This is a genomic window from Carnobacterium gallinarum DSM 4847 (assembly GCF_000744375.1).
Lineage (GTDB): Bacteria > Bacillota > Bacilli > Lactobacillales > Carnobacteriaceae > Carnobacterium > Carnobacterium gallinarum.
Genome location: NZ_JQLU01000003.1, coordinates 57,672 through 173,014 on the forward strand (window position 1 = coordinate 57,672; position 115,343 = coordinate 173,014).

Annotated in this window: 122 protein-coding genes and 2 other annotated features (2 of these 124 cut by a window edge); of the genes, 16 read left to right on the forward strand and 106 right to left on the reverse strand. The window is 34.3% G+C overall.

Features of this window, described 5'->3' with window-relative positions; genetic code table 11:
* From mreC to BR43_RS01250, 14 genes are all read right to left on the reverse strand, one after another.
* Positions 1-303, reverse strand: partial view of a rod shape-determining protein MreC gene (gene mreC / locus BR43_RS01185; protein ID WP_034558600.1) — the 5' end (the start) only. It extends 549 nt beyond the left edge of the window; 303 of the gene's 852 nt are visible here — the first part of the coding sequence; it begins with the start codon at positions 301-303; its stop codon lies off the left edge, out of view.
* Between the two features lie 270 nt (positions 304-573).
* The gene (locus BR43_RS01190) at positions 574-1,587 is read right to left on the reverse strand and encodes a rod shape-determining protein (RefSeq protein WP_034558602.1); all 1,014 of its coding nucleotides are present in this window, start codon (positions 1,585-1,587) and stop codon (positions 574-576) included.
* 455 nt (positions 1,588-2,042) lie between these two features.
* Entirely contained in the window at positions 2,043-2,243 is a 201-nt protein-coding gene (locus BR43_RS01195) for a cold-shock protein (protein WP_010050435.1), read from the reverse strand.
* 173 nt (positions 2,244-2,416) lie between these two features.
* Positions 2,417-3,103, reverse strand: a complete 687-nt coding sequence (radC, locus tag BR43_RS01200; protein WP_034558605.1) for a RadC family protein — start codon at positions 3,101-3,103, stop codon at positions 2,417-2,419.
* 56 nt (positions 3,104-3,159) lie between these two features.
* On the reverse strand, positions 3,160-3,822 hold the full coding sequence (locus tag BR43_RS01205) for an HAD family hydrolase (protein WP_034558607.1): 663 nt from the start codon (positions 3,820-3,822) through the stop codon (positions 3,160-3,162).
* 22 nt (positions 3,823-3,844) lie between these two features.
* Positions 3,845-5,146, reverse strand: coding sequence for a bifunctional folylpolyglutamate synthase/dihydrofolate synthase (locus tag BR43_RS01210; RefSeq protein WP_034558609.1), 1,302 nt, complete (start codon positions 5,144-5,146; stop codon positions 3,845-3,847).
* A gap of 147 nt (positions 5,147-5,293) precedes the next feature.
* Positions 5,294-7,939 (reverse strand): valine--tRNA ligase, encoded by a 2,646-nt coding sequence (locus tag BR43_RS01215; RefSeq protein ID WP_034558615.1) that lies wholly within the window; start codon positions 7,937-7,939, stop codon positions 5,294-5,296.
* A 99-nt stretch (positions 7,940-8,038) separates the two neighbouring features.
* Positions 8,039-8,268 (reverse strand) — a binding site (T-box leader).
* A 79-nt stretch (positions 8,269-8,347) separates the two neighbouring features.
* Positions 8,348-8,839 (reverse strand): thiol peroxidase, encoded by a 492-nt coding sequence (gene tpx, locus BR43_RS01220; protein WP_034558617.1) that lies wholly within the window; start codon positions 8,837-8,839, stop codon positions 8,348-8,350.
* A gap of 88 nt (positions 8,840-8,927) precedes the next feature.
* A complete protein-coding gene (locus BR43_RS01225; protein WP_245617790.1) occupies positions 8,928-9,629 on the reverse strand; it encodes a GNAT family N-acetyltransferase in 702 nt (233 codons plus the stop codon).
* Positions 9,630-9,720: 91 nt separating this feature from the next.
* Positions 9,721-10,380: a redox-sensing transcriptional repressor Rex gene (locus tag BR43_RS01230; protein ID WP_034558621.1), complete on the reverse strand. Its 660-nt coding sequence runs from the start codon at positions 10,378-10,380 to the stop codon at positions 9,721-9,723.
* 172 nt (positions 10,381-10,552) lie between these two features.
* A complete protein-coding gene (locus tag BR43_RS01235) occupies positions 10,553-12,148 on the reverse strand; it encodes an amidohydrolase (RefSeq protein ID WP_034558623.1) in 1,596 nt (531 codons plus the stop codon).
* A gap of 101 nt (positions 12,149-12,249) precedes the next feature.
* Entirely contained in the window at positions 12,250-13,467 is a 1,218-nt protein-coding gene (gene thiI, locus BR43_RS01240; RefSeq protein ID WP_034558625.1) for a tRNA uracil 4-sulfurtransferase ThiI, read from the reverse strand.
* A 28-nt stretch (positions 13,468-13,495) separates the two neighbouring features.
* Complete coding sequence (locus tag BR43_RS01245; RefSeq protein ID WP_034558633.1) at positions 13,496-14,635, reverse strand: cysteine desulfurase family protein; 1,140 nt, start codon at positions 14,633-14,635, stop codon at positions 13,496-13,498.
* 212 nt (positions 14,636-14,847) lie between these two features.
* Positions 14,848-16,563 (reverse strand): septation ring formation regulator EzrA, encoded by a 1,716-nt coding sequence (locus BR43_RS01250; RefSeq protein ID WP_034558635.1) that lies wholly within the window; start codon positions 16,561-16,563, stop codon positions 14,848-14,850.
* A 368-nt stretch (positions 16,564-16,931) separates the two neighbouring features.
* On the opposite strand from BR43_RS01250, the gene BR43_RS01255 reads away from it, so the two are divergent.
* The 4 genes from BR43_RS01255 (at position 16,932) to BR43_RS01270 (ending at position 19,426) form a co-directional block, all read left to right on the forward strand.
* The gene (locus BR43_RS01255) at positions 16,932-17,297 is read left to right on the forward strand and encodes a hypothetical protein (protein ID WP_245617791.1); all 366 of its coding nucleotides are present in this window, start codon (positions 16,932-16,934) and stop codon (positions 17,295-17,297) included.
* A gap of 24 nt (positions 17,298-17,321) precedes the next feature.
* Complete coding sequence (locus tag BR43_RS01260; RefSeq protein WP_034558639.1) at positions 17,322-17,789, forward strand: GAF domain-containing protein; 468 nt, start codon at positions 17,322-17,324, stop codon at positions 17,787-17,789.
* 231 nt (positions 17,790-18,020) lie between these two features.
* A complete protein-coding gene (gene rpsD, locus BR43_RS01265; RefSeq protein WP_034558642.1) occupies positions 18,021-18,626 on the forward strand; it encodes a 30S ribosomal protein S4 in 606 nt (201 codons plus the stop codon).
* 86 nt (positions 18,627-18,712) lie between these two features.
* Positions 18,713-19,426 (forward strand): potassium channel family protein, encoded by a 714-nt coding sequence (locus tag BR43_RS01270; RefSeq protein ID WP_034558644.1) that lies wholly within the window; start codon positions 18,713-18,715, stop codon positions 19,424-19,426.
* A 211-nt stretch (positions 19,427-19,637) separates the two neighbouring features.
* Here BR43_RS01270 and BR43_RS01275 read toward each other — a convergent pair whose 3' ends face one another.
* The 6 genes from BR43_RS01275 to BR43_RS01300 all read right to left on the reverse strand — a co-directional run bounded on the left by BR43_RS01275 (position 19,638) and on the right by BR43_RS01300 (position 24,927).
* Entirely contained in the window at positions 19,638-20,315 is a 678-nt protein-coding gene (locus BR43_RS01275; RefSeq protein WP_342668043.1) for a VIT1/CCC1 transporter family protein, read from the reverse strand.
* A 187-nt stretch (positions 20,316-20,502) separates the two neighbouring features.
* Positions 20,503-21,138, reverse strand: a complete 636-nt coding sequence (locus BR43_RS01280; RefSeq protein WP_034558649.1) for a YktB family protein — start codon at positions 21,136-21,138, stop codon at positions 20,503-20,505.
* 121 nt (positions 21,139-21,259) lie between these two features.
* A complete protein-coding gene (locus tag BR43_RS01285; RefSeq protein ID WP_425393623.1) occupies positions 21,260-22,234 on the reverse strand; it encodes a siderophore ABC transporter substrate-binding protein in 975 nt (324 codons plus the stop codon).
* 22 nt (positions 22,235-22,256) lie between these two features.
* Positions 22,257-23,015: an iron ABC transporter ATP-binding protein gene (locus BR43_RS01290; protein WP_034558652.1), complete on the reverse strand. Its 759-nt coding sequence runs from the start codon at positions 23,013-23,015 to the stop codon at positions 22,257-22,259.
* Positions 23,016-23,017: 2 nt separating this feature from the next.
* Complete coding sequence (locus tag BR43_RS01295; protein ID WP_034558654.1) at positions 23,018-23,983, reverse strand: iron chelate uptake ABC transporter family permease subunit; 966 nt, start codon at positions 23,981-23,983, stop codon at positions 23,018-23,020.
* The gene (locus BR43_RS01300) at positions 23,980-24,927 is read right to left on the reverse strand and encodes an ABC transporter permease (RefSeq protein ID WP_034559183.1); all 948 of its coding nucleotides are present in this window, start codon (positions 24,925-24,927) and stop codon (positions 23,980-23,982) included. Before BR43_RS01300 ends, BR43_RS01295 begins: the two co-directional genes overlap by 4 nt.
* Positions 24,928-25,158: 231 nt before the next feature.
* Between BR43_RS01300 and BR43_RS01305 the strand changes: the two genes are divergently transcribed.
* The gene (locus BR43_RS01305) at positions 25,159-25,608 is read left to right on the forward strand and encodes a YueI family protein (RefSeq protein ID WP_034558656.1); all 450 of its coding nucleotides are present in this window, start codon (positions 25,159-25,161) and stop codon (positions 25,606-25,608) included.
* A gap of 53 nt (positions 25,609-25,661) precedes the next feature.
* On the opposite strand, the gene BR43_RS01310 is transcribed toward BR43_RS01305, so the two are convergent.
* The 6 genes from BR43_RS01310 to BR43_RS01335 all read right to left on the reverse strand — a co-directional run bounded on the left by BR43_RS01310 (position 25,662) and on the right by BR43_RS01335 (position 31,771).
* A complete protein-coding gene (locus tag BR43_RS01310; protein ID WP_034558658.1) occupies positions 25,662-27,317 on the reverse strand; it encodes a peptide ABC transporter substrate-binding protein in 1,656 nt (551 codons plus the stop codon).
* 45 nt (positions 27,318-27,362) lie between these two features.
* Positions 27,363-28,079, reverse strand: a complete 717-nt coding sequence (locus tag BR43_RS01315) for a gamma-glutamyl-gamma-aminobutyrate hydrolase family protein (RefSeq protein WP_034558660.1) — start codon at positions 28,077-28,079, stop codon at positions 27,363-27,365.
* 214 nt (positions 28,080-28,293) lie between these two features.
* Complete coding sequence (locus BR43_RS01320; RefSeq protein ID WP_034558662.1) at positions 28,294-29,772, reverse strand: ABC transporter ATP-binding protein; 1,479 nt, start codon at positions 29,770-29,772, stop codon at positions 28,294-28,296.
* A gap of 22 nt (positions 29,773-29,794) precedes the next feature.
* On the reverse strand, positions 29,795-30,481 hold the full coding sequence (locus BR43_RS01325) for an energy-coupling factor transporter transmembrane component T (protein ID WP_034558664.1): 687 nt from the start codon (positions 30,479-30,481) through the stop codon (positions 29,795-29,797).
* 37 nt (positions 30,482-30,518) lie between these two features.
* Complete coding sequence (locus tag BR43_RS01330) at positions 30,519-31,133, reverse strand: MptD family putative ECF transporter S component (protein ID WP_034558666.1); 615 nt, start codon at positions 31,131-31,133, stop codon at positions 30,519-30,521.
* A 119-nt stretch (positions 31,134-31,252) separates the two neighbouring features.
* Entirely contained in the window at positions 31,253-31,771 is a 519-nt protein-coding gene (locus tag BR43_RS01335) for a GNAT family N-acetyltransferase (RefSeq protein ID WP_034558668.1), read from the reverse strand.
* A gap of 129 nt (positions 31,772-31,900) precedes the next feature.
* On the opposite strand from BR43_RS01335, the gene BR43_RS01340 reads away from it, so the two are divergent.
* Positions 31,901-32,371: a GNAT family N-acetyltransferase gene (locus tag BR43_RS01340; RefSeq protein WP_034558671.1), complete on the forward strand. Its 471-nt coding sequence runs from the start codon at positions 31,901-31,903 to the stop codon at positions 32,369-32,371.
* Between the two features lie 74 nt (positions 32,372-32,445).
* On the opposite strand, the gene BR43_RS01345 is transcribed toward BR43_RS01340, so the two are convergent.
* From BR43_RS01345 to BR43_RS01360, 4 genes are read right to left on the reverse strand one after another with little or no spacing between them, the layout of a single operon-like run.
* Positions 32,446-32,991 carry a cysteine hydrolase family protein gene (locus tag BR43_RS01345; RefSeq protein WP_034558673.1) on the reverse strand — a complete coding sequence of 182 codons (546 nt, stop codon included), beginning with the start codon at positions 32,989-32,991 and terminating at the stop codon, positions 32,446-32,448.
* Positions 32,992-33,006: 15 nt separating this feature from the next.
* On the reverse strand, positions 33,007-33,699 hold the full coding sequence (locus tag BR43_RS01350) for a 5'-methylthioadenosine/adenosylhomocysteine nucleosidase (RefSeq protein ID WP_034558676.1): 693 nt from the start codon (positions 33,697-33,699) through the stop codon (positions 33,007-33,009).
* A 53-nt stretch (positions 33,700-33,752) separates the two neighbouring features.
* Positions 33,753-33,995, reverse strand: a complete 243-nt coding sequence (macP, locus tag BR43_RS01355; protein WP_425393625.1) for a cell wall synthase accessory phosphoprotein MacP — start codon at positions 33,993-33,995, stop codon at positions 33,753-33,755.
* Positions 33,996-34,012: 17 nt separating this feature from the next.
* On the reverse strand, positions 34,013-34,576 hold the full coding sequence (locus BR43_RS01360) for an NUDIX hydrolase (protein ID WP_034558681.1): 564 nt from the start codon (positions 34,574-34,576) through the stop codon (positions 34,013-34,015).
* A 255-nt stretch (positions 34,577-34,831) separates the two neighbouring features.
* On the opposite strand from BR43_RS01360, the gene BR43_RS01365 reads away from it, so the two are divergent.
* The 4 genes from BR43_RS01365 to BR43_RS01380 all read left to right on the forward strand — a co-directional run bounded on the left by BR43_RS01365 (position 34,832) and on the right by BR43_RS01380 (position 38,225).
* On the forward strand, positions 34,832-35,539 hold the full coding sequence (locus BR43_RS01365; protein ID WP_034558683.1) for a 5-bromo-4-chloroindolyl phosphate hydrolysis family protein: 708 nt from the start codon (positions 34,832-34,834) through the stop codon (positions 35,537-35,539).
* 21 nt (positions 35,540-35,560) lie between these two features.
* Positions 35,561-36,787 carry a toxic anion resistance protein gene (locus BR43_RS01370; RefSeq protein WP_034558685.1) on the forward strand — a complete coding sequence of 409 codons (1,227 nt, stop codon included), beginning with the start codon at positions 35,561-35,563 and terminating at the stop codon, positions 36,785-36,787.
* A 200-nt stretch (positions 36,788-36,987) separates the two neighbouring features.
* Entirely contained in the window at positions 36,988-37,422 is a 435-nt protein-coding gene (locus BR43_RS01375; RefSeq protein ID WP_034558687.1) for an SRPBCC family protein, read from the forward strand.
* Between the two features lie 98 nt (positions 37,423-37,520).
* The gene (locus BR43_RS01380; protein ID WP_034558688.1) at positions 37,521-38,225 is read left to right on the forward strand and encodes a glucosamine-6-phosphate deaminase; all 705 of its coding nucleotides are present in this window, start codon (positions 37,521-37,523) and stop codon (positions 38,223-38,225) included.
* A gap of 92 nt (positions 38,226-38,317) precedes the next feature.
* Here BR43_RS01380 and BR43_RS01385 read toward each other — a convergent pair whose 3' ends face one another.
* From BR43_RS01385 to BR43_RS01565, 38 genes are all read right to left on the reverse strand, one after another.
* On the reverse strand, positions 38,318-39,262 hold the full coding sequence (locus BR43_RS01385; protein ID WP_034558690.1) for an alpha/beta hydrolase: 945 nt from the start codon (positions 39,260-39,262) through the stop codon (positions 38,318-38,320).
* Between the two features lie 163 nt (positions 39,263-39,425).
* Positions 39,426-40,142 (reverse strand): acetolactate decarboxylase, encoded by a 717-nt coding sequence (budA, locus tag BR43_RS01390; protein ID WP_034558692.1) that lies wholly within the window; start codon positions 40,140-40,142, stop codon positions 39,426-39,428.
* A 69-nt stretch (positions 40,143-40,211) separates the two neighbouring features.
* A complete protein-coding gene (alsS, locus tag BR43_RS01395) occupies positions 40,212-41,876 on the reverse strand; it encodes an acetolactate synthase AlsS (protein WP_034558694.1) in 1,665 nt (554 codons plus the stop codon).
* 309 nt (positions 41,877-42,185) lie between these two features.
* Entirely contained in the window at positions 42,186-42,386 is a 201-nt protein-coding gene (locus tag BR43_RS01400) for a cold-shock protein (RefSeq protein ID WP_034558696.1), read from the reverse strand.
* A 277-nt stretch (positions 42,387-42,663) separates the two neighbouring features.
* Entirely contained in the window at positions 42,664-43,659 is a 996-nt protein-coding gene (gene dapF, locus BR43_RS01405) for a diaminopimelate epimerase (protein WP_034558698.1), read from the reverse strand.
* Between the two features lie 146 nt (positions 43,660-43,805).
* Positions 43,806-46,592, reverse strand: a complete 2,787-nt coding sequence (ileS, locus tag BR43_RS01410; protein WP_034558700.1) for an isoleucine--tRNA ligase — start codon at positions 46,590-46,592, stop codon at positions 43,806-43,808.
* 75 nt (positions 46,593-46,667) lie between these two features.
* Positions 46,668-46,890 (reverse strand) — a binding site (T-box leader).
* 4 nt (positions 46,891-46,894) lie between these two features.
* Positions 46,895-47,569 (reverse strand): DivIVA domain-containing protein, encoded by a 675-nt coding sequence (locus tag BR43_RS01415; protein ID WP_034558702.1) that lies wholly within the window; start codon positions 47,567-47,569, stop codon positions 46,895-46,897.
* Positions 47,570-47,647: 78 nt separating this feature from the next.
* Complete coding sequence (locus BR43_RS01420) at positions 47,648-48,427, reverse strand: YlmH family RNA-binding protein (RefSeq protein WP_034559185.1); 780 nt, start codon at positions 48,425-48,427, stop codon at positions 47,648-47,650.
* A 90-nt stretch (positions 48,428-48,517) separates the two neighbouring features.
* Positions 48,518-48,781, reverse strand: a complete 264-nt coding sequence (locus tag BR43_RS01425; protein WP_034558704.1) for a YggT family protein — start codon at positions 48,779-48,781, stop codon at positions 48,518-48,520.
* A gap of 19 nt (positions 48,782-48,800) precedes the next feature.
* Positions 48,801-49,295, reverse strand: coding sequence for a cell division protein SepF (locus BR43_RS01430; RefSeq protein ID WP_034558706.1), 495 nt, complete (start codon positions 49,293-49,295; stop codon positions 48,801-48,803).
* Positions 49,296-49,314: 19 nt separating this feature from the next.
* Positions 49,315-49,989 (reverse strand): YggS family pyridoxal phosphate-dependent enzyme, encoded by a 675-nt coding sequence (locus BR43_RS01435; protein WP_034558709.1) that lies wholly within the window; start codon positions 49,987-49,989, stop codon positions 49,315-49,317.
* Position 49,990: 1 nt separating this feature from the next.
* Positions 49,991-51,250: a cell division protein FtsZ gene (gene ftsZ / locus BR43_RS01440; protein WP_034558712.1), complete on the reverse strand. Its 1,260-nt coding sequence runs from the start codon at positions 51,248-51,250 to the stop codon at positions 49,991-49,993.
* A gap of 45 nt (positions 51,251-51,295) precedes the next feature.
* Positions 51,296-52,612 carry a cell division protein FtsA gene (ftsA, locus tag BR43_RS01445; protein ID WP_034558715.1) on the reverse strand — a complete coding sequence of 439 codons (1,317 nt, stop codon included), beginning with the start codon at positions 52,610-52,612 and terminating at the stop codon, positions 51,296-51,298.
* Positions 52,613-52,744: 132 nt separating this feature from the next.
* The gene (locus tag BR43_RS01450) at positions 52,745-53,668 is read right to left on the reverse strand and encodes a cell division protein FtsQ/DivIB (RefSeq protein WP_051933768.1); all 924 of its coding nucleotides are present in this window, start codon (positions 53,666-53,668) and stop codon (positions 52,745-52,747) included.
* Between the two features lie 79 nt (positions 53,669-53,747).
* Positions 53,748-54,845, reverse strand: coding sequence for an undecaprenyldiphospho-muramoylpentapeptide beta-N-acetylglucosaminyltransferase (gene murG, locus BR43_RS01455; protein ID WP_034558718.1), 1,098 nt, complete (start codon positions 54,843-54,845; stop codon positions 53,748-53,750).
* 25 nt (positions 54,846-54,870) lie between these two features.
* Complete coding sequence (gene murD, locus BR43_RS01460) at positions 54,871-56,253, reverse strand: UDP-N-acetylmuramoyl-L-alanine--D-glutamate ligase (RefSeq protein ID WP_034558721.1); 1,383 nt, start codon at positions 56,251-56,253, stop codon at positions 54,871-54,873.
* 16 nt (positions 56,254-56,269) lie between these two features.
* Positions 56,270-57,235 carry a phospho-N-acetylmuramoyl-pentapeptide-transferase gene (mraY, locus tag BR43_RS01465; protein ID WP_034558723.1) on the reverse strand — a complete coding sequence of 322 codons (966 nt, stop codon included), beginning with the start codon at positions 57,233-57,235 and terminating at the stop codon, positions 56,270-56,272.
* Between the two features lie 84 nt (positions 57,236-57,319).
* Positions 57,320-58,813, reverse strand: coding sequence for a UDP-N-acetylmuramoyl-L-alanyl-D-glutamate--2,6-diaminopimelate ligase (locus BR43_RS01470; protein WP_034559190.1), 1,494 nt, complete (start codon positions 58,811-58,813; stop codon positions 57,320-57,322).
* A gap of 17 nt (positions 58,814-58,830) precedes the next feature.
* Entirely contained in the window at positions 58,831-61,020 is a 2,190-nt protein-coding gene (locus BR43_RS01475; RefSeq protein ID WP_034558725.1) for a penicillin-binding transpeptidase domain-containing protein, read from the reverse strand.
* Positions 61,017-61,388, reverse strand: coding sequence for a cell division protein FtsL (ftsL, locus tag BR43_RS01480; RefSeq protein ID WP_245617792.1), 372 nt, complete (start codon positions 61,386-61,388; stop codon positions 61,017-61,019). The genes BR43_RS01475 and ftsL overlap by 4 nt, the downstream gene beginning before the upstream one ends.
* Positions 61,389-61,436: 48 nt before the next feature.
* A complete protein-coding gene (gene rsmH / locus BR43_RS01485; RefSeq protein WP_034558729.1) occupies positions 61,437-62,396 on the reverse strand; it encodes a 16S rRNA (cytosine(1402)-N(4))-methyltransferase RsmH in 960 nt (319 codons plus the stop codon).
* Between the two features lie 15 nt (positions 62,397-62,411).
* Positions 62,412-62,843: a division/cell wall cluster transcriptional repressor MraZ gene (gene mraZ / locus BR43_RS01490; protein WP_034558730.1), complete on the reverse strand. Its 432-nt coding sequence runs from the start codon at positions 62,841-62,843 to the stop codon at positions 62,412-62,414.
* A 243-nt stretch (positions 62,844-63,086) separates the two neighbouring features.
* Positions 63,087-63,449 (reverse strand): DUF3397 domain-containing protein, encoded by a 363-nt coding sequence (locus BR43_RS01495; protein WP_245617793.1) that lies wholly within the window; start codon positions 63,447-63,449, stop codon positions 63,087-63,089.
* A 172-nt stretch (positions 63,450-63,621) separates the two neighbouring features.
* A complete protein-coding gene (rpmF, locus tag BR43_RS01500; RefSeq protein ID WP_034558734.1) occupies positions 63,622-63,801 on the reverse strand; it encodes a 50S ribosomal protein L32 in 180 nt (59 codons plus the stop codon).
* Positions 63,802-63,877: 76 nt separating this feature from the next.
* Positions 63,878-64,438, reverse strand: coding sequence for a YceD family protein (locus BR43_RS01505; RefSeq protein ID WP_034558736.1), 561 nt, complete (start codon positions 64,436-64,438; stop codon positions 63,878-63,880).
* 142 nt (positions 64,439-64,580) lie between these two features.
* Positions 64,581-65,765 carry a nucleotidyltransferase gene (locus tag BR43_RS01510; RefSeq protein ID WP_034558738.1) on the reverse strand — a complete coding sequence of 395 codons (1,185 nt, stop codon included), beginning with the start codon at positions 65,763-65,765 and terminating at the stop codon, positions 64,581-64,583.
* Between the two features lie 43 nt (positions 65,766-65,808).
* The gene (gene recQ / locus BR43_RS01515) at positions 65,809-67,581 is read right to left on the reverse strand and encodes a DNA helicase RecQ (protein WP_034558740.1); all 1,773 of its coding nucleotides are present in this window, start codon (positions 67,579-67,581) and stop codon (positions 65,809-65,811) included.
* Between the two features lie 65 nt (positions 67,582-67,646).
* On the reverse strand, positions 67,647-68,384 hold the full coding sequence (locus BR43_RS01520) for a class I SAM-dependent DNA methyltransferase (RefSeq protein ID WP_034558742.1): 738 nt from the start codon (positions 68,382-68,384) through the stop codon (positions 67,647-67,649).
* Between the two features lie 2 nt (positions 68,385-68,386).
* Positions 68,387-68,746 carry a ribosome silencing factor gene (gene rsfS / locus BR43_RS01525; RefSeq protein WP_034558744.1) on the reverse strand — a complete coding sequence of 120 codons (360 nt, stop codon included), beginning with the start codon at positions 68,744-68,746 and terminating at the stop codon, positions 68,387-68,389.
* Between the two features lie 11 nt (positions 68,747-68,757).
* Entirely contained in the window at positions 68,758-69,285 is a 528-nt protein-coding gene (gene yqeK, locus BR43_RS01530; protein WP_425393626.1) for a bis(5'-nucleosyl)-tetraphosphatase (symmetrical) YqeK, read from the reverse strand.
* Positions 69,286-69,349: 64 nt separating this feature from the next.
* Complete coding sequence (locus BR43_RS01535; protein WP_034558749.1) at positions 69,350-69,988, reverse strand: nicotinate-nucleotide adenylyltransferase; 639 nt, start codon at positions 69,986-69,988, stop codon at positions 69,350-69,352.
* 19 nt (positions 69,989-70,007) lie between these two features.
* Positions 70,008-70,325: a ribosome assembly RNA-binding protein YhbY gene (gene yhbY / locus BR43_RS01540; RefSeq protein WP_034558751.1), complete on the reverse strand. Its 318-nt coding sequence runs from the start codon at positions 70,323-70,325 to the stop codon at positions 70,008-70,010.
* Positions 70,326-70,380: 55 nt separating this feature from the next.
* Positions 70,381-71,517, reverse strand: coding sequence for a ribosome biogenesis GTPase YqeH (gene yqeH, locus BR43_RS01545; RefSeq protein WP_034558754.1), 1,137 nt, complete (start codon positions 71,515-71,517; stop codon positions 70,381-70,383).
* Positions 71,507-72,040, reverse strand: coding sequence for a YqeG family HAD IIIA-type phosphatase (locus BR43_RS01550; protein ID WP_034558757.1), 534 nt, complete (start codon positions 72,038-72,040; stop codon positions 71,507-71,509). Before BR43_RS01550 ends, yqeH begins: the two co-directional genes overlap by 11 nt.
* Before the next feature lie 135 nt (positions 72,041-72,175).
* Positions 72,176-72,337 carry a hypothetical protein gene (locus BR43_RS20100; protein ID WP_169741006.1) on the reverse strand — a complete coding sequence of 54 codons (162 nt, stop codon included), beginning with the start codon at positions 72,335-72,337 and terminating at the stop codon, positions 72,176-72,178.
* Positions 72,338-72,497: 160 nt separating this feature from the next.
* Positions 72,498-73,067, reverse strand: coding sequence for a signal peptidase I (gene lepB, locus BR43_RS01555; protein WP_157463902.1), 570 nt, complete (start codon positions 73,065-73,067; stop codon positions 72,498-72,500).
* 276 nt (positions 73,068-73,343) lie between these two features.
* On the reverse strand, positions 73,344-73,904 hold the full coding sequence (locus BR43_RS01560) for a hypothetical protein (protein ID WP_034558761.1): 561 nt from the start codon (positions 73,902-73,904) through the stop codon (positions 73,344-73,346).
* 87 nt (positions 73,905-73,991) lie between these two features.
* A complete protein-coding gene (locus tag BR43_RS01565; RefSeq protein WP_034558763.1) occupies positions 73,992-74,513 on the reverse strand; it encodes a transcription repressor NadR in 522 nt (173 codons plus the stop codon).
* Between the two features lie 230 nt (positions 74,514-74,743).
* Between BR43_RS01565 and BR43_RS01570 the strand changes: the two genes are divergently transcribed.
* Positions 74,744-75,301, forward strand: a complete 558-nt coding sequence (locus BR43_RS01570; protein WP_034558765.1) for a hypothetical protein — start codon at positions 74,744-74,746, stop codon at positions 75,299-75,301.
* Positions 75,302-75,357: 56 nt separating this feature from the next.
* Here the strand turns inward: BR43_RS01570 and BR43_RS01575 are convergent, their stop codons facing one another.
* The 4 genes from BR43_RS01575 to BR43_RS01590 form a co-directional block, all read right to left on the reverse strand.
* Positions 75,358-75,546, reverse strand: coding sequence for a hypothetical protein (locus BR43_RS01575; RefSeq protein ID WP_034558767.1), 189 nt, complete (start codon positions 75,544-75,546; stop codon positions 75,358-75,360).
* Positions 75,547-75,796: 250 nt separating this feature from the next.
* Positions 75,797-76,987, reverse strand: coding sequence for an aspartate kinase (gene dapG / locus BR43_RS01580; RefSeq protein WP_034558769.1), 1,191 nt, complete (start codon positions 76,985-76,987; stop codon positions 75,797-75,799).
* A gap of 77 nt (positions 76,988-77,064) precedes the next feature.
* Positions 77,065-78,960 carry an asparagine synthase (glutamine-hydrolyzing) gene (asnB, locus tag BR43_RS01585; RefSeq protein ID WP_034558771.1) on the reverse strand — a complete coding sequence of 632 codons (1,896 nt, stop codon included), beginning with the start codon at positions 78,958-78,960 and terminating at the stop codon, positions 77,065-77,067.
* A gap of 159 nt (positions 78,961-79,119) precedes the next feature.
* Entirely contained in the window at positions 79,120-79,743 is a 624-nt protein-coding gene (locus BR43_RS01590; protein WP_051933769.1) for a DUF3267 domain-containing protein, read from the reverse strand.
* A gap of 247 nt (positions 79,744-79,990) precedes the next feature.
* On the opposite strand from BR43_RS01590, the gene BR43_RS01595 reads away from it, so the two are divergent.
* Positions 79,991-80,632, forward strand: a complete 642-nt coding sequence (locus BR43_RS01595; RefSeq protein ID WP_034558773.1) for a copper homeostasis protein CutC — start codon at positions 79,991-79,993, stop codon at positions 80,630-80,632.
* Between the two features lie 75 nt (positions 80,633-80,707).
* Here the strand turns inward: BR43_RS01595 and BR43_RS01600 are convergent, their stop codons facing one another.
* From BR43_RS01600 to BR43_RS01700, 22 genes are all read right to left on the reverse strand, one after another.
* Complete coding sequence (locus tag BR43_RS01600) at positions 80,708-81,769, reverse strand: polysaccharide deacetylase family protein (RefSeq protein WP_034558775.1); 1,062 nt, start codon at positions 81,767-81,769, stop codon at positions 80,708-80,710.
* Between the two features lie 205 nt (positions 81,770-81,974).
* Positions 81,975-82,199 (reverse strand): hypothetical protein, encoded by a 225-nt coding sequence (locus BR43_RS01605; protein ID WP_034558778.1) that lies wholly within the window; start codon positions 82,197-82,199, stop codon positions 81,975-81,977.
* Positions 82,200-82,536: 337 nt separating this feature from the next.
* Positions 82,537-82,668: a hypothetical protein gene (locus BR43_RS20545; protein WP_281173939.1), complete on the reverse strand. Its 132-nt coding sequence runs from the start codon at positions 82,666-82,668 to the stop codon at positions 82,537-82,539.
* Between the two features lie 165 nt (positions 82,669-82,833).
* Positions 82,834-83,430 carry a pentapeptide repeat-containing protein gene (locus tag BR43_RS01610; RefSeq protein WP_034558780.1) on the reverse strand — a complete coding sequence of 199 codons (597 nt, stop codon included), beginning with the start codon at positions 83,428-83,430 and terminating at the stop codon, positions 82,834-82,836.
* 17 nt (positions 83,431-83,447) lie between these two features.
* On the reverse strand, positions 83,448-83,690 hold the full coding sequence (locus BR43_RS01615; protein ID WP_034558782.1) for a hypothetical protein: 243 nt from the start codon (positions 83,688-83,690) through the stop codon (positions 83,448-83,450).
* Positions 83,656-84,150, reverse strand: coding sequence for a hypothetical protein (locus BR43_RS01620; protein WP_169741008.1), 495 nt, complete (start codon positions 84,148-84,150; stop codon positions 83,656-83,658). Before BR43_RS01620 ends, BR43_RS01615 begins: the two co-directional genes overlap by 35 nt.
* 662 nt (positions 84,151-84,812) lie before the next feature.
* Positions 84,813-85,196, reverse strand: coding sequence for a hypothetical protein (locus BR43_RS01625; protein ID WP_051933770.1), 384 nt, complete (start codon positions 85,194-85,196; stop codon positions 84,813-84,815).
* A gap of 10 nt (positions 85,197-85,206) precedes the next feature.
* Positions 85,207-85,920: a CdiA family toxin C-terminal domain-containing protein gene (locus BR43_RS01630; RefSeq protein ID WP_211252890.1), complete on the reverse strand. Its 714-nt coding sequence runs from the start codon at positions 85,918-85,920 to the stop codon at positions 85,207-85,209.
* 206 nt (positions 85,921-86,126) lie between these two features.
* Positions 86,127-86,513 (reverse strand): hypothetical protein, encoded by a 387-nt coding sequence (locus BR43_RS01635; protein WP_034558787.1) that lies wholly within the window; start codon positions 86,511-86,513, stop codon positions 86,127-86,129.
* 14 nt (positions 86,514-86,527) lie between these two features.
* Complete coding sequence (locus BR43_RS20395; RefSeq protein WP_245617794.1) at positions 86,528-87,238, reverse strand: deaminase domain-containing protein; 711 nt, start codon at positions 87,236-87,238, stop codon at positions 86,528-86,530.
* A 300-nt stretch (positions 87,239-87,538) separates the two neighbouring features.
* Positions 87,539-88,138: a hypothetical protein gene (locus BR43_RS01645; protein WP_034558790.1), complete on the reverse strand. Its 600-nt coding sequence runs from the start codon at positions 88,136-88,138 to the stop codon at positions 87,539-87,541.
* A gap of 1 nt (position 88,139) precedes the next feature.
* Positions 88,140-88,574 (reverse strand): hypothetical protein, encoded by a 435-nt coding sequence (locus BR43_RS01650; protein ID WP_034558792.1) that lies wholly within the window; start codon positions 88,572-88,574, stop codon positions 88,140-88,142.
* 328 nt (positions 88,575-88,902) lie between these two features.
* Positions 88,903-89,391, reverse strand: a complete 489-nt coding sequence (locus BR43_RS01655) for a hypothetical protein (RefSeq protein WP_034558794.1) — start codon at positions 89,389-89,391, stop codon at positions 88,903-88,905.
* Between the two features lie 9 nt (positions 89,392-89,400).
* Positions 89,401-90,651, reverse strand: coding sequence for a hypothetical protein (locus BR43_RS18915; RefSeq protein ID WP_051933771.1), 1,251 nt, complete (start codon positions 90,649-90,651; stop codon positions 89,401-89,403).
* The gene (locus tag BR43_RS01665; protein WP_034558801.1) at positions 90,652-90,969 is read right to left on the reverse strand and encodes a hypothetical protein; all 318 of its coding nucleotides are present in this window, start codon (positions 90,967-90,969) and stop codon (positions 90,652-90,654) included.
* Entirely contained in the window at positions 90,969-91,646 is a 678-nt protein-coding gene (locus BR43_RS01670; RefSeq protein ID WP_034558804.1) for a DUF5081 family protein, read from the reverse strand. The genes BR43_RS01665 and BR43_RS01670 overlap by 1 nt, the downstream gene beginning before the upstream one ends.
* A 40-nt stretch (positions 91,647-91,686) precedes the next feature.
* On the reverse strand, positions 91,687-91,992 hold the full coding sequence (locus BR43_RS01675; protein ID WP_034558806.1) for a hypothetical protein: 306 nt from the start codon (positions 91,990-91,992) through the stop codon (positions 91,687-91,689).
* Between the two features lie 23 nt (positions 91,993-92,015).
* On the reverse strand, positions 92,016-92,417 hold the full coding sequence (locus BR43_RS01680; protein WP_034558808.1) for a hypothetical protein: 402 nt from the start codon (positions 92,415-92,417) through the stop codon (positions 92,016-92,018).
* 578 nt (positions 92,418-92,995) lie between these two features.
* Positions 92,996-93,274: a hypothetical protein gene (locus BR43_RS01685; RefSeq protein ID WP_051933772.1), complete on the reverse strand. Its 279-nt coding sequence runs from the start codon at positions 93,272-93,274 to the stop codon at positions 92,996-92,998.
* A 230-nt stretch (positions 93,275-93,504) separates the two neighbouring features.
* Positions 93,505-94,371 (reverse strand): homoserine kinase, encoded by an 867-nt coding sequence (gene thrB, locus BR43_RS01690; protein ID WP_034558810.1) that lies wholly within the window; start codon positions 94,369-94,371, stop codon positions 93,505-93,507.
* Positions 94,372-94,387: 16 nt separating this feature from the next.
* Entirely contained in the window at positions 94,388-95,674 is a 1,287-nt protein-coding gene (locus BR43_RS01695) for a homoserine dehydrogenase (protein WP_034558813.1), read from the reverse strand.
* A 220-nt stretch (positions 95,675-95,894) separates the two neighbouring features.
* Positions 95,895-96,128: a YkuJ family protein gene (locus BR43_RS01700; protein ID WP_034558816.1), complete on the reverse strand. Its 234-nt coding sequence runs from the start codon at positions 96,126-96,128 to the stop codon at positions 95,895-95,897.
* A gap of 322 nt (positions 96,129-96,450) precedes the next feature.
* Between BR43_RS01700 and BR43_RS01705 the strand changes: the two genes are divergently transcribed.
* Positions 96,451-97,653, forward strand: coding sequence for a pyridoxal phosphate-dependent aminotransferase (locus BR43_RS01705; protein WP_034558818.1), 1,203 nt, complete (start codon positions 96,451-96,453; stop codon positions 97,651-97,653).
* Positions 97,654-97,718: 65 nt separating this feature from the next.
* On the opposite strand, the gene BR43_RS01710 is transcribed toward BR43_RS01705, so the two are convergent.
* The 7 genes from BR43_RS01710 to BR43_RS01740 form a co-directional block, all read right to left on the reverse strand.
* A complete protein-coding gene (locus BR43_RS01710; RefSeq protein ID WP_034558820.1) occupies positions 97,719-98,615 on the reverse strand; it encodes an NAD(P)-dependent oxidoreductase in 897 nt (298 codons plus the stop codon).
* Positions 98,616-98,710: 95 nt separating this feature from the next.
* Entirely contained in the window at positions 98,711-99,730 is a 1,020-nt protein-coding gene (locus BR43_RS01715; RefSeq protein ID WP_034558822.1) for a lysylphosphatidylglycerol synthase transmembrane domain-containing protein, read from the reverse strand.
* Positions 99,703-100,761, reverse strand: coding sequence for a glycosyltransferase family 4 protein (locus BR43_RS01720; protein ID WP_034558824.1), 1,059 nt, complete (start codon positions 100,759-100,761; stop codon positions 99,703-99,705). Before BR43_RS01720 ends, BR43_RS01715 begins: the two co-directional genes overlap by 28 nt.
* 26 nt (positions 100,762-100,787) lie before the next feature.
* Positions 100,788-101,966: a glycosyltransferase family 4 protein gene (locus BR43_RS01725; RefSeq protein ID WP_034558826.1), complete on the reverse strand. Its 1,179-nt coding sequence runs from the start codon at positions 101,964-101,966 to the stop codon at positions 100,788-100,790.
* Positions 101,967-102,336: 370 nt separating this feature from the next.
* A complete protein-coding gene (ptsP, locus tag BR43_RS01730) occupies positions 102,337-104,058 on the reverse strand; it encodes a phosphoenolpyruvate--protein phosphotransferase (RefSeq protein ID WP_034558828.1) in 1,722 nt (573 codons plus the stop codon).
* On the reverse strand, positions 104,058-104,324 hold the full coding sequence (locus BR43_RS01735; protein WP_034558838.1) for a phosphocarrier protein HPr: 267 nt from the start codon (positions 104,322-104,324) through the stop codon (positions 104,058-104,060). Before BR43_RS01735 ends, ptsP begins: the two co-directional genes overlap by 1 nt.
* Positions 104,325-104,502: 178 nt before the next feature.
* Complete coding sequence (locus BR43_RS01740) at positions 104,503-104,694, reverse strand: hypothetical protein (protein ID WP_034558840.1); 192 nt, start codon at positions 104,692-104,694, stop codon at positions 104,503-104,505.
* 717 nt (positions 104,695-105,411) lie between these two features.
* On the opposite strand from BR43_RS01740, the gene BR43_RS01745 reads away from it, so the two are divergent.
* Positions 105,412-107,664 carry an ATP-dependent Clp protease ATP-binding subunit gene (locus tag BR43_RS01745; RefSeq protein WP_034558842.1) on the forward strand — a complete coding sequence of 751 codons (2,253 nt, stop codon included), beginning with the start codon at positions 105,412-105,414 and terminating at the stop codon, positions 107,662-107,664.
* 56 nt (positions 107,665-107,720) lie between these two features.
* On the opposite strand, the gene BR43_RS01750 is transcribed toward BR43_RS01745, so the two are convergent.
* Positions 107,721-109,073 (reverse strand): TrkH family potassium uptake protein, encoded by a 1,353-nt coding sequence (locus BR43_RS01750; RefSeq protein WP_211252894.1) that lies wholly within the window; start codon positions 109,071-109,073, stop codon positions 107,721-107,723.
* A gap of 217 nt (positions 109,074-109,290) precedes the next feature.
* On the opposite strand from BR43_RS01750, the gene BR43_RS01755 reads away from it, so the two are divergent.
* On the forward strand, positions 109,291-109,566 hold the full coding sequence (locus BR43_RS01755; protein WP_034558846.1) for a DUF1827 family protein: 276 nt from the start codon (positions 109,291-109,293) through the stop codon (positions 109,564-109,566).
* A gap of 105 nt (positions 109,567-109,671) precedes the next feature.
* On the opposite strand, the gene BR43_RS01760 is transcribed toward BR43_RS01755, so the two are convergent.
* Positions 109,672-111,249 (reverse strand): peptide chain release factor 3, encoded by a 1,578-nt coding sequence (locus tag BR43_RS01760; RefSeq protein ID WP_034558848.1) that lies wholly within the window; start codon positions 111,247-111,249, stop codon positions 109,672-109,674.
* A 291-nt stretch (positions 111,250-111,540) separates the two neighbouring features.
* On the opposite strand from BR43_RS01760, the gene BR43_RS01765 reads away from it, so the two are divergent.
* Positions 111,541-112,011: a hypothetical protein gene (locus BR43_RS01765; protein ID WP_034558850.1), complete on the forward strand. Its 471-nt coding sequence runs from the start codon at positions 111,541-111,543 to the stop codon at positions 112,009-112,011.
* 82 nt (positions 112,012-112,093) lie between these two features.
* On the opposite strand, the gene BR43_RS01770 is transcribed toward BR43_RS01765, so the two are convergent.
* The 3 genes from BR43_RS01770 to BR43_RS01780 form a co-directional block, all read right to left on the reverse strand.
* The gene (locus BR43_RS01770; protein WP_034558852.1) at positions 112,094-113,404 is read right to left on the reverse strand and encodes a hemolysin family protein; all 1,311 of its coding nucleotides are present in this window, start codon (positions 113,402-113,404) and stop codon (positions 112,094-112,096) included.
* A gap of 185 nt (positions 113,405-113,589) precedes the next feature.
* A complete protein-coding gene (locus BR43_RS01775) occupies positions 113,590-114,162 on the reverse strand; it encodes a thermonuclease family protein (protein ID WP_034558854.1) in 573 nt (190 codons plus the stop codon).
* Between the two features lie 138 nt (positions 114,163-114,300).
* Positions 114,301-115,343: the 3' portion of an FAD-dependent oxidoreductase gene (locus BR43_RS01780; RefSeq protein ID WP_034558856.1), read on the reverse strand. Its footprint extends 316 nt past the window's final position; only the last 1,043 of its 1,359 coding nucleotides appear in the window; its start codon lies beyond the right edge, outside the window; its stop codon occupies positions 114,301-114,303.

Sequence of the window (115,343 nt, forward strand, 5' to 3'; positions counted from 1 at the left end):
TTTATTATCTTCTTTTAAATCGGATAACTCAACTTGTTGCTCATACAACTTATCAATTTTTGATTTCAATAATTGATTTTCTTCATACGTATTTTTCAAATCTTCAATAGAGTCGATGAAGCTCACCACTGCATTCGCAGGTTTTGCAAAGACGCGACCAGTAATGGCAGTAATATCATTGGTAAATTGTTGTACAATCGGCAATCTTGCACGTTCTTTAATCGAGTATGCAATGAGTCCCATACAAGCTATTACACTGACTAATAAAATAATTAATTTTTTGTTTGAAAAAAATTGATGCAACTCGTCACCCCACTTTGCCTCTATGGCCTTCTCTATTTTAACATATCTCTGCAATAATAAACTAATTTTATTAAGATTTTTTTAACTCTCTCCTATTATTTTAGAAAAAGAATCATTTTTCCAAAAAAATCTTTATTTAGGTATAGAATAAAAAGCGGAGAGTTTAAAACTCCCCGCTTACATCAAACTATTTAGAAACAGACTTTTACTGATCAAAAGTTTATTCCTTTACTAATTCTCAGTGATTACTTACAGAGATTTTTTATCTTTTTAGCGGTTGGCTTTTTTCTTAAATAAATCAATATGTTTCAATGATTCACCAGTTCCAATTGCTACACAGTCTAACGGTTCACTAGCAACAAAAACAGGTACTTGTGTTTCATCAGCAATCACTTCAGCAAGATTTTTCAACAATGCTCCACCACCCGTTAATACAATCCCGTGGTCAATTACATCTGAAGAAATTTCAGGTGACGTTTCTTCTAACGTTTCTTTAACAGCTACAATAATCGCTTCAACAACTTCTTGCAATGATCTTGATACATCTTCTGCTGAAATTTCAATTGTTTTTGGTAAGCCTGTTAATAAATCACGTCCACGAACACTCATTTCACCGTATTCTTTTGATTTTTCAACTGATGCACAACCAACTTCAATCTTAACAGCCTCAGCCGTTCTTTCACCAATTAATAAATTATATTTTTTACGAATATAATGAATAATAGCATCGTCTAAACGATCACCCGCCATCCGAATTGAACGGCTACTTACAATTCCTCCTAAAGAAATTGTTGCTACATCTGTTGTTCCACCACCAATATCAACAACCATACTACCTGTTGGATCCATCACTGGGAGTCCAGCTCCGATTGCTGCTGCAAATGGTTCTTCAATAATAAAAGCATCCTTCGCTCCAGCTGTACGAGTAGCATCAATAACTGCACGTTTCTCAACTTCCGTAACACCACTTGGAACACAAACCATTACATAAGGTTTAGAACTAGATTTTCCAATTGTTTTTTGAATATAATATTTCATCATCGCTGCTGTTGTTTCATAATCAGCAATAACGCCATCTTTCATTGGGCGAATTGCTACAATACTTCCTGGTGTTCTACCAATCATATTTCTTGCTTCTTCACCTACAGCAACAATATCACCATTACTTGTATTTTTAGCAACAACAGATGGTTCTCTCAAGACAATTCCTTTTCCATCAACATAGACCATTGTATTAGCCGTTCCTAAATCAATACCAATATCTTTACTTCCAAATCCTAACACTCGACTTCATCCTCTCAGCTATATCTTAAATGATCGTTCATTACAAAATTTCAAATTATTTCTTAAATAATCAATAACAGTCTACCTAAAATAGTAATTTCGCTGTAACAGGAATAATCATACTTCATATTACTGCAGAAAACATTAATTTCAAATGTATTTTAATAGAATTTTAAACATTTATCATCTTTGTAAACTGTTTGACATCGAATTCAATTACTACGTTATGATTCCTATATTTTATAACAGGTATTTTCTCTAAGTCAACTATCTTGTTTAACCCATTTAGTGAAATCTAAATGACATCTTTTATTTTATAAGAAATTGTTATTAAATTCAACCCAAAACTCTAATAACAGTTAAACTTAATTTATTTCCACTCTATCAAATATTATTTTAATCATAAAAAAAGCCAAGTAACTGAATACTTGGCTTCTAAAGGTTGTTAGTTAAGCTTACGCTTTTTCTACGTTAGCTGCTTGAGGTCCACGGTTACCATCTTCAACGTCGAAAGTAACTGCTTGTCCTTCTTCTAAAGTTTTGAATCCGTCGCCTTGAATAGCTGAGAAATGTACGAATACATCGTCTCCGTTTTCGCGTTCGATAAATCCAAATCCTTTTTCTGAGTTAAACCATTTAACTGTACCTTGTTCCATAATTAAAATTCCTCCTCGTGCCTTTGGCACATAATATTTGATATTCTTGCTTTACGGTACGAATTGGAATGTTATGAAACAATCTTTTCTTTACCTAACAAAAACACTACAGTAAGTATACCATGGAACATTTTTTTCTTCAAGTATTTTACTTACAAAAATTAATAAACTTATTAGAATATGCCCAGTTCTTTTAAACTGATATACTCCCCTTCTCCTACGATGATATGATCTAATAATTCGATTCCCATCAGATCACCACATTTTGCAATTCTTTTAGTAAAGCTAATATCTGCTGCTGAAGGTTCTGGATTTCCTGACGGATGATTGTGGCCAATAATAACACGCGCCGCTGACATTTTAACCGCCCCACGAAAAATCTCTCTCGGATGAGCCACACTTGAATTTAATCCACCAACAAAGATTGTTTCTTTTTTTATTATTTGATTTTTTGTATTCAAATATAACGCAATGACGTGCTCTTGTTGCAAATCCTTCATCTCTAAATGTAATAAAGTCCCTGCCATCTGACTAGAAGTAACTTGCCCTATTTTTAATTGTGTTGCACTAGCAACTCTTAATCCAAATTCAATCGCTGCTCGAATTTCAATTGCTTTAGCATAACCAATCCCTTTTATACCTTGTAATTCTTCTAACGAGGAAAATTTCAATTGATGCAAATCATCAAATTGATTTAAGACTTCCATTGCTAAAGTGACAACATTCTTTTCTTTTGATCCTGTCCTCAAAATAATTGCCAACAGCTCATGGTTTCCCAATGCTTTTTCACCATATTCTTCTAAGCGTTCTCGTGGCCTACTAAAAGTGGGAACTCCTACCATTAAACTCTGCTCTCCCATAGAAAAAAACCTCCCTTTACTCATACTATCCGTAAAAAGAGGTTAAGTTTACTTTTTTAATTATTTTTTGTATCAATATATTTTTTAACATGTGACAAATCTTCATAAATGGCAACTGTTTTTAATTCTGCCTCTGATGTTGGTGGAATTAAATCAGGAATCATGATAACCTCAATCCCAGCATCATGTGCAGCACGAATTCCATTAATTGAATCTTCTAAAATTAATGTTTCATTTTTAGCTACGCCTAAATCCGACCAAGCTTTCTCAAAAATCTCTGGATCAGGTTTTGCTCGTTTTACATCATCACCTGATACAAAATAATCAAATCGATGATGCAAATTCTCTCTTTCTAGAAAATAGCGAACCAATTCTTCGACATTACTTGATGCTACAACTTTTTTTATTTGATTTTCTTCTAAGAAGTCTAATAATTCAAGAAAACCTTCTTTGATAATCAAACCATCTTCAGCAACCATCTCGTCTAAACGAGTTCGACTTTCAGAAATCAACCGAGCAACTTTGTCGTCATCTTTAAAATCCCGGTAAAGATTTTCATGCAACTCTTCATCAGAGACTCCAATAAAACGTGTATAATATTCATAATCAAAAGCTAAACCTAAACGATCCGCTACTTCTTGACTAGAACGGTAATATAAGGTCTCCGTATCAAAAATCAATCCATCCATATCAAATATAACTGCTTTTACTTCACTCAAAAAAAGAACCCCTCTCTATTTTTCACTCTTCATCTAAAAAATAATGACGTACTTCAGAAATAAAGTACAATGACCCTGTAATGACCAAAACACCGCTATTATCCATTTCATTTAATGTCTCCACCAATGCATGTTGCCATTTTTCTTGGATTTGATAATCACCTGATAAATGACTTGCTATACTTTGAGCTGATGCGGCTCTTGGATAATCAAAACTCGTTACAATTAAATGACAATTTGGCAATTCTTCCAATAATTTCAACATTTCTACCACAGCTTTGTCTTCTAAGGATGCAAAAATCAAATAAATTTCTTGTTGGTTAAAATCCTGTTTTAACGTATCTACTAATCGCCTCATAGCGGGTTCATTATGTGCCCCATCCATAATAATTAAAGGCTCATCATTAATTTTCTCCATTCTACCTGGCCAAAAAGCTTTCTTCAAACCTCGTAACATAGCTTCATGACTAATAGCTAATCCTGTTTCATGGCTATACACTCTTAAAGCTTCCAATGCCAATGCAGCATTTTCAACTTGATGTTCACCTAACATACTAATAGTCGCTTGCCTTAAACAAATAAAATCATCTTCAAAAGTGAATTGCTCCCCCCAAGTAGGCAGAGTTTTCCATTTTGAAATAAAATAATCTTGATTTAATTGAATCAAAGAACTATCATTTTCTTCCGCAATTTCTTGAATCACGGTCAATGCTTCTTTTCCAATTTTTCCAGTGACCACAGGTACTCCTGGTTTAATAATTCCAGCTTTTTGAGCGGCAATTTCAGGAAGAGTATGCCCTAAAATATGCATATGATCCAATCCGATTGTTGTAATTACTGAAACTACTGGTGTAACCACATTAGTAGAATCAACTAAGCCACCTAAACCAACTTCAACAATTACGATATCTGCATGACCTTCTCCAAAATAGAGAAACATCATTGTATTTACAATTTCAAATTCACTTGGACCACCTAATGGAGTCGATTCCAACTCTATCACAAGTGGATATACTAGATTTGCAAGCCTTAGAATCTCCTCATTGGAAATCGGTTCACCATTAACACTAATTCGTTCATTAAAAACGGTGATATATGGGGATGTAAATGTTCCAACCACTTGTCCCGCTTCTTCTAATACACTACGCAAATAAGTGACTGTTGAACCTTTTCCATTTGTTCCTGCTACATGAATCGATTTAAAACGTCTTTCAGGATGACCTAATTTTGCCATCATCCATTCCATTCTTTTTAAACCCGGTTTCATCCCTAGAACTAATCGACCATGAATCCATTCTAAAGCTTCTTCATATGTGTTAAACAAGTTTCATCCCACCAATTCTGCTTTGTAGCAACTAATCATTTTTCTAAGCTCTTTCATTATACCTGTCTGAAAAAGTTCTGACTAGTCTAAAAAGATGAAAAAACTAGAAAATGCCCCTTTGTTCAGGTCATCTTCTAGTTAAATTTTCTATTGTTGCGTTTTTAATGTTGCAATACGTTCTGCAACAGCATCACGTTTTTCAAGGTAATCTTTTTCTTTATCTCGTTCCGCTTGAACAACAGCTTCAGGTGCACTGCCAACAAAGCGCTCATTAGATAACTTACCTTGTACACGTTTGACTTCACTTTCCCACTTCGCTTGCTCTTTTTCAAGACGAACAATCTCTTCTCCAATATTGATTAGACCAGCTAATGGCAAGTAAATCTCAGCTCCAGTAATCACAGCACTCATTGCTGTTTCGGGCGCAACAATACTACTACTAATCACTAAACTTTCCGGATTACAAAAGCGTTCAATATAATTTTCATTTTCTTTTAAGAAGCTTTCGATTTTAGGATCATTGGTTTTAATCAATAATTCAATCTTTTTGGAAAGAGGCGTATTCACTTCCAAACGAATATTACGAACCGAACGAATTAATTCCATTAAGACTTCCATTCCTTTAGCTGCTGTCTCGTCACTTAATTCTGGACGAACAACTGGATAATCTGCTACAACTAAAGAATCGCCATGATGCGGTACACTTTCCCAGATTTTCTCTGTTACAAACGGCATGATTGGATGCAATAAACGTAAAGTTTGATCTAAAACATGTGCTAAAATACTTCGTGTTGTTTGCTTAGCTGCTTCATCTTCACCATTCAATACACCTTTACTCATTTCAATATACCAGTCACAGAAATCATCCCAGATAAAGTTATATAAATAACGACCCGCTTCACCAAATTCAAATTTTTCAAATAACTCTGTTACTTTTTCAATAGTCTCATTTAAACGAGTTAAAATCCATCGATCGGCAATCGTTTTTTCACCACTAAAATCGATTTCATCAACAGTTAAACCATTCATATTCATAATAGCAAAACGACTTGCATTCCAGATCTTGTTAATGAAATTCCAAGCAGCATCCATTTTATCATAACTGAAACGCATATCTTGACCAGGCGAAGAACCTGTTGATAGGAACCAACGTAAAGCATCTGAACCATATTTATCAATAACATCCATTGGATCAATTCCATTACCAAGAGATTTACTCATTTTACGTCCATCTTCTGCACGAATTAAGCCATGAATTAATACATTTTGGAAAGGACGTTTCCCAGTAAACTCTAGACTATCAAAAATCATACGACTTACCCAGAAGAAAATAATATCATAACCTGTCACCAGCGTATTTGTTGGGAAGTAGCGTTTAAAGTCTGGAGCTTCAGTATCAGGCCAACCCATTGTTGAAAATGGCCACAAAGCTGAACTAAACCAAGTATCTAAAACATCTGGGTCTTGAATCCAATTTTCAGCATCTGCTGGAGCTTCCATGCCAACATACAATTCACCAGTTTCTTTATGATACCAAGCTGGAATACGATGTCCCCACCACAATTGACGCGAAATTACCCAATCGTGAACATTTTCCATCCAACGCATATAGGTATTTTCAAAACGCTCTGGAACAAAATTAACAGCTTGTTCTGTCGCTTGACTATCCATTGCCTCTTTTGAAAGAGGAGCCATTTTAACAAACCATTGAGTTGACAAACGCGGCTCAACAACAACGCCCGTTCTTTCAGAGTGACCAACACTATGAACCATTTTTTCAATTTTGATTAAGTGACCTAACTCTTCTAACTCTTTTACAATTGCTTTACGAGCTTTAAAGCGATCCATACCATCGTATTTTCCAGCTAATTCATTCATCGTACCGTCTTCATTCATTACATTGATCCTTGGTAAATCATGACGATTCCCAACTTCAAAATCATTAGGATCATGGGCTGGAGTGATTTTAACAACACCCGTACCAAATTCCATTTCAACATACTCATCGGCAATAATCGGAATTTCTTTGTTCACAATTGGCAAGATAACCATTTTCCCAATTAACTCTTTGTAACGTTCATCTTCTGGATGAACAGCAATTGCTGTATCTCCAAGCATTGTTTCCGGACGAGTTGTGGCAATCTCGACTACACCACTACCATCAGCTAGTGAATAGCTCATATGATAAAAAGCACCTTCAACATCTTTATGGATAACTTCAATATCAGATAAAGCTGTCTTCGCCTTTGGATCCCAATTAATAATATATTCTCCACGATAGATTAACTCTTTTTCAAAGAGGGTGACAAAAACTTTACGAACCGCTTCTGATAGGCCGTCATCTAACGTAAAACGTTCCCGACTATAATCCAGTGAAATACCAATTTTTGACCATTGTTCACGAATAAATGAAGCATATTCTTCTTTCCAATCCCAAACGGTTTCAATAAATTTCTCACGTCCTAAATCATAACGGGAAATCCCTTCTTGCGCTAGTTTCTCTTCTACTTTTGCTTGTGTTGCAATTCCTGCATGATCCATTCCTGGCAACCATAATGTATCGTATCCTTGCATTCTTTTTTGACGAATAATAATATCTTGTAAGGTCGTATCCCAAGCATGACCTAAATGCAGCTTACCTGTAACATTAGGTGGAGGTAATACCATTGAATAAGGTTCTTTCGTATGATCTCCACTTGGTTTAAATAAATCTTTGGCTAGCCATTCTTCATAACGGCCCGCTTCAACCTCTTGAGGTTGATACTTTGTTGGCATTTTCAATTCATCTGTCATTTTTTACCGCCCTCTTTCTTATTTCATTTGTTTAATTACAGTCAAAGCAGAGTTTTTTAGGATTACTATGGAAACAAAAAAAGCATCCATCCTAAAATTAATTAGGACGAATGCTTTGAATTCGCGGTACCACCTATTTTGCATATCACCTTATGAATGATATACCACTCTAAACGCTATTAACGGAACGCAACCTCCGGATAGAACTACTCTGCTTCACTCTATCAGCTCCCAAGCTACCTTCATTCCAGCCTAATTAAGAACTCCCACCAACTGTTCTTTTCTCTTTGAATTAGTTTAAAACTACTCCTCTTGTTCATTGCTTTTGATAGTCCTATTCTAGCATTATCCCTAAAAAAACTCAATAACATTTCAAAAGGAAAATCAACTACACTAAAAAATAAGAGATTAAATAACTTCTTTAGCGGCTGTTAAGGCAGCTTCGTAGTTTGGTTCATGAGTCATTTCAGAAACAATCTCTTCATAGATTAATTCTCCATTTTGATCGATAACAAAGACAGAACGTGCTAACAGCTCTAATTCTGGCATGTATAAACCATAGGCTTTAGCAAAAGTTAACTCTGTATCATGTAACATTTCCATATCTACACCATTTCCAGCACACCAATCCGCTTGTTCAGCTTTAGTATTGTTAGAAATCGTCATTAATTGCGCACCAACTAACTCACCTGCAACTTGATTAAAATGTTTTGTTTGCAATGCACAAACCGACGTATCAATATTTGGAATTACACTAATTAAAATAACCTTCCCTAAATAATCCGATAAATGAACCGTTTCATCTTTTAAATTTTTTAGTGTAAAATCAGGTGCAGCTTGTCCAACTTTTGGTTGCTCTCCTTCAAGTTTAATTGCTGCCCCTCTTTTTGTAATTTCCATTTAATTCGCTCCCCTTTTGTCTCTAATTTTAATTTAATTATACTTGTTGTACTATCTGAGAAGCAATTATTCTGCCTAACCAACTTTTTTATTTCCTAAAATCTGTTAACTTTTTCAATTGATTTCCAGTTTCATCAAAGTTTTCAGTTGCTAGCCACTGGACCAAAGCCGCTTTGACTATTGGCCATTCTTGATCAATGATTGAAAACCATTTTGTATCACGATTCCGATTTTTATACACAACAGCTTGTCTAAATAATCCTTCGTATTTAAAACCTAAACGTAATGCAGCGTTTTCTGACGGCTGATTCAATCCATCACATTTCCATTCATATCTTCGATAACCTAACTTTTCAAAAGCATAATCCGCCAATAAATATTGAGCTTCAGTAGCAATTCTAGTCCTCTTTAATACATCTGAATAAATCACAAAGCCCACTTCAACACTTCCGTTTGTAGTATCAATCCGCATTAAGGCCATTGTTCCAACTGCTTTTCCAGTTATTTTATCAACAATTGCAAAATGATATGGGTCCTCGGATGCTATCAATGTAGCGTAATATTCTGCAAAGTCTACTCTATTTTCAAAAGGCAATAATGGCAAATAAGTCCAGTTTTCACTTCTTGAAGCAGGACCGTATACTTCATATAAATCTTCCAAATATTTTTCTGATTGAATTTTTTCCAAATAACAGTATTCCCCAACTAACCGTTGAATCGTTGGCAACTCACGAGAATGCCAATCTAAAATAGGAAATCCAATAGGTTGTTCTATCCCCTTATTTTCCAACATTATCCCTCCTATTCTCGAATTCTCTTTAATTTAAAGTAAAAAACGAATTTTATCAACTTTTATTTAGTCATAAAATCCGCTTTTGTATTTAATTTGGTTGAATTTGTTTGCGCAATGTTTCATTAAAATAAATTAAAGTTAATAATTCCGTTGTTAAATCAATATAACGAATATCAATCGTATTAGGAACTTTTACACGACCTGGTGCAAAGTTTAAAACAGCTGTAACACCCGCCGCTACTAATTCGTCTACAGCTTCTTGAGAATGCTGACTAGGAACCGTTGAAATTGCTGTTGTAATTTCTTCTGCTGCAATAATTTCTTGCATCTCCTCAATTGGATAAACAGGAATTCCAGCAATCTCTTGATGACACAATTCAGGATTGCTTTCAAAACCACACGTAATTCTTAAATTATCATCTCGGCGAAAATTATTAGACATTAAGGCTCTACCAAGATTTCCAACACCCACCAAGGCAACCTTCGTTACTTTATTCACATTTAATATTTGATCAAATACATCCAAGACATGACAAACTTCATATCCATAACCACTACGACCTAACTCTCCAAAATGAGAAAAATCGCGACGAATTGTTGTTGAAGGAACTTGTGTTAATATACTAAATTCCTTTGATTTAATCCGATTCACACCAGATTCCTCTAAAGATTTTAAATAACGATAGTAAAGTGGCAATCGTTTTGCTGTCGCCTTCGGTACTTGTTTATTTTTTTCTGTCTTCTCCATACAACATCACCTTCCTACTAACACTTATAAAACCATATTACCATTGAAAATATCGGATTTCAATAAATTTGTGACGTTTTTCACATTATTTTTATAAAATTATCAAATTCTTAAAAAAACAAAACGAAAAAAGCTTCCTAGCCAAGTGATCTACTAGAAAGCCACTATTAAACTAACCCTTATAAACGACCTTTTCTGAAACCACTGTTTGAATCACTTTGACTTCATTTAATTTTTGAATTGGAATCATAAATGGATTTTCTTTCACTACTGTAAAATCAGCTACATAACCAGCTTGAATCTTTCCACGAGTATCTGAATGATAATCAGCAATCGCACTTCCAATTGTATATAAACTGATTGCCTCATAGACAGACAAAGCTTCTGCTGGAAAATAACGGTGACCATTTAAATCAGAACTGACGGTCCTTGTCACTGCTGCATGAATCCCTAAAAATGGATTAGGAATCTCAACAGGTGCATCACTTCCTCCCGCTAAAGGAAATCCTGCTTGCTGAATACTTTTCCAAGCAAATGCTAATGGTGGGTGATTTGGTCCCAATACATCTAACGCCCACGGCAAATCACTACTCATAAATTGCGGCTGAACATCAAATAATAATGGCAACCCTTTAGCTAAGTCTAATAAATTCGGTCGCAACCAAGGAGTATGAATCATACGATCCATCTGCCCATCAGCTGGTGGATACTGCCTTAAGGTCGTAATCACCTTCTCAAAGGCTAAATCACCTAAAATATGAATGGCAACAGGTAATCCAGCCTGACGAGCTTCTCGAACCATCCTTGTAAATTGTTCATCTGTTTGAATTTGCAATCCATGATTCGTCGAATCCGAGTCATAGCCAGCCTCCATCAAAGCCGTTCTTGAACCTACCGTACCATCATAAAAAATCTTCATTGCACCTAATTCTACAAAGGGATCGCTATCTAAAAATTGCTCCCCTGATTGTACAAAGCTTTTTAGTTCCGCATTATGAATTAATAGATGAGCTCTAAAGGGTAATAAATGTTCGCCTAAGCTTTCTTTAAATGTAGCAAAAGTACCAAAAAATCCATTAAAATAATGTAGATCCTCTGAATGACCACCTGTGATACCTTTGCTCCATAAATCTTGAATTGCTAAAGTTAAATACTCTTCCATTTCTTCTGAAGTGGATTCTGGAAAAGCATTAATTGCTAAATTCGTCGCCTCATCCTTTAAAACACCAGTAAAATTACCAGAAGCATCTAAGACGATTTCACCGCCTCCATCAAATAGTTGATTTTTTTGAATTCCAATTTTTTCAGTAAACGCTTGATTAATTACAACATTATGATAATCAATTCGACGAACTAAAATTGGATTCGTTTTAGATAATCTGGTTAAATCTGCTTGAGTAAATGCTGTGGCATCATCTATCCATTTATTCTCATTATACCCTTCCACAAAAAGCCATTCGTCTGTTCCCAACTCCATTACCCGTTCTGTTATCATCTGTAAAGCTAATTGTTTCGTTTCACATTCTTTTAAGTTCAACCGAGCCAAACTTTGACCATACCATAATAAATGTAAATGGCTATCAACAAACCCTGGAAAAACAGTTCCACCATCTAAATCTATTGTTTCTGTTAGTTGATCTCCGTAATAAGCTTTCAATTCCTTCACGGTTCCCGTTCGACTGATTTCACCCGCATTCGTTACTACTGCTTCAACTGTTTCATCTTCCCCTATCATTGTATAAAAAAGACCATTTTGCCATAATTTCATCCTTCATTCTCCTTTCAATTCATTCCTCAACCATCGGAAAAAACATCTCAAAATCTTGGATAAGACTTGAGATGTTCTTTATTTTAGATTCAACTAAATTTTTATAAAAGATCTGCAAATGTACTTTCTTGTTGTTGATCTGAAGTATCACCAGTCTTAATTTCAGAGATCACTAAGTTCTCCATTGCTCGAGCAATCAATCCTTCTACATCTAGACGTGCTTCAAATGATTGAGCTTTTTCAAGTTTGGGCTTAGTTTTTGGTGCAGGTGGCGCAAAAATTGTACAGCAATCCTCAAAAGGTTGAATAGATAGCTCTAATGTATCAATTTTTTTAGCAATTTCAATGATTTCATTCTTGTCCATTGAAACAACTGGACGAATAATCGGCGTAGCCGTCACTTCGTTAATTGCCACCATACTTTGCAAAGTTTGTGATGCCACTTGACCTAATGATTCTCCGTTTACAATAGCTAAGCCATTGTTTTGGCGTCGAATTTCATCTGTTAAACGCATCATCATTCGGCGGGTTACCGTCATTAAATACCCTTCTGGTACTACACGTTTAATTTCTTCTTGAATCTCTGTAAAAGGAACTTCAATAAATTGAATACTTCCAACATATGCAGTTAATTTAGCTGTTAAATCTTTTGCCTTTTGTAAGGCTCTTGGGCTTGTATAGGGTGGACTATGGAAATGTACAGCCTGCACTTCAACTCCACGCTTCATCGCTAAATATCCTGCTACTGGTGAGTCGATTCCACCTGACAACATTAACATCGCTCGACCACCCGATCCAACTGGCAAGCCACCAGCTCCAGGAATCCGTTGACAAGAAAGAAAAATCCCTTCTAAACGTACTTCAACCTTCACTTCAATATCTGGCTTTTTAACTTGAACTTTAATTCCCGGAACATTCCGTAGAACTTCTGCTCCTAACAACTGATTGATGTCATTCGTATCTAGCTCAAAACGATGGTCCGCACGTTTTGTTGTAATTTTAAAGGTTTGCCCTTCTTTGAAAACAGATTGAACCATTTCAATTGCTGTTTTCTTTACAGCTTCCATATCACGAGGCAAACGTACAACTGGTGAATAGTTTTGAATACCAAAAATAGGTTCTAAACGTTGTGCTACTAGTTCACTATCTGCTCCATTTAATTCTAAATACATATGATCTCGTTCCCCATGAATTTTTACATCTGGAAAATCATGAAGTGCACGTTTGACATTTTGCGTTAAACGGCTAATAAATGTGCGTTTGTTTTTCCCTTTTGTTGAAAGCTCGCCATAACGAACCATTATTTCTGTATAATGCATCTATTTTCGCCTCTTCTCTTAAAATCCTTTAATGAATATCTCTAAATTGGGTATATAATTTAGCAAATGCTCCTAAGAATACTTCTGCTTCTGCCAATGTGTTTGTATCGGTTAAGCTGATACGAACAGCGCTTGTTGCAATTGAATCAGGAACATGCATTGCTGCCAAAGTACTAGAACTAACGCCACTACGACTAGAGCAAGCACTTGTTGTTGATAAATAAATCCCCTCTTTTTCCATCCCATGAACCAAAACCTCGCCACGAATTCCTCGTAAAGCAAAACAAAGAATATGCGGAGCACCAGTCATCGTTGAAAAAATTGTGACTTTAGAATAATGACTTAAAGCTTCCATTAAATAGTCACGAATCTGTCTTTGCTGTTGTTGTTTTATTTCTACATCCGTCAGTAATAATCTTACTGCTCGTGACATCGCTGCAATTCCTGCTACATTTTCCGTACCACTCCGGCGACCTTTCTCTTGTCCACCACCATTTAATAATGGAGCAATCTTTTTACCATGCTTAATATACATAAATCCTGTTCCTCTTGGTCCATGGAATTTATGTCCTGAAAAAGTTGCTAAATCAATTCGCGAAGTTACTGACAAGTCAAGTGGAATTTTACCAATAGCTTGAACTGCGTCTACATGAAAATGAATACTAGGATATTTTTCCAATAGCATTCCAATCTCTTTTAATGGTTGAATACTCCCAACCTCATTGTTAACAGCCATGATTGAAACCAAAATAGTATCAGGTCTTAACGCTTCTTTTAAAGCTGTCAAAGAAACAATCCCATCCTTATCTACTGGCAAATAAGTTACTTCAAAACCATTTCCAGCTAATTGCGCCATTGTTTCTTTAATTGCTGGATGCTCAATTGTCGTCGTAATCAAGTGCTTTCCATATTTACTTTTTTCTAGTGCAGTTCCTTTTAAGGCCCAATTATCGCCTTCCGTTCCACCACTAGTAAAAAAAATTTCATTATCTTGAACACCTAAAAATTTAGCAATTTGTTTTCTAGATTGTTGCAAAAGACCTTCTGCTGTATCACCTAAACCATGTAAACTAGAGGGATTTCCATAAACTTCTTCAGCTACTTTTAGATACGTAGCCAGTACTGTGCTTTCCATCTGCGTGGTTGCACTATTATCAAAATAGATCAATTTATTTCACAACTTCCTTTAGTGTTTCTGAAATCATACATTAAAAATCTTAAAAACCACTATTCATTATAGCAGACTTCCTAATAATCACAAGGATTCATTCGGATAGAAAAGCATTTATTTACACAAATTCGTATAAAAAAATAGTGTTGTACATCAGTAGTCATTACTGAATACAACACTACTTTATTTAATTCGCTGGAAATTTAATGTTAGTGACTATTTTTTTTATCTGCGTAATAGTTCGTTTCAACTTTTTTATATGCACCCGCCTCAACTTGCTCAAGAGCTGTTGAGATAATTTCTAACGCTTCTTGATACTGATAATCCTTATTGAATAAACGCAAAGTTTCATCAATCGCACCAGCAATTGATTCATTTGAATGACGATAACGATTGGCGTATTGCATCATTTGTTCAGTTAAAAGAGCACTATCAATAATTTCACTGGTTTTCTCTTTTACTAATGCAACATCATCTTGACACATAAAACACAATCGCGTGATTTCTTTCATATTGATTTTTAATTTATTTAATTCTTTAGCCAACTCTTCAATTCGTTTGGTTGCTGCAAAAAATAAATCAAGATAGCTTGCTGGTAAACCAGGTAAATGCTGTTTTTCAACATGGCGTTTCATTGTTCGCATATCAAATTCAAATTCATCTAATCTAGCACGAGCTTCCATTTCATCTTTACGTAAATGTAATAAATCTGAGTTTATTTTTTGTTGAGTTTCTTCTAGTTCAGTTAATTTGTCACCAGTTTCTTCAAAGAAATCAGCTACTACTGAATAGGCTATTTGATGATTTTTAACACTTTCTGTAAATCCATCAAATTCATCTTTAAGTCCATCTAAATCAGCTTCCATTTTTCTAGCAATTTCCACTTCATCATGATTTAACGTGTAACTTTGGGAAACTCGATCAATTTCAATTAGTAATTTACGATTATTGGTAATGACATGATTTAGATAGTCCGTAAACATTTGTTCTTCTTCTTCTACGAATTCTTTTGCATCAATTTCATCTTGCATTTTATCATAAAGACCATCAATTTTACTTTCTAAAGTTGTAATTTTTTGTTCTGCTTCATCAACTTCACACGTTTCAGTTAATTCTTTTGCAGCTTCCATTTCTGTTTCAACAAGTTCAATTTCTTTTAGAATATCAACATCTAAAAAGACAAATTCCTCTTCAACTAGCTGCTGATGACCTTCTTTTAATTCCAAAATTTGATCTGTAATATCAACCGTTAACGTTTTTAATTGTCCTGGAATCATCACAATTAAACGATTTAATTCATTTGTGTCCGTCGCAACACGCTCAAGGACTTCTCTTGCTTCGATATGATCGCCAGAAGTTGTTAACTCAGAAAATTTCGTAAAATCTAACTCTAAGTAAGTTAATCGACGTTCTAAGCTTTCTAAAGCGCCGCCAAAAGAAAAACTCTGAGTTAATAATTTTTTGCGAATTGCTTGATACGTTTCTTGTGTTTTTTTAATTTCTAAGCGATTTTCCTCTTCACTTTTAATTAATTTTCTCAAAGCCGCTTGAATTTTTTGAATTTTTTCTTGCGTTTCATCCATTAAATTCGTTGCTGCATCTTCTGCTTTTTGTGCTTTCCCAAGCTTTAATTTATCCGTTGCTTGCTCTGCATCGAATAAATAATTTTCAATATCTGGAAAATGCACTGTAGCCACATTGCGCCAAACGCCTTCCCATTCTTTAAACGACTTCTCTGTTTGACCCGTCAATTGCAATTTTTTTAATTTATTAATCTCATCAATTACTGGAACTTCAGTTAAACCTAATTTTCGATTCTCTAATTCATCAATTTTTCCATAATGCCTTTTCTTCAGAAAATAACTTGCACCGTACAGAATAAGCGCACAGACAACAATCACAATTAAAATAACAATAAAATTCATTTAAAAACCTCCACTTAAGATCACTTATCAATTATAGCTTGTATGTATACACAAGACTAATACATTATTTTTTATCTATATTCAATCCTATTACAATATAAATATAACGAATTTATATACCAAAATAGGGTTGCTTTTTTTTATAAAAACACCTATTGTAGATTATACCACAGTGAGAAAAAACTAACACTAGAAATCATTCAAATCAAGTTATTTTTCTATTATATTGTTGGAACTTGACTAAAAAGGAGAAAAATATGCTACTATTATTAAAAGTTATCGGAATTTTAGGATTGCTATTTTGTTTATTTTTATTCATTATAGCCATCAGATTGCATAAATTAACTTCAAAAAAGTTTTATAAAAAAATGGGATTTATCTTGCTAATTAGTTTAAGTTTATTTGGTTATAGTCAATATAAACTGAATCAAAAAGATCAAGTCCGTCGTGCTACGTATACTGTTTCCAGTAAATCAACTTTAGAAGGTTCACAAACTTTCCTACGTGTTTTAGTTTTTAGTAATGATAAAAAAGACATTGAAAATATTTTCAAAATCTTACAAAAAAAAGAAAAAAAAGCTGGTGTTGATTCTTTATTTGTACGTTTCAATGTTGATAATGGTGGAGAAATCGGGAAATTTATCGCCAATGGAAAAATTGCCTGGACAGCTACAGGAAAAAAACAAGTGAAATTAGAACAAGATCAACCAACTATTGAATACGCACAAAAATAATTAAATTTTAGGGGGCTATACTTCATGACAAAAACAAGTGAGTATAAATTAACTAATGCACAATTAGATGCCATTATTGGAGACGAAACTAATTTAATAGCCAATCTAAGTAATGCTGCTGCGTTATTATTTACAAATTTAAAAGAAATCAATTGGGCAGGCTTTTATTTACTAGAACCTACTAGCGGAGAACTCGTTCTAGGACCTTTCCAAGGTAATGTTGCTTGTATTCGTATTCCTGTTGGACGCGGAGTGTGTGGTACTTCTTTTGAAACTAAGAAATCGCTAATTGTCCCCGATGTAAACCAATTCGCTGGACATATCGCCTGTGATGCTCAAAGTCAGTCAGAAATCGTGATCCCATTGCTCAGAGGGAATCAATTAATTGGTGTTTTAGATATTGACGCACCGATTAAAAATCGTTTTGATGAAGACGATCAATTTCATTTAGAGCAGTTTGTTCAGATTTTATTAAAAAATACTTCGTTATAATCAGAAGATTAGATTGACTGCACACTATCAAATGCGGTATACTAGTCATTGTGTAAAATAATGCAGCGTGAAAGTGGTATTCACGTCAACAGTTTATTGCCAATTCGTTGGTGCAATTGCGTAACCTGCGGCTGCAAAGGTGAAGATTGAAATAATAAACTGCACGAAATACTGAACTCTCAACTTATTATTTTACTCCAAAAAACATTTATTTATTGGAGGAATTTTATTATGTCACGTTATACAGGCCCAAGTTGGAAAGTGTCACGCCGTCTAGGTATCTCACTTTTAGGAACAGGTAAAGAAATCGAACGTCGCCCTTACGCTCCAGGTCCACATGGTCCAAACAGCCGTAAGAAAATCTCTGAATATGGTATGCAATTACAAGAGAAACAAAAATTACGTAACATGTACGGCATGAACGAACGTCAATTTAAAAACTTGTTCGTTAAAGCTGGCAAACTTAAAGAAGGTAAACACGGGGTTAACTTTATGATCCTGTTAGAACAACGTTTAGATAATGTTGTTTACCGTTTAGGTCTTGCTACTACTCGTCGTCAAGCACGTCAATTAGTAAACCATGGTCATATTTTAGTAGATGGCAAACGTGTTGATATTCCATCTTACCACGTTGCAGTTGGTCAAGTAATCTCTGTTCGTGAAAAATCTAGAAACATGGAAATCATCAAGTCTGCAGCTGAAGGTCTATTTGGTCGTCCTGACTTCATTACTTTCGATACTGAAAAACTTGAAGGTTCTCTATCTCGTTTACCAGAACGTGAAGAGTTATATGCTGAAATTGATGAGTCATTCATCGTTGAGTTCTATAACCGTTAATCTTTAGATTTAAAAAAACCATTCAATTTTTGAAATTGAATGGTTTTTTCTTTGTTGAAAAATTCATCATACTATGAGGACTGAATATGGAAAAATTAAAAAAACTTTATGAACCACTAATTATTATTCTAGCTAGCATCTCCATCATCTTAGTCATTCTAGATTTTGCATCAATAATAAATATGACTGTCTTTCCTTTTTTACAAATAGATTCAACTATTTTGATCATTTTTGCAGTTGATTATTTAATCCGTTTTCTGAATTCTGATAATAAAATCCAGTTTTTTAAATTAAATATTTTTGACCTACTTGCCATTATTCCTTTCAATTCATTATTCTCTTTCTTTAGAATGAGTCGAATTTTTAGAATTGCTCGATTAACAAAAATTCTAAGACTAACTAGACTAGTTGGCATCACCGGAAAACTTCAAAAAAACTCTAAGAAATTTCTGCACACAAATGGATTAGTTTACCTAATCTATATCAGTATTTTCCTTTTAATCTTTTCATCTATTATTTATTCAATCGCGGAAAATGTTTCTCTAACTGATTCATTATGGTGGGCTATGGCCACTGCTACAACTGTCGGATATGGTGATATTTCTCCCTCTACACCTCTAGGTAGACTGGTCGCTATTTTATTAATGTTCCTTGGCATTGGTTTTATCGGTATGTTAACCAGTTCAATTACTAGCTATTTTACTGTTGAAAATAAAAAAGAGGATGAAATTGATGCTCTCCATAAAAAAATTGATTTTCTTATTGAAAAAGTAGAAAAACTTGAAAAAAAAGAAAACTAAAAGGAATCTATTTCGATAATAATTATAACACTCACTATAGTTTTTAAGACTTGATAATATATCCTTACCAAGTCTTGAACGAACTATCCTAACAAATCCTCTTTACTAGATTCTTAAAAAACCAACTAAAACAGAACAAAAAAACTAATGAACCAAATTCTTTCAACTATTGGTTTCATTAGTTTTTTTAATTTGAATTGAAGTTTGCACTCTATGCCCCTGTATAACGTCCCACTAAATACGTTACAATCATTGTTAACATCCCAACCAACACATTTCGTACAATTGCTGGTTTTTGAGGTGCTTTCCCTAAATATGCACTTGTATAACCAGTAATCGCTAAAGCAACTAAAACAATCAAGAAAGTTCCATAAATTCTAATTGATTCTGGAAGCAACGTAATTGCCAACAATGGTAAAATCGCCCCCAATGAAAAAGAAATCATTGAAGATAAGGCTGCCTGCCAAGGATTCGCATAATCATTTAATTTTAATCCTAATTCCGCTTCTGAATGAGCTTCTAAGGCATCTTTTTCCATCAATTCTTGACTCACTTGTAGCGCTAATTCATTAGATAGCCCTTTCTCCACATAAAGTTGAGCTAACTCTTCAACTTCTCCTTGATAATTGATTTTTAATTCTAATCTTTCCTTTTCAATCATGGCTTTTTCAGTATCTTTTTGAGTGCTAACAGAAACATATTCTCCTCCAGCCATTGATAAAGCTCCAGCAACTAGCCCAGCCAAACCCGAAACAAAAATCGTACTAGTAACTGCCGTTGCTCCTGCCACACCAATAACAATCCCCGCAACTGAAACAATCCCATCATTCGCACCTAAAACCCCAGCACGTAATACATTCAATTGTTGACTAACACTTTGTTTTTTCAAAATAGTCTCCTCTTCTCATTCATTCACCTTTGACTGCCGTTTCCTTGCTACTTTTCTACTATAAACCCAATAAGTCAATTTTACAATTTTTATTCTTTATCTAAAACGGTATCATTTTCTCAATTTTTTTACATAAAAAAGAAAAAACAGTTTTCAGCATAGAAATCTCCTGCTGAAAACTGTTTAATTAATCTGTTAAACAGGCAGTATAGGCTGCCTGATAAATTGGAAGTAACGTTTTATATGTTGTTAAGATAAAAGCCTGAGTTGCGTTAGGATCAGCTAAAATAGCTGCATCAGACCAAATTTCACGTCCAATCAGAAATTCAGCTTTTTTCACATCATGCCATCGAGTTAATCCTTTTTCTAAGTCAACTTCCTTAATCGGAGTCACGGTAGGAAAATGATGATCTAGAGACACCACATAATCTTCTGGGATATCAGCAAACAAAGCTTGATTCTGCAATAAAGTTTGCGCCATCTCCTTTTCATATCGAGGATTATCAATAAATGCTAACCAAATAAACAAATGATCCTCATAAATACCTAATTGAAAGTGAGGGTATTTTTTATATCCACGTTTATCACCACCAATAGCGCACCATGTATCTGCTGGTGCATTTTTAGTGCGCCGGATATGCTGTGCAATATGAACGAATAAAGGTTCCTCTTCATTTAATTCTACTGCTAAATCTGCTGCAAACATCGTTGCTAATTCACGAAATTTAGGTTGAATCTGTTCTCGAATAGCTGCCATTCGATTTTCTAAGCCTTCTATTTTAAATACATCAAAATCTTCTTGTGTAAATGTTGTATTATTCATTAATTTTCGCTCCAATCTAAAAAACTGCCTCTTTAGTTTAACATAATTCCTTTAAATTATGAATAAATAAAAAGCCTGATATACCTATCTAAATAGCTAAATCAGAACTTTTCATTTCAGTTTATTCTACTACTTTACTCACTTCATCTAACATTAACTTAGTTGACTCTAACCCGCCACCAGATAAATACCAAATATCTGAACTTAGCATAACGATTTTATCATTTTTAGCTGCTTTTGTTTTTTGAACCAATTCGTTATCAGTCAAACCATTCTTACTAGTGTCTCCTCCAATAGCTTTCGTACGATCAATAACAAATAAAACATCCGGATCTTTTTCTAAAATATATTCATAGGTTACAGATTGACCATGAGTTGAGGATTTAATGGTTTCATCGGCTAATTTAAAGCCAAAAACATCATTTAAAATAGCAAAACGTGAACCTTTTCCATATGCAGATAAACTGCCTTCATTTAATAAAACAGTTAAGGTTTTTACATCCGAACCACTCGCTTTTTTATTCACCGTTGCAATCTTATCAGACAATGTATCTAATTGTTTTTTCGCGTCATCTGATTTATCGAAAATCGTTCCAATTGTAGAAACATTTTTTTGAATTGAGTTCCAAATATCAGAACTATCTGTCGATAAATAAAGGGTTGGAGCAATTTTTTGTAATTCTTCAAGTGCATCACTTTGACGACCAGAAATAATAATTAAATCTGGTTTTAAGCTATTAATTTTTTCAAAATCTGGCTCTTTAATTCCACCAGCTGATTCAAATTTATCTTCTTTGAATTTGCTTAAATACTTTGGTAAATTATCTTTGGCTACTCCAACAACTTTGTCTCCCTCACCTAATGCATTAATTGTATCTAACATTCCCATATCAAAAACCACTACACGTTGAGGATTTTTTGGAACTTCTACTTCACCATTTTCATCTTTCACTTTAACCGTTTTTGCTTCAATTGTTTTTGAACTTGAGTTAGCTGTTGAACTAGCGTCTTTCTTATCTGTTCCGGTTGCCCCACATGCTGCAACCACCAACGCAAACGCAACTAAACACATACTTAATGTAATTTTCTTTTTCAAAATCCAACACTCCTTTTAATTGTTATTCACTAAAATATAAACAAAACCGTTTTCCTTCAATTTCACAAATACGAATATCCATTTCATATAAGGGATCTAGAACTTTTTTAGTCATCATTTCTGATGTTTCACCAGATGCAAAAATCTGCCCATTTTTCATTGCCACAATTTCATCAGCATAACTCGCTGCAAAGTTAATATCATGAATGACCAAAACAATCGTTTTACCTAATTCATCTACTAAACGACGCAATGTTTTCATCATTTGAACACCATAATTCATATCCAAGTTATTTAAAGGTTCATCCAACAAAATATAATCTGTATCTTGGGCTAATACCATCGCAATGTACGCACGCTGTAATTGACCACCAGATAACGTTTCTACATATTCCTCAGCTAAATCTACTAAACCTAAATAGGTCAGCGCCTCATTGATTTTTACTTGGTCTTCTTCTTTTAATCGGCCTTTGGAATACGGAAAACGGCCAAACGCAACTAATTCACGAACCGTTAATTTTAAATTAAAAGCATTTGATTGCTTTAACACAGAAAGTTTTTTAGCTAATTCATCTTGTTTCCAAGATTTCACTTCGCCACCATCAATGTAAATGGAACCCGTATCTTTCGGGATAAGCCGGCTCATCATTGATAATAACGTACTTTTCCCAGCTCCATTTGGTCCAATAAATGCTGTAATCGCGCCTTCTTTAATTGGGAGCGTAATTTCACTAATAACTTGCTTGTTGCCATATGATTTTGATACATTTTTGATTTGCATACTTATCCCCTTTTCCTTTCCTTGACTAATAAATAAATGAAATAACAACCGCCTAAAAATTCAATAACTACACTTAGGGTAGTTGTTAAATGAAAAATTCGTTCAACTAGTAATTGTCCTAAAATTAAGACCACCATACTTAACAAACTACCACCAACAAATAATAAGTGGTGCTGATACGTTTGAAAAATCCGATATGTTAAATTAGCTACCATGAATCCTAAAAAAGTAATTGGGCCAATTAATGCTGTTGAAATAGCGGTTAATGCTGATACCAATAGTAAAACTTGCATAGTTACACGATCCACATTAACCCCTAAATTAACAGCTTGATCGCGCCCTAATTGTAAAACGTCTAAATGCGCCGCTTGACTGAACAATAAAACTAAAACAATGACTCCAATGACGACTGTAATCCCCAATAGTGTCACATCAACATTATTAAAACTAGCAAATAATTTTCCTTGAACCTTATCAAATTCATTTGGATCCATTAACACTTGCAAAAATGTACTAATACTTCTAAAAAATGTTCCTGCAATCATTCCAACCATCATTAATAAATACAAGTTACTACTATATTTCTTAAAAACGAATTGATATAGAAATAAACTTGCCACTAACATTAATCCAACACTCATCATAAAATTGATTTGTTTATCCTGTATCATTAAATGGCTACTACCATAAACGAATAAGCTAACTGTTTGAAACAGCACATACAGTGAATCTAAACCTAAAATACTTGGTGTTAGAATCTTATTTTGTGCCAATGTTTGAAAACTAATTGTAGCTACTGTCGTACAAATACCGACAATACAAAAAGCCAGTAATTTTTTGCTTCGTAAAGGTAAAATATAAGACCAATTTCCACCGCTTTCTACAACCATATATACTGTCGATAAGCCAATCACTGCTATAACTAGTAAAAGTAACTTCAAATACCAATTTATTTGCTTTTGCTTCATTTTCCCCCACCTCGCAATAAGAGGTAGATAAAAATAGAGCTACCGATAATTCCAACAATCAAACTAACAGACACTTCATATGGAGCTATCACTAAGCGACTGATAATATCGCAAATAAGTAAGAACACTGCACCGAACAAAGCCGTTTCTCCTAAGGTATTTTTCAAATGATCTCCACGAGCTAAAGCAATTAAATTAGGAACTACTACTCCTAAAAAAGGCAAACTTCCAACAGTTAAAATCACAACTGACGAAGCTAACGCGACAATTAAAATACCGCCAAATTGAACCAATTGATAGTTAACACCAATTCCAGTTGCAACCTCTTTTCCTAAACCAGCAATAGTAAAATAATCTGCATACACATATGCTACGATCATTAAAGGTACCGCAACATACATCAATTCATAATTTCCACGAGTAACCAAAGAAAAATTCCCTTGCAACCATGAAGAAATATTTTGAACTAAATTATTCTGATAAGCTAAAAACGTAGCAATTGAACCTAAAATACTGCCAAACATCATACCAATTAAAGGAACCATCACAACATTTCTAACTTGTAATTGATTTACAAGAAAAATAAAACCAACTGTCCCGGCTAAAGCAAACAAAAAAGCAATCATCGTTTTTTGAAGCATCGTTGCATCTGTAAAGAACAGCATCGAAACTAAGATACCAATTCTAGCACTGTCCATTGTTCCCGCTGTTGTTGGAGATACAAATTTATTTTGGGTTAGATGTTGCATAATTAAACCACAAATACTTAACGTTGAACCAGCTAATATTAAGCTAATTGTTCGAGGAATTCGTGTGCTAAATAAAACTAATTGTTGATTTTCAGTTAGATTCAAAATTTCATTTGGTGAGATATCTTGGATTCCCACAAATAATGAAATTAGTCCAATTAGCACCAATGTACCAATCCATAACCCCTTTCTAATCAAAGACTTCCTCTCCCATTCTTAACAATAGTCACTCCAAAGAATATTTATTTTTTAAGCCACTCTCTAATTGAGAATGATTTTCAATCTCACGAATAAGTTTACCCAATTTCCTTAACAAATGCAAGAGTTTTCAGAAAATATTCTTCTAATCAAATTTAGATATTTCTCTTCTTCAATGTCTTATGCTATAATGAATTTAATTATACTAAAATGAAAGTTGGGTTTATAATGAGCGAAAAAGAGTTAGAAGATCGCCTATCCAGTGGATTATATGGTGCTCCTCAAATAAAACCCGAAGAACGAAATAAGTTTCTAGGAAGTTTAAGAGAGCGAGTTTACCTATCCATGACAATTGAAGAATTAAGCTCCCATAATTATTTGGATGCATTAGAAGCAGAATTCAAAAAACATCCTAGTGGTCAAGTTTTACTTAATGGAGAAGTTGACAATCGAATATTGGGACCTTATTTAAAATTATGTAGTGGTGACTCTATAAAATTCACAATTGTAACCAATCAATTTGCTAAACAAAGTTCGATTGGTTTACTCTATGTTGCTGAGAATGCTGTCAATGAGAGCTGTATTGATGTAGCAGAAAAATATCCAGCACCAGATTCATCGGAATGTGACACCAAAACAGCAGATAAAAAAACATTTTTCAAACGTTTCTTCTCCTAACCTAATAAGATAAAAAGCTAGCGAAAAAATTTTTTCGCTAGCTTTTTTATTTCTTATTTTACCTCAGCCAAACGATAAGAAACAGTTCGACCAAATGGTAGAACTTGAAGTCCCTTCACTTTTGGATCTAACAAGTATGCTTGAGCACCTTGATAAACAGTCGCAATCGCTGCATCTTTTTCAACCAATTGTTTTTCTAATTCTCGCATTTTATTCCAACGTTTTTCTGGTTCTGTTGCAAAAGTTGATTTCACTTCAGCAATCCCAGTATCATAAACTGGGCTATTATATTTAGAAAAATTTAATCCGCCATCCGATTGATAGACTTCTAAGAAATTAATTGGATCTGCATAATCAGGCGTCCAAGTTCCAAAGAAAACATCGTAATCACCTGCAGTTGTTAAAGCTAAACGATTTTTCAAAGGCACACTTTTTAGATTAATCTTCAACCCTGGTAAATTTTCTTGAAATTGATCCTGTAAGAATTCTACTGTTTTCTTAGCAGAACCCGCATCAGAAGATAAAAGCTCTAATGTTAAAGTTGTTACCCCTAAATCAGACTTGGCTTTTTCCCACTCAATTTTAGCTTCTTTTGGATTATAAGCCATCAAGTTCCCATTTTCACTCCGAAAATCCTTATTATTTGCTGGATCCTTAGCAAACTCAGCTGGAATATAGCCATTTAAAGGCTTAGATCCATCAATTAAAACACCTGAGGTATATGCTTCCTTATCAAAAGCTAATGCCAAAGCTTTACGCAAATGAACATTGTCCGTATTTTTCCCTGCAGTATTAAAACCTAAGTAACCAATCAGCGCTTTGGGCTGTGCATGATATGCTTCTTCACCTTGATATTTTTGGATAAATTCATCGGCTAAGCCAGTATATTGAACATCGCCACCATCAAATAAATTAGCACCTGTAGCTGTTTCTTTTGACACTTCAACATCAATTTTTTCTAATTTTACATTTTCTGCATCCCAATAATTTTTATTTTTAGTGTATGTCCAGTTTAGGTTAGTACCTTCCCAGTTGGAAATCAAAAATGGACCATTCCCAATAACAGATTCACTATTGGTTCCATATTTTGTACCTAATTCCGTTGCCATTTTTTTATTTTGTGGATAAAATGGCGTTCCAGTTAATAATTTTGCTAAATACGGTACCGGACTCGCTAGAGTTAACTCTAATGTTTTATCATCTAGCGCTTTGACTCCTAGCTCAGATTTATCCTTTTCATTATTGCGAATCGCAACTGCATTTGCAAAAATATCTAGTTGATTTGAGCTTTGTGAACCTGTTGTTGGATCAACAATTTTTTGATAGGCATAAACAAAATCTGCTGCTGTTACGGGATCTCCGTTAGACCATTTAGCTGAATCACGAATCGTAAATGTATAGACCGTTTTAGCCTCATTTACCTTTGGTTCGACAGCTGCAATACCTAACTCCGCATCATTATTTTTATCAATACGGTATAGGCCTTCAAAAATTTGACCAATTGCATCTGAACTCACAACATCTGTATATAGTCCGCTATCTAATGTCGCTAGCTCAGCAGTAGTTGTGACCGTAATTTCTTGCTTTTTCTCAATTGTTGTTTGATTGGATGTTTGTCCAGCATTTTGACTACCGTTATTTCCACCGCAAGCGACCAAAACCATTCCCATTAATACTGCTACTAAACCAATGCCCATTTTCTTATTCATTATTCTCCTCCTTTATCTATCAAAACTATTTTTCTATCACTTACATTACTTTTTTGTTGCTGCTACAAATGTTCTAAAAAGTTCACGACTAGCTGAATCAGTGATACTCATAATTTCAGGATGCCATTGGACACCTACTAAAAATTTAGCTGTAGGATATTCAATCGCCTCAATTAAACCATCTTCAGACCAAGCAGTAGCAATTAACCCCTCTCCAATTTGATTGATAACTTGATGATGATACGAATTGACCTTTAATGCTAACGTTTGACTCACCTGATGTAAACCTGAATTTTCTTGAATTTCCACCAAGTGACTAGCCTCATCTGGTTCATTATTTTGAATATGCTCTATTGATGATTCTGGAAACTTATCCTTAATATCCAAAATTAAATCTCCTCCAAAAGCAATATTGATTAATTGTGCTCCACGGCAAATCCCCAATACAGGTTTATTTTGAGCGATAGCTGCTTGTAACAAAGCAAGCTCATAATGATCTCGTTCAAGTGAATAAGTAATCCTGGTTGAACACATATCCGTTTGGTACATTGTCGGGCTAATATCCAATCCTCCTGATAAAATTAAACCATCTAATTGATTCATAATTGCTTCTGCATCAGTCGGCTTTAACTGTGGCAAAATTATTGGTAAGCCCTCTGCATCAACAACCGAACGAATGTAATCTGTACTCAGATGATACCGTTGGTTTGTAATTGTATCTGGTAGTGGCGTTGTTAATAAATTACTAGAAATTCCAATCATCCAACCCCACCTTTTCTCATTATTTTTTAATTATACATTTGCCTATTTTACATCCAACAGTCTTTTTACGCAAGGTAAACTTACAATTAATAAGATTGTATCACTAAGCCTTGCAATAAAAACATTATTTTGTTTTCATTTTTTTAGATACCTTTTTAATTGTGACAATTATTTGACTACTTTAAAATTAAATAAAAAATAATCGCCACTTAACTTAGCGATTATTTTCACCTAACATATTAGCTAACACTTGCGAAGAGGTTCCTTCATTTAACAAATAGTCCTTCATTAATAGTCCTTCACTAAAATACAAAATTCGTTCAACGGCGTAGTTTAACAATTCAAAATCATGACTAATAATTAAAAATGTAGTTCCTTTTCCAGCTGCTTTTTTTATTACTTGTACCATTTTGATCAAATTAGCACCGTCTAATCCAGCAGTCGGTTCATCCAAAATAATTAATGGGGTTTCTTGCATCAAGGCTACCCCAATCGTTAAACGTTGCTTTTGTCCTCCTGACAAGGAAGCAGGATGCCGTTTGCGATATTTCCACAATCCTAGTTCTTTTAACAATTCCTCTGCTTGTGCTAACTTTTCTGATGTTTTCTTTTGTCCAACTAGAAGTTCCTCTAAAACACTAGCTGAAAATAATTGTAAATCAGCTTCTTGCATTACATACCAGGCGACTTTACTACGTTTTTTCACAGGAATCGATTTCCCTAAGTAACTAAAGGTACCTGATTTTTCTTTTAATAAGCCTGTTAAGGTTTTAGCTAATGTGCTTTTTCCCGCACCATTTTTACCAATAATCGCTGCGATTTCACCTGCTTGTAACGTAAAATCCAGATTATTCAAAACAGCTGGTTGTCGTTTTCCAAAACCAACCGTTACATTCTCAATAACAAAATTGGGCTTCTGATTTCTTTTTTCCGTAATAGTTGAAACTGACTGCCACATTAATTCAGGACTTCGTAAGCCATACTCTATTAATTCTTGACTTGATACATTCGCCCACTGATCTTTAGTAAATATCTTTTCAATAACACCATCACGCAGATAAATACTACGATCAATTAACTCATTTAAATAGTACAAACGATGTTCCGCAATCACAATAGTGTGTCCAGCTGCTTTCCATTTGGTTAAAATTTGTTTTAATTCTTGTGTTGCCTGACTATCTAAGTTCGCTGACGGTTCATCTAATAAATAAATTTGCTGGTCCGCTACTCGAATAGATGCAATCGCTACCTTCTGCTTTTCACCACTTGATAATTGAATTACTTGTTTTTCAAGTAAATGCTGAATTCCTAATTCATGACTAGCCTGTTGGACTTGCTGTCTAATCTTATCTGTTGGAAGTCCATAATTCTCACAAAAAAAAGCCAGTTCATCTTTTACAATTGGTGCAAAAAATTGACTACGTGGATCTTGAAAAACACTTCCGACTTGACTAGCTAACTCCCAAGAATTCAATTCAGAAATTTCCTGTCCAGCAACTTTTACTTCACCTTTTCGTACACCGCCAAAAAAATAAGGAATCAATCCATTAATAATGCGAGTTAGTGTTGTTTTTCCGCCACCACTAGGTCCTGTTAATAAAATAAATTCCCCTGCTGTCACCTTTAAATCAATCCCTGCTAAAAGTGGTTCTGCGGTTTGATAAGCAAACTCAACTTGATTTAATTCAATCATTTATTTTACCGTCCTTTCCACACTAGTTCACTATCAACAATATAATAACTAAACTAACTAAACCTGTCAGTACCCAAAAATCTGCCTGACCAAATTTAATCGCTCGTAACGAACTTCTTGGAGCTGGATTTTCTACACCACGAGTAACTGCCGCCATTGAAATATCATCTGCAATAGTTAAACTACGAATCACCAAAGGAACCAATAAATACTCAAATGTCAATAAAGGATGGCGCCAAATATTCCACACAGTCGGATAAATTCCTCGTAAACGCATGACATCTAAAATCGTGGCTGTTTCTTGTCGAATCGTTGGTAAAAAACGTAATCCAACTGCCAAGGGAACAATAATAACTCGAGGAACATAGCATTTCTGCAATGTTGCAATTAACTCTCCAGGTGGAGTTTTTGATAAAATAAGTCCTCCCATAAATACCGGAATCAAACGAACTGCAAAATAAGCAAAAAAAGCAATTGTTGCCATAATCACAGATGTCCCATAACCAAATGCAAAACGTTGAAAGAATAAAACAAATAGAAAAGCCGCTGTAATTCCTAATAATACTTTACGTTCACCTGCTATGTAGCTGTAACCTAATAAAAAAAGAAACAAGACTATCAAACCTACATCCGATACTACAAAAATAAAAAAACCAGAGACAAGGACGACTAAGGTTTTTGTTCGTGCATCTAATTGAATTTCTTTCATCTTAGTCATCTCCTCTGATTTCAAAAAATATTAAACATTATAATTTTACTGTACCTGCTGGCACAAAATGCTTATGCAATAATTTCCATCCCACTAAACAGCCTAATGCAGCTCCGATAAAGCCTAATGCTCCAATAGCAAATAACCACATTGGACTATAATAATATTCTAGCATTAAAGCTAATCGCTCTCCACTTGGACTATGTGGTGCTTTTTCCATCATATAAGTTGCTCCTAACATAACAAACAATAAAGGACCATGTAACGCATTAAATGTTGAAAAAATTGACCAAGATAAAGTTGTTCGACCTAAGCTATGATAGCTTTTTTCTGGAGGTGTCATTGCCAATTCTGCCAATAAAGCCGCAGGAATAAAAATTAACAAAACATGTGGCACACCCATTACAACATACATTAAAGAGCGAATAATCGCGTTTAAAAAGGCAACTCCACGTTTGGCAACTCTAAATGATAATAGCATATAAATTGGGGCACAAAAAAAGGCACTAATTCCCCCAGAAATAATAATTGATAATCCTCCTGTTGCAATTCGACTAACCATTGAAACCATTAAACCAAAAAAGATAATTAAAACACTCATAATTCCAATAGTCACTAGATCACGAATCGTTAATTTAGTTGATTGTTTCATGTATTCTCTCCTCTCATCCCACTTAATATTAATTGTAAACTGACCTCTAAATAAAAAAACAATTAAAAAGCTCAATACCATATTATCATAGCGTTTATATAGAAAATTAGCAAGAATTTCTATCTATTTAATTGAGAATCATACTCAAAATGGTACACAATCTCATCTCCACCTAGAAGTTCTTCCCTTGCTTTAACAAATCCAAGCTTTTGCAAAATATGTTGTGATTTTTTATTATTTTGATAGGTTTTTGCGACAATTGTCGGAATTGGATAATTTTCTAACCAATGAATAAAAGCTGATGCTGCTTCCATCCCATAGCCACATCCACCATAGTCATCCACAATACCGTACCCAATTTCAGCACTCCCTGTTTTATCGGGATTTCCTTGAGCACTAACTTCCCCAATAATTGTATTATTTTCTTTTAAAATAACTAAATATGTCCATTTTTCCATCGCTGGATTTAACTTTAATTCATCTAATACAAATGGCAAATAAAAGAAAAATTCGACTCCTGGCCATTGCTTTGCTACTTGAAAACCAGAAACTTCCGTTAACTTTTCATCTCCTAACAAGGTTGCTTCCAGATAACTTATTTGATACGGAACTAGCATTAATCTCTTTGTTTGGATCATGTCTCTTCATCCTCTTTCATAAAATTTGTTAAAAATTACTGAAATTTCTCAGCATTGTCATCAGTTAAATTTAAACTATGGTAAACTAACAAAGGTAAAGTCTAAATCACTAAAGGAGTATAGATTAATATGAAAATTATTGAAACAAAAGATGCGAAATTAATGGGCTTATTAGGACGTGTGATGCAAGAAAAACACATCGAACTTTATCCAGATTTTTTTAAACCTTACGATACTGAAGCTGTCACAGCTAGTTTTATAGAACATTTTAAAAATCCAAAACAAGCCGTTTATTTATGGCAAGATGATGACAATCAAGATGCGATTGCAGCTTATTTATGGTTGGAAGAAGAAGAGATTGCTGAAAGTGTTTATCGTTTTGGCTATACTCGCCTATACTTGCATCACATTTTGATTCTTCCTAGTTATCAAGGTCGTGGCTTAAGTACAGAATTACTAAAATTTGCCGATCACTATGCTAAAGAGCATCAAATCCAACATGTTGAACTACACTACTGGCCAAATAACGGTATTGCTAAACATACCTATGAAAAATATGGTTATCAAGTGTATACCGAAATTGCACAAAAAAGAATCTAACTACACTCTAAAAAGGAGGATCTTTCTATCTACATAGAAATGATTCTCCTTTTTCTATTTAGCCATTCTATTTTTTACAGGAGTGTAGCCCCTAGAGATTGTTTAAAATGTTTTAAAGCCCAATCATGACCCGTTTGATCAAAACTAGCAACCGCCTTTTCATGAATCACAATTTGATAGCCAAGATTATATGCATCTACTGCTGTATGCAACACACAAATATCTGTACAAACTCCAGTTAAATGAACTTCTGTAATTCCACGTTCTCGCAGACGAATGTCTAAATCAGTTCCACTAAATGCTGAATAATGACGTTTGTCAATCCAATAGACTGTTGATTTAGATTGATTCTTTTCGTAAACTGCTGCTAAGCTTCCATAAAGCTCTCTACCTTGGCTCCCTACTAAATTATGTGGAGGAAATAATTTCTGCTCTGGATGATACTGATCTTTGCTATCATGGCCATCAATTGCAAACACAACAAATTCACCTGCATCAATAAATTCTTTTGTTAACCTTACTAAATCTTTCTCAATTACTTGTCCCGCAACCCCAGTTGTTAAGCTGCCTTCCGCTGCAACAAAATCATTGGTATAATCAATCGATAGCAAAGCTTTCATAAAGAACATCTCCTTTTATTTTAGACTACTTAATAACTCTAAAACCATCTTCGCTGAGTGTTTTCCAGCATCTACAATAAATTCGTCAAAGGTAACGCCAGCCTCTTCATCTGCGACATCTGACATCGCTCGAACAATAACAAACGGCACATCAAATTGATGGCAAACTTGGGCAATTGCTGCACCTTCCATTTCAGCGGCTAATGCATCTGGAAAATTACTTAAAATTAAATCTTTTTGTGCTTTACTAGCAATAAAAGAATCACTAGTCACAATTAATCCCTTTACAGGAGTTAATCCTGATTTTTTAGCAGCTGCCATTGTTTTTTCCACAACTTCTACTTTTGCTGCATAACGCGGTGGCATTTGTGGCACTTGTCCAACAACATAACCAAAGGCTGTCGCATCCACATCATGATAAGCCATTTCTGAAGAAATCACCACATCTCCAATGTGTAGACCAGCTCCAATCCCACCAGCAGAACCCGTATTAATCACTAAGTCAATATCATGATTCGCTAACAGTAACGTCGTTGTAATCGCCGAATTAACTTTACCAATACCACAACGAACTAAGACCAAATCAATGTCATCTAATGTTCCTTCAATAAAATCAGCCTTTGCTTCAGACCACTCTTTTGTAATAGTCATTTTACTTTTTAACAATAAAACTTCTTCTTCCATCGCACCAATAATTCCAATTTTCATGCTTTATAAGCTCCATTCTTTTTCAAAAATATTTTTTCTTCTATACTATTCAGTTAAATTAAAAAGACAATAGCTAACACAATTGCCAATAAAAGAGAGACAATAATAATTGCCTTAGTTAGAAAGCGGCCCGTTTCACGACTTTTTTCATTCTCAATTACACGGCTTTTAGTCACTTTCCCTTCTTTTTCCAATTCCTTTTGATACTCTTTTTCAACACGAACACGTTCTTTATCTCTTTTTTTACGTTCTTTTTCTTCCTGTTCTTTCAACTGTTTAAGCTCTGTTCGAGTCATTTCAGGTTTTGACACTATTAAATAGCCTCACTTTCCTCTGCTAATAAGCGTAATTTCCACATCAACAAGGCATAAACTGTTTTTGCATCACAAATTTCCTGTGCTTCATATGCCGCCCACGCTTCTGAAAAAGTAAGTTCATAAAGTTCAATAAATTCATCTTCATCTTGTGGCAAAGGATCGATTACTTTTGTCAATCCTTCCGCTATATATAAATGCAATAACTCATCTGCAAATCCTGGTGATGTATAAAAACTTGTTTCATAATAAAATTTGTCTGCTTGATAGGCGGTCTCCTCTTCTAATTCACGTTTAGCAGTATCAAGAGGGTCTTGATCCGTTCGATCAATTTTTCCAGCTGGAATTTCTAAAGTAATTCGGTTTAACGCTTTACGGTACTGTTTAACAAAAATCATCTTCTGATCCTTGGTAAATGCTGAAATAGCAACTGCACCAGGATGTTCAACTAATTCTCTTTTGGCTTTTTGACCATTGGGTAATAGAACCTCTTCTAAAAATAAATCAATGATACTCCCTTGATAAATTAACTCTCGTTTCACTGTCTTTTCTTCAAAATCCATTCCAATATCCCTCATTCCTAGTTAGTCCATAATTCATTTAATCATAACGTTCAAATTCTTCTTTTACAATTCATTATGCCATATTTTAGTCAAAATTTCATTATAAGGAAAAAATTTTCAAAAACAAAGGTTGTAGATAGAAATCCATCTTTAGTCGCATATCTGTTTGACACCTCTTTATGCTAAAATAGAACTATATTAAGCAAACCTCACAAATCGTAAACTATATAAAAACTAACAATTGGAGTGATTTAGATGAAAAATTTACTAAAATCTATATGGGGGATTCTAAGCTATACATTTACTAGTATTTTATGTATGATCTCCTTTCTTGTGTTTATCTTAATTTTTGATATTGGTTTTGGTCCATCTCTTTTTGCAACATTATTCCTTGGCACTGTTCTTTACTTTTTAATCGGTAAAAGAAAACAAGAAAAAAAGAAGGCCGCTAAACAACAAATATCAGATGACTTACATCGCATAACTCAATCTCAAGAAGGGATGTCTAAAGAAGAAACTCAATTCTTCCGTGAAACAATGAATACAGCCAAAAATCAAATTTTAATTTTAGAAAAAAACATGCACCAAGTAACAAAACTAAAAACAATAGAATCACGTAATAATACGATTCAACTGACAAAAGCTTTGTTTAAAGAAATTACAAATGAGCCTCGCCGTTTACATCAAGTAGACAAATTTTTATACTCTCACTTACCTTCTCTGGTTGATTTAACTGAAAAATATATTGAAATCAGTAATCATGAAGTTAAAAATAAAACAACTTTTGAAGTATTAGATAAAAGTGCTTCGACAATCGATGAAATGTGCCAACTAATTGCTGTTGATTATGCTTCCTTTAAAGCTGAAGATTTAGAAAACATGGATTTAGAGATTGAACTTGCAAAGCAAGCAATTGAAAGAGATAATGAAAGTAACGAAAATACTGAGAATAACGAATTTTAGTCTTTTAAGGAGAGATAAATAATGAATGAATTTGACAATACAACACCTGATTTAAAAGTAAAAGAAGTAAATAGTGAATTAGAAGATTTATTAGCTAATCCTTTTTCCGATGCAACAGCAACACCTTTAAGCAACGCATCTTCAAACCCACTTCAAAACACTAAAGAAGCTGTGGCACCACGTTTAGTTGACCGCTTACCTGAAGAACGTAAAATACAAGCAAAAGCCTTAGCAGAACAAATTGATGTTAGTAACGCTCAAGCAATTATGAGCTACGGATCAGCTGCACAACAAAAGCTAGGTGAATTCTCACATACCATGCTTAATCATGTTCAAAATCAAGACACTGGTGAAATTGGCGACTCTCTTAATGATCTAATGTATCGGTTAAACGAGGCGAATCCTGATGAACTTCGTGCAGAAGACAATAATGTCTTTAAGAAAATATTTGGTAAAGTAAAACGTTCTGTTTACGAAATGACTGCTAAGTATCAAAAAATTGGTGCTCAGATCGATAAAATTGCTATCAAATTAGACAAAGAAAAAAACGCTCTATTAAATGACAATATGATGTTAGAACAACTTTATCAAAAAAATAAAGATTACTTCGATGCCTTAAATATTTATATTGCTGCAGGTGAATTAAAAATGGAAGATCTACAAATGAATTTAATTCCTGAAGCAGTAAAAAAAGCAGAAACATCTAACGATCAAATGGATGTTCAAATTGTAAATGATTTAAATCAATTCTTAGATCGTTTAGAAAAACGAACACATGATTTACGTCTGGCACGTCAAATGACGATTCAGCAAGCACCACAAATTCGTTTAATTCAAAATACCAACCAAGCTCTTGCTGAAAAAATTCAATCATCAATCAATACAGCGATTCCGTTATGGAAAAACCAAATTGCTATTGCTTTAACCTTGTTACGTCAAAAAGATGCAGTTACTGCACAACGTCAAGTTTCTGAAACGACGAATGATTTATTAAAGAAAAACTCAGAAATGCTGAAAATCTCTGCTATTGAAACAGCGAAAGAAAATGAGCGTGGCGTAATTGATATTGAAACACTTCAAAAAACACAAAACGATTTAGTTGAAACATTGCAAGAAACCTTAAAAATCCAGCAAGAAGGTCGTACGAAACGTAAAGAAGCTGAAAAAGAATTAGCTGTGATGGAAGTTGATTTACGTGATAAATTACTTGCTTTAACGACTGATGATAACAACAATAAACACTATTAAATAGATTAAAAATTCAAAAACTTAGGAATAATTGTAATTTCAAGAAGCAAGCTAACACTTCATAAACTTGCTTCTTAAAAATAATTGCACCCTTATTCTTAAGTTTTTATTTATCCAAAAAATCAGAAAAATTGTTACTGTTTAACTACTTTGCTATACTAGTTTTGGCTACCTACAGCCTGAATAAGGAGGAACCCTATATGTCTGTTGAAACCTATCAAATAACAATCAAATCGCCGATAGAAACGATTTGGTCTTTCATACAAGCACCTGAAAATTGGTTGCCACTTCTACCTGGATACCTATCTCTTAAAAAATTAGAAGCAACCCACTATTATACTAAACTTCATCTTGCCATTGGCCCTATTGATCGTGATGTTGAACTATCCTTTACCATAAATGATTCTAAAACAACTAATCAAACCATCGAATTCTCGTTTCATTCAACAACAGATAAAGTGACTGGCTATGGTAGCCTAAACTGTTTTTCAAATAACTCAACTGAAACTCAAGTTCAATTAGCCATTGAGATTAAATTAAGCGGAAAATCTGGTCTTCTTTTTAAACCTGCTTTAACAAAATTAAAACTGTCCTGGAGTCAAGAAACACTAGAAAAAATGCGTGAATTATTTTAATTTTAGCAATTTTTTAAATAGTCCTTGCTATGTAATGCATTACATCTGCTATACTTTTAATGTAAACGTTTTAAAAACTACTTAGGGGGAACTTATTTATGAAATTAATTATCGAAGAAAGTTATGAAGAACTAAGCCAAACAACTGCTCAAATCTTACTAGGACATATGCACCAAGATCGACGTGTCAACGTTTCAATCACAGCTGGTAATAGCCCTAAACGTTTATATGAACTATTGCCACCCTTAACTAAAAATAAAAAACATTTAAGTAACGTACACTACTATAGTTTTGATGAAGTTCCGCTTAAAGGCGAGCCACTTGGAATGACTGCCGGATTACTTCGTGAACAATATTTTACTCCAGCTGCTATCCCAGAAAGTCATATTCATCTTTTAGAACCAGAGCACTATCAAAGCTTTGATGATGAAATTGCAAATGCTGGTGGATTAGATGTGATGTTAATTGGAATTGGTGGAGATGGACATTTTTGTGGCAACATGCCTGGTTCAACGCAATTTGACAAATTAACCTATAAAGTTGAGATGCGTCCTGAATATCCCTGGTATGACGGCTTAAAAGCTGAATTAGGCGATAAAATGCCTGATGCTTTCTTTACAATGGGAGCTGCTAGCTTAATGAAAGTAAAACATCTCATTTTAATTGCTAACGGTAAACATAAAGCTAGCATTATAAAAAAAGCATTAACAGGTCCCGTAGATCCAATGATTCCATCTTCAATTTTAAAATTACATCCTAATTTAACAGTAATTTTAGATCAAGAGGCTGCCTCAGAATTATAAAAAATGAGCGTGAAACAAAACTAAGCAATAGTTTTGTTTCACGCTCTAAATTCGACTCAACTATGAGAAAAATATAGCTCTTTTAGATTTATTTATACCTCTTCATTTGGAATATATTTACTAACAAAGCTAGTGATTTTTTCACGGTAAGCTTCTTTATTCTTCACATAAGCTTGAGCATGTGCTGCATTAGGAGCAATATATAGCTCTTTTTCAGAAGCATTCGCTTTATAAACCTCGTAAACCATATCTGTTGGTACGAATTTGTCTTTATCTCCATGAATAAATAACATCGGAACTTTATTTTTCTTCACTTGTTCAACTGCACTGGCTTCGCCAAAGAAATAACCTGCACGAACTTTTGTCACTGCACTAGTCACTGGTAAAATTGGAAATCCTGGTAGGTTATACATATCTTTCAGCTGAAAAGTTAGCTCTTCAGTCACACTACTATATCCACAATCCTCTACAATTACTTTAACGTTTTCAGGTAACTCTTCGCCACTAGTCATCATAACTGTCGCCGCTCCCATACTAACACCATGTAAAGCAATGTCAGAATCTGACCCTACTTTTTCAATCATTAAGTCAATCCATTGCTGGTAGTCCTTACGTTCAGGCCATCCAAAACCAATGTAGTCTCCTTCGCTTTTACCATGACCACGGGCATCTGGTGCTAACACATTGTACCCTAAGTCATGATACAATTTTGCATAAGGTGACATCTGTTCCAAATTCCCAGCATATCCATGAGCTAAAATCACAACTTTTTTAGATGGTTTTTCAGCAGGAATATAGATACCGTAAAGGTTTAAACCATCCTCTGAAACAATTGCTAACTCTTCACGATTTGCATTTTTATACCAATTTTCTTCAGCTTCCCAAGGATTTTTTTTCTTTTCCTTGCTATCACTTTCTAAAAAAGCTTTTTTATTTACTGCGATGGCAACATCATAAAAATAATTTCCTGCGCCAATTAAACCAAAGACCGCAATAGCTGCTAAGCTTGATACACCAATTATAATTTTCTTTTTCATAAGTACCTCCTTGTTGGTTCTTATTCAGTTTATATAAAGTTGAAAATTTTGGCAAGCTAAATTTACCCATTTCTTTAAATAAAACTAAATAACATAAACAAGAGTTTTCAAAAACTAAAAAATAACTAATCTAACAAAATAAATTCTGCTAGATTAGTTTAATTTAACCTTCCGCCGCTTCAATTTCAGCATGAAGATTCGCATCATCAAATTCGGCTTCCATAAAGCTAGCATTATGAGTTGGGAAATGTTGTTCCAACGTCTCAATTGTTTCAACTTCTATACTGCCTTCTGCCAATACAAAATCTAAAACATGTCCACCAAAATCTCGAGCCTCACTAATAAAATGCATATGAAATCCTGCTGCTGCAGCTCCTTGAAATAAGCTTGGTGTATAAAAGCCAACAATTGTTCCAGTGATATCTTTCTCTTGATATTCTGGTTGTATTTCAGAAACTTCAATTAAACGCGGATAAGGTTTATCTTGTTTAGGCATATTCCGAACACGTACTTGTTTGAAGGTTCCTCCTACTCTAATGCCAGAGAACACATTTTTACTACTTAATTTCTTTTCTAATAAGTTTTTGACTTCATTTGCACTTAGTTCCTCATTAATCAACTGCAATCGTTCTGCCTTAAATTGCGTAACTGCAGCGTAAGGAACTAGCTCATTTCCATTTAATTTTTTGAATGATCCATCTGATTTCCCTTGATATGCAACTCCGTCTAAAATAATCAGCTCTCCATCAAGTCCATCCATTGTACCAATTCCCATATCTCCATGAGTTAACAGTTCTTGAATTGATAATGTTCCCTCATACAAACCAGCCATTAAAGCACCCAAAGTTCCATGTTGAAATAGCTTTTTATTCTCTAACATTTCATTCATCCTTTCAAATAACCAACATCCAGTCAGCAAAAATTACATTTTCTCATACAGTTTAACTTTTTAATAAAATTGATCTGGTAGAATACTTTTGCCTAATGTTTTGTTGTCTTGATAATCAATTGGAATATCCACAATTACTGGTCCTTCAGTTGCAAAAGCAGCCTTTAAAACTTTTTCCAGATCAGCAGGTTGGTTAACACGCATTCCTGTTGCCCCAAATGCATCTGCATATTTCACAAAATCAACAGGTCCAAAGTCAACACCTGATGAACGTCCATATTTCATCTCTTCTTGGAATTCCACCATATTATAGCGCCCATCATTCCAAATCAAATGCACGATATTTAGCTTACGTCTAACAGCTGTTTCCAACTCCTGTGCAGAAAATAAAAATCCCCCATCTCCAGAAACCGAAATAATTTGTGTATTTGGTCGCATTAATGCCGCCGCAATCGCCCATGGTAAAGCAACTCCTAATGTTTGCATCCCATTACTAAACAACAAATGACGTGGTTCATAGCTACGGAAATGACGCGCCATCCAAATATAATGACTACCAATATCAACGGTTACAGTCATGTCATCAGTTACTAATTTTTGCAATTCAGAAATAACTGCTAATGGATGAGTATAACCCGTTCCATGATTGACCGGTGGAACATCTCGTTCTGCCAATTTTTCTTGTAGTGTTGCTAAATATAATTTTGAATCATCAGCTAATTGATATCCTTTTAAATAAGGCAATAAAAAGTCTAACGTTTGCGCAATATCTCCAATTAATTCTTTCTCTGGTTGAAAGAATTGATCAATCTCTGCTGGGGTATCATCAATTACGATAATTTTAGCATCAGATTCAGCATTCCAATTTCTGGCTTCATACTCAATAGGATCATATCCAATCGTAATCACTAAATCACTGCGTTTTAATAACATGTCGCCAGGTTGATTTCTAAACAATCCTACACGGCCAAAGAAATTTTGTTCTAATTTGCGTGAAATAATCCCTGCTCCTTGGAATGTTTCAACTACAGGAATTTCTGAAACGCCAACAATATTCCGAATCGCTGCTGTCACTTCAGGACTAGATGCACGCATTCCTAGTAAAAGAACTGGCAATTTCGCTTCTTTAATTCGTTGTGATAATAAAGTAATTTCAACTGGACTAGCTGGTCCTAATTTTGGAGCTTGCAAGGGACCAATCGCTGCAGTTTTAATTGGAGAATCAATAACATCTTGAGGAATACTAACAAAACTAGCTCCTTGTTTTGCACTTGATGCTGCACGATAAGCATTAGCAATCACTTCTGAAATATTTTCAGGTTCTTGAATTTCAGCACTATACTTAGTAATAGGTTCAAATAAAGCAGCATTATCCATACTTTGATGAGTTAATTTTAGTAAATCTGCACGTTTCACTTGTCCACCAATTGCTAAAACTGGATCACCTTCTGCCGTCGCAGTAACTAATCCAGTAGCTAAATTACTTGCTCCTGGGCCACTTGTGGCAATAACTACTCCTGGTTTCCCAGTAATTCGACCGATTCCAGCAGCCATAAAAGCAGCATTTTGTTCATGTCGTGCAACGATTAACTCTGGACCTTTATCAGTCAATCCATCGAATACACGATCTATTTTTGCACCTGGAATTCCAAATATATATTCAACATCATGATTCATTAAACTTTCAATAACAGAATCTGCACCATATCTTTTTTCATTCTTCATCTTATTCCCACCTAACGAGTTTCATTTCATTAATCATTTCAAATGATATCATAACTTATTTCTTTTACAACTATTTGAAACTTAGATTAAAAAATAACGAGAATGAGAAAAATCTAGAAAAAATCAAAAAAAACAAAGGAAATCGTTTCCTTTGTTTTTAATACACTATTCTTAAAATAGTTGTATTTCTTTTTTTACATTAAGTTATTCTAATTTAACTAACAATAAAAGAACAGAATTGTATTTTATGAAAATCAAAAAAGAAATAGCTCAACTGAACTATTCCTTAAAAATATGATCTCAAAAGAATTATAGTTTTACAACGTTAGCTGCTTGAGCACCGCGGTTTCCTTCAACGATTTCAAATTCTACAGCTTGACCTTCATCTAATGTTTTAAAGCCATCCCCTTGAATTGCGCTAAAGTGAACGAAGATATCTTCTCCACCCTCAACTTCAATAAAACCAAAACCTTTTTCACCGTTAAACCATTTTACTGTTCCTTTTTCCATGTGTTTCTCTACCTCCACTATCTCTTTTTGTAACAGTATTGCTTTATTAAAGCTACCATCCTCTGATTATTAAATAACCAAGTTAACTAAAAACAAATTATTTATTTATTTCTATAGCCATCAAAACCAAACCTATTACGCCTATATTATAGCGCAGCTAAAAATTTTATGCAAGGGTTTCCTTTGTTATTAAATCAACTTTTGTATTTAAATAATATAGTCAAAAAAAAGAATAGCTCAAATGAACTATTCTTAATTAATTAATCAAAAAGAACACTTAATCAGTATGAACTAAACTTTCTTGCACAACTTTAACAAATTCTTGATAAGCATCATTTTCATTTAACATTTGAACCTCAACATCTGAGAACTCACCTGCTAAACCATCTTCTAATGATAGCTCTAACTTTTGAACAAAAGTTGCATTGCCAATTAATTCCATCCAATAATTATCTTCTTGATCTTGATGAACAAGGGTTTGTACCATTCCACCAGGATTATAAACAGAGATTTTTTTATCAAATTCACCATCTTTTAATAAAACATACATCAAGCTACTAGCTGACATTGCAGTTCCACAAGCATTTGTAAAACCAACGCCGCGCTCATAAGTTCTAACAAAAATCTGATTTTTGCCTAACACTTCAACAAAACTAACATTTACTCCATCTGGAAAATAAGGATTTTTTCCATTTACAAACATAGCAATTTTTTCTAATAGTGGTCCATTTAATGTTTCATGATCGACAAAACTTATTAAATGTGGATTTGGAACTGCTACTGCTGAAAATAGTAACCCTTCTGCTAATTCAGGAAAAGGCTGGTTAATCATTGTGTCTTCGGCAATGTTTAATGGCAAGGTTGATGTGTGCAGGGAAACAGGAGAAATCTCTACTTGGAAAGTTGCAACATTTTTTCCAATCTCTTCAGCTGTTTGTACAACTAAGTCAGCATGTAATGTTTCAACTTTAAAATAATCTAATTTATTTTTTTCTGAAAGATAACGAGCGACTGTACGTAATCCATTGCCACACATACTCGCTTCACTGCCATCATTATTAATAACACGCATTTTAGCCGTTGCTTCTGGATGATCCGTTGCTCCAACTAAAAGAACCCCATCAGCTCCATTCAGTAAGCCTGTTTGACGATTTGTTAAGACTTTTGTTAATTGAATCAGTTCTTCCTCTATTAATCGACGCTCTAAAAGTGTTTCATCTAAAATAAAAAAGTCATTTTCTGAACCATGAACCTTTGTTAACTGTATTTGCATCTTCTCATAGCTCCTTTAATTGTATTCTTTATTTTTTAAGTACTCACGATATCTTGTATTTTTAATTGATACTATCATATCATAAAAAAAAAGAAGTTCCTATAAAAGAACTTCTTTTTTCTGTTTATTTTGGTAAAATAACTGACTTATTCAGCGTCAGTTATTTCCAATGCTGCTGGATAAAATTCTTCTACAATTGTTGCACAACGATCACATAAAGTTGGAGCATCAGCATGACTTCCAACATCTTCCTTGACTGCACGACAACGATCACAAGTTTCACCGTGAGCTTTTTCAACAACAATTGCTAATTCATCAAATTGCAATGCTTCTGCTGGAGCTGTCGCTTTTTCGCCAGCAATTTCTAAATCAGAAACAATCAACAATTGAGCTAAATTACTATCTAAAGCCGTGAATAGAACTTTTGTTTGTTCTGTTGGATAGATCACTAGTTTTGCTTCAAAAGATTTTCCAATTTTCTTCTCATTACGAGCTTCTTCAAGTGCTTTTTGAACATGATTACGAACATCCATAAAGGCATCCCACATATCCAATAATTCTCCTTGATTTGGATAATCAACAACCGCTGGCATTTCTGCTAATTGAACATAATCTTCCTCTTCATCTAAGAAATTCCAAACTTCTTCAGCTGTATGAGGCAAGATTGGTGTTAATAGTTTAGTCATTTTCACTAATACTTCATAGAAGACAGTTTGCATTGCACGGCGTTCATAAGCATTTTCAGATTCAATATAAACAACGTCCTTCGCAAAGTCTAAATAGAATTGCGACAAATCAACTGTACAGAAATTCGTAATTAATTGATAATTTGAAGAAAAATCATAGTTTTCATAATTTTCTTCTACTGCTTTAACTAATTGATTCAGACGAACAAGCAAGTATTTGTCTACTGAACGTAGATCATTGTATCCAACTGCATGTTCTGCTGGCTTAAAGTCTGAGGTATTAGCTAATAAGAAACGCATTGTATTACGGATTTTACGGTATACTTCCGAAACTTGTTTTAAAATTTCATCTGATACACGTACATCGGCTTCAGCATTAACACTAGAAACCCAAAGGCGGATAATGTCTGCTCCCATTTGTTTAATTACTTTACTTGGTAAAATCGTATTTCCTAATGATTTACTCATTTTACGACCTTCACCATCTAATACCATTCCTTGTGAAAGAACTGTTTTATATGGTGCAATCCCATTGATAGCTACACTTGTTGTAATACTTGAGTTAAACCAACCACGATATTGATCTGAACCTTCTAAATACATATCTGCTGGATACGTTAAATAAGGACGAGCTGCTAAAACTGCTTGATGTGAAGAACCTGAATCAAACCAAACATCCATAATATCCATTTCTTTTGTAAATTCTCCATTTGGACTAAACTCATGGGTAAAACCTTCTGGTAATAAGTCTTTTGCTTCACGTTCAAACCATACAGTTGAACCATGTTCAGCAAATAAGTTTGCTACATGTTCAATGGTTTCTGGTGTAATAATAGGCTGATCATTTTCACCATAGAAAATTGGTAAAGGTACACCCCAAGCACGTTGACGTGAAATTACCCAATCGCCACGATCACGAACCATGTTATATAAACGAGTCATTCCCCATTTTTGAGTCCAATTTACACCTTCAACAGCAGATAAAATATTGCTACGGAAATCATCAATTGATGCAAACCATTGTGGTGTTGCACGGAAGATAACTGGTTTTTTAGAACGCCAATCATGTGGATAGCTATGAGTAAAGAAGTTTAATTTTAATAAAGCATTTTTTTCATCTAAAGCTTCTGTAATTAATTTATTCGCTTTATCGTAGAAGATTCCTTCAAATCCTGGTGCTTCATCTGTAAAGCAACCTTTAGAATCTACTGGTGACAATACTTTTAATTTATATTTTTGACCAACAATAAAGTCATCATCCCCATGTCCTGGAGCTGTATGAACAAGACCTGTACCAGCCTCTAAAGTAACATGATCGCCAACCATTACTAACGATGTGCGTTCATACAATGGATGTTGAGCAGTCATATATTCCATATCTGAACCTTTCAATTCTTTAAGAATTGAAACATTTTCCCAACCAATTTCAGTTGTAACTGTTTCTAATAAATCTTTTGCAACAACAAATTTACGACCATCTGCTTCAATAACTACATAGGTATATTCAGGATTTACTGAAATTCCTAAGTTAGCTGGAATTGTCCATGGCGTAGTTGTCCAAATAACAAGAGCTGTATCTTGGTCTAAAATATCTTTCCCATCCACAATGTTAAAAGCAACATAAATAGAAGCCGATTTTACATCCTTATATTCAATCTCTGCTTCTGCTAATGAAGACTCACTTGACGGTGACCAATAGATTGGTTTTAAGCCTTTATAGATATAACCTTTTTCAGCCATTTTCCCAAATACACGAATTTGTGCTGCTTCATAGTCAGGAGTTAATGTGATGTATGGATGATCCCACTCACCAGCTACACCAAGACGTTTAAAATCTTCACGTTGAATATCTACTTGTTCAAGAGCATACTTTTCACATAAACGGCGATAGTCTGCTAATGACATTTCTTTACGTTTGATTCCTTTGTTTGTTAATACTTGTTCGATTGGTAAACCATGAGTATCCCAACCAGGAACATAAGGTGCACGGAAACCAGACATTGATTTATAACGGATAATCATATCTTTACTGATTTTATTTAAAGCATGCCCCATATGGATATTTCCGTTTGCAAATGGAGGTCCATCATGTAAAACGAATGTTGGTTTGCCTTCATTTAATTTTTGACGTTGACCATACATGTCAACCGTTTTCCAATCTGCCTGCCATTGCTCTTCACGAACAGGTAAATTGCCACGCATTGGAAATTCTGTTTGCCCTAACTGTAATGTTTCTTTCATTTTCATCATTAAATTCTCCTTCAACTTTTAGTTATTTTTTAGTTATTTATTTCTACAAAAAAAAGATTTCACCCCTCCAAATAGAGGGACGAAATCTTCGTGGTACCACCCAAGTTCAGAAAGAATTGCTTCTTTCTCTCAAGTAATTGTTAACGCCAATTAAACGACTGAATTTACTAAGTTGCTTGGTTCAATTCAACACTCATAGAGGATCTAACCATTAAAGGGACTGACTAGTCTTTCACCGGGCACTAGTTCGCTACTTAGTATTTAATCGTTTTTCTGTTCTATTCAACATTTTTTTTATTTTAGTCTTTATCTTCTGGTAATTCAATTGCTGCTAGTGTACCCTCAATTTCAAATGATTCTTTCTCATCGTCCACATCGGTTACATCGTCAAAACTCGTTAAAGCAGATAATTTATTAATTTCCTCTTCAATCACTTCATCATCTGTTGAACTACTTGGTAAACCAGATAGAACATCTTTTAATGTTGGAATTTCAATGGCTTCAATCGTAGGAGCTTGTAATAATTCATCCCACTCATTATTTTTAACCATCTCCAATTGTGATTCAATTAATAACTGCAATCGTTGTTTAAAGACACGACTTTCCTTTTTCAAGGTGTCTGTTTCAAAAGTAATCTTACGAGCTTTTGTTACTGCTTCATCTAATAAACGATCAGCATTTTTTTCAGCCTCTAATGTAATCATACGTGATTCTTTGTTTGCATTTTCTCTAACACGGTCCGCTGCTTCTTGAGCTACAATGATTGATTTATTTAAAGCATCTTGTAAATTATTAAAATGCTCAACTTTTTCTTCACTGAACTTCAATTTCTTTTCCAATTCACGTTTATCTTTTAAAACCATTTCGTAGTCTTTAATAATTTGATCCAAATAATCATTGACTTCGTCTTGATCATAACCGCGCATCTTGACAGGGAACTCCTTGTTATGTATATCTAACGGAGTTAATACCATTTAAGACACCTCCATACATTTTATTTTGTTGTTTCTTCATTATAATCTACAAATCAAAATTCTACAAGAAATGTCCATTTATTTAGATAAAATACCAAATAAAATTCGCCATTTGTCTTTTTTTGTTTTGCCTTCAATTTCTTTAATTTGAATTCGACCAAATCCACGTACGGATACAATATCCAATAAACCTAGCTCAAAATCAGGACGAAGTTGCTCTGCCCAATTCAATTTAACTTTTCCAGCCTCAACTAATTGTTTAGCCCGTTGCCTAGAAATATTAAATAAACTGGAAACAATCACATCTAATCGTAAGGATGACACCGTATCATGAACCAAGGTCCAGTCATCGATTGGAGTAATCAGCTCTGTATAGCTTCGATCTTCAATTCTTACAGAAACGTTACCAATTTTTTCAATTTGACTTTCGATATAGTTTTTCATACCGCTATCAACAAAAAATTGCCACCGTTCACCATCAAAAATAATATCGCCAAAATACTCTCGCTTGATTCCAACAGACATTAATGTTCCTAATATTTTACCATGAGAAAGCTTAGCAAATTTACTAGGGTAACGAATTTCACAAATTTCAATAGTAAAATCATCTTGAGTCGGCACATAATAATCTGGACAAATAAATACCCGTTTTCGTTCTGCTGCCTCGTACCCACCAAACATATGCAGTTTCAAGTCACCTTTTCCAACCAATGACTCAGCAATATACATTTGCCGAGGATCAAGAAAAACAGTCAAGTAAGGTGTATACTGATTCTCTACTTCATGAATCCAATCACTTAAAGCATCAATAAAAGGGCGTTCTTCCTTTCTAAAATGCTGATATACATTTTCAATTATTCCAAACACCCCCATTATTGATACTGATCACTCTTAAAAAAAGATGAAAGAGTGATCGACTAGTTCAAGCTAATTTTTAGTTAAATCATTTTATGAAAAGCCTAAAAGAATTGCGGCAATTCCTCTTTGAATTAAATTTAAAGCAAAAAATGCAATAATCGGAGAAAAATCAATTCCTCCAAGAGGCGGAATAAACCGACGGAAAATAGATAAATAAGGTTCACAAATTTTACTCAATAGCTGACCAAATTTTGAATCATAAGCACCTGGTAACCATGATAATAAAATATAAACTACCATAATGCCTTGATACGCATTAATTAATCTTGCAATAACATAATACAATTCAAACATTTAATGACACACCTCAATTCTAGTAAAATTCTTTATCGCGCATCATTTCAGTTAACATGCCATCAATTTCCACATTGTGGGGGGTACATAAAAAGATTTCATCACCGACTCTTTGAATGTCACCATTGATCGCATAAATCGTTCCCGTTAAGAAATCAACAATTCGTTTTGCTTGATCTTCTTCAATTCGATTAAAGTTCAAAATAACTGATTGACCATTCATTAACAAATCAGCAACTTCTTGGACCTCAGAATAAACACGAGGTTCAAAGACAACAATTTTAGATTGTTGTTGCAATGCTCCTTGATTTAATGCAACGACTTTATTATTTTTTTGGTTACTTCCACGATTTAATGTTGTAGCTTTTTTTGTTTCATTAAAAGCCTGAACTTGAGGTTGAACAGATGCTTTAGCAGCTGGCTCTTCACTAGCCACTTCATATTCTTCTTCATAGTCATATTCCTCTTCATCATCAAGTCCAAAATATTTAGATACTGAACCAAAAATACTCATAGTAAAATCCTCCTTTATTTTATTCTTTAAATAGGCTTGTACCTACCCGGATAAAGGTAGCACCTTCCTCAATTGCAATCTGATAATCATTACTCATGCCCATACTCAACTCTGTACAAGGAGCAAAAGAATAATTTTTTACAGCTAATTTTTGTTGAAACATTCTTAAATCAGCAAAATTTTGGTGAATCATCGTTTCATCAGCACCCAGAGGAGCCATTGTCATTAATCCAACAACTCTAACTTTAGGATACTCTTCCAACGCTTCAATAAACTCTGTTAATTCCTCAGGGGAAACACCATGTTTAGACATTTCACCACTCACATTTACTTCAACGAAACAATTCACTATCTCATCTGCCCGCTTTTCAATTTCCTTTGCCAACGACAAACGATCTAACGAATGTAAATAATCGATTTGATTAATAATTTGTTTTACTTTTCTTGATTGTAGATTGCCAATATAATGCCAGATAATATCTTCTTGTGGCAAGTAAGCTTGTTTTGCTAACAAACCTTCTGGACGATTTTCAGCCAGATGTTTCACACCTAATTGATATATTTCTTTAGTAGATTCATTATCAACTGCTTTAGTTACAGCAATTAATTGAATATCTTCAGAATGACGTTTGGCTTCTTTTGACTTTTGACATAGTATTTCCTCTACTTGATGTAGATTTGATGCAATCGTCATTTTATTTACGGCGTCTTCTAAAGAATGGTGGTGTATCTAAACTATCTTCATCTGCACTATGCCCATTATCAGTAGAAGCTTCACGTTTAAATACATCTAAATCTGCTTTTTCTCCACCAGTTTCTTTATTGTTTTCACGTAAATTAGGTTCTCTACGAATATCCCAATCACCAAATGGATCTTTTTCACCATTGCTTGGTGCTGTTTGATTTGTTGGAGCATCATTTTGGCGACCAAATGCTGGGTCTTCGTTACTTGAAAAACTTGTACGACTACGATTGTTTGTTCCTTGAGCTTGTTGCCCTTTACGAGCGTCAATTCCAGTTGCAATGACCGTTACAATAACTTCATCGCCTAAATTTTCATTAATTGACGTTCCGAAAATAATATTTACTTCAGTTGTTGAAGCAGCTGAAACGATATCAGAAGCATCTTGAGCTTCAAATAAAGTTAAATCTGGTCCACCAGTAATATTTAGTAAGACTTGTTCAGCACCATCAATTGAAACTTCCAATAAAGGAGATGAAATAGCTTTTTTCGTTGCTTCAGCTGTCCGATTTTCACCGCTGGCCATCCCGATTCCCATTAAAGCAGAACCTTGATTTTCCATCACTGTTTTCACATCAGCGAAATCTAAGTTTACATATCCAGGCGCTGTAATTAAGTCTGAAATACCTTGTACACCTTGACGTAAAACATTATCAGCTTCGTGGAATGCTTCTAGCATTGGAGTCTTTTTATCAACAATTTCTAATAAACGATTATTTGAAATAATTACTAACGTATCTACATGATCTTTCATTTCTGAAACGCCTTCTGCAGCGAAACGACCACGTTTTGGTCCTTCAAAAGTAAATGGACGTGTAATTACACCAACTGTCAACGCACTTTGTTCTTTGGCAATTCTTGCAACGATTGGAGCAGCACCCGTTCCGGTTCCGCCACCCATTCCAGCAGTTACAAAGATCATATCCGCTCCACGTAATGCTTCAGCGATCTGTTCTTCACTTTCTTCAGCCGCTTTACGTCCAATTTCTGGATTAGAGCCAGCACCTAAACCACGAGTTAGCTTAGGTCCTAATTGAATTTTTATCTCAGCATTAGAGCTTTGAAGAGCTTGGATATCTGTATTTGCTACAATAAATTCTACGCCTTTAACGCCTTCATCGATCATACGATTTACTGCATTATTACCAGCTCCACCGACCCCGATAACCTTGATTACTGCTCCATTTAAATTTGAATCAAATTCTAATTCCATCCTATTTCCTCCTACTTGCACAAATTAGTTAAAATTTTTAGTTATCTAGTCAAAAAAGCTCGAAATAAAATTCTTGGCTTTATTGGTAAATTTGTCTTCTGGTTTCTTTTGTTTTTTCACTGGTTCAGGTTTAACTATTTCTTCATGAACTACACTTTCTTGGACTTTGGCTTTTCCAGGTTGACTATTATACGATGAAACATTTATCTTGCGACCTTTTGCAATCGCATGAATTTCATCTAAATTGGCAACATAGTCAATTAAACCGATGCCCGTTGAAAATGCAGGAAAGCGCATCCCCATTTGATCTGGCACATAGAGCTTCACATTAATCCCGAAAATATCTTTAGCCAACTCAACAATGCCTGGCAATGAAGCTGCTCCTCCAGTTAGGATAATCCCACCAGGAAGTTCTCTTGCTCCAACAGCATCTAACTGAACTTTTATTTTTTCAAAAATTTGAATAAGTCGTGCTTCAATAATCTCTGATAAATACTGTTCATCAACGCGAACTGGTTCATTTTTTCCAATAACATCAACAGGGAAATATTCTTCCGCTGAAGTTTCCTCTGGTAAGGCAAATCCATACTCACGCTTAATGCGTTCAGCATTGTCAAATGATGTATTTAAGATAACTGAAATATCTTTTGATACATATTCGCCACCTTCAGGATCCACAAAAGTAAATTTTAATTGATTGTCATGCATAACTGAGGCCGTTGATTGACCACCGCCTAAATCAATTAAAATTGTTCCAAATCTAGCTTCTTCTTTAGTCATAGCCGTGCTACTAATCGCCGCAGGTTGCAAAATAATTTCTTCGATTTTTAGTCCAGCTTTTTCAACACAACGTTTTGTATTGTGTAAAATAGTTTTAGGACCGGTTATCATGGTTGCATGCATTTCCAAACGAACGCCAATCATACCTCTGGGATCACGTATTTCAGAAAAACCATCGACAATAAATTCTTCTGGTACTACGGTAATAATTTCGCGTTCCGGTGGAACTGATTTTACCATTGCTGCAGCCATTACATTTTCCACATCAATATCCGTAATTTCTCGATTTTCACCAGAAACAGCAATCATTCCATGACAAGGCTCAATCTCAACACCATTTGCTGGAATGCCTACAATGACATCTCGAATATCAATATTCGCTTTTTCTTCTGCTTGAGCAATCGCACGTTTGATTGATTCAACCGTTTGATCGATATCGACAACAATCCCACGACTTAGCCCTTCAGATTTTTCATTTCCAACACCGATAATATTCATTTGTCCATTTACAAATTCAGCTACAACTACTTTTATTGAAGTGGTTCCAATATCTAGACTCACGTAAATTCCTGTATTTCCCATTCATTGAAACCTCCTGTTTAATTCACTTAAAGTTTTCATTTAGAAATTCTCTATACATAGATATGATTTTACCATAATTTTAGGTGTTTTACGAAGATTTTAATGGATTTATCTATGTTTTTACGATTTTTTTTATTTAGCAGGTTCTACTGGCTCTGGAAATTTTGTAAAAGTGCCGCCGACTTCTAAATTAACTACACCCTTTTGCCCCTCTAATTTACGAACAATATCCGGATAATAAGGCATATTTTTAGAAAAAGTTGGAATACTCGCAATGACTTGATTTCCATCATTCATGTTTAAACTAATTAAATAATCGTCTGAGGCACTTTGTTTAAACTCAATCTCTGAAATACTATTTTTAATATTTTTCCCTAATTGGCTGTATTGCAAAATCATTTCATCCAAGGCCGGGCCTTCTTTAAAATTAACAAAAATAGGCGGATTTCCAATAGAAACTTTTCGACTTTCCTTTACAATCTTGCCATTTTCCAAAATATTATGGTAAGCATTATCTTTTGCCAAATAGGCAACTGTTTTATACTCTTGAACTACTAAACGGAAGCTATTAATCCCACTAAATTCTAAATCAACTGATTTTACTTGCTCCATTTTTGATTGAATTCGATTAGTAATCTTACGACGGTCAAAAAAGTTGGTCCAAATCGGATCACCAGTTTTTAATTGACTGGCATCAATAATCGCTTGATCTGAGACTTCACTAGTTCCCGATACTGATATCTCGGCAACTTGACTAAACGGTGAGATAAAATAAATAATTAATAAAATTGCAAAAGAAAATATAAAAATCAAAGAAATCAGCCGGCGCAACATTTTTTTCTTACGCAATTCTTTTAAACGTGGTAATTTTTGTTCCATCGAAACAACTTTCTTCTCACGCTTTTCAATTTTACTCCTTGATTTTTTTTTAGCAGCAGTCTTTTCTACTGCTTGATTCACAGAAGCATCTTTACGCATTTTTTCCCAAGGAGTCAAAGAATCTGACGATGGATTAGCATCCTTTTTATATGAACTACGTTTATTCCAGTTTGCCATAAAACTTAACTCCCTTCTAAAATTTTTATAAAAAAACAACTTGTTACTCAACCAATTTCATTTAGTTTATTCTTTTCACTTAAATCAATTCACGAATTAAGGCAACTAAACGATCAGCAGCATCTGGAATTCCTAATTTTTTCGCTTCTCCTGCCATTTTCAAGCGTTTATCTGGATTCATCATTAATTGATCAACCTCTAAAATTAAACGTTCTCCAGTTAAGTCAACATCAGCAATCATTTCTGCCGCTCCATGGGTAGTTAAACTTTCTGCATTGCGCGTTTGATGGTCATTTGTTACATAGGGACTCGGAATTAAAATACTTGGTAATCCCAATGCCGTCAACTCTGCCAAACTAGTCGCTCCGCTACGAGCCATCACCAAGGATACATTTGCAAAAACTTCAGGCATATTGTAAATAAATGGCACAACCGAAACATTGCTATCCTTATCAGCTAAAATTGCTAACTCTTCTTGAATTTTTTGATAATGAACTTCACCCGTTGCAAATAAAATCTGATACTCTTTTTTTACTAATTCTGGTAAGGCAGCAACAAAGGCCTCGTTAATTTTACGTGCTCCACGACTTCCACCAAAAATTAACAATGTTGGATAATCCGCTTTTAATTGATACTCTTCTAAAATAGTTGACTGTTGAATCGAAGCAACTTCCTGTGCACGAGGATTTCCAGTTAAAACAATTTTTTCTGGAAATTTAGCAAATTCTTGACGCGCTTCTTCAAAGCAAATCGCTATTTTAGAAGCATACTTACTCAAAAATTTATTTGTCACTCCTGCAACACTGTTTTGTTCATGAATAATCGTTGGAATTCCCTGTTTTGCAGCTGCATACACAACTGGAGCACAAACATAACCACCTGTTCCAATCACAATATCCGGTTGAAATTCTTTCACAATCTTTTTAGAGTCTGAAACACTTTTAAAAAAAAGTTGAACTGTTTTCACATTTTCAAATGATAGAGAACGTTTAAACCCTTGAACTTCAACTGCTTTAAAAGGAATTCCAGCTTTTTCCACAATTTTTTTCTCCAACCCTTTTTCCGTTCCGACGTATAGAACATCAAGAGTTGGTTCGACTTTTTGGAGTTGTCTAATTAAAGCTAGAGCTGGATAAATATGTCCACCAGTTCCGCCACCTGATAAAATAATTTTCATACGCAAACGTAGTTCAAACGAAAAACTACTCCTCCTGTTCTTTCAGTTCTGCAATTAACTGCTGAATCGCTTTAATATATGCGTCACCACGTACTTCAAAACTTCGATACTGATCCCAACTTGCACATGCAGGAGAAAGTAAAATAACAGTATCTTCATCACTTAAGTCATAGGCAACTGGTACAGCTGCTTCAACATTTTGAACTACCCGTATTTCTTTAACTCCAGCTTTTCGACCTACTTCTTCTAACTTACTTGCTGTTTCACCAAATACAATTAAAGCTTTTACATTTTTCAAAGAAGGAATTAACTCATCAAATCCATTACCACGATCCAATCCACCTGCTAATAAAATAACAGGATTAGAAAATCCTTTTAAGGCATTTTCTGTTGCCAGAATATTGGTTGCTTTTGAGTCATTGTAGAATTTACGTTTTTGATAGTCAGTTACAAATTGTGTACGATGTTTCACACCAGTAAAAGTTGTTAACAATTCAGCAATATTTTCATTACTTTGCCCCATTAATTTGGCTACCGCGATAGCTGCTAAAGCATTCTCAACATTATGCTCACCGGGAACTAAAATTGCTGTTTTTTCCATGATACATTCATTTCGATAATAAATTTTACCTTCTTTTACATAAGCTCCATTTTCCAATACTTCTTTTCTTGAAAAAGGAATAATTTGTGCTTTGCTTGATTTAGCTAATTCACGTAATTCAGGCTGATCCCAATTTAGGATTAAATAATCGTCGGCTGTTTGATTCTCTGTAATGCGCCATTTAGCTGCTACGTATTCTTCACGAGTACCATGATAGTCAATATGCGCTTCAAAAATATTCGTAATTACAGCAATACTTGGACGCAATTTGGTTATTCCCATTAATTGGAAACTTGATAACTCAATCACAATTTCATCATTAGGCGTTGTAGTTTGCGCTACTAAACTAGCAGGCATTCCAATATTTCCTGCAACATAGGCATGTCCTTTTATTCGATTCTGATTTAAAATATCAGCAATCATTGTCGTTGTGGTTGTTTTCCCATTTGTTCCAGTAATCCCAATTAGAGTGCTTTCAGATACTTCATAAGCTAATTCAACTTCTGTAATAACCGGGATTCCTTTTTCAATTGCACGCTTTACAATTGGGTTATTGTACATAATCCCTGGGTTTTTAACGACTAATTCAAAATCTTCATCTAGCAAATCCACCGGATGTCCACCTGTTACAACACGAATTCCAGATTCCAATAATTCTTGTGCTTCTGGATTTTCTTCAAAACTCTTATAATCATTAACTGTTACTAATGCACCTAATTCATGCAATAATTTTGCAGCATTTACACCGCTTAAAGCCAGTCCTAAAACCAATATTTTTTTATTCTCATAACTTGTAATTTTTTTCATCACTTATGCCTCCTCATTACAAAATAATCATTAACGCTAAAACAGATGCAACTAAACCGACTGCCCAAAAAGTTAACACGACACGCCATTCGCTCCAACCACTCATTTCAAAGTGATGGTGAATTGGACTCATTTTGAAAACTCTTTTTCCTGTTAATTTGAAAGAAGTTACTTGAATCATAACACTTGCTGTTTCAATTACAAAAATCAAACCAATAAGTAATAATGACCATTCTTGATGAAGCAAGATTGAAATAGCTGCTAAACCACCACCTAAAGCTAACGAACCTACATCTCCCATGAAGATTTTTGCAGGTTTCTTATTAAAGAAAAAGAACCCAACTAAACCACCAATAATTGCTAAACAAAAAATTAGTACATCTGATTGTCCTTGTTTCCAAGCAATAATTCCATAGGCACCATAGGCAATGCTTGCTGTCCCTGCTACTAATCCATCTAAACCATCGGTCAAATTAACGGCATTAGAAAAACCAACTAACCAAAATAAAACAAATACTCCATAGAACCAACCGATATTTACAAAGCCGATCACTGGTAAATTAATCGCAGTTGACAAACCATCATTCTTAAATAGTACAAAAAATATGATTCCACCAACAATTTGTCCAATTAATTTTTGCTTTGATGTCAATCCTAAATTACGTTTTTTAAAGACTTTAATAAAATCATCTAAAAATCCTAATAAACCATACAAAGCTAAAATAAAGAGCAGTAACCCTAAAGACAGAGTAAGCCAACCTTGCCAAATACCAACCCAAATAGCCGTAATAATTGTCGCTAATAAGAAAACTAAACCACCCATAGTTGGCGTTCCTGTTTTCACTTCGTGCCATTTAGGACCTTCATCTCTTGTTACTTGTCCCAATTGTTTCATTCTAAAATAGCCAATAAATATTGGCATCACCATAATTGTCAGTGCAAAACTACTAACAAATGGAATCAACATCTCTGTCCAATGCATGTTAAACCGCTCCTAATTTTTAATAAAAGTTGAAGATTTTTTACTATCTGCATACTTTTCATTTTTTAGTCCTTTTATATCACTCTATTTTTTAGATGAATTTCCAATATAATACGTTGCAATTGCTTTTTTGGCTTCTTCCACATCATCAAAATGATGCTTTGTTGTACCAATAATTTGATAATCTTCATGACCTTTACCTGCAATTAAAATAACATCATTCTTCTGAGCTTGTTTAACAGCTTCCTCAATTGCTACATGACGATCAACAATAAGCTGATACTCCTCTTCAGCTCCTAGTTCAGCAACAACATCTTCTAAAATTGTAGCTGGATCCTCTGTTCTAGGATTATCTGATGTAAAAATAACATGATCTGCATAATCCATTGCAATTCGAGCCATCTTAGGACGTTTCGTTTTATCCCGATCTCCTCCACAACCCACAACACAATAAACATTTCCTGTTTTAAACTCATTAATCGTATTTAAAACATTTAAAAGACCATCTGGTGTATGCGCATAATCTACGACTACAGCAAAATCCTGTTCTCCTTGGACTAATTCAAAACGTCCACGAACACCAGCGATACTCTCTAAGGAACAAATAATACTATCTAACTCGATTCCCGCTACATATGCTGTTGCAATTGCTGCCAAAGCATTCAAAACATTGAATTTCCCAGCCAATTGTAAATGTACTGGATAGCTTTTTTCAGCGAAGAGTAAATCAAAGCTTGTTCCACGATTTGTAATTTTAATTGAAGTTGCTCTAAAATCAGCCTTTTCTTCAATACCATAAGTCATTATCTCTGCAGCTGTCATCTTTTGAAAATCACGACCCACTGCATCATCTACATTTAAAATAGCGAATTTAGGCTTTTCTGGTTGATACACATTACCTAATTGAGAAAATAATAAGCTTTTTGCATGTGCGTATTCTTCCATAGTATGGTGATATTCGAGATGATCTTGACTTAAATTTGTAAAAACTGCAATATCAAAATCCGTTCCCCAAACACGACCCTGTACTAAAGAATGTGACGAAACTTCTATTGCACATGTTGTTACTTGTTTCTTACGCATCTCTGCAAAAGTTTTTTGCAAAGTTAAACTATCCGGTGTTGTATTTTTAGTTTCAAAAATCTCATCACCAATTCGACGATACATCGTTCCGATAACCCCAGTCACCTCTTGATGATCTCGGAATATTTGATCAATTAAATGAGTAATCGTTGTTTTTCCATTGGTTCCAGTAACACCCACAACACGAAAGTCTTGGCTAGGATGTTCATAAAAAGCATCTGCCAAAATTGCCATAGCCCGATTAGAATTTGCAACATAAATTACAGGAACTTCCACATCAATCGGTTTTTCTGCTATTAATAATACAGCCCCTTTTTCAACAGCTTCTTGGGCAAATTTATGTCCATCAAATAATGCACCAGAGATACAAACAAATAAAGATCCTGCCTTAATTTCTCGTGTATCTTGTGTTATGCTTTTAATTTCTAGGGTTGGTGCAATTTCTTTAGACAAGCGTTTTAATTGTAAATTAGCAATTAAACTTGTGGCTTTCATATTCTTCACCTTTTCTATCATTGTGGGGCTGCTAACGTAACCACAATGTCTGCGGCACCTTCCATATTGGAATTTTCCGGTAAACTTTGGGCTGTTACAAAACCGTCCCCATCAATTTTAAATTTTTGTCCCGTCATTTCTGAAACTTTTAAAACATCGTTTTTTGACCAACCAATCATATTTGGCATGGTCATAGCTCCATTTGTTAAAACCATTGCACGCTGTCCTTCCAAAACAGTTTCATTTGGCAAAGGCATTTGCTGTACTATTGTATCACCATTTCCAACAATGGTCACACTTAACTTATTGTCTTCTAATGTTTTCACAGCAGATTCTTTTGTTCCGCCAGTGATTTTTGGCATCACCACTTGATTAGCAGCCTCGTTATTTGATTCCTTACCAAGTTCTTGGTATTGCAAAGCACGTTCCATGACGGGATTAAATACTTCTGCAATCATGCCGCCACCAGAAATCATCCCATCATAAACTTGTGGTTGTTTCATCGTAACATATAAAATCAACTCTGGATTTTCTGCTGGAGCCATGCCCGCTACAGAAAAAACATAATTGTTATCGCCTTTTGCGTATAAGCCAGTTTTAGGATCAACGATTTCAGCAGTTCCTGTTTTGGCTGCAATTCGGTAATTTTCAATCTGATAAACTTTTCCGGTTCCATTTTCACTATAAACGACTTGTTGTAAATACTCTAATTCTTTTTTAGCTGTTTCGGCTGTAATTGGTTCTCCCACAACAGTCGGTTGAGTAACCGTTTCTTTTCCAGTATTAGGATCAACCTTTTTTTCAATAAAATATGGCTTTACCATTTTACCATTATTTGCCACCGCTGAGAATGCCTGTAACATTTGAAAATCAGTTACTGTTAAACCTTGACCAAACGAGGTATTGGCTTTTTCTAAAGGATAGTTATATGCAATCGTTCCTGCAGCTTCATTTGCTAAACCAGAATCAGTTGATTTTCCTATACCAAATGCGTTCATATATTCTTTCCACTTATCTGTGCCCATTTTATCAACCAAATTAGCGAAGGCCACATTACTAGAACGTTCCAATCCTTCTAAATAGGAAATTGAACCCCAACCAACTTTATTATGATCACGAATTTCCCCACCTTCAACTTTTTTCACACCTGATGCATAATATTCATTCGGATTAAAAACACCTTCATTAATTGCAGCACCCAATGTTAAAATTTTCATTGTTGAACCTGGTTCAAAAGTTTCTTCTACCAATAAATTACGCCAGCTTTTGTCAATATTCTCTTTTGTTGTTGAATTAAAAGTCGGACTTTGAGTTGTTGCCATAATTGCACCCGTTTTAGCATTCATTAAAGTAGCTGTCATCGTAACAGGTTGATACTTAGCTGCAACCTCGGTCATCTTATTTTCAAGAAATACTTGCAAGCGATTATTCAGGGTTAAATAGATATCTGATCCATCTTTTGCAGCAACTTCTTTAACTTTGGAATTAGGTAATGCATAACCAAAGCTATCTTTTTGATATTCATATTTTCCGTCAGTTCCAGTTAGTAATTTATTGTATGCTTGTTCAATCCCCATAGTTCCCACTAGCTGATTATTTTGAACGTAGTTAGGATCATTCTCAGCTGTCTTTGTTGGAATCGATGCAATCCCTACTAGATTAGAAGCAAAAACACCATTTGGATACAAACGTTTAGGTGTTTCTTCAAAAATTAATCCAGGTAGCTTTGCTTTTTCAATATTAACTTTTGTTTCATAGCTTAAATCTTTTCCCATATTTCCAAATTCAACTTGAGCTAAAGCTTTTCCATTCTCATCTTTTCGATTTAGTTGCTCTAAAATCGCTTCTTTACTCAACGAAATGTTTTGAGACAATAGTTCAGCTGTTTTTTCTTTGTCTTTTACATAATTTGGATTTTTCTTTGTTGACCATTTATCAGTTAAAACAGCAACTAAAGAATAAGAAGCAGCATCCATCGCAATCGGTTTCCCATCTATGTCATAGATGGTTCCACGTTTCGCTTTGAGTACACTACTTCTTGTATAGAGATTTTCAATCTTTTCAGATAGATTTTCTCCATTAATATAACCCTTAATCATTACCTCAGAGAAACGACCAATGAATACAACAAATAGAACTATTGATACGAAAAATAAAATCATGGCTATTTTTTTTCTATTTTTTTGTGGGCTTTTTATTTTTTTCATTTTGATACATTCCTTATATTTGCTTCATTCATTGTTAATCCAGCTTTTTTTGCTATCTCGTATACACGATCATAACGTGATAGCTCTTGTATTTCTTGTGACAAATTTTCATTGACGTTTTGTTCATTAGCAATTGTTACAGTTTTATCTTGCAACGTCCGATTCAATGTTGAAATCATAATTTCTTGAGAAATATAAAATGTCATCAATGCAAATACAACAATTGAAACACTTACTACTAACAATTTTTCAATCCTTGTAATCCCAGCTTTACGAGGAGCCGGCATATGTACTGGCGACTCTTTAGGTGCTTCTGGGGAACGTAGGGGAACGTCTATTTCAAGTTCTCTTGCCAAATTATTATTCATTACCATAGGGATTAGACAACCTTTCTGTACATAATTATTTCTCTATAATTATTTATTTTTATCTATTTGTTTTTCTGCAACTCTTAATTTTGCACTGCGAGCACGATTATTTTGATCCAATTCTTCCATACTCGGTAAAATAGGTTTACGATTTATTAATTTTAATTCTGGTTGAAATTCATCTGGCATAACTGGTAAACCCGGTGGCAATTCAGGCATCGCTGAATGCTCTTTAAAAATTGATTTTACAATTCGATCTTCTAAAGAGTGGAAAGTAATCACACTTACACGTCCGCCAACTTTAATCAATGAAATCGCTGATTCTAATGAATCTTCAACAGCTGATAATTCATCATTTACCGCAATTCGGATGGCTTGGAATACACGTTTCGCAGGATGTCCACCTTTTCTTCTTGCAGGTGCAGGAATGCCTTCTTTAATTAATTCAACTAATTCACCCGTTGTTTCAATTGGGGCAATTTCTCTAGCTGCTTCAATTTTCCGTGCAATTTGTTTTGAAAATTTCTCTTCACCATAACGATAAAAGATCCGTATCAATTCATGATAAGACCATGTATTTACAACTTCCTTAGCTGTTAAAGGAGCATCGGTATCCATTCGCATATCTAAAGGAGCATCTTGATGATAACTAAACCCTCGCTCAGCTTCATCTAATTGTGGTGAAGACACACCTAAATCATATAAAATACCATCTACTTCAAAAACATCTAATTCATTTAAAGCTTCCTTAATATAACGGAAATTTGATTTTACAAAAGTAACCATTCCTTTTTCAACAAATGGCGCTAAACGCTGTTTCGCATTTTCAATTGCTCGTTCATCTTGATCAAATGCATATAAATGACCTGCTTCACTTAATTGTGAAAGTAAGTATTCACTATGACCTGCACCGCCTAATGTACAATCGACATAGATCCCATCTTTTTTTAATGCTAAGCTATCTACGGTTTCATGTAATAGCACTGTTTCGTGATTAAATGTTGTCAATTTTTCCACCCTCTTTTAAAATCCAAAATCAATCATGTTTTCAGCAATTTCATCAAAACTTTGTTCGGCTTCTTCAGAGAACTGATTCCATCTATCTTGGCTCCATATTTCAATTCGATCAGAAACACCAATTACATGACAAACTTTATCTAAATCCGCATGTTCTCGTAGTGTCTGAGGAATATTAATTCTTCCTTGTTTATCTAACTCGCACTCTGTTGCTGCTGAGTAAAAAAAACGAGTAAAAGCACGTGCATCTTTCTTAGCTAAGGGGAGTTGTTTTAATTTTTCTTCAAGTGTAGACCATTCAGCCATTGGATAACCAAATAAGCAACCATCCATCCCTCTCGTAATAATGAATTTTTCACCTAATTCATCCCGAAATTTTGAAGGCATAATTAAGCGACCTTTAGCATCAATATTGTGTTTAAATTCGCCCATTAACATGTCTACACTCACCCCACCTTCTAAGATACATTTTTAGTCTACCACATCCCCCCACTTTCCACCACTATAAACCGATAATTTTAAAAAAAAAACAGAGAAATTTAAAAATTCATTTAAGAATCGCTTTTCTATACTTAAAATAACAAAAATTAAAAGTGGGGAATATTCCCATATATTAGATATTAACGACAAAAAAAAGAAGTTTTGTGTAGTGTTCACACAAAACTTCCAAAGCCTATCTAACTAAATAAAGAAACTCACTCCATTTAATATAATAATTAGATAATAAATTAAAAAAGAAAACACAAAAGAAAAACGCCAAAATAATCTAAAAAAACGACTGAATAAAATTTCCCCTTGTTTATACGCCATCAAGCAAACGACTATAATTCCAAAACTTAAAATAAAAATCGCGAAATATGGAAGCCAACTCTGCTTAAAGAATATCATACTCAATACATGTATTCCTACAAATAAAAAAGGAACCATCAAATCTGGCGCTTTAATTATTACACCTTGAATAACAAGGCGTTTATGTAAGAATTTTGGAATAAGCCACAAAAGAACTATTGGTAAAATCGCAAAAATAAGTTCTTCAACAATCATAGATATCTTCACACTAACTTCCTACTTTCAACTTAGATAATAAACTCTTTATTATTGTACTATGAATTTCAAAAGAATAAAAGGATTCCTCATTTTTAAATAAAAAAATCCCCTTGAGCCATGGTCTCAAGGGGATTTTTCATCAAAGTATCAAGATACTTTGATTGAAGAATTAAGCTTCTTTGCTTACTACTTCTTTACCGTCATATTGTCCACATGATGGACATACGTGGTGACTTTTTTTCAACTCGCCACAATTAGGACATGGGTTCATGCCTGGAACTTCCAATTTATAATGTGTACGACGTCTATTTTTTTTAGCTTTTGATGTTCTTCTAGCTGGTACTGCCATGATATACACCTCCTTATAATAATTGCTTCTCTTTATGCCTAGGGTTATAGAGTAGAAGCGATTTATTCCAATCTCGCTATTGGTCGTTGTCAGTGTTGTCCGTAAACAAATCTGCTAAACCAGCAAGACGAGGATCCACACTTTGTGATTTTTGTTCTTCTAAACGTGAAACATACTCTTCTTCTGAAACAACTTCCCAACCGTTACCGCTTGGCATATCATCTTCAGTTTCTTCCTCTTTTGTAAATACTTGTAAAGGTAGATTTAATAGAATGGTATCTTCTATAGCATCCGTCAAGTCAATCAAGTCTTTATCTAAATAAATAACTGTTTCTTCTCGATCATTTGCATCAAAATCTCTCACGCTTTTTGGAACATAAACTTCATTTGCTTCAATTAACATCGGAACCGGCACCGGTTTTAATGATCGAGCAGAAGGCATAGTTAATACCAATGAAATAACCAAACGGGCGATAACTTCTTCTTTTTCAACAATTAGCGTGCCATCAATTTTGATGGGACTAACGTCTAAAATTTCAGAATCACGTTCCATTAACGATTGTTTCAACTCTACTGTCTCAGAAAAAATTAGCGGTTCATTGCGATATTTTTGCAATTCTATTAATGACCATTTCATTTTCCATCACTCCTAAAGCAACAAGGGTAATTATACTAGTTGTAGGACCCTTTGTCAATGTCTTTTACCTTACAGCTAAACTCTTTTATTCATTGCTTTCATTCACTCTTTTTCATTATAGATGTGATTTATTAGAAAAATCTTATTTTCCAATATAGATCAGCGGTTTTCGCTTAAAATCTTGAGGTTGCACATGTGAATTTCCCATTTGATAAATCAGTCCAGCTTCAATATCTAATTCGAAAAGTTCTTGATTTTTACTTGTGATATTTGTGACAACAGGCAATTGAATTTGCTTCTTTTTAGCCTTTAAATATCGACTTCCTTGCTGATTAAAGCCTAGAATCCGAATCCCTTTTGGTTGTTCCAAAAGCTCTAAAATCTGATTTTTTTTAAACTGTAATAAAATAGCTACACACAATCGCTGCAATCTCACCCAAGTATACCGTTTATTTTTAACTAAAGAAACAAATTCATTAAAATTTTTTGCTTCTTTAACTTTTTCTTTTAAACGAAACTCAATTCCCTCGTTCATTTGATAAATTTCTCGTAATTCAGAAAGACTGCTAACTATAATCTGATAGCGTAGCAATGGCCAATAGTCTTCCCACGTCAAATAAACTTCATTTTGCAATAAATGTAAACTTTCACTTGGTAGCACACCAGATAATCGATTTAAATCAGCGTCTTCTATCAATTTTTTACGAATTGCCGTGGCACTAGCAAAATAATTATCGTGAATTTCAGCATCATGGTATCCCGCTTGCTGACGTTTCACTGCATAAAGCTCCATAGGTCGAGCATAATTTAAATTAGCCTTAGCATAACTTAATCCCAACGTATTATTAGGGGCCGTCAAATCTAGCTCAAGCTTTGGGTTCAGTGTTGTCAATACTTCTTGCATTTGCTTAGCATAGGAAAGTCCTTGGTTTTTAACTTGTTGAAAAGCCTGATCAAACGTTTCTTGCTGGGTCAAAAACCAATTCGCTGCTTCAGAAAATGTCGAACCAGTTCCACTTTCAGCACCAAAACAAAGACTGTCACACCCCAAAGCTTGCAGCAACGCTACCCCACCTGCAGCAAAATAATCAGCTGCTTGAACACTGTAATAAACTGGTAGCTCTACTACTAAATCAACTCCAGCAGCCAATGCCATCTCTGCCCGTGTCCATTTATCTACTAACGCAGGTTCACCACGTTGCAAAAAATTCCCACTCATTACCGCAATCATCACATCTGCCTGAGCCAACTTCTTTGCTTCTTGAAGATGATACAGATGCCCATTATGAAATGGATTGTACTCAACAATTACACCACAACTCTTCATTTAAATCAGGCACTCCTTTCTGTTACTAATTCCATTTCTATTTCTACACAGAAGTTTTTTCTGCTGCTAATAGAACTTCCAAGAATTGAGCGCCATATTTTTCCAATTTATTTTCTCCAACACCTTTTACTGATAACATTTCTCGCTCTGTTTGAGGTAATTTTTGACACATTTCTCGTAAAGACTCATCAGAAAAAATAATATACGGCGGCACTTTATGCTCACTAGCCAACTGACTGCGAACTCCTCGTAATTGATCAAACAAGACGTCATCTACTGCAACTTTTTCAGCTACTTGCGCTTGCTTACGAGATACCGTTACTTCGCCTTTCAACACAGAAACACCTAATCCCGTAATTTTCAACATTGGAAATTGACCATCGGTTGGAGTTAAATATTTTTCAGCCGTTAAATAATCAATTAATTGCGTAATATCTTTTTGCGGAGTACCTTTCATCAACCCATACGTCGACAAATTTTCAAAATTCCATTGTTTCATCTTCTGATCTTTAGAACCAGTCAAAACCTTCATCACCATTGATTTTCCAAAAGTTTCTCCCATTCGTTTGACACAAGAAAGAACTTTCTGAGCATCTAATGTAATATCAATTGCTTCTCGGTCATCTAAACAATTGCTACATCGACCACAATCTTCACAATCCTCACCAAAATAACGTACAATAAATCGTTGTAAGCACATCTGGGTCGAACCATATTGAGTCATTTCTCTTAGTTTGGCATATTCATATTTTTTTAATTCTTCATCCATTTCTGATTGATCGATAAAAAATTGTTGAACCATCATATCCTGTGGTGAAAAAAGTAGAATCGCATCACTGTCTAGACCATCCCGACCGGCACGACCAGCTTCTTGATAGTACGCCTCAATATTTTTAGGAATTTGATAGTGAATAACAAAACGAACATTGCTTTTATCAATTCCCATACCAAAGGCATTAGTTGCCACCATCACCGTTGTTTCATCGTATAAAAAGGCTTCCTGAGCTTTATTTCGTACTTGCTCATTCATACCACCATGATACATCCCTGATTTAATTCCATTCGTTAAGAGTAGCTGATGAATCCGTTCAACTTCTTTTCGGGTACTTGCATATACAATTCCAGATTGTCCATCATTTAGTTTTAAATAATCTAATAAATAACGATTCCGATCTTGTCCTTTAACGACTTGAAACGCCAAATTTTTTCGTGAAAAACCTGTTTTCACACAATTATTTTCGGAAATCCCTAACAAGCGTAAAATATCTTCAGACACAACTGGTGTTGCTGTTGCCGTCAAAGCTAAAATAGTTGGACGATTCACCATTCCCTCAATCGTTTCACATAAAGCTAAGTAGCTGGGTCTAAAATCATGCCCCCATTGAGAAATACAATGTGCTTCATCAATGGCGATTAGATCAACTTGAATCGACTGCATCAAATAGTGAATTTCTGACGTTTGAAAGCGCTCTGGCGCTACATAAAGTAATTTATAATCACCATCAGCAGCCCCTCTCAACCGTTGGTTCATTTCTCCATTAGATAACGTACTATTGATATAAGTTGCAGGAACACCTAATTCTAAAAGAGCATCTACTTGATCTTTCATTAATGAAATCAAAGGTGAGATGACAATCGTTAATCCATCAAAAACTAAAGCTGGAATTTGATAACAAATTGATTTACCTCCACCAGTCGGCATAATCGCTAAGGCATCATTTCCAGATAAAACTTTTTCAATGATTTCTTTTTGTCCCATTCTAAAATCAGCATATCCATAGATTTCATTTAATAGTTGGATTGCTCGTTCTTCCAAAAAGACCCCTCCTTCATTATTTAGACAAAAAAGCTGAGATAATTCTCAGCTTTTACTAGCTTTATTTAATCTTTGTGACAAGCAAAAAACCATCTTGTACTTGTATCTGTTACTTCAGACTTGCCAAATTCAGCTGTCACTTGGACAGTGCTAAATCCAGCAATAGTTAACATTTTCAAAAATTGTTCTAACGGATAGGTTCGTTCATGATGACATTCATCAAAACGTTCATATAAATTCTTTTCTTCATCTAAAACATAGAAAGTCAGATCATGTTCAATACTATGAGGGACTTCACCAGCATAACTTGTCCAAAGAAAGCTAATTTCTTCTGACTGATCATTGTACATATAACCTGGAAACACCTCATCTATTTGATAAGTTGAGTGAACATCGAATAAAAATGTTCCACCAGCTTCAAGAATTTGAAACACTTCTTGAAACACCTTCAAAACAGCTTCATCATCAGGCATATAGCAAATTGAATCAGAAAAACACGTCACCACTTGATAGGTGCCAATTTCAGATAAATCTAACATATTTCCTTCAAGCAATGGCAACTTAACGCCAGCTTCTAAAGCTCGATCATTTGCCAAACTTAGCATGTTTTCTGATAAATCTAAACCTGTAACATCAAAACCACCTTGCTTCAACGTAACTGCTAACGCACCCGTTCCACAAGCTAACTCCAATAAGGTTTGCCCCTTGTTTTCAACTTCTTGCTCTACATAACTTAGCCAGTCTTGATAAAGAGAGTCATCCATAATAGCATCATAAACTTGCGCAAATGTTTGATAACTCATTTTTATTGAACCATGTCACTGATGTCAACTAAAGGAGCATCACTCCATAGTTTTTCTAAGTTATAAAAAGCACGTTCTGAGTAATGGAAAATATGAACAACAACATCTCCTAAATCAATTAGAATCCATTTAGCAGAATCACGACCTTCAATTCGTTTCACTTCAACATGAGCTTCTTCCGCATTATCAACGATTTCATTCATAATTGCTTCTACTTGTTTTTCACTGTTCCCATGCATAACTACAAAATAATCAGCCAAAATTGAGATATTTCGGACATCCATTGCCATAATGTCTTCGGCACGTTTGTCGTCCCCTGCCTTTACGGCGATTTTTAATACTTCTTCACTTGATACTGTCAAATTAGTTCCTCCTATGATTTTGCAACCCAACTATTGTATGTTGCAATAGTTAATGGGTAAATCTTATTATTTTGTTCAATTAAATAACTTAAAGTGTGTTTTGTTTCATATGCTACAGCCGCATCTAAATCTGTAATTGCTAACTTTCTAGCCTCTGCAACTCCCGGAAAATCACGACCTGGCTCTACAAAATCTGCCACATAAATAATTTTTTCTAAAAGTGACATTTCACTGGCACCAACAGTATGATGACGAATTGCATTTAAAATATCTTCATCCTCAATACCTAGCTCTTTTTCAACCAAATAGGCACCAACTGGACCATGCCAAATCTCACTACCATATTCTAATAGTTCTAAATCAAACTGTTCTTTCCGGATGATCTCTCGCATTTCATCTTTATCACGTTCTTTAGCGTAATCATGAGTTAAGGCAGCAATACTAGCCGCTTCACTATCTCCACCATAACGACCAGCCAAAGCAATCGCCATCTCTTCAACGCCTAAAACATGCTTAAAGCGTCGCTCACTCATCTGCATTTGAACACGTTCTAAAAGAGCAATACGATCTAACTTAGAATAGCGCTGTTCGTAAACTATAGTGTTAGGATTTGTCATGTTTATACAGCCCCTTTTCCTCAATATACGTTAAGGTTTTTTCTGGAACCAAATATTTAACAGAACAGCCAGCCTCAATCTTTTTACGAATCAGGGTTGAGCTAATTTCCATTTCAGGTACATCCACCCATATCAATGGATATGAACTTGCTTCAGGATAATTAGGACGTTTTACACCAACAAATTGAACTAATTGCATCAATTCATCAATCCGATACCACTTAGGCAAATATTCTACCATATCACCACCAATAATGAAATAATAGTCAATTTCCGGATGATCTTTAGTGAGCTGTAGCATCGTATCAAATGTATAGCTTTTTCCACCTCTTTGAATCTCACAATCTTCTAGTTCAAACAAAGGATTCTCTTCAATTGCTTGTTTCACCATAACTACACGATGCTCAGCAGCAATGGCTTGTTTTTCATCAATATGAGGCGGATTTGCATCTGGCATAAAATAAATCTTATCTAATCCTAACTGCTGGCAAACTTGATCGGCAATCACTAAATGTCCAATATGAGGCGGATTAAATGTTCCACCAATAATTCCAACTCGGAGGCGTTCCTCTGGTAATATCTGTACTTTAGTATAAACTGCGGTTTGACTTTGCACGTTCATCACCTAACCTTTTGACTTAAAATTAACGACTTGTACGTGGTAATTCAGTAGAAATACGTTGATACTTTTCTTGTGTTGAAGGTTTAAATAAGACAATGACGCGACCAATAACTTGAACAGCATTCAAGTTTAATGCTTTCTCTAAGTTCAACGCCACTTCATCCGCTTCTTCATCAGTATTTTGCAACAAACTTACTTTAATTAACTCTCTTTTTTCAACGGCTTCTCCAATTTGTTTCACCATTTCATCACTTAGTCCACCTTTTCCAACTTGAAAAATTGGTGTTAAATGATGTGCCTTACTACGTAAAAAACTTTTTTGTTTACTTGTTAAATTCATTTATACATTCACTCCATCCACTTATTTTTAACAATAAGCAGTTATTTTTTCTTATTTAAATTAATGACTTACGAATCACAACATCGACACCCTTTGGCGCCCAACCAGCAACAACTGCTCCTGGTTCATTGACAGTTACCCAACCTAGACCGGCAAACACAATATCGCTACGTTCTTTAATTGAAAATTCAAAACGAACCAATTCTGGGAAATTGCCAACTTCATCTTGGCGAGGTGGTTGTAACATCTCTCCAACGTGATTCGCATAAAGTTCATCAGCTTTTTCTAATTTTGTCCGATGAATTTTCAAATCATTGGATGTATAACAAGTAAATGAGCGACGACCACCTTGAAGGTAATCAAAACGAGCCACTCCGCCAAAGAACAACGTTTGACCTTCGTTCAATTGATAGACCATTGGTTTAATTTCTTTTTTAGGAGCAATTAACTTCAAATCTTTGTCTCCTAAAACATGAGCCATTTGATGACGATGAATAATTCCTGGTGTATCGATTAAGCTTTTTCCATCTTCTAAAGGAATTTCAATACGATCTAATGTTGTTCCTGGGAACTGAGAAGTTGTAATTAAATCAGCAACTCCAGCAGTGTTTTTGATAATTTGATTAATTAATGTTGATTTACCAACATTCGTTACTCCAACCACAAAAACATCACGGCCTTTGCGATATTTCTCAATTGTTTTTAAAAGTTCATCCATCTCTTGCGGTTTCATAGCACTCGTTAAAATAACTTCCTTAGGACGTAAGCCCTCTTCATGAGCTCGCTCGCGTAACCACTGTGTCATTTTGCCACGCTTTAATGAATGAGGCAATAAATCCACTTTATTCCCAACAAGTAAAACCGGATTATTTCCAACAAAACGATGTAATCCTGGAATTAAACTACCATTAAAATCAAATATATCAATTACATTTACAATCAAAGCATCTTCTGAACCAATTTCATTTAATAAACGTAAAAAGTCATCATCGGTTAATTGAACATCTTGAATTTCATTGTAATGACGTAATCGAAAACAGCGTTGACAATATACTTCGCCACTTTCCAAACCTTTTTCTAAAGCTGACACCGGAGTATAACCTAACTCACCAGCAACTGTTGTTTGAATTACTGCTCCACAGCCAATACAACGAATCTCTTCATCCAATACTTCCACTTCATTATTCGTCATCAATTGTTTTCCTCCAACTCATTTCAGGGTGCTTTTTCCATAGGTGTTTCATAATTCGACGCTCCATTGAACGATTAAACTTAGTGTTCCAACCATCTGACTCAACCACTGGCTTCACTAATACATTCTGAATTCCAGCAGCATTAGCACCTCGAATATCCGTCATGATTTGATCACCAACCATTAAAATTTGGTCTTTTGGCAAATTCAACATTTTCTCTGCTTCTTTAAAACCTTTAGTTAAGGGTTTCATTGCTCGTTGAACATACTGTAAATCTAATTTATTAATTGCACGCTCAATTCTCGAAGCTTTATTATTTGAAATAACAATTACAGGAATTCCCGCTTCTTTCATTTCTTTAATCCACGCCAACAGTTCCTCAGTTCCATCTGGATTATTCCAAGCAATTAACGTGTTATCTAAATCCGTTAAAACAGCCTTGAAATTGCGCTTTTTTAATTGTTCGGGTGTAATTTGATAGATGGCTTCTACCATCCAAGTTGGTTTGTATTTAGTAAACATAGTTTCTCCTTAACATTAAAATAGGAGCACCAATCAATCAGCACTCCACCGCTTTTCCTATCTAGTTAATTATACGCTATTTCTAAGGAAATTTCACCTATTTAATTTATTTCCTCATAAATGATCTGATTCCACTTAATCGAAATTACTAGAAGCCAATAATAATTCATTTTTCAAGCAAAAAATGTCTTGTTTTGAAAAACAAGAATCTGGATTACTAATTCCAGCAATTGGTGTCATAATCCACTTCTTTGTAACTGCCCATCGCTTAATAACTATTCTTCTACAATCCCCCATTCACTAGGTATACCTAGCAATAGTAAAAATTTACTTTAACCAAAAAAGCTTGAGATAAAACTATTTTAGTTTTATCTCAAGCTTTTTATCTGCATAAAGAGTGGTAAAAAGTCGCTCATTCTTATTTCTCGAAGCTAAACACTTTTTCCGCAACTTTTTTCTATTTATCAATTTTACCGAAAGTTTTAATTGGCCAAATACGATAATCTGCGACTCCTTGAACATCTTTCTCGTTAATATAGCCAATATAACGGCTATCTTTAGAATTTTGACGGTTGTCACCTAAAACAAAATATTCACCTTCTGGAATCACTTTATCCCCAGTTACTTCTTGTAATGTGAAATCATTTGTTAATAGTCCACCATTTGGCAACTCCGCTTTAAATTCATCTAAATACGGCTCTTCATAGGCTTTTCCATTGATCATTAGCACGTCATTTTTATAAGAAATCGTATCTCCTGGTAAACCAATTACTCGCTTCACATAGTTTTGTTTTGGTGCATCTGGAGCAGGAAATGTTACAATCGAAAAACGTTTTACTTTTTCCATTTTCAATAATAAAATACGGTCACTATTTGCTAAAGTTGGACTCATAGATTCCCCTTTAACAATAACTGGAGAAAAGACGAAAGTTCTTAGTAAAAAAACAACCCCTAATGCTACAAGTAAGGTCATCACTGTACTGAGCAATTCTCTTTTAAATCCACGAGATTCTTTTTTCTTTTTCATAATTTAACAAAACTCCTTAATATAAATGTTGGTTCCATCCATTATACCAAATTAATTCCTTGACTGCTTCTTTATTCTTTTTTATTTTTACCATAAAGTAAGAAAATAATTTTCTCTTTTGTCTATTTATAGTGTTAAATCAGGATTTCTATAGAAATAAAGCGAATCTCAGTTAGTTGAATTTCTAGTAATTTAGGAAATTCTTAATTATTTTTCTTCTCTTAAACAAAATAAAGTTACATCCAGTATTTCCAACTGAATGTAACCTGATTCGTATTAGTCTCGCTTTACCAGTGATGAACTCCGCCTAGCAATTAGACCTCGCCAAATAATATAACTAATACCAAAATCAATCATACTATGAACAACTGAGCCTAGTCCAACTAATAAAATAATCGATTGGACAAATCCTTGGCTATAAAAACTACCTGCCATATTTCCTGTAAAATAAAAGACGGCTACAACAATCACTTCACACAAACCATGAATGATGCCAATACCTAATGAAAAAATTTGTGCTTTAACTGGCGATTGCAAAATATCTGGTTTTTTTTTTAAAATAAGCGCTCCAACTAATGCGAAAACAACATGAGACAACGCACGTAAAACAATGACAATCGGAAAACCTCCAATAAAAAATCCAAAAGCTGTCCCTAAAGCTACTGATACAGCTACTCCTGGTGAAATAAATAAAGCAATAAAAATAGCAACATGGCTACCTAATGTAAAAGAAACTGGCTCCATCATAAAACGAACTGGACTAAACATTGGAATTAAAATACCAATAGCAATCAAAAGCGCTGAAATAGTTAAGCGCTGATTTTTATTTATTGTCACATCAACCGCTCCAATTAAAAGTATTTACACGTGTCAAGACACATACATAAACTTATTATAGCAATTGTCACTAAGATGTCAAGACACCTATTCACTCTGATACAAAACATCTAACTCCTCTAAGGCAACTCGAATTTTTTTAAACGTCTCCTGATCCTTGCAAGCAATGGTATGCAGATGAATTCCATCCGTTAACTGAGACAATAGTGTTGCCTGAACAGTGTCTAAACGTTCCATAAAGTCATCTACTTCGTGACGGGAATTCAGATTCAACTGACCACTCAGTTCACCGTACAAAGGATGTTCTACACTGACATTCAATACTTCTCCACCGAAGTCAACAATGGCATACAGTTCCGCCTTAGTTCGATCCATTGTATGTTGACACACAACACGACCAATAAAACGAGTATCCTCTTTTTGAGAATTCATTAAATACCCCCTTGGTGTTGCTGTAATAGCCATTCCTTCTGCTCGAAGTAACGCTACATCTCCAACAATAATTTGACGGCTAACTTGCAATTCTTTTGCCAATGTAGAAGCACTTAACGCCTGCTGACTTTCCTTTAAACGCTTGCTAATCTCTTGTCTTCTTTCAATCGCTTTCATAATATTCAGTCCTTTATTTTTTCAAATTTAAAGAATGGACTAAAAAAACACTCTCTTTGAGTTCATTCTTTTTCTATATATTATCTCGTAACATTTCATTAAATTGATTGCAACAAAACTTGAGAATACTTCCTCATAATTATACCATTTTCTCTAAAGAGCATAAAGCATCTGCACAAATCAGAAATTTTTGTTATACTGAAGTTATTAGAATGAAAAGAGGAAACTCAATGAAAATCACTTATACATTATCAGAAAAAGATTATTTAGATAGTCAAGAATTGATTTTAGATCAATCAAAAACATTTAAGCGTAAGGTGCGAACTACCCGAAATCTAGTTCTAGGTATTTTGTTCATTCTAGTCGCTTTTTTACTCAAGCTATTTGCCCAACAACATTGGAATATTCTTACAATTTCAGGCATATTATTGGCAGTTATTTTGTTTATTTTTTTATTCTTTTTAAAAAATTACTTAAAGCAACAAGCGATCAAAAAAAAATTCAAACAAGCACAGAGTCAACCGGATCTATTCACACTTGAACGAACCTTACTTTTATCACCAGCAAAAATAAAAATCAGTATTAAAGGACGAAATACAAAGACCATTCAGTGGTCGATTATCCAAAAAGTAGTCCTTCAGACTGATTTTATTCTCTATTTCTTGAACGATACACAAGCAGGTATTTTAGCTTCTCCCGGAATGAAACTTACAGATGAAGAGCATCAAAATTTGTTAAGCATTATTACAGAAGTGCTACCGAAAGAACGAATCATTCAAATTAAATAAAAACTGTCGAACTTATCTGAAATCTAGATAAGTTCGACAGTTTTTTATTTATTTGCTTACATTTGGCGACGGCCATTTAAACTTCTGCCAATAAAATTAATTAACCATACAATTAACGCAATTGGAATCAAGATTTTTAAAACTAAGAATAAGATAGCTCCAAAAACACTTGCAACTACGCTAAATAGTGCCATAAATCCTACTGCTGCTAATACGTATACCCAAATCGGATTTCTTTGTCTCATGTGAATTCCCCATTTCTATAATTAGGAACATCAGAAACTGCTTCCATCAGTATCACAGTTACTAAGTTCTTGTCTTTCATTCGATAAACTTATTTTACCATGACTCTCTATCTCTCCACCTCCAACTAAAGTACTAATTCTCAGTCCTTCCTATGACATATCTTTGTAACTGCAACATTATTTATCCTCAAAAAAAGCAGATAAACATCTAACTCCAACGTTTATCTGCCTATTTAAATGTAGCTTTTCTTTATAAAAAAGTATCGTGTAAAGCACAGACTGCTGTTTGCAAATGATCCCCCGCGACTAAAATCCAAATGGTTGTATAACTGTCTGCTGATTGTAAAATATCAATATCAGCCTCTGTCAAGGTTGTTACAATTTTTGAAGTCACTCCTGGAACGCCTGTAATTCCTGCTCCAACAATAGCGACTTTCGCACAATTTTCCAACGTCGCTATGTTAATATTCTCTTTAGCAAAAATAGCTTTAGCCAATTTCGCTTCTTGCTTTACTAGAGTAAACACCACTTGATGTGGAAAAATATTAATAAAATCAACACTAATGCTAGCATTTGCTAACAAACTAAAAATAATTTTTTGACTATAATTTTCTGTCTCAATCGTAAATTGAACTAAATCAGAAACATGAGCAATTCCAGTAACTAAACGGTAATGTCCAACCTGTTGCTCTGAATTGGTCACCAAGGTTCCTAAATCAGTTACCGTTTGATATGTCGAACGAATTCGCAATGGGATTCCAGCTTGCATCGCTAATTCAACAGCACGAGGATGGATGACTTTTGCACCTTCATGCGCCATATTGCTAACTTCTTGATAACTAACTACATCAAGAAACTTTGCTTGCTTTACTAATCGTGGATCAGCCGTCATCATTCCTGAAACATCGGTAAAAATATCAATTCGTTCGGCTTTAAAAGCTTTTCCTAACAACGCTGCCGTTGTGTCACTACCACCTCGGCCAATAGTTGTAATATGTCCTGCTTCACTAACTCCTTGAAATCCAGCCACGACAACGACATCTAAGGTTTCAAAAGCATTTAAAATCGCTTCTGTCTCAATTCGTTCAACTTTTGCGTTCCCAAATTCCTCATTTGTAATAATTCCCGCATCTTGTCCTGTAAACGCACTTGCTAAAAGGCCTTCGCGTTTCAAAAGATTTGTAAAAACGGTTGTTGAAATCGTCTCACCCACTGATAAAAGCAAATCACGTTCACGTAAATCTAGCAAACTTTGATCTCCATCTACTAAAGAAAGTAACGAATCCGTTGCATAAGGATCCCCTAAACGCCCAATTGCCGAAACTACCACAATTACCTTATAGTCATCTTCAACTGCTTGAATAATATGTTTCTTCGCTGCATTTCGGCTTTCATCATCTTTAACTGATGTTCCACCAAATTTTTGTACTAAAATTTTCATCTTGGAACCGCCCTTTTACTGAAAAGAAGCACTCAAAGTATCACTACTTAAGTACTTCTTTAAAATTTAACTGATTATTATTGAATCACTGCTTTACTATTTGGCTCAACTAAGAATTGTTGCCCTGTTTCAACATAAAGTTTGTACCATACCATAAAGGTCACTACTGTCCAAATTTTACGTGAATGATCGAATTTCCCAGCACAATGCTCCTCTAATAAATTTACAACATAGGCTTTATTAATCAGATGGTCAGTTTGCGACTCTTGAATAATACCACGTACCCAACCATTCATCTCATCTTTTAACCAATGACGAATCGGAACCGGGAACCCAAGTTTTTTACGATACAATACATTATCTGGCACAAAGCTCTCAGCAGCTTTACGTAAAATATATTTAGTCGTACCATTGGCAATTCTTAAATCAGATGGCAATTCACGTGCGACACGGAAAACCTCTTTATCTAAGAACGGTGTTCTCAATTCTAGCGAAGCTGCCATTGTTGTGCGGTCAGCATTTAATAATAAATCGCCATTTAACCAAGTATGAATATCAATAAATTGCATTCTATCAATTGGATCATACCCTTGTGAGCGATCATAATAGGGTTTCGTTACATCTTGGTAAGGATGATTTGGTAAATAATTGACTAATAATTTTTGTTTTTCAGCTTCTTCAAAAATCTTAGCATTCCCTACATAACGTTGTTCCATCGGCGTTGTCCCACGTTGCAAGAAACTCTTACCGCGCATTCCCTCAGGCATTACTTTTGATAAATGATTTAAACCTTTTTTCAATCCATTTGGCAAACTATTAATTTTTTTCAATGAATTCGGTTCGTTATAGATTGTATAACCACCAAAGACTTCATCAGCCCCTTCACCAGATAGAGCTACTTTAACATGCTTACGGGCAATTTCTGATAGGAAAAATTGTGGAACTGCCGCTGGATCTGCCAAAGGATCATCCATATGCCAAACAAAACGTGGAAATTCATCCATAAATTGTTGTGCAGTGATAATTTCACTAATATTTTCAACATTTAAACGTTGCGCTGTTTCTTCGGCTACGTCAATCTCACTATATCCTTCACGCTCAAAACCAACTGAGATTGTTTTAATCGCTGGGTTAAATTCGCGAGCAATCGCTACAATAATTGATGAATCCACTCCACCTGAAAGGAACGAACCAACCGTTACATCACTACGCATATGTTTTTCAACAGAGTCATACAAGACATCTTTAATAGCTTTAGCAAATTCATCTTCTGATTTTTGCACTGGCGCAAATGTCGCTTCCCAATAACGAGTGATTTTCATGTCTTCATTTAATTTCTTCGTAAAATAATGACCTGGTGCTAAACGATGAATATTCGTTGTCAGTGTATCTGGATCTGGAACAAACTGAAACGTCATATAATTCTGCAAAGCAACAGGATTGATCTCTTTTTTCTTTAAGATTTGATAAATTGATTTTTTCTCTGATGCTACGTAAATATTGCCATCTTCTTCTGCATAATGGAACGGTTTAATCCCAAAATGATCACGAGCTCCATAAACGGTTTTCTCTTGCTTATCCCAAATGACAAAACCAAACATACCACGCAATTTTTCAGCTGTTTTTTCTTTGTATTTTGCATAAGCTCCAATAATCACCTCTGTATCACTATCTGTTTCAAAGGTTTGACCATCTGCAATTAATTCATTACGTAATTCAATATAATTATATACTTCGCCATTAAAAATAATCCAATAACGTTCATTTTCATAAGATAGGGGTTGATGTCCTTTTTCTACATCAATAATGCTTAAGCGTCTAAAACCAAAACTGATATCATCATCAAAATAGAACCCTTCATCGTCTGGTCCTCTATGAACAATCACGCTGTTCATCTCTTTGATTGTTTTTTCATAATCTAATCCATGGTCTTTTGTCTCACTGCCATGAATACATCCAACAAATCCACACATATTTTGATTCCTCATTTCCATCATTCTAGATATATGTTCATTTTCACCTTTTATTTACTTGTCCTATTATAGCGAACAAATACTGTTGATTCAACCAATTCGACGGGAATATTTTGTTTAAACTTTCGTTAAGAAGATTTCATCAAAATGAAAACACTTTTATGAATTTTTGGTTAGCTGAGAATCACTTTTTCTTTCTCGATAAATAATCAGTCCAGAATTCGTATCCTCAATCCATAGTTTCAAACCATACTTCACAACTAAATAAGCATAATAAAAATCACCTATGCAACCTGCACTATGTAAGGCAAATAAAAATAATGCAAAAACAGGAAACTGTTGTCCAATCACCCAATAAACTCCTGTCAAAATCAAAAATGGACTAAGAGCAAGAATTAAAAATTGCCATCCGCGATAAAAGCTTCCTGGCGCACCAGCATAAGCCATTCCCCTTTTAAAACCAAATTGAACCTTTTTTGCCCCAAATACTTTAAAAAAAACACCATGAATCCCTTCATGAATTATTAGGGAAATAAAAAAAGCACCACTACTGTAAATCACCCATTTGCTAATAAAAAGCAGCATTTGACTAAAAACAGCCCAATCAAATTGACTAAAATAGAGACTGATTATTTGACTGGTTGCAGGCAGTTGCTTAAATAAACAAACAGAAAAAAGTAAAACAATACAAAAAATCAACAGACTGCCACGACTTAATTGATTAATTAGTGAAGTATCTGCAAACAAATTAACTTTTTTGATAACAACTAAATTAGCTTTCATCCTCTTTCCTCCTCCATCAAACTCTTTATAAGTCCATTGTATAAAATTTAATAAAAAAAGAGAAGAATTTCCTCTTCTCTAAATAAATGATTCTCTTGAATAAAAGAGATAATCACATCCGATATACTATGTAAGCACGCACATAGTATATCGGATGTTTTTTTATAAATCTATAGAAATTTGTTTCACTTTTCGTGAGAAAAATTATGCTATAATAAAACTATCTTATTTATTGGAGCGTGATTTTGTGTTATTAAAAGAGGTTTGTGTAGAAAACTTTACGAATATTCCTGCCGCTTTAGCTCGTGGAGCGAATCGAGTTGAACTTTGTGATAATTTAACTGTTGGTGGAACAACCGTTAGTACAGGAGTGATGGAAGAAACCATGCATTATTGTTCTGAAAAATCGATTCCTGTCATGGCAATCATTCGTCCAAGAGGTGGAAACTTTGTTTTTCATGATACAGAATTAAAAATTATGCGAACAGATTTAATTGAAGCAAAAAAATTAGGCGTAGATGGAGTTGTCCTTGGCTGTTTAACTTCAGATAACTGGATTGATGAAGATGCAATGGAAGAACTTCTAGAAATTGCTGCTGGCTTACAAATTACTTTCCATATGGCTTTTGATGCTATTCCAGAAGCCAAGCAATTTGCAGCAATTGATTGGTTAGTGGAACATAGTGTCCAACGTATCCTCACTCATGGTGGCACAAGTGAGGAACCTATCGAAACTCATTTACCTCATCTAAAAAAACTAGTAGATTACGCTGGTAAACGTATCATTATCTTACCTGGTGGTGGAATTCATTCTGAAAATGCAGAATTTATTGCTACAGAATTAGGTGTAAACGAAGTTCACGGAACAAAAATAGTTGGAACATTTTAAATCGAACGAACGAAAATAAAAGCTTCTGGCTCTGTCACTATATCTCTCTTAGTGGCAGAGTCAGAAGCTTTTTACTTATCGAATATCGTTTGCTTGATAATAACTTTTATTTCCAGAAAGGACACCATTATATAGTTCACTAACTGTAACAAACTGATAGCCTTGCTTTTTTAGAGATTGGATAATTGAATTTAATGCATCTGCTGTAGTTGGGTGAATATCATGCATCAACACAATCGCACCTGATTTAGAGTTTTGTAATACTTCATTATAAACAGCATCTGCATTCCTTGATTTCCAATCTTCAGTATCAACAGACCATTCAATAATCGGCATTTGGTAAACGGCCATTAATTTATCATCAATTGTTCCATATGGTGGTCGTAATAATTTCACCTGATAATCAGCAATTGATCGAATCAGTTCATTTGTAGAAACCACTTGTTGCTTAGCTTCTTCCAAAGAAATATCCGTTAAAACTGGATGCGAAAACGTATGATTTCCAATTTCATGTCCATCCTTTATTTCTCGTTCAAGAATATCTGGATTCAACTGGACACTATTTCCTAAAACGAAAAAAGTTGCCTTGACATCATTTTGTTTTAAAATATCTAAAATTCGTGGTGTCACCATCCGATTAGGACCATCATCAAAAGTTAAAGCAATGACCTTATCTTTTTTCACCATCATATCGATTTCCACAGCTTTTTTTACTAAAAGTGTTTTTCCGGCTACAATGGTATCAGAATCCAGTTGATTTAATTTTTTCAATTCGTTAACAGTCATTTTGTAACGTGTTGCAATACGCCATAAAGTTTCTCCAGATTGAACCATATATGTAGTTGTTTCGGTAGCACTTTCGTCTATTCCACTAGTATTGGGCAAATTATTCTCTGTAGCTGCTACCTTTAATTGCTGACCTGCATACACTGTATCTGTATTCATTTGATTTAATTCTTTAATTTCTTCCATTGGAATCTGATATTTTTTAGCAATCCGCCACAAAGTTTCTCCTTTCTCTACAGTATGAGACAGCCCTTGTTCACTTTTATTGTTCACTCCATAAGCCATTTCACTGGAAATAAACACTAACATAAAAATAGTAATTACGCCTAACAACATTCTATATTTTTTCATAAATAACCTCCTTCGTTTACTAAATAAAAATAGTAAAAACAACTTATAATAAATTCTATTCATTATAGCATAACTCTTTTTATACAACAATAGATATTTAATGTTGAAATAAAAAACTAACACCGTCAATTTCAGCAATCCGCTGTAATCCCTTGCTAGTTTTTTATTGATTCAATCTACTCATTTCAGTAAACTCCCTCTAAATTCATCTATCTTCCTCTTCTAGCGAAGCAAAAAAAACTTTGAGTTTCTCTCTTTCTAATTGATAAAAAACTCGTGGTTGATCTATTAGAGCTGTGAGTAACGAGAGATCATGGAGAGATAATTCTTGATAATGTTCTCTTAGCCAAATCAATGCATCAAGTTTTGAGAGTTCCTGATTTTTAACTTTTCCAATATATTTCTTTACTTCCGCTAGTCTAGCTTTCACTAATTATCCCTCCTTTCTATATATAGTCTACATCTAAAATAAACTATTTAATATTATTGTAATCGTTTACTTTACAATATAGTAAATTTAGTTAAATCTCAAGTAAATACCATTAAATTAGTCTATTTACCTATTTTTTTGTGCACAATGCTAAAAAAAATCCAAATTCTCAATAGCTAAAAGAACCTTTAAAATAAGGTGCAGCCTCTGCATTTTTTCCTTATTTTAAAGATTTTTATTTTTTATAAATTATATTTTTATTTAATTTTTATCATTTATCCTTAGGGACATCAAGACTCCATTCCATTAAACGGCGCGATTAGAATATCTTTCCGATTCACTCTCGACCACCAATCGTGTTTCCAGAGATTCCTTCATAACTGTTCACACTACCTGAAACCCAGCCTAATCCCATCGCAATTTTCCATGGCAATGCCGCTCCAATAGCCAATATAGCAGAATTTACCACTATATTGACTACAAAATTTGAATCGTTTCTTTTTTAAATCATGAGTTTTTGTACAATAAATACAGCTAGCTTTTGTTAGCTAGTGGCAACTTGATTAGTGAGTGTTTGCTTACTATCAAGGCTTTACCGCTCGACTCCACTCGGATAGTAAAGTGCCTTTTTATTTTACTTATTACTATTATCAATCATCCACTGAACTGCTTGTTCTTTTTCTAGAATTATAGGTTCTTCCACAGTTCCTATATTAATTGACTTTATAACAGCCTCATTTAAATTTATAGGATTTTTAATTGTTGAATTTTTTAAAATAGTATCTTTAAACCAGGTATATTTGAAATCTACGTTTTCCAATAAAGAATTACTAAAATTTGCATCTCTTAAATCAGCTGATACAAAGCTACTGTTCTTTATGGTAGAATCAGAAAAATCAGTTTCTGGTAATTCTGCTTTCAAAAAGTTCGTTTGATTTATATTAGCTCTAGCAAAAAAAGTATAGTCTGCCTTACTTTTTACATAACCACCTTGAATGATTTGTGCACTCGCAAAACTAGATGAATATAAATTAGCTCCGTAAAAATCTACATTTTCTAGTTTTAGATTTTCAAATGAGCAATCTGTCAAAGAACTTTCTGAAAGATTAACATTAACAAGATTTTCATTTTCAAATTGGAATTCATCTAATATTAGTTCTTCTCCTTGTTTCCCTAAAGTTTGAACATATTTTTCATGGGATTTTATTTTTTCTTCAATATCTACTTTCATTATCTTTCCCTCCTATTTCACGGATAAAATATGATTTTATCAATTAATCCCTTATTTTTTAATTCGTTAATTAAAATAGTTCTATGTTTAGAAGTCAAGTTAGTAGTATTAATGATTAAATCATGACTTCTATCTAATTCTTTCATTATACTTTCCATTGCTTTATCTAAAGTAAAAGCTCCTTTTTTAGGAGAAGTATGACCATTTGGATAAGAAATAAAACTTTTAACATCGTATTTTTTTCCCTGTAACAGTGTCAATAAATTCCGCACCACCGTTAGCGGTTTTATCTCTTACAATGTGTCCCAAATCTCCTCTTTCCTCTAGAGCTAAGCCAATCTCTCTCTCTAATTCTGACCCTTTCGTTATATTACCACTATGTGATGGGTCTCTAGCCAAATCATCCAAATCAGTTTGAGTTCTTTTTATTTTTGATGGATTAGTCCCACCAGCTTTCTCAGGAACTTCAGGAACCTTACTCCCTCTATTCTTAAACCCTTTCACACCACTATACCCCGCTAATGCAAGATCCAATGTGCCAAATACTCCACGCAAAATGCGCTCTTTTCCGCTTAACTTTCGGCCACCAATCGTGTTTCCAGAGATTGATTCATAACTGTTCACACTACCTGAAACCAGGCCTAATCCCATCGCTATCTTCCATGGCAATGCCGCTCCGATAGCCAATACTGCTCCATTTACCACTGTATTGACTACCAAAGTTGAATCGTTTCTTTTTTAAATCATGAGTTTTTGTACAATAAATACAGCTAGCTTTTGTTAGCTAGTGGCAACTTGATTAGTGAGGTTATGCTTACTAATCAAGGATTTATTACTTGATTACCAGTCTCGTGATAAAGTGCCTTTTTTATTTGATATATTTTTGAATTTCTTTTTCTTTTACAGGAACTACTCTTCCAAAATCTCCTGTATATTCTTCTCCCTCAATATCTTCTGTCCAACCACATCCTACACATTCTAACAGAACCTTATTAGACTCATCTTTATAAACTACCTTTATCTAATTCTTGAAGCTGTAAAGAATAAATTTAATATGACAGATGACGAAATAGAAGTTATGAAGGTTACTTGTCATAAAACAATTTCTAAAAGAAGCGGAAAAAAAAGAGAACGATAAGAATGACTCTTCTAGTCCGTAAAACACTATAAATAAAGTCAATAGATCGTTAGGCTTTCCTAAGGTCGCTATTGACTTTATTTATTGGCACGTACTTTTAATAGTGCCCGAGGAACTCACAAAATAGCATCTACCTTATTGTTCCTCAAGCCTTTTTAGCCTAACATATCTACCGTTTGCATTAGTATCTGAATTTGTTCTTCAAAATCTTATCGATTATTATAAAAGAACACTCTTATGACAATTAGACTTTTAAGACGTGCTTTATTTCTAACAATAGACTACTTATCTCATCATCTAAAGAGATATATTTTTTAATATTTCTTTCTAAATAATTATAAAAATCTGTAAACATAAGATACGCTTGACTATTTTCATTTATAGTTGACGCAATTGCATCAACTTCAATCAAAATATGACAATCATCTAAAGGGATTTTCAACTGAGATAAATCAAATTCATCTAAATCTTCTTTGAATAAAATAGCTTTTCGTTCAATAACACACCCTTCTTTGAGACTGAAATGTTTCAACACTTTTTTTATTCTCTTTCTCATGCCTAATTCTGTAAAAATTTCATCTAAAAGAACTTCAATATCTTCAGTTTTTGTTATTAATCTATATTCCATTATTTTCTCCTTAGTCCAAAATTGGATAAAAATTCTTTACATTTCCAAACTCATCAAGATAACCAATAAAATTTAAACCATTTGAAGCAGTACCTTCAATCCTTCCATTGATTAACTTCCCATTTTGCATAGCTTCAGACCCTAATTCATACATTTTGTCATCACTAATAATAGATGGATCATAAAGTGTTTTCGGGTCTCTCGCATTTTTATAAGTAACAGGGTCCGCAACATTTCCTGTTATATCTTTTCTTGGTATTCTATATTCTACTTCATAAACGCCATCAATAGTTGGATGAGAGGTTTTAGAAATGACTAAATCATCTCCATTAATACCTTGACTCTGTAAAGCTTTATAAAACTCATCTGCATTATGCCCACCACTAATTCCTTTTTTGGTACTTATTCCTTCAACATTTTTTAAATGATTTTTCGCATTTTCACCAATTTTTAAATTCCCAGCCCCACTAGCTTTCTCAGGAATTTCAGGAACCTTACTCCCTCTATTCTTAAACCCTTTCACACCACTATATCCCACTAATGCAAGATCCAATGCACCAAATACTCCACGCAGAATGCGCTCTTTTCCGCTTAACTCTCGACCACCAATTGTGTTTCCTGAGATTGCTTCATAACTGTTCACACTACCTGATACCAAGCCTAATCCCATCGCTATTTTCCATGGCAATGCCGCTCCAATAGCCAATATAGCAGAATTTACCACTATATTGACTACAAAAGTTGAATCGTTTCTTTTTTAAATCATGAGTTTTTGTACAATAAATACAGCTAGCTTTTGTTAGCTAGTGGCAACTTGATTAGTGAGTGTTTGCTTACTATCAAGGCTTTACCGCTCGACTCCAATCAAATGGTAAAGCACCTTTTTTATTTTATTTATCTTTAAATAATTTCTCACTATAGTGCTTCGTTTTACTCTCCTAAAAGCATATTAACTCTTAGAGAATACATTTCATCCCTATCAATTTCAAAATCTCCTTTTGAAATAAGATCATCAAAATTGCTTAAATCTGTTTTATAGCATAAAAAATCATCTGATGATAAATCTTTTAAACCAATGCTCTTTATTTTTTCTATTCTACTAAAAATATAGTCTGGTATAAACTTTTGTTTTAAACTTAAAATCGCAAGGTTTAAAAATACAGAAACATACTCTGACTCATCTTTTCTCATTGGAATTACTGATTCTTCAAAAGTAGCATCTATTGACTGCTTTTCCGTAAATTTTTGCTCATTTCTAAATTCTTCATAAATTTCTAAGGTACAATCTTTAGCTTCAATATATTTTTTTTCGTTCATTTTTTTCTCCCAGTTTAATATTTAGTATATATATTCAACGTTACCTTTGGATATTTGTATCTAAATTCTAATATAAGATTCGTACAACTTTGACATGTAGGTAATTCTGTGTATAAATCTATAACTCCTTTAGTGTTGAAATCAATTTTTGAAGCAATATCCTCCAAAATTTTTGCTTCTGTGTCATTAAATCTTGGAAACCTGTCATCCACATATGATGTTAAAGCTTTTTTATCTTTAGTAACTGAAAAATCTGCTAAATCATAACCCTTACTAGAATCGCTATGAATTCCACTATGAGCTACATATTCATTTTTTAATCCATCTATTTGTACATCTGCAATTGCGACATTTCCATCCGCTCTCAAACGCTTATTTGGCATTTGCTCTCTTAATTTGTCGCCTCTTTTTTGAAAATTCTCAACTTTTTGTGTTTTAGTAAGTCCACCAGCTTTCTCAGGAACTTCAGGAACCTTACTCCCTCTATTCTTAAACCCTTTCACACCACTGTACCCCGCTAATGCAAGATCCAATGTGCCAAATACTCCACGCAAAATGCGCTCTTTTCCGCTTAACTTTCGGCCACCAATCGTGTTTCCAGAGATTCCTTCATAACTGTTCACACTACCTGAAACCAAGCCTAATCCCATCGCTATTTTCCATGGCAATGCCGCTCCGATAGCCAATACTGCTCCATTTACCACGGTATTGACTACTAAATTCATTTTCTTTTCATTGAAAGATGTGTACTCAAACGCTGTACTCGCAAAAGCCAATGCTTCATATTCCTCATAGGTCCTACACCCGACTCTTGTTGGAGCGGAAAATACTCTTCCTTGGATTTCTAGGGGCTATAAATTGAGCTATATAAGTAGAAAAAGAAACGACCAAGTTCAATCGTTTCTTTTTTAAATCATGAGTTTTTTTTACAATGAATACAGCTAATTGGCAACTTGATTAGTGAGTGCATTCTTACTAATCAAGGCTTTACTATCTGACTCCAATCAGGTAGTAAAGTGCCTTTTTTAATTATAATTGTTGAAATACTCAATAATTATATTTTGCATAGAATCATTATTAATTGTATCATCGCTAATAAAATTTAAAAATAAATCATAAACTTCTTGGTTTTTATACTTAGATAGAAGTTTACAAATAGACAACAACATTTCTGATTCTATATTGTGATTATTTTGAAAATATTTAGCTAATACTTTGGCTGAATTGTCATTTATTTTATTTTCTACCACTTCAATAAATATAATTTTTTCATAGCTTGAATAATCTTCTGATGTAATTAATTCAATAAGCTCATCTTTATTTAAATCCTCTTTAAATATTTTTAATCGACTCTTATCTACATCATTTCTAGCTTTTTTGTCGTCATTATAATAATTTTCTAAAAAAGTGGGATAATCAACTAACTCATAAACTAATGAAGTCATATCTTTAATGTACGAACTAATATTTTCTTTGTAAACCTGAAAATCTTTAAGTTCATATATTGATAATCCTCCAAAATCATCAACTATTCTAATTTCATTTTCTTTTTTTATAAGAACTGGATAGAGTTTATTAATAGTAATATCTCTATTTGCTTTGTTAGAAATTACTTTTACAATCATATTATCTAACCCCCTTTGGTATAAAATTATTATCTAAGTCTATAATCCAAAAATCATCAGTAAGCCCATTCCTAATTTTAAGGTCTTTAGGAATTGGTACTTTCATTTTCACATCATAAAAACTACTTTTACCAGTTTTTAAATTCTGATAATAGTGAATCTTTCCTTTCCCCATTGACGTTTCATAACTATATGTTGACTCCATTTTCGCCCAGTCTGACATGGAACTTCCATCCTTAGTAAGTTCAGAAACTACCTTAGGATCTTTTAAATCAGAACCAGATATAATAGGTTTTGAGTTTTCGAGTATATCACCTTTCATTAACTCATTTTTATACTTTTGGTATTGAATACTATTTTTTGAGTTCTTTGTAACATCAGTCCCACCAGCTTTCTTAGAAGGAACCTTACTCCCTCTAATCTTAAACCCTTTCACACCACTATACCCCGCGGCAATGCGGCTCCGATAGCGCTGAAGAAAGAGAACACTGTAAAGAAAGTCAATAGTCCGCTAGGCTCTCCTAACATCGCTATTAACTTTCTTTATTGGGTATGTGCTTTTGATAGTATCTGAAAAACTCATGAAATAGCTAGTACCTTGACTTGTCCCTCGAGCCTTTTCAGCATAACATGCCCACCGCTTGCATTAATATTTGAATTTGTTCTTTCAAACCTTTTCTACCTAATCCTCAGAATCTAGCAAAATAGTGGAGAAAAAACTGAATTAGTGAATAGCAAACAATCAAGTTGTCCTAGTATTTTTCTTATTTTCCACTTAAATATACTTCTACCATTTTTTTTGGTGCTGGAACAAGATCTTCTTCAATTTCTACATGTTCATTTCTAATTCCCGTATACAAACATTCATCACAAAATTTAACCAATATATCCTCTTTACTAACCATTGTTGTTAATCGTAAATTACTATCATTACAGCTAGGACATAACTCTTCTGTCATGTAAGCACTTAAATCCCATATCAATGATGAGACTTGATTAGAAAGTTCTTCTTCACTTAAACCTTCTATAACCTTATTTGTATAAAAAGGGATAGCTATTTCAAAATTGTCATCAGAATGACCTAGAATTAAACCTACAGAATCCACTCTCGTTATTGCATCTAGGTAATCTATAGATGTATATTTTGAAAACACAGAATAATACTTGTTCACATATCCAATAAGGTCATCAAAGAACCTATTCAAATTATTGGTTTCAAATTTTTTGTAAATGGCTAAAATATCTTCTTTCATATTCTCCTCCTAAGGTTTGGGTACAGGGTAAGTAGTAATTATATTCCCTGCTTTATCCGTGATAACCTTTATCCATGTTGTTGTTTGACCACCTAAGCTAGGCTTAACAGTGCCAACATTTTTACCTATATCTATTACTCTTTCGAACCCTCCAGATTCTATCTGATTTACAGGTGTGTTTACAACTTGTTTTGATTGCAATATATTTTTTAAATCTGACTCAGGAATTGTAAACTGTCCTGCATTTTTCGAAGGATTGTAATGTCTATCTCTGACATGCTTCATCCCCGCATTTTTTGATGGGCTAAATCTAGTCGGATTTTCTGCTAAATTTACTCTTGACTGCACAACTCCAACATTAGGCTTTGTAACATCAGCCCCACCAGCTTTCTCAGGAACTTCAGGAACCTTACTCCCTCTATTCTTAAACCCTTTCACACCACTATACCCCGCTAATGCAAGATCCAATGTGCCAAATACTCCACGCAAAATGCGCTCTTTTCCGCTTAACTTTCGGCCACCAATCGTGTTTCCAGAGATTCCTTCATAACTGTTCACACTACCAGAAAGTAAACCTAATCCCATCGCTATTTTCCATGGCAATGCCGCTCCGATAGCCAATACCGCTCCATTTACCACGGTATTGACTACTAAATTTGTTTTCTTTTCATTGAAAGACGTGTACTCAAACGCTGTACTCGCAAAGGCCAACGCTTCATATTCCTCATACGTACATCCTACACCCGACTCTTGTTGGAGTGCAAGATACTCAGCCTTCATGTACGTTGTCAGTGGGCTTTTTCGGTACATTAAATCCGTTAAGCTAACCTGTTGAAGCGACCCATTTCGATCCATTCCATCTGCTGAATAATTCGGGTTGGGAATCGCTACTTTAGCCGGTGTCGTTTCAGATGCAATATCAAAATGACTGAGCTTTTCCACAAATTGATCCATGCTTTGTAAAAAAGGATAATCTATACTACTAGACAATTCATCTGGAATCTTCGTCACAGCTTGCTGCAGCCAGTACATTTTTTCACCCCAAACATCGTACTGACTTGGGTACTGGCGCACATCTAAACGGATGACGTAATCTTTGTCATATCTCGCAATGTCATCCTCGGCTTTCTCAATCTCTCTCGCCGCTTTCTTTAGTAATTCAACCACAGACAAGCCTTCTTCATTGGCACCATCTGAGCCTAACCATTGAGTGGCTTGGATTTTATTCAACCAGTCTTCTTCATTATACCCCACATCCATCTATAAAATCCTCCCACCAGGAACTTTTTCCCCTGGTTCGTCGATTCCTCTTCCTAAACTTTCATCCAGCTCCACAAAGGTCTCTCCTGTAAATTTCACATACTCGTCTACTCGTTGATAATGTCCCAACAAACCTGCAACGTGCTGTGTTAACACTGGATACATGCCAATCTGTCCCATGGCATCCCCTGCTTCATAAAAATCAATCTGCTCTAATTTCTCTGCTGCTTTATAGGCAACTTCTAACTGCGTCACTGCTTTTTTTAAGGAGGTTTGAATATCGGCTAATTCATCTGGATTAACTTGAATTTTCCCCATTAGGCTGTCACTCCTTCTGGCAATTCATAGGATACCTTTAATTCTTCTACCAACCAGTGAGTCAACCAATAGTGGCTCATTTTATACACATATTCTTCGGAAGGAGAGACAGCGTACAGTTGATTTTCTAACTCAAAAAAGACCCATTCTTCTTTGCTGATTCCAGATTCTGACGGACTAACTTTCCCGATAGAAAGTGGAGCTACGTTAAATTCCGCTTCTTCTAAACCTAATTGTCTCAACTCTGAACGACGCAAGCGTTGCTTCTTAAATGTCAATTCTTCCTCAGTTGCTTCTCGTCGAACTAGCTCATACTCATGGTACAACTTTTCTAATAACGCTTTCCCTGGTAAAACAGAGAGTCGATAGCCTTCTTGTACTTTTTCTAGACAAATCGTTTCTTTTTCATCTGGAACGAGGAAATGATTTTCAACCATCACATACGTTTCACTTTCACAATAACGTTCTAAAATTTTCAATAGAGTCATTCCAATAGAGGTTAACTGGTTTTCTTTCGTAACGACCTGTTTCTTTTGTAGTCTTTCAACCCCAACTTCACTACTTTCTAGTGCCGTTAAACCAACTAAATACAGTTCTGGGAATCCAAATAACTCAGTTCCCCCTAAAATATCCATCAGCACATATACTTCTTGTGCTGAAAAAACATCTTTTTTCATCTTTCCCCTCCTTGATCACGTTCGTTATTTTATAAATGCATCAAATTGATCGAATCGTCGCCATAGTGGCACCTTTATCCATGCTGGCACTATCCTTCTTCAACGCTCGCAAGGCTTTATCTTGAACCTTGACAATCTCTTCAAGTTTTTGATGGCTTTTCAATAAAATGTTTAGGTACATTAAATAGATAGATTTTGACTCTCCAGTCCAGGTACGATTGGACCCTGATGAAATGCCTTCTAAGGTATGAATCGTTTTCAAAGATTGGTGCAAGGCTTCTTTTAACTCATTAGAAGTAGCAATTGCATCAGCTAATGCCCCTCCTTTAATTCTTACATCACTCATCTGTTCTCCTTTCCGAATCTGTTTTAGTTCATTTTTTCACGTTCCTCACGCTTTTTCTCTTCTGCTTTTCTCGCTTCTTCTGCATTATAGTCTTCTTCACGTTTCTTTTCTGCCTGATAAAGCCCACTGTATTCTTCATATTTCTCTCTCGCTACTGTAGAAGCATAGTAAAGTGACTCAGCTTGTCGATGCTGGACATCAACTAAACTCGAAAGCTCTCCATTTAATTCCATAAATTTATCGACTGAATCTTGATTAGGAAGACCCTCAGACTCTGCCGAAAAGTTCATTTTATTCACGTTACTAACCATTGATTGAATCGCTTTTAAATAGTTCGTTTGGTTATCAAATCGAGTTGCTAGCTTTGTTTCTAAGGATTCATACGCATCTCGTTTTTCTTTGTATTCCACTGTTTGAAAATACATACTCTTCTCTCCTTTTAAAATAACTATATATATATATTATCACAACTACTACTACAATTACACGCCTTTTTATTATTTTGATGATTTTAATTTATATTCTATAAAAATAACCTAAAATAAGCTCTCAAAACCATAGAGGCTTTAAGAGCTATCTCGTATTTACTTCTTCTATTCATCAAACTTCTTGACCCTTTTTAGCATACTTTCTGCACATTTTGTGGGTATACTAAAAGAGTAGTATTGATCAAAGTCAGTTCTTTGAACTGATTTGTATCATGTCTGTACGATTAAAAAATCTACAGCCATGACAATTCCTTTTTGCCACCTGACTCTCCATCAGGTGGCTTTTTTATATTTCTACCCTAATCCAAGAACTTACAAATCTTCTTATACCAAACTAAAACTAAATTCCTTTCAAAAAAAAATAGAAAGCACTTCAAGTACTTTCCATTTCTTTCCTTAATTCCTATATAACAGCCTTGTCTACTAAAAAACCTCACTACTTATGATAACGATCATCGCTATAATCAACTGATTTTCAAAACCAACTTCTGTTTTTGAATAATAGTTTTTGATCGTCATGTGTTGTTTGATATACTATACTTGAAAAACAGCTCTATTTGCCAGCGCAAGTCATACAGATTCCCAATTTCTTCAGTGGACTTAAAGGCATCATTCGTAATGATTCGTAGATCAGCTCGTCCTTTTCGACGAATGGTCATTAAACGTAAAAGACTCGTTAAATCCCCTTTTCCACCAAGTATATCAGAGTCTTCATCCTTAGGGTCAGCAAGACTTTCTACAACATGTACGACGGTATTTTTTTGATCCTTGAAACGAAAAAATAGTCCTCCCACTTCATTTGGTCAAATGCAACAAAGTCCATATACCCACAAAAACATAGGGTAGGAATGGCTGATTCATAAAATGTGTTCAGAAGCATGAGGTAGTTTGAACTGTTCAGGATGAACCATTTATTTATAGTCATTTTTGTTTTATACTAATCCAAGTACCAGTACAAAGGATTTTTTATGCAACACTAGTGATATTTTTATATACTATTAAATAACTATTTATCCAATGAATTTTACGCTATAACCTGAACACCTTGACGATCAATCGCAAATTCTTGAATCAATGCTGTTGGATCAACTTGATGAAGCTGATTCATAATCTCTTTTAATTTATCTTTAGGGGTCAGCACTAAAACTGTTGGTCCAGCTCCACTTAAAAAAGTACCGTAAGCTCCATGTGAATTGCTTAACTGACGAACTTCCTCCAAATGCGGAATTAATGCTTTGCGATAAACTTCATGCCATAAATCTTGTTCCATCATCTTTCCAGCTAGGTAAAGATCATTTTTGGCAACTGCTGCAATCATGACATTAGCGATTGAGCTGGCTTTTACCGCCTCTGAATAAACTAGCTCTTGTGGTAATACATTACGACTTTCGCTAGTCAACAACTCAGTTTGTGGGATAAAAGCAATCACACCTGTATCAGGAAACTCCTGTTGAAGAGCAAATACTTCATCATCAATTTTTGCAGCAACGACAAAATCACCTAAAACAGCTGGAGCTACATTATCTGGATGACCTTCAATTTTTGTGGCAATTTTAATTTTCTCCTCAGAAGTCAAATTCAGTTCAGCTAACTGATTTGCTAATTCAATTCCAGCTACAATTGCAGCAGAACTGCTTCCTAAGCCTCTAGTTGAAGGAACTTCTGAAGTCATCAATAATTTTTTAGGTGTTAGGTTAGGCGCTAAAGAAAGAGCTGTTGTCACAATCACATTACTGGCATCAGTAGGGATTCCTGAACCTAATTCATGTATAACTTCCCATTCTGCTTGTGAATCACCAACTTCTAATGTTAGATAAAGTTGTAATGCCAAACCACAAGAATCAAATCCAGGACCTAAATTAGCTGTTGTTCCGGGAACTTTAATTTTCATTATTTATCCAAACTCCTTAACCTTCCATTACTTTGAAATGAACCAATAAGTTCATATCTTTAGCGGCATCAATTTGTTTTAAAATTTCTTTTTGTTGTTTTTTATTCATTTGGTGTGTAATGATGACAACTTTTGCCATTTGATCAGTTTGAGGCTCTTGTATAATTTTATCAAAACCAACATCACTCGCAGCAAAAATCTTAGTCAATTCTAAAAACAAGCCTGTTTTATCTAACATTTCAATTGCTAAATAATATTTTGCATAAATTGCTTCGTCTGGGGTCATTTTTGTCTCTAATTGATAGGAATTGAATACATTTCCAGTTGTCCCCAACCGAATATTTTTAGCGACTGTAATTAAATCACTTACTACGCTTGTTGCGGTTGGTAATTCTCCCGCACCGGGACCGTAAAACATTGTTTCGCCAACAGCAGCACCTTTTACAACAACTGCATTATTTTCATTTTGAACTCCTGCTAATGGATGATTCTTAGGAACCAATACAGGACCTACATCCACTGCAACACTCCCATTCTTTTCTTCTGCAGAGCCAATTAGTTTGATTTTATAACCTAATTGTTTTGCTACTTCTATATCAGTAGATTTCACATTCCGAATTCCACGAGTTTCAATTTGTTCCAAATCAACATGCATCCCAAAAGCTAAACGAGTTAAAATAACCATCTTACGAGCTGCATCAATGCCATCTACATCATTTGTTGGATCGCTTTCAGCAAATCCAAGATCTTGCGCCTCTTTCAATACTTCTTCATAAGATTTATTTTCAGTGGTCATTTTCGTTAACATAAAGTTCGTTGTACCATTAACAATTCCTAAAACTTGTTGAATATTGTCTGAAGCCAAGCTATCTACAATAGTTCTTAAAATCGGAATTCCACCAGCAACACTTGCTTCATAATACAAATCACATTTATTTTCTTTAGCTAAGGCAACTAATTCTTTACCATGTAAAGCAATCAAGTCTTTATTGGCTGTCACAACGTGTTTTCCAGACTTTAGCCCACGACTAATGTATTCCTTAGCCACATCAATACTTCCCATTACTTCTAAAATAACAGCAATTTCAGGATCATTTAAAATATCATCTGCATTTGTAGTTAATTCTACACCTTCAGAAATCAATCCACGATTTTTTTCAATATCACGAACTAATACTTTCTTAATTGAGATTTCTTCACCTGTTACTTGACCAATTTTTTGATTATGATCTTTTAGAATCCGAACAACCCCACTACCAACTGTTCCAAATCCTAATATCCCCACTTGAATCGTTTTTTTCATTGCTTATATTCCCCCTTATTTTAAAACTCTAACAAATAAAATGATTGATTGTTCTTTCTATTCTACTCACTCACTATTGTTATCAAGTATACCGAATTATCTAACGTTCCACCAGTCTAAATTAAAAAAGTCTCTATGTAGCTTGTAAATACGAAATTCTTTCATTTTTATATTTTTTTAAATAAAAAGGAAAGATGCCTAAGCCTCTTTCCACTCTCAATTAATCTTGTAGTAATTCATAAATTTCAATTGCTATTAAGTCGATGTCATCAAATTGATAAACCGAATGATCTGAAACTTCTTCTAATTCATAGGTTTCAGCTTTTGGATCATAACTGATCAAACAACGTTCTTGACCTTCTTTTTCAAATCGACGAACTTGTACTTCACTGTCGGTATTCTCTTGCATTGCTTCTAATCTGTGGACAATAGCCACTAATTGTGAAGATTTCATTGTTTTTGTGCCCCTTTCAAACTTGACTCTTTTATATTCTAACAGATTTTATTGTAAAACGCATTAATCTAATTCGTTTCTCATGAAAAAAAAATAATTTATAGTACTTTTCCGTTAATTTTTTAAGCCCTTTTCAATAATTTTGCTAAAATTTAAAAGGGAATTTGCTTTGATAGCTGAACTTCAAGTAAAAAATACGTAAATACTAATTTTCACCGAAAAAATTAGTATTAATTTACTTGTTTTTGATACGTGACTTCATTTTTATGGTAAACTAATTTAAATTAGATGATATAGTATAAAAAAAGGAGTGGATTTATTGATGACCTCATTAACAGACAGATTTAATTCTCAAACATACAAGATTAAGGTTTCTGATATTCGCCAATTTGATGAACGTGTTTCTTCAATTAAAGATATGTTGAAATTAACATTAGGCGAACCCGATTTTAACACTCCTGAACATGTAAAACTAGCAGGGATTCAATCAATTGAAAACAACGAATCTCATTATACTGGAATGGCTGGTGATTTAGGTTTACGTAAAGCTGTTTCAAGTTTTATGCATACTAAATATAATGTAAAATTTGCACCAGAGAATGAAGTTTTAGTCACTATCGGTGCAACTGAAGCTCTTTCAGCTAGTTTATTGGCTATTTTAAATCCAGGAGATAAAATCATTGTACCCACACCAATTTATCCTGGTTACGAGCCTTTAATTACCTTAGCAAGAGCTGAACCTGTTTATATTGATACAACTTCAAATGATTTTGTTTTGACACCGGAAATGATTGAAGCTGCTATTACAGAACATGGGGCTACAGTGAAGGCTATTATTTTAAACTATCCAAGCAATCCAACTGGAGTTACTTATAATCGTAAAGAAGTCGAAGCAATTGCAAATGCTGTCAAAAAACACAATATTTTTGTGATTAGCGATGAAATTTACAGTGAATTAACTTACGGAGATACCCATGTATCAATCGCTGAATATGCTCGTGAACAAACGATTTTAATCAATGGTCTATCGAAATCTCACGCTATGACCGGCTGGAGAATTGGCTTTATTTTAGCACCTAAAGAGTTAGTTGGACAAATTGTTAAAGTTCATCAGTATCTTGTAACAAGTGCTACAACTATGGCTCAAAAAGCGGCTATTGCTGCTTTAACAACCGGCATGAACGATGCTCAACCAATGAAAGCTGAATATCTGAAACGTCGCGATTTTATCCAAGGGAAGATGGAAAAACTTGGTTTTAAAATTGCTCAACCAAATGGAGCCTTTTATATTTTTGCTAAAATTCCAGCAGGTTATTTGCAAAACAGTATGGAATTTTGTGTTGATTTAGCAGAAAAAAATCGTTTAGCAATTATTCCAGGATCAGCTTTTGGCGCTGCTGGTGAAGGATACGTTCGATTAAGCTACGCAGCAAATATGGACAAACTAGAAATTGCCATGGAACGATTAACCGATTATATTCATGGTCAAAAATCAGAAGAACTTGAAAGTAGTCGAACTCTCTAAAACCAAAAATCCCAGTGGACCATTTCCACTGGGATTTTTGGTTACTTTTAATTGGTTTAAAAAAATCACTCTTCTTTTACTGGCTTATTACCATCAGGCCACCATAGTTTAATCAGCGCTTGCGTACCATCATTCCCTTGACCTTGATTTTCTAATTTCTCATAAAGATCTTTTGCTAACGTTGTTCCTGGTAATTGAATCTCCATTTTTGCTGCTTCATCCAAAGCAATTTTTAGATCTTTGACAAAATGCTTCACAAAAAAACCAGCAGTGAAATCTTCTCGTAAAATCCGAGGAGCGTAGTTAGTCAATGACCAATTTTGAGCGCTTCCTCCACCAACAGTATCTAGCACACTTTCCAAATCTAAACCGGCAGCATTGGCATAAACTAAAAGCTCAGTCATCCCTGTCATTGTGCCAGCAATCATAATCTGATTTGCCATTTTTGTATGTTGTCCACTTCCAGCTGCCCCTTGTAGCTTTACTTTACCAGAAAATACATCAAAGATAGGTGCAACTTTTTGATAAGCCACTTCTGTTCCACCAACCATAATCGTTAGTGTACCATTTTTAGCTCCCAAATCTCCTCCAGAAACTGGAGCATCCAACACTTCAATTCCATTTTCAGCTCCTGTAGCAAATAATTTTTTTGCTAAAGAAGGCGTACTTGTAGTCATATCCACTAAAATCTTTTCATTAGTTGCTCCTTTAAAAATTCCTGTTTCACCATAATAAATTTCTTCTACATCTTGAGGATAGCCAACAATTGAAAATATAATCTCACTTGCCTTCGTCACAGCTTCTGGCGTTTCTTGCCAAACTGCACCCAAACCAACTAGTTCATCTGTTTTACTTTTTGTACGGTTATATACATTTACTGAATATCCTGCTTTTAAAAGATGTTTTACAATTGAAGCTCCCATTACGCCTGTTCCAATAAATCCAATTTTTTGTAAGGTCATATCTATTCTCTCCTTGTTTCTAAATTCTCTAACTTAAGTATAGGCTAATCTACAAAAAAATACTACTGAATCAAATTAATTCAGTAGTATTTTTATTAAGTTGTTGTCTTTGATTTTGGACTTTGAATGCTCAATGCTGCAATTCCCATGAAAATGCCTGTATAATGAGTAATTAAACGCCACAAAATTAATGCAATAACTAATTTTTCAGGACTCAAAATAAAGCTACCAAATAGTAAAGTAAAACTATATTCTGCTCCCCCTGCTCCTCCTGGTAAAGGAAACAGTGATACAATTAAAATAATAAACGCATGTAAACTAATAATTGTTAAAATATTAATCTCACTAATCCCTAAACTTCTAAGAATAAAATAAGGGACAACGAAATAAAAAATCAATTGTATAAATGTTAAAAGACTAGTTTTAATCAATAAAGAACGTTGGCTACGAATATATAAGCTTTCTTCATAAAAAGAATCAACTTTTTCTAAAAGAGAGATTTCAATTTTCATTATTTTTTCTGTAGCAATAAATTTAGTTAGGAATCCGGCAACCCAATGAATGATTTTCTTCAACCAAACTGCTTTAAAGGTGATTAAAAGTAATAACGAAATCACACCAATATTGACTACTAATCCAATTAATACAAATGTGGATAGTTTAGATAGTTGATTACTTAAGGCTTGATACCCAAATAAGACACAACTAACAAAGTTTAATACAATCATTCCTTGATAAACAACAAACTTCATCAATAAAACTGAACCACCAACACCAAAATCTACACCTGTTTTCTTCAGCGCCATTAGTTGCGCAGGTTGTCCACCACTAGAGAATGGTGTAATCGCATTAAATAGATGTTCAATCAAAGGAATTCGATACGCGTTAATAAAACTATAACTTGAATTATGCCGTTGCAATAACCCTTGAAGAATTTTTGCTTCGATTCCCCAATGAATCAGCATACAAGATAGTGCAATCAATAACCAGATCCAATTTAAATTAATTAATTCACGCCAAACTTGTGCAAATGATAGTTTTCTAAATTCCCAGGCAAATATGCCGAGTCCAATAACTAAGATGACTCCTAACGCCCATTTGTTCTTTCTATCCATCTATTCCCTCCCTCAAGAGCTTGCTTTTGATAAAAATCAATCCAGATCGTGTTTAAGCGTTCTTCTGAATAGTAGTTATTCCCGACAATAGCTTGTTCTTTTAACGCTTGATAATTTGCTGGATTCTCTTTTAAATTTCTGATTTCTCTCAGCATTGCTTCACGATCTTCACAGGCTGCATAGTAGCCATCGATTACAGGGCGATATAAAGGTAAATCTCTTAATAACACTGGTGTTTCTGTTGAAAAAGCTTCTAAAATACACATTGGAAACAATTCATTATAAGATGGCAATAAGAAAACATCTGTTAAATTATAATAATCAACCATTTGATCACGATCAATAATTCCAACAAAATCTAGATTTTTAGGTGGATGATCCATTAATTTTTTATAGCGTTCATATCCATCTGTAATTTTTCCAAACGAAAAACCACCGGCCCAAATAAATTTAATATCAGGCATTTCTTCTGCTAATTTTGCAAAGTCAAAAACACCTTTACGTTCTTGAACTTGTCCAGCACCAAATACAACAAATTGCCCATCTTCAATGGCATGCTGTTTACGTAACTCAACAATTTTTTCTGGAGAATATGCAAAAAATGTTGATTTTGCTACAAAATTAGGAATATAAGTGATTTTTTCTTCTGAAATTCCTAGTGCCACTAGCTCAGGAATAAAACTAGGGTTTACTACTACTAAATGATCCATCCGTTTATAGAAGGATACTACATAGCGATAGAGTATTTTTTCAAAAATCTTTGGTAATTTAATACTTTCTTTTAGTGTATTGGGAACAAAATGTACATAGCCAATTCGACGTCCAAAACGCTTTTTAAAAAAAGTGGTTAGATAAAACTGTGGATCAATCGTGTGGTAGTGACTAAGTTGAGTTTTTCCATATTTGTTAATGGTAATCTCAATCTCATCATTTGCTCGCTCTTTTAGTAAACGAATTAGTTCTAAATAAGCGCTCCCTACACCTTGTCCTTTCACTTTATCTGCGGATGAAAACATGTTAACTTTAATCATTTCTCACTTTCCTACTTCCCATCTTCTTATTTTGCACTTTTGACATATTCAGTCACTTCTAACTGATACCGTTGACCACTGTCTTCATAAAAGCGAATAACACGCTCTCCAAAAGTTTGGGATGAGATATCTGATAGAAGTTGGTTACGTTCCCCAACCATATTATTTTGTCTTTTTACATTTGCTAATGCTTCTAAAATAGTTCTAGCCAAATCTTTGTCTTCCATAAATAATGCTCCAAACTGATTCTCTTTAACCAACTCACGAGTATAAGCATTTTCTTTAGCAACAATATTGGTTCCACTAGCAATTGCCTCTATATATGTTAGCCCCTGTGACTCTGATTCAGAAGCACTAACAAATAAATCAGCCATTTGATAATAATTCGCTACTTCTTCACTAGGTTTTTCTCCAAGAAAATAAATATGTTCCTGAATTTTTAACTCTTGAGCTAGCTTCTCCAATGTTTCTCTTCGCGGACCCTTACCAACAATAACCAATTGAAGTTGTGGCTCTTTTATGAGTAATTCTGGCATTGCTAACAAAATAGCTTCAGTATTTTTTTCTTTTGATAAACGACTTAGCGAAAGAATAACTGGCTGATTTTCAGTTAAATCTAATTCCTTACGGATATTTCTTTTGGAATCCACTGATTTAAATTGGTTTAATTTTACACCAGTTGGAATAATTTGTATATCTTCTTCTACACCATATTCTTCAAGTTGGTTTAATACTCTTTCACTTGGTGCAATTACGCCAACTGTTTGATTACAGAAATAGCGCGACAGTAATTTCACATGATTAGGACGCAAAATTTTTCCTTTTGCAATATAATGTAAATAATCTTCATACATTGTATGGTACGTGTGAACTAAAGGGATATCCAAGTGTTCAGCAACGTGCTTTCCAATAAAGCCTAAACTAAATTCTGTATGAGTATGAATAATATCCAAATTCAATTCTTTTGCTTTTTTCAAAGCTAAAGAAGTGCCGCCAATAGCAATTCGACGATCTTTAAAAGAATACAATGGAATACTTGTTAAACGAATAATATGATTTTCTGTTAAATCCGCTTTAGGATCAGTGGTAGTAAAGATTGTTACATGATGCCCTTTTGAATTCAATTCTTCTTTTAAAGTTCTAATTGATGTTGCAACCCCACTTACTTGTGGAAAATACGTATCCGTAAATATACCAATATTCATTTTAACACTCCTTTTTCTTCTTGTTTCGATGAATAAGCTCTAAAACGACTTACACCATTATCTATACTTTTATTTTAAAAGTAATTCCATAATTTTGTATCCACCTAAAGTTGCATTTACTTGTAGGCTTAAGTCTTATTTTAAGCTAAGACAATTACTTCGATACAAACAAAAAGACAAGTTTTGCCTAGTTCAAATAAAGGTACCCCTCTGAATTAAGATTACCATATAATACACAATTTTTCATTTAAAATAGATGGAATTCTGAATTTCTTAATGATTTACTATGTATAAATCCACGTATAGCAGCATTTCCCTACAAAATAAAAATGACTATAAGCAAAATCTGCTCATAGTCATTATAGTTTATTTATTTAGTGTAAGATTCAACTAATGCAACAACTTCTTCAGCAGTATCACAATCATTGATTGCTTTTTCTGCTAATTCAGCCATTTTTGTTGTATCTAGACGTTTCATTAAACTACGAGTTTTCAAGATACTTGAAGCACTCATAGAGAATTCATCTAAGCCTAGACCCATTAACAATGGTACTGCCGTTTGATCTCCAGCCATTTCACCACACATACCCGTCCATTTACCTTCTTTGTGAGAAGCATCAATTACATTTTTAATTAAACGTAAAATTGATGGATTATATGGTTGGTATAAGTATGAAACGCGTTCATTCATACGATCTGCTGCCATTGTATATTGAATCAAATCATTTGTTCCGATACTGAAGAAATCAACTTCTTTAGCAAATTTGTCAGCAATTACTGCTGCTGCTGGAATTTCAATCATAATACCAACTTCGATATCGTTTGAAACTGCAACGCCATCTTTAACTAATTTTTCTTTTTCTTCAAGTAACATGCCTTTTGCTTGACGGAATTCGCCAAGTGTAGCAATCATAGGGAACATAATGCGTAATTGTCCATGAACAGAAGCACGTAACAAGGCCCGTAATTGAGTTCTAAACATATCTGGTTGCGCTAAACAAATACGAATTGCACGGTAGCCTAGGAACGGATTCATTTCATGTGGTAAAGTTAAATATGGTAACTCTTTATCTCCACCAATGTCCATCGTCCGAACAACAACTGCTTTGCCTTCCATACCTTCAAGAACAGCTTTATAAGCTTCATATTGATCATCTTCTGTCGGAAAATCAGGAGAATCCATATATAAGAATTCAGTTCTGTATAAACCAACAGCTTCTCCACCATTATTTTTCACACCAACTAAATCTTTAGGTGTTCCAATATTAGCAGCTAGCTCAATGTGTTTTCCATCAGCAGTTAGCGTTTTTTCATTTTTCAGCTTATCCCATTCAGCTTTTTGAGCTGCGAAATCGGCTGCAATTTTTTCATATTTTGTTACATCAGTAGCTTCAGGGTGAATTAAAACATCTCCCTTAAGGCCATCAACAATTAGCATATCATTTTCTTTAACTTTAGCTGTAATTTCTTTTGTTCCAACGATTGCTGGAATTTCAAGAGAACGAGCCATGATAGCTGAATGCGATGTACGTCCACCAATATCGGTTACAAAAGCCTTAACAAATTGACGATTTAATTGTGCTGTATCACTTGGTGTCAAGTCATGAGCAACAACGATTACTTCTTCATCAATCATTGAAGGATTTGGTAATTTCACACCTAATAGATGACTCATTACACGTTTTGTAACATCTTTAATATCAGCTGCACGTTCTTGCATGTAAGGATTATCTTCCATGCCTTCAAACATACCGATAAACATATCCGTAACGTCTTTTAAGCCACTTTCAGCATTTACTTTATTGTCTTTGATGTTGCTTTCAATGTTCCCGATTAATTCTGGATCAGAAAGAACCATTAAGTGGGCATCAAATACTTGAGCTTCTTTTTCACCTAAGCTTTCAGCAGCTTTTTTACGGATCAATTCAAGTTCTTGTTTTGCTTTATCTAATGCTTTTGCAAGACGTTCATTTTCTGAAGCAGAGTCCTCAACTGTAATTTTGTTGAATGATAAATCGGGTTCAATTAGCATATAAACTTTAGCAATAGCTACGCCATCACTTGCTGCAATCCCCTTTAACATTTCAACCATTATTCAGCTAAGCCTTCTTTCTTCATTGTTTCTACGATTCCAGCGATAGCATCAGCTTCGTCAGCACCTTCAGCAGTAATGACAACATCAGCACCTTGGCCAACGCCTAATGACATAACTCCCATGATAGATTTTAAGTTTACAGATTTACCTTTGTATTCTAAATTGATATCTGAGTTAAATTTGCTTGCTGTTTGCACTAATAATGTAGCTGGGCGTGCATGGATCCCTGTATCTGCTACTACATGAAATTCGCGTTTTTCCATAATAATTAAGTCTCCTTCAAAATATATATTTTATTTTAGAGTTACAATTAAAAACACAATTAAAAGTCGAAAAATCGCCTTCTAATAAGTGATTATTCAAAAATAACCCTTTCATCTTTAAAGATTACCATTTTTTACATCATTCTACAACTATTTTCTGCTTTTCTTTACCGAACTTTTAATTTTCAGTCGGAACCAGACGATAAATGGTTTCACCACGAAGTTTTGCTTCTCCAACAATTTGATTTTTTTGCGGATGACTTAGCCAAATTGTTCTAAATATCATGAAATCTTCCTTTTTAACTAACAGTTCTGAAATACTGCCGGCAACCAGTTCATCCACTTGATTTTGCATTTCTTCAGATGACATTAAATTCCCTTCTTTCTAGTTATTTTACATTCTTCATCAAGAGAAAAATACTTAGGATTTTCTTGTGAACTAACTCTTCCAATATACGCTTAAACTCTGTTAATCACAAATTTATTATACTACAAATCAGAGAATACGAATCATCCAATTTACTCATTATTATTTAATAATGATGGTTTCAGCTTGGTTATATAATATAGTAGAAACTAGAATTTTCCTAATTGAAGACTATTTACATTTCACTATTTTAGATTAAAAACGGAATAGGTAGACGCTAAAGTGTAGCTCTTATAGTGATTTACATTTCACTATTTTAGATTAAAAACAGGTACCCCAATTAACCCTGTAGTATCAAGGGGTTAGAAAGGCTACTCTGTCGACCTCGTGTTTTTTTAGATTTCTTTGTTTTCATTTTAACATAACTTCACCAAATTATCATCAAGAAACCAGTATTAGCATGGGCTAGGGCAAATCTGTCGATCTCCCCACTTTTTTACACTATCGTAGGTCGACAGATTCTCACAATGTTCATTTTTAAATACACTAAAAATCAATAAATCTAAGCAAAGAACTTGAAAGTCAATAAAGGTCAGTGTATAATGATATTCATCAAGGTCAGTAAAGGTCAGCCTTTTTATTCAGTAAACTTGTTGTGCCTTTTTCTGTTCTTTGCTTAAAACTAAAAACAAACACTATTATCGAAAGGTTGTGACTTTTATGTTATGTCAAAACTGTAATCAATACGATGCAACAATTCATTTATATACAAGTATGAACGGCCAACGAGGACAAATTGATTTGTGCCAAAATTGCTATCAAGAATTAAAAGCTGCTAAAGAACGTGGCGATTTAAAAATGAACCGCCCTAGTTCGCCAGATCCTTTTGGACTTGGTGGTTTAGATGATTTATTTAAATCATTGCAAGGGAATCAACCCGCTCAAGGTCAGCCACATTCACAAAATTTACCTCCAACTCAAACTGGTGGTGGAAATGGTGGAGGTCGACGACCAAATGGTAGTCAAGGCGGCTTATTGGGAGAATATGGTACCAACTTAACTGATTTAGCCAAACAAGGAAGTATCGATCCAGTTATTGGACGCGATCATGAAATTCAACGTGTGATTGAAATACTAAATCGCCGAACTAAAAATAATCCTGTTCTAATTGGAGAACCGGGAGTTGGTAAAACTGCTGTCGTTGAAGGATTAGCTCAAAAAATTATTGAAGGCAATGTTCCTCAAAAACTAATGGATAAAGAAGTAATTCGTTTAGATGTTGCTAGCCTAGTTCAAGGTACTGGAATTCGTGGTCAATTTGAAGAACGTATGCAACAATTAATGGCCGAATTGAAAAAGAATCCTCAAATCATCCTCTTTGTTGATGAAGTTCATGAAATCGTAGGTGCTGGTAGTGCTGAGGGTAGTATGGATGCAGGCAATATGTTAAAACCTGCCTTAGCTCGTGGAGAATTGCAAATGGTTGGTGCAACCACTCTTAAAGAGTACCGTACTATTGAAAAAGATGCAGCCTTAGAACGTCGGATGCAACCTGTTCGAGTTGATGAACCTACTCAAGAAGAAACGATTACTATTCTTAAAGGAATTCAAAAAAAATATGAAGATTATCACCAAGTTAGCTATACAGATGAAGCCATTAAAAGTGCTGTAACTCTATCTAGTCGGTACATTCAGGATCGTTTCTTGCCAGATAAGGCAATTGATCTACTTGACGAATCTGGTTCTAAGAAAAATTTGACGATTCAAACAGTTGATCCTAAAATTATTGAAGACAAACTAGCCGAAGCTGCTGCTCAAAAACAAGCCGCTCTTCAGCAAGAAGACTATGAAAAAGCAGCTTTTTATCGAGACCAAGCAACTAAACTAGCTGCTATGCGCGATCAGCAACAACCTGAAACAGAAAAACCAATCGTTACTGAAAAAGATATGGAACAAATCATTGAGATGAAAACCAATATTCCAGTTGGGGATATTAAAGAAAAAGAACAAACTCAACTGCGTAATATTGCTGATGATCTAATGAAACATGTGATTGGACAAAATGAAGCCATTGAAAAAGTTTCTAAAGCTATTCGTCGTAATCGAATTGGACTAAATAAAAAGAATCGTCCAATTGGATCCTTCTTATTTGTTGGACCAACCGGTGTTGGAAAAACTGAATTAGCGAAACAACTAGCAGTTGAATTATTTGGAACTGAGGATTCTATTATTCGATTTGATATGAGTGAGTATATGGAAAAACACAGTGTTGCTAAATTAATTGGTTCCCCTCCTGGTTATGTTGGCTATGATGAAGCTGGACAGTTAACAGAGAAAGTCCGTCGAAATCCGTATAGCATTCTTTTATTAGATGAAATTGAAAAAGCTCATCCAGATGTAATGCATATGTTCTTACAGATTTTAGATGATGGACGCCTAACAGATGCTCAAGGACGTACAGTTAGTTTCAAAGATACGATTATTATTATGACTAGTAATGCGGGTACTGGAAATGTTGAGGCTAACGTTGGTTTTGCTGCTACAAATAGTTCTAAACAAAGTTCCGTGCTCAACCAACTAACAGACTTTTTCAAGCCTGAATTTATTAATCGTTTTGATGCGATTGTTGAATTCAATCAATTAGATAAAGTTCATTTAATTGAAATCGTTGATTTAATGTTACAAGATGTGAATACAATGTTAGTCGATCAAGGGATTTCAATTGATGTGGATCAAAGTGCAAAAGAAAAATTAGTTGAACTTGGGTATGATCCTAAGATGGGAGCTAGACCTTTACGTCGAGTGATTCAAGAACAAATAGAAGACAAGATTGCTGACTTCTATCTTGACCATCCAGAGATTAAGATTTTAACTGCAACATTGGATGATGCCAATGAAATCAAAGTTTTAGCAAAAGAGATAGATGCACCTACTTCTGAAGTCGTTTTAACTAAAACAGCTGACGAAGAATAACTAAAAGAACAAATCCCCAAAGTTATCTAGGGATTTGTTCTTTTTATTTGCACTTATTATCCTGTAATAATTTTTTCTGTTGGGTATAAATAATTTAAATCCTCTTTTTCTTTTGGTACAAGTAGCATCAGCATATATAACATCCCTACCCGACCAATAAACATTAAAAGCATAATCATAATTTTGCCAAAAATTGATAAACTAGGAGTAATTCCTAGGGATAAACCTGTTGTTCCAAATGCCGAAGCAACTTCTAGAACAATCGAAATCAAACTATGTTTTTCCGTGACACTTAAGACTAATACGCTGAAAAAACATAAAGCAATGGATAAATTTAAGACGACAATTGATTTCTTTATATCGTCATTATGAATACGGCGACCAAAAATATTGATATTTTCACGACTTCTAATAAATGAGAACAAATACAGTACGACAATTGCCAAAGTAGTCGTCCGAATCCCACCACCTACCGAGCTGGGACTGGCTCCCACAAACATCAAGGATGAGAATAATAATAGTGTTCCATCACTGAAATTACCTAATGGCGTTGTTAACAATCCGGCATTTCTTGTACTAATTGAAAAGAACATTGAATAAAATGCACTTTCTGTAAAATTCATTCCTTTAAAAAAGCTATTCATTTCCAACAACCAAATCAAGATGCTACCAACTACAAATAAAATCAAGAAAGCCCACATCGATATTTTAGCAAATAAGGAAAAACGAAACGGTAAATCATGTCGTTTCTTTTTATACTTGATAAAAGCTTTAATTTCAATTAAGACAGGAAATCCAATTCCACCAACAACAATCAATAACATGATAATCGTTTGGACAAAATAATCTTGGGAGAAATCCATTAATGATGTTCCTGTAATATCTGCTCCTGAGTTAGTTACTGCTGACACAGCATTGTAAAATCCAAAAAAGAAAGCATCTTTTACAGAGTAAAAACGTAAAAAATAAATACTTAAAATAAAACCTCCCACAATCTGAAACCAGACAATAATCGCTAATGCATCGCGAATTAATCGAACAATACCACTTAAGTTAGGTTGGTTCATATCAGCCATAATTAATTGTCTTTGTTTTAACGAAATCTTACGTTTTGATAAAATAAAAAATGAAGTTGAAATCATCATAATACCTAAGCTGCCTAGTTGAAATAAAACCATCAACAGGCCTATACCACCACGATTATAAGTAGTTCCTAAATCAATTGTGGTTAACCCTGTTACACTAATTGTACTGACAGCAGTAAACATCAAATCTAAAAAAGATAACGAACTTCCAGGCATCCGAAAAATGGGTAAAGCTAATAAAATTGCAGCAATCATCACTGCAATAAAGTAAAAAATGACAATCATTTGAATCGAAGAAAATCGACCAGCCAATTTTCGCAGCATTTTTTTTATTTTTGACAAAGCTTATTCCTCCAGTTCTTAATTTTGATAACTATTTTTCCATTTACTATGTACCTGGTCCCTTGAATAGTATAACTAATTCTATCACATTTTCACCAAATAAAAAGATGAAATAAATAGGCTATAATCTTTGATAAACACTACCATTAATTATATAATAGAATTGATAAGATAAACTACTCGAAGAGGTGAGAAGTAAATGAAATTAATCGATGTAACTAATAGTCATTCTGCTTTAGTCACAGAACAGTTAGGAAACACAGATGCAGTCTTTATCAAAGTCTATTCCTTAGGTCAAACAACCATTATTTATTCAGGAGCTGCTACTCATAAAGATGTTATTTTAACAAATAAAATGCGCAATATTAAAAACAATGAAGTCAGTTTTGCAATCTCCGATATTTTAGAAACTACTCCGGATAATGTTGATATTCTGAAAGCACCTAATTTAGTTGAAATCTCTGTTAATTTATAATACAATCTGCTAAACCATGATACCTAGCTGTCTAAAAACAATGTTTAGCTAATAATAAAGTCCAGGATTTACCTTTATAAGGTAAATCCTGGACTTTATTATTTTTTACAGCAATGCACTTAATTCTACATTTGGGTACTTATCATTAAACCAACGCATCGCAAATTGATTTTCAAATAAGAATAAAGGCTGATCGTATCGATCACGTACTAATAAGTTACGACTTGAAGACATGTTTTCATCTAGATCTTCCGGACGAATCCAGCGAGCAATTTTATTCCCCATAGAGGTCATAATAACTTCCGCATTGTATTCTCCAAGCATTCTGTGTTGGAAAACTTCAAATTGTAATTGTCCTACAGCTCCTAGAATGTATTCCTCAGTGTGATACGTTTTATAAAGCTGAATCGCACCTTCTTGAACAAGCTGATTCATGCCTTTATGGAATGATTTTTGTTTCATTACATTTTTAGCACTAACTTTCATAAACATCTCAGGAGTAAATTGTGGGAGCTTCTCATAGGATACATTCATTTTTCCTTCAAATAAAGTATCCCCGATTTGGAAGTTTCCTGTATCGTATAATCCGATAATGTCTCCTGCAACAGCATGTTCCACTGTTTCACGACTTTCCGCCATAAATTGAGTTGAATTAGATAACTTCATCTTACGAGCAGTTCGTGATAAGGTCACATCCATTCCACGTTCAAATTGACCTGAGCAAATACGTAAAAAGGCAATCCGATCTCGGTGAGCAGGGTCCATATTGGCTTGAATTTTAAAGACAAATCCTGAAAATTCACTTGTGTATGGACTAATTTTTTCACCATCATCTGTTTTATGGGCTGTTGGACTTGGAGCAAATTGCAAATACGTATCTAGGAATGTTTGTACACCAAAATTCGTTAAGGCTGATCCAAAGAATACTGGTGTTAATTCACCTCTAGCAATACGTTCTTCTGAGAATTCATTTCCAGCTTCATTTAACAACTCAATATCTTCTAACGCTTGATCGTAAACATTAGAAATTTTAATTGGATGATCTCCTTCGATTTTACCTTCTGCATTTAATTCAACAAAGCGTTCACCGCCATTTTCATCAGGGCGGTGAATTTCAATGCGTTTATTATAGTTATCATATAATCCTAATAATCCTTTACCCATACCAATTGGCCAGTTCATTGGGTAAGAATCAATTTCTAATACTTCTTCCAGTTCTGCTAGTAAATCAATCGGTTCTTTTCCATCACGATCTAGTTTATTGATGAATGTAAAGATAGGAATCCCGCGCATACGACAAACTTTGAATAATTTCTTTGTTTGTGGCTCAATTCCTTTTGCACTATCAATGACCATCACAGCACTATCTACAGCCATTAAAGTACGGTAGGTATCTTCTGAGAAATCCTCATGCCCTGGTGTATCTAAGATATTTACGCGCTTTTCTTGATAGTCAAATTGCATAACTGAACTTGTTACCGAAATCCCACGTTGTTTCTCAATCTCCATCCAATCGGATTTTGCAAATTTACCTGTTTTTTTACCTTTTACCGTTCCAGCTTGGCGAATCGCCCCACCAAAAAGTAAAAGCTGTTCTGTAATTGTTGTTTTACCAGCATCTGGATGCGAAATAATCGCAAAGGTTTTACGCGATGCTACTTCTTTTTTTAATTTTTGCTCCATCGTATCATTCCCTCATTTATTCAAATTTTATCTAATTTAATTATTTAATAGTTCAATTGCTGACTACATTTCTTCACCAATTTCCTCTTAGTTTATTTAATTATCATTCCAAAAGAAACATTAACTAGCTTATTATAGCATTTTAAGGCGCCTTTTTAAATCCCAATTTAAAAACTTTCTACTATTAATAGAAGATTGTCACACCTTACGAATAATTCAAGATAACTTCTAGACTTAATCTATGATTTTAGTTAAACTAATTTAGAAGACCATTTATGGAAGGAGCAAACTATGGCTTATAAAAGATATCTACTAATCGATCAATTTCTGTATGAACATAAAAAAGAGATTATAGATGGTTGGTTTACATTTTATTATACAAAAACACAAGAATATCGGTTGCATTCAAATTTTGATGAATTTAGTGAAAATTTGAAAGTTGAAGTTACTTATCTATTTAAAAAATCTTTAGCACATACGTTTAAATCCAAAGAAATGAATCAAGAGCATCACCACTTTGGTGAGAATCGAGCAGCCATTTCAACTTCTTTGGAAGATCTTAGTACAATGACCTTTTCAATGGAAGCCTACATTGGTCAATTTTTATCTAATGAGCTAGAAAAAGGTACTTTGGTCATTTCTTATCAAGATCTATTTAATTACTCTGTTCGTATTCGTGTCTATTTTACTGCTGCATTCCAATCTATTTTGGCTGGATATATGAGTTACTTGGTTGGGCATATGAATGAAATAATGGGTTAACCTTCTTTTTCTAAAAAAGAGCGTGAATCAAACTACAAAATAGTTTGACTCACGCTCTAAAATTTTATCATTTTTTGCAGTATTAAGTGTTTAAAAGTTTAACATGAATTGACATTAAACGGGTACTTTCAACTTCTTTAGAAATCAATTCAACTTTATCTAATTTTAACGAAATATTCTCATTATTCTCTGGAATTGTACCTAATTCAGTTAACATATAGCCTGCAATTGTATCAACATCCTTGCCTTCTATATCTAAATCAAATAATTCATTGAATTTTTCAATAGGCATTCGACCTTGAATAATGTAATTTCGGTCATCTACTTTAGCATATAAATCGGAAATTTCATCATACTCATCTTCAATCTCGCCAACAATCTCTTCAACTAAATCTTCCAGTGTCACAATTCCTACAACGCCGCCATATTCGTCTAAAAGGACGGCCATCTGATTTTGTGTTTTCTTTAATTCAAACAATAAATCATCAATGAAAATTGTTTCCGGTACAAATAATGCTTCATTTAAAATTGATTGTATCTCAATTTTTTCAAAACTCACTCGTTTAGCTTCTTTTAATACATCTTTTAGATGAATCACACCAACAATCGAGTCTTTATCTTCTTTATAAACGGGAACTCGTGAATAGCGACAATCCAATAGCAAATCAATATTTTCTTGATCGCTATCTTCAATATTAATCATAAAGGTATCTGTTCTTGGTACCATTACTTCACGAGCCATTTTAGTATCTAAGGAAAAGACACCTTTTATCATATGAAATTCTGAAGCTTCTAGAATACCGTCCTTTTGACCGCTTTCTAGCATAAAACGCATTTCATCTCGTGTTAGTTTTTCTTCCTCTTTTACCATCTCTATTGGTGTTAATTTTACTAGTAGATCTGTTGAAAAAGATAAGAGCATCACAAAAGGTTTCATAATTTTTCCGATTAAAGTAATCGAACCGACACTAAATTTAGAAACAGCCTCTGCTTTTTGCATGGCAATTCTTTTAGGATACAACTCTCCAAAAACTAACGTTACATAAGATAAGATAACCGTCACTACAATAATTGAAACTTCTTTTCCCCAAACAGCATTTCCAAATACCGGTTCTAATCTAGTTGCAATACTTGTAGCAGCTGACGCACTTGAGAAAAATCCGGCTAACGTAATCCCAACTTGAATTGTTGCTAAAAAACTGTTTGGATTTTCTAGTAATTTCACAAGTCGTTGAGCCTTTTTATCTCCATTATTCGCTTGGTTTTCCATTCTTCCCTTATTAAGAGATACTAATGCAATTTCTGCTGAAGCAAAAAAAGCATTTAATAGCGTTAAAGCTAAAATTAAAATCAATTGTCCAACAATCGACTGACTTTCAGGGTCAGGGGTCATTCAAACATCCACTCCTCTTTCTTTTCAATTTATTTTTTATTAGTGAATTTAATCATAGCATATTCCTTAGTCAATGACAATACCGATAAAACACGTTAGTTATTTTTATAAAAACAAAAAAGCAAGCTTAAACGAAACTAATTTACTAGTTCAGCTTAAGTTCACTTCATAGATTTATACATTATTTAGTCATTAAATCCTTTTTTCCCAACATATCCATCTTTTGACCAAATATTTTTCTTGGCCTTTCTTGCACTTTCTTCCGCATCCTTTAACTTTTGAAAGTATAATTCATCACCTGAATAATAGCCTAAACGTGCTAACCCTTCTTTTAATAAAACTTCCTCTACCAATTCGTTATCTGCATAAAGATAGGCTAAGGTTCGGTCATATTGATCAACTTTTTCATGTTTGGGATCATACTCAATGGTTAGTTTTTTACCTTTTAAATAGCTTGTTAAAAATTCTTTTGCTTCTTTCCCGTATGGTTGAGCGCTTCCGGTCTTTTGCGTATTACTTTCAGGTGTATCAATTAATAGAAGACGCATTCTTTTACGCTCACCTTTATCTTTCATAAGAATAGTATCACCATCCACAACTCTTTCTAGAGTCACTTCGGTTTGATCCTTTGATTGAGCCGATTGCTGCTCTTGTGTCTTTGTTTCACTAGGCTGTTGATTTTCATTAACAAATAAAGCACCAATTCCAATCGCTGCTATTGCCGTCACAATTGAAATAATTTGTTTCATATTCTTCATAGTCATTTCCTTCTCTCTTCCATTAAAAGCTTCCATCATACTCTAGCATAAATTTTACTAAGGGCATAGTGGAAATTTCTATTTAATGAAAAAAACTAGCTACCCACCTAAATAATTAAGGAGTAACTAGTTAACGATTTATTTTTCTGCTAATTTACGTTCTTGCTCTAACGCTGCTTGAGCAAGGATGTTTAAATAGTTCCAAGGGCGATCAAAATGAGGCTGGAAGAAGAAATCAACATAAGCTAAATCTTCAGTTGTCATTTTGTTTTGAATACATAACGATAAGGTATTTGCTGATTGAGTTACATCGTATTTCGACATAATTTGTCCACCAACAATACGGTTTGTTCCTACTTCATAAACTAACTTCATTGTTACTTTTTCAGTTGTAGGCATAAATTCAGGACGGTAATTGTCTTCAACTACAACTGAACGAACGTCTAAACCAAAGTGCTGCGCACTTCCAACGTTGACTCCAGTTGAACCAATGTTGAAACCGAATAAATATAAACCAGAAGTTGATTGTGTACCGCGATATTTTACTTTTTCACCAGCAATATTTTTTCCAACCAAGCTTCCCATACGAACTGCATTTGTTGCTAAGGGAATATATGCTGAACCACCAGTTGGGTTGTAATGAACTGCACAGCTATCACCAGCAGCAAAAATTGCTGGATCACTTGTACGCATATATTCATCAACAACAATGGCACCATTTGGTAACATCTCTACTTTACCTGATAGTAATTCAGTATTCGGTTTAAATCCAACACATAAAATAACTAAATCAGCTTCGTATTCACCTTTTGGTGTTTTAACAGATTTTACAGTTCCAGTTTCATCTGGAATAAATGCTTCAACTGCTTGATTTAATGCTAAAGTTACACCACGCTCTTGTAAATCTTGTTCTAAAACATCAGTAAATTCTTTATCTAAATATTTATTTAGAATACGGTCTAACCCATCAATTAAGGTTACTTTTTTACCAGATTCAGCAAATGCTTCAACTAATTCAATCCCAATATAACCGCCACCAACAATAACGATTTTTTCAGCTGTTTCAGCTTGTTTAATGATTTCATTGGCTTGATTGTAGTTTTTACATAATAAAATATTTTTATTCTTAATGCCTTCGATTGGTGGGATAATTGGCCAAGAACCAGTTGTCATGACTAATT

Coding starts and splice junctions, on each gene's coding strand:
- BR43_RS01195 (WP_010050435.1), bottom strand. CDS start 2,243: ATGGAACAAGGTACAGTTAAATGGTTTAACTCAGAAAAAGGATTTGGA.
- radC (WP_034558605.1), bottom strand. CDS start 3,103: ATGGGAGAGCAGAGTTTAATGGTAGGAGTTCCCACTTTTAGTAGGCCA.
- BR43_RS01215 (WP_034558615.1), bottom strand. CDS start 7,939: ATGACAGATGAATTGAAAATGCCAACAAAGTATCAACCTCAAGAGGTT.
- tpx (WP_034558617.1), bottom strand. CDS start 8,839: ATGGAAATTACAAAAAGAGGGGCAGCAATTAAACTTGAAGGAGAGCAA.
- BR43_RS01230 (WP_034558621.1), bottom strand. CDS start 10,380: ATGGAGAAGACAGAAAAAAATAAACAAGTACCGAAGGCGACAGCAAAA.
- BR43_RS01235 (WP_034558623.1), bottom strand. CDS start 12,148: ATGAAATTATGGCAAAATGGTCTTTTTTATACAATGATAGGGGAAGAT.
- thiI (WP_034558625.1), bottom strand. CDS start 13,467: ATGCATTATACAGAAATAATGGTTCGTTATGGCGAGCTTTCAACAAAA.
- BR43_RS01250 (WP_034558635.1), bottom strand. CDS start 16,563: ATGAATTTTATTGTTATTTTAATTGTGATTGTTGTCTGTGCGCTTATT.
- BR43_RS01255 (WP_245617791.1), top strand. CDS start 16,932: ATGGGATTTATCTTGCTAATTAGTTTAAGTTTATTTGGTTATAGTCAA.
- BR43_RS01260 (WP_034558639.1), top strand. CDS start 17,322: ATGACAAAAACAAGTGAGTATAAATTAACTAATGCACAATTAGATGCC.
- rpsD (WP_034558642.1), top strand. CDS start 18,021: ATGTCACGTTATACAGGCCCAAGTTGGAAAGTGTCACGCCGTCTAGGT.
- BR43_RS01270 (WP_034558644.1), top strand. CDS start 18,713: ATGGAAAAATTAAAAAAACTTTATGAACCACTAATTATTATTCTAGCT.
- BR43_RS01280 (WP_034558649.1), bottom strand. CDS start 21,138: ATGAATAATACAACATTTACACAAGAAGATTTTGATGTATTTAAAATA.
- BR43_RS01290 (WP_034558652.1), bottom strand. CDS start 23,015: ATGCAAATCAAAAATGTATCAAAATCATATGGCAACAAGCAAGTTATT.
- BR43_RS01295 (WP_034558654.1), bottom strand. CDS start 23,983: ATGAAGCAAAAGCAAATAAATTGGTATTTGAAGTTACTTTTACTAGTT.
- BR43_RS01305 (WP_034558656.1), top strand. CDS start 25,159: ATGAGCGAAAAAGAGTTAGAAGATCGCCTATCCAGTGGATTATATGGT.
- BR43_RS01310 (WP_034558658.1), bottom strand. CDS start 27,317: ATGAATAAGAAAATGGGCATTGGTTTAGTAGCAGTATTAATGGGAATG.
- BR43_RS01315 (WP_034558660.1), bottom strand. CDS start 28,079: ATGATTGGAATTTCTAGTAATTTATTAACAACGCCACTACCAGATACA.
- BR43_RS01320 (WP_034558662.1), bottom strand. CDS start 29,772: ATGATTGAATTAAATCAAGTTGAGTTTGCTTATCAAACCGCAGAACCA.
- BR43_RS01325 (WP_034558664.1), bottom strand. CDS start 30,481: ATGAAAGAAATTCAATTAGATGCACGAACAAAAACCTTAGTCGTCCTT.
- BR43_RS01330 (WP_034558666.1), bottom strand. CDS start 31,133: ATGAAACAATCAACTAAATTAACGATTCGTGATCTAGTGACTATTGGA.
- BR43_RS01335 (WP_034558668.1), bottom strand. CDS start 31,771: ATGATCCAAACAAAGAGATTAATGCTAGTTCCGTATCAAATAAGTTAT.
- BR43_RS01340 (WP_034558671.1), top strand. CDS start 31,901: ATGAAAATTATTGAAACAAAAGATGCGAAATTAATGGGCTTATTAGGA.
- BR43_RS01345 (WP_034558673.1), bottom strand. CDS start 32,991: ATGAAAGCTTTGCTATCGATTGATTATACCAATGATTTTGTTGCAGCG.
- BR43_RS01350 (WP_034558676.1), bottom strand. CDS start 33,699: ATGAAAATTGGAATTATTGGTGCGATGGAAGAAGAAGTTTTATTGTTA.
- macP (WP_425393625.1), bottom strand. CDS start 33,995: ATGACTCGAACAGAGCTTAAACAGTTGAAAGAACAGGAAGAAAAAGAA.
- BR43_RS01360 (WP_034558681.1), bottom strand. CDS start 34,576: ATGGATTTTGAAGAAAAGACAGTGAAACGAGAGTTAATTTATCAAGGG.
- BR43_RS01365 (WP_034558683.1), top strand. CDS start 34,832: ATGAAAAATTTACTAAAATCTATATGGGGGATTCTAAGCTATACATTT.
- BR43_RS01370 (WP_034558685.1), top strand. CDS start 35,561: ATGAATGAATTTGACAATACAACACCTGATTTAAAAGTAAAAGAAGTA.
- BR43_RS01375 (WP_034558687.1), top strand. CDS start 36,988: ATGTCTGTTGAAACCTATCAAATAACAATCAAATCGCCGATAGAAACG.
- BR43_RS01380 (WP_034558688.1), top strand. CDS start 37,521: ATGAAATTAATTATCGAAGAAAGTTATGAAGAACTAAGCCAAACAACT.
- BR43_RS01385 (WP_034558690.1), bottom strand. CDS start 39,262: ATGAAAAAGAAAATTATAATTGGTGTATCAAGCTTAGCAGCTATTGCG.
- budA (WP_034558692.1), bottom strand. CDS start 40,142: ATGTTAGAGAATAAAAAGCTATTTCAACATGGAACTTTGGGTGCTTTA.
- alsS (WP_034558694.1), bottom strand. CDS start 41,876: ATGAAGAATGAAAAAAGATATGGTGCAGATTCTGTTATTGAAAGTTTA.
- BR43_RS01400 (WP_034558696.1), bottom strand. CDS start 42,386: ATGGAAAAAGGAACAGTAAAATGGTTTAACGGTGAAAAAGGTTTTGGT.
- dapF (WP_034558698.1), bottom strand. CDS start 43,659: ATGCAAATACAGTTAACAAAGGTTCATGGTTCAGAAAATGACTTTTTT.
- ileS (WP_034558700.1), bottom strand. CDS start 46,592: ATGAAAATGAAAGAAACATTACAGTTAGGGCAAACAGAATTTCCAATG.
- BR43_RS01415 (WP_034558702.1), bottom strand. CDS start 47,569: ATGGTATTAACTCCGTTAGATATACATAACAAGGAGTTCCCTGTCAAG.
- BR43_RS01425 (WP_034558704.1), bottom strand. CDS start 48,781: ATGTTTGAATTGTATTATGTTATTGCAAGATTAATTAATGCGTATCAA.
- BR43_RS01430 (WP_034558706.1), bottom strand. CDS start 49,295: ATGAGTATTTTTGGTTCAGTATCTAAATATTTTGGACTTGATGATGAA.
- BR43_RS01435 (WP_034558709.1), bottom strand. CDS start 49,989: ATGACGATTGCATCAAATCTACATCAAGTAGAGGAAATACTATGTCAA.
- ftsZ (WP_034558712.1), bottom strand. CDS start 51,250: ATGGAATTAGAATTTGATTCAAATTTAAATGGAGCAGTAATCAAGGTT.
- ftsA (WP_034558715.1), bottom strand. CDS start 52,612: ATGGGAAATACAGGAATTTACGTGAGTCTAGATATTGGAACCACTTCA.
- BR43_RS01450 (WP_051933768.1), bottom strand. CDS start 53,668: ATGGCAAACTGGAATAAACGTAGTTCATATAAAAAGGATGCTAATCCA.
- murG (WP_034558718.1), bottom strand. CDS start 54,845: ATGAAAATTATTTTATCAGGTGGCGGAACTGGTGGACATATTTATCCA.
- murD (WP_034558721.1), bottom strand. CDS start 56,253: ATGAAAAAAATTACAAGTTATGAGAATAAAAAAATATTGGTTTTAGGA.
- mraY (WP_034558723.1), bottom strand. CDS start 57,235: ATGCATTGGACAGAGATGTTGATTCCATTTGTTAGTAGTTTTGCACTG.
- BR43_RS01470 (WP_034559190.1), bottom strand. CDS start 58,813: ATGAAAGCCACAAGTTTAATTGCTAATTTACAATTAAAACGCTTGTCT.
- BR43_RS01475 (WP_034558725.1), bottom strand. CDS start 61,020: ATGAAAAAAATAAAAAGCCCACAAAAAAATAGAAAAAAAATAGCCATG.
- ftsL (WP_245617792.1), bottom strand. CDS start 61,388: ATGAATAATAATTTGGCAAGAGAACTTGAAATAGACGTTCCCCTACGT.
- mraZ (WP_034558730.1), bottom strand. CDS start 62,843: ATGTTAATGGGCGAATTTAAACACAATATTGATGCTAAAGGTCGCTTA.
- BR43_RS01495 (WP_245617793.1), bottom strand. CDS start 63,449: ATGATTGTTGAAGAACTTATTTTTGCGATTTTACCAATAGTTCTTTTG.
- rpmF (WP_034558734.1), bottom strand. CDS start 63,801: ATGGCAGTACCAGCTAGAAGAACATCAAAAGCTAAAAAAAATAGACGT.
- BR43_RS01505 (WP_034558736.1), bottom strand. CDS start 64,438: ATGAAATGGTCATTAATAGAATTGCAAAAATATCGCAATGAACCGCTA.
- BR43_RS01510 (WP_034558738.1), bottom strand. CDS start 65,765: ATGAAGAGTTGTGGTGTAATTGTTGAGTACAATCCATTTCATAATGGG.
- BR43_RS01520 (WP_034558742.1), bottom strand. CDS start 68,384: ATGAGTTATCAAACATTTGCGCAAGTTTATGATGCTATTATGGATGAC.
- yqeK (WP_425393626.1), bottom strand. CDS start 69,285: ATGCAGATGAGTGAGCGACGCTTTAAGCATGTTTTAGGCGTTGAAGAG.
- yhbY (WP_034558751.1), bottom strand. CDS start 70,325: ATGAATTTAACAAGTAAACAAAAAAGTTTTTTACGTAGTAAGGCACAT.
- yqeH (WP_034558754.1), bottom strand. CDS start 71,517: ATGACGAATAATGAAGTGGAAGTATTGGATGAAGAGATTCGTTGTATT.
- BR43_RS01550 (WP_034558757.1), bottom strand. CDS start 72,040: ATGTTTACTAAATACAAACCAACTTGGATGGTAGAAGCCATCTATCAA.
- BR43_RS20100 (WP_169741006.1), bottom strand. CDS start 72,337: ATGGGGGATTGTAGAAGAATAGTTATTAAGCGATGGGCAGTTACAAAG.
- lepB (WP_157463902.1), bottom strand. CDS start 73,067: ATGAAAAAGAAAAAAGAATCTCGTGGATTTAAAAGAGAATTGCTCAGT.
- BR43_RS01565 (WP_034558763.1), bottom strand. CDS start 74,513: ATGAAAGCGATTGAAAGAAGACAAGAGATTAGCAAGCGTTTAAAGGAA.
- BR43_RS01570 (WP_034558765.1), top strand. CDS start 74,744: ATGAAAATCACTTATACATTATCAGAAAAAGATTATTTAGATAGTCAA.
- BR43_RS01575 (WP_034558767.1), bottom strand. CDS start 75,546: ATGAGACAAAGAAATCCGATTTGGGTATACGTATTAGCAGCAGTAGGA.
- dapG (WP_034558769.1), bottom strand. CDS start 76,987: ATGAAAATTTTAGTACAAAAATTTGGTGGAACATCAGTTAAAGATGAT.
- asnB (WP_034558771.1), bottom strand. CDS start 78,960: ATGTGTGGATTTGTTGGATGTATTCATGGCAGTGAGACAAAAGACCAT.
- BR43_RS01590 (WP_051933769.1), bottom strand. CDS start 79,743: ATGAAAGCTAATTTAGTTGTTATCAAAAAAGTTAATTTGTTTGCAGAT.
- BR43_RS01600 (WP_034558775.1), bottom strand. CDS start 81,769: ATGAAAAAATATAGAATGTTGTTAGGCGTAATTACTATTTTTATGTTA.
- BR43_RS01610 (WP_034558780.1), bottom strand. CDS start 83,430: ATGAAAGTAGATATTGAAGAAAAAATAAAATCCCATGAAAAATATGTT.
- BR43_RS01625 (WP_051933770.1), bottom strand. CDS start 85,196: ATGGAATATAGATTAATAACAAAAACTGAAGATATTGAAGTTCTTTTA.
- BR43_RS01635 (WP_034558787.1), bottom strand. CDS start 86,513: ATGAACGAAAAAAAATATATTGAAGCTAAAGATTGTACCTTAGAAATT.
- BR43_RS20395 (WP_245617794.1), bottom strand. CDS start 87,238: ATGAATTTAGTAGTCAATACCGTGGTAAATGGAGCAGTATTGGCTATC.
- BR43_RS01645 (WP_034558790.1), bottom strand. CDS start 88,138: ATGATTGTAAAAGTAATTTCTAACAAAGCAAATAGAGATATTACTATT.
- BR43_RS01655 (WP_034558794.1), bottom strand. CDS start 89,391: ATGAAAGAAGATATTTTAGCCATTTACAAAAAATTTGAAACCAATAAT.
- BR43_RS18915 (WP_051933771.1), bottom strand. CDS start 90,651: ATGGATGTGGGGTATAATGAAGAAGACTGGTTGAATAAAATCCAAGCC.
- BR43_RS01665 (WP_034558801.1), bottom strand. CDS start 90,969: ATGGGGAAAATTCAAGTTAATCCAGATGAATTAGCCGATATTCAAACC.
- BR43_RS01670 (WP_034558804.1), bottom strand. CDS start 91,646: ATGAAAAAAGATGTTTTTTCAGCACAAGAAGTATATGTGCTGATGGAT.
- BR43_RS01675 (WP_034558806.1), bottom strand. CDS start 91,992: ATGAGTGATGTAAGAATTAAAGGAGGGGCATTAGCTGATGCAATTGCT.
- BR43_RS01680 (WP_034558808.1), bottom strand. CDS start 92,417: ATGTATTTTCAAACAGTGGAATACAAAGAAAAACGAGATGCGTATGAA.
- thrB (WP_034558810.1), bottom strand. CDS start 94,371: ATGAAAATTAAAGTTCCCGGAACAACAGCTAATTTAGGTCCTGGATTT.
- BR43_RS01695 (WP_034558813.1), bottom strand. CDS start 95,674: ATGAAAAAAACGATTCAAGTGGGGATATTAGGATTTGGAACAGTTGGT.
- BR43_RS01700 (WP_034558816.1), bottom strand. CDS start 96,128: ATGAAATCTTCACAATTAGTGGCTATTGTCCACAGATTAGAAGCAATG.
- BR43_RS01705 (WP_034558818.1), top strand. CDS start 96,451: ATGACCTCATTAACAGACAGATTTAATTCTCAAACATACAAGATTAAG.
- BR43_RS01710 (WP_034558820.1), bottom strand. CDS start 98,615: ATGACCTTACAAAAAATTGGATTTATTGGAACAGGCGTAATGGGAGCT.
- BR43_RS01715 (WP_034558822.1), bottom strand. CDS start 99,730: ATGGATAGAAAGAACAAATGGGCGTTAGGAGTCATCTTAGTTATTGGA.
- BR43_RS01720 (WP_034558824.1), bottom strand. CDS start 100,761: ATGATTAAAGTTAACATGTTTTCATCCGCAGATAAAGTGAAAGGACAA.
- BR43_RS01725 (WP_034558826.1), bottom strand. CDS start 101,966: ATGAATATTGGTATATTTACGGATACGTATTTTCCACAAGTAAGTGGG.
- ptsP (WP_034558828.1), bottom strand. CDS start 104,058: ATGGTTGAAATGTTAAAGGGGATTGCAGCAAGTGATGGCGTAGCTATT.
- BR43_RS01735 (WP_034558838.1), bottom strand. CDS start 104,324: ATGGAAAAACGCGAATTTCATGTAGTAGCAGATACAGGGATCCATGCA.
- BR43_RS01740 (WP_034558840.1), bottom strand. CDS start 104,694: ATGTCATCTGAAGAAATGCAAAATCAAGTGGATGAACTGGTTGCCGGC.
- BR43_RS01745 (WP_034558842.1), top strand. CDS start 105,412: ATGTTATGTCAAAACTGTAATCAATACGATGCAACAATTCATTTATAT.
- BR43_RS01750 (WP_211252894.1), bottom strand. CDS start 109,073: ATGCTGCGAAAATTGGCTGGTCGATTTTCTTCGATTCAAATGATTGTC.
- BR43_RS01755 (WP_034558846.1), top strand. CDS start 109,291: ATGAAATTAATCGATGTAACTAATAGTCATTCTGCTTTAGTCACAGAA.
- BR43_RS01760 (WP_034558848.1), bottom strand. CDS start 111,249: ATGGAGCAAAAATTAAAAAAAGAAGTAGCATCGCGTAAAACCTTTGCG.
- BR43_RS01765 (WP_034558850.1), top strand. CDS start 111,541: ATGGCTTATAAAAGATATCTACTAATCGATCAATTTCTGTATGAACAT.
- BR43_RS01770 (WP_034558852.1), bottom strand. CDS start 113,404: ATGACCCCTGACCCTGAAAGTCAGTCGATTGTTGGACAATTGATTTTA.
- BR43_RS01775 (WP_034558854.1), bottom strand. CDS start 114,162: ATGAAGAATATGAAACAAATTATTTCAATTGTGACGGCAATAGCAGCG.